Origin of the sequence: Streptomyces sp. NPDC058086, assembly GCF_042885015.1 — a bacterium.
Classification (GTDB): Bacteria; Actinomycetota; Actinomycetes; order Streptomycetales; family Streptomycetaceae; genus Streptomyces.
Window position 1 is genome coordinate 1 of the sequence record NZ_JBHVST010000030.1, and the last position, 111,490, is coordinate 111,490.

General features: G+C 71.4%; 87 protein-coding genes, 5 pseudogenes and 1 riboswitch. Of the genes and pseudogenes, 52 read left to right on the top strand and 40 right to left on the bottom strand.

What is annotated here, in order from left to right:
• Positions 1-244: 244 nt before the first annotated feature.
• The 3 genes from ACFVWD_RS23655 to ACFVWD_RS23665 form a co-directional block, all read right to left on the bottom strand.
• The gene (locus ACFVWD_RS23655; RefSeq protein WP_389598727.1) at positions 245-1,624 is read right to left on the bottom strand and encodes a hypothetical protein; all 1,380 of its coding nucleotides are present in this window, start codon (positions 1,622-1,624) and stop codon (positions 245-247) included.
• 81 nt (positions 1,625-1,705) lie between these two features.
• Positions 1,706-3,112: a GAF domain-containing protein gene (locus ACFVWD_RS23660; protein WP_389598728.1), complete on the bottom strand. Its 1,407-nt coding sequence runs from the start codon at positions 3,110-3,112 to the stop codon at positions 1,706-1,708.
• A gap of 307 nt (positions 3,113-3,419) precedes the next feature.
• Complete coding sequence (locus ACFVWD_RS23665; protein WP_385369460.1) at positions 3,420-5,054, bottom strand: acyl-CoA dehydrogenase family protein; 1,635 nt, start codon at positions 5,052-5,054, stop codon at positions 3,420-3,422.
• A gap of 17 nt (positions 5,055-5,071) precedes the next feature.
• On the opposite strand from ACFVWD_RS23665, the gene ACFVWD_RS23670 reads away from it, so the two are divergent.
• Positions 5,072-6,235 carry a YihY/virulence factor BrkB family protein gene (locus ACFVWD_RS23670; protein WP_389598730.1) on the top strand — a complete coding sequence of 388 codons (1,164 nt, stop codon included), beginning with the start codon at positions 5,072-5,074 and terminating at the stop codon, positions 6,233-6,235.
• Between the two features lie 128 nt (positions 6,236-6,363).
• Here ACFVWD_RS23670 and ACFVWD_RS23675 read toward each other — a convergent pair whose 3' ends face one another.
• A complete protein-coding gene (locus ACFVWD_RS23675; RefSeq protein ID WP_389598732.1) occupies positions 6,364-7,215 on the bottom strand; it encodes an NAD(P)H-binding protein in 852 nt (283 codons plus the stop codon).
• Positions 7,216-7,318: 103 nt separating this feature from the next.
• Here ACFVWD_RS23675 and ACFVWD_RS23680 point away from each other — a divergent pair, with 103 nt between their 5' ends.
• Together ACFVWD_RS23680 and ACFVWD_RS23685 are read left to right on the top strand one after the other, a co-directional pair.
• On the top strand, positions 7,319-8,254 hold the full coding sequence (locus tag ACFVWD_RS23680; protein ID WP_389598733.1) for an AraC family transcriptional regulator: 936 nt from the start codon (positions 7,319-7,321) through the stop codon (positions 8,252-8,254).
• Between the two features lie 10 nt (positions 8,255-8,264).
• Complete coding sequence (locus tag ACFVWD_RS23685) at positions 8,265-8,951, top strand: helix-turn-helix domain-containing protein (protein WP_389598735.1); 687 nt, start codon at positions 8,265-8,267, stop codon at positions 8,949-8,951.
• Here the strand turns inward: ACFVWD_RS23685 and ACFVWD_RS23690 are convergent.
• Positions 8,934-9,338, bottom strand: a complete 405-nt coding sequence (locus tag ACFVWD_RS23690; RefSeq protein ID WP_389598737.1) for a VOC family protein — start codon at positions 9,336-9,338, stop codon at positions 8,934-8,936. The genes ACFVWD_RS23685 and ACFVWD_RS23690 overlap by 18 nt on opposite strands.
• 185 nt (positions 9,339-9,523) lie before the next feature.
• Between ACFVWD_RS23690 and ACFVWD_RS23695 the strand changes: the two genes are divergently transcribed.
• Together ACFVWD_RS23695 and ACFVWD_RS23700 are read left to right on the top strand one after the other, a co-directional pair.
• Positions 9,524-10,180 carry a hypothetical protein gene (locus ACFVWD_RS23695; protein ID WP_389598738.1) on the top strand — a complete coding sequence of 219 codons (657 nt, stop codon included), beginning with the start codon at positions 9,524-9,526 and terminating at the stop codon, positions 10,178-10,180.
• Between the two features lie 96 nt (positions 10,181-10,276).
• On the top strand, positions 10,277-10,930 hold the full coding sequence (locus ACFVWD_RS23700) for a ThuA domain-containing protein (protein WP_389598739.1): 654 nt from the start codon (positions 10,277-10,279) through the stop codon (positions 10,928-10,930).
• Here ACFVWD_RS23700 and ACFVWD_RS23705 read toward each other — a convergent pair.
• The gene (locus tag ACFVWD_RS23705; RefSeq protein ID WP_389598741.1) at positions 10,908-11,984 is read right to left on the bottom strand and encodes a LacI family DNA-binding transcriptional regulator; all 1,077 of its coding nucleotides are present in this window, start codon (positions 11,982-11,984) and stop codon (positions 10,908-10,910) included. The two genes, ACFVWD_RS23700 and ACFVWD_RS23705, sit on opposite strands and share 23 nt — an antisense overlap.
• A gap of 311 nt (positions 11,985-12,295) precedes the next feature.
• On the opposite strand from ACFVWD_RS23705, the gene ACFVWD_RS23710 reads away from it, so the two are divergent.
• The gene (locus ACFVWD_RS23710; protein WP_389598742.1) at positions 12,296-13,009 is read left to right on the top strand and encodes a hypothetical protein; all 714 of its coding nucleotides are present in this window, start codon (positions 12,296-12,298) and stop codon (positions 13,007-13,009) included.
• Here ACFVWD_RS23710 and ACFVWD_RS23715 read toward each other — a convergent pair.
• The 3 genes from ACFVWD_RS23715 to ACFVWD_RS23725 form a co-directional block, all read right to left on the bottom strand.
• Positions 12,999-14,951 carry a glycosyltransferase family 4 protein gene (locus ACFVWD_RS23715; protein WP_389598743.1) on the bottom strand — a complete coding sequence of 651 codons (1,953 nt, stop codon included), beginning with the start codon at positions 14,949-14,951 and terminating at the stop codon, positions 12,999-13,001. The two genes, ACFVWD_RS23710 and ACFVWD_RS23715, sit on opposite strands and share 11 nt — an antisense overlap.
• Entirely contained in the window at positions 14,944-16,476 is a 1,533-nt protein-coding gene (locus ACFVWD_RS23720) for a hypothetical protein (RefSeq protein WP_389598745.1), read from the bottom strand. The genes ACFVWD_RS23715 and ACFVWD_RS23720 overlap by 8 nt, the downstream gene beginning before the upstream one ends.
• Positions 16,477-16,577: 101 nt before the next feature.
• On the bottom strand, positions 16,578-17,897 hold the full coding sequence (locus tag ACFVWD_RS23725) for an acyltransferase (RefSeq protein WP_389598747.1): 1,320 nt from the start codon (positions 17,895-17,897) through the stop codon (positions 16,578-16,580).
• Between the two features lie 447 nt (positions 17,898-18,344).
• Here ACFVWD_RS23725 and ACFVWD_RS23730 point away from each other — a divergent pair, with 447 nt between their 5' ends.
• The 3 genes from ACFVWD_RS23730 to ACFVWD_RS23740 all read left to right on the top strand — a co-directional run bounded on the left by ACFVWD_RS23730 (position 18,345) and on the right by ACFVWD_RS23740 (position 21,427).
• Complete coding sequence (locus ACFVWD_RS23730) at positions 18,345-19,370, top strand: YHYH protein (protein ID WP_389598749.1); 1,026 nt, start codon at positions 18,345-18,347, stop codon at positions 19,368-19,370.
• A 205-nt stretch (positions 19,371-19,575) separates the two neighbouring features.
• Complete coding sequence (locus ACFVWD_RS23735; RefSeq protein ID WP_389598750.1) at positions 19,576-19,728, top strand: hypothetical protein; 153 nt, start codon at positions 19,576-19,578, stop codon at positions 19,726-19,728.
• A 61-nt stretch (positions 19,729-19,789) separates the two neighbouring features.
• A complete protein-coding gene (locus ACFVWD_RS23740) occupies positions 19,790-21,427 on the top strand; it encodes a carboxylesterase/lipase family protein (protein ID WP_389598752.1) in 1,638 nt (545 codons plus the stop codon).
• Positions 21,428-21,560: 133 nt separating this feature from the next.
• Here ACFVWD_RS23740 and mmuM read toward each other — a convergent pair whose 3' ends face one another.
• The gene (mmuM, locus tag ACFVWD_RS23745; RefSeq protein WP_389598754.1) at positions 21,561-22,505 is read right to left on the bottom strand and encodes a homocysteine S-methyltransferase; all 945 of its coding nucleotides are present in this window, start codon (positions 22,503-22,505) and stop codon (positions 21,561-21,563) included.
• Positions 22,506-22,583: 78 nt separating this feature from the next.
• Here mmuM and ACFVWD_RS23750 point away from each other — a divergent pair, with 78 nt between their 5' ends.
• Complete coding sequence (locus ACFVWD_RS23750) at positions 22,584-23,189, top strand: hypothetical protein (RefSeq protein WP_389598756.1); 606 nt, start codon at positions 22,584-22,586, stop codon at positions 23,187-23,189.
• 1 nt (position 23,190) lies between these two features.
• Here the strand turns inward: ACFVWD_RS23750 and ACFVWD_RS23755 are convergent, their stop codons facing one another.
• Entirely contained in the window at positions 23,191-25,314 is a 2,124-nt protein-coding gene (locus tag ACFVWD_RS23755; protein WP_389598758.1) for an autotransporter, read from the bottom strand.
• A 159-nt stretch (positions 25,315-25,473) separates the two neighbouring features.
• On the opposite strand from ACFVWD_RS23755, the gene ACFVWD_RS23760 reads away from it, so the two are divergent.
• On the top strand, positions 25,474-26,883 hold the full coding sequence (locus ACFVWD_RS23760; RefSeq protein WP_389598760.1) for an RICIN domain-containing protein: 1,410 nt from the start codon (positions 25,474-25,476) through the stop codon (positions 26,881-26,883).
• 2 nt (positions 26,884-26,885) lie between these two features.
• Here ACFVWD_RS23760 and ACFVWD_RS23765 read toward each other — a convergent pair whose 3' ends face one another.
• The gene (locus ACFVWD_RS23765; RefSeq protein WP_389598761.1) at positions 26,886-28,556 is read right to left on the bottom strand and encodes a rhamnogalacturonan lyase B N-terminal domain-containing protein; all 1,671 of its coding nucleotides are present in this window, start codon (positions 28,554-28,556) and stop codon (positions 26,886-26,888) included.
• 189 nt (positions 28,557-28,745) lie between these two features.
• Between ACFVWD_RS23765 and ACFVWD_RS23770 the strand changes: the two genes are divergently transcribed.
• Complete coding sequence (locus ACFVWD_RS23770) at positions 28,746-29,792, top strand: rhamnogalacturonan acetylesterase (protein WP_389598763.1); 1,047 nt, start codon at positions 28,746-28,748, stop codon at positions 29,790-29,792.
• A 78-nt stretch (positions 29,793-29,870) separates the two neighbouring features.
• Complete coding sequence (locus ACFVWD_RS23775; protein WP_389598765.1) at positions 29,871-31,589, top strand: DUF2264 domain-containing protein; 1,719 nt, start codon at positions 29,871-29,873, stop codon at positions 31,587-31,589.
• Here the strand turns inward: ACFVWD_RS23775 and ACFVWD_RS23780 are convergent.
• Positions 31,534-32,934 carry a hypothetical protein gene (locus ACFVWD_RS23780; RefSeq protein WP_389598767.1) on the bottom strand — a complete coding sequence of 467 codons (1,401 nt, stop codon included), beginning with the start codon at positions 32,932-32,934 and terminating at the stop codon, positions 31,534-31,536. The two genes, ACFVWD_RS23775 and ACFVWD_RS23780, sit on opposite strands and share 56 nt — an antisense overlap.
• Positions 32,935-33,041: 107 nt before the next feature.
• On the opposite strand from ACFVWD_RS23780, the gene ACFVWD_RS23785 reads away from it, so the two are divergent.
• Complete coding sequence (locus tag ACFVWD_RS23785; RefSeq protein WP_389598769.1) at positions 33,042-33,500, top strand: hypothetical protein; 459 nt, start codon at positions 33,042-33,044, stop codon at positions 33,498-33,500.
• Between the two features lie 31 nt (positions 33,501-33,531).
• Positions 33,532-34,323: an isocitrate lyase/phosphoenolpyruvate mutase family protein gene (locus tag ACFVWD_RS23790; RefSeq protein ID WP_389598771.1), complete on the top strand. Its 792-nt coding sequence runs from the start codon at positions 33,532-33,534 to the stop codon at positions 34,321-34,323.
• Here ACFVWD_RS23790 and ACFVWD_RS23795 read toward each other — a convergent pair.
• Positions 34,320-34,490 (bottom strand): hypothetical protein, encoded by a 171-nt coding sequence (locus ACFVWD_RS23795; protein WP_389598773.1) that lies wholly within the window; start codon positions 34,488-34,490, stop codon positions 34,320-34,322. The two genes, ACFVWD_RS23790 and ACFVWD_RS23795, sit on opposite strands and share 4 nt — an antisense overlap.
• A 640-nt stretch (positions 34,491-35,130) precedes the next feature.
• Between ACFVWD_RS23795 and ACFVWD_RS23800 the strand changes: the two genes are divergently transcribed.
• Positions 35,131-35,640 (top strand): CAP domain-containing protein, encoded by a 510-nt coding sequence (locus ACFVWD_RS23800; protein ID WP_389598775.1) that lies wholly within the window; start codon positions 35,131-35,133, stop codon positions 35,638-35,640.
• A gap of 21 nt (positions 35,641-35,661) precedes the next feature.
• Here ACFVWD_RS23800 and ACFVWD_RS23805 read toward each other — a convergent pair whose 3' ends face one another.
• Positions 35,662-36,522, bottom strand: a complete 861-nt coding sequence (locus ACFVWD_RS23805) for an alpha/beta fold hydrolase (RefSeq protein ID WP_389598776.1) — start codon at positions 36,520-36,522, stop codon at positions 35,662-35,664.
• Positions 36,515-37,108: a TetR/AcrR family transcriptional regulator gene (locus tag ACFVWD_RS23810; RefSeq protein WP_389598778.1), complete on the bottom strand. Its 594-nt coding sequence runs from the start codon at positions 37,106-37,108 to the stop codon at positions 36,515-36,517. The genes ACFVWD_RS23805 and ACFVWD_RS23810 overlap by 8 nt, the downstream gene beginning before the upstream one ends.
• Positions 37,109-37,254: 146 nt before the next feature.
• On the opposite strand from ACFVWD_RS23810, the gene ACFVWD_RS23815 reads away from it, so the two are divergent.
• Together ACFVWD_RS23815 and ACFVWD_RS23820 are read left to right on the top strand one after the other, a co-directional pair.
• Positions 37,255-38,349 carry an alanine racemase gene (locus ACFVWD_RS23815; RefSeq protein WP_389598780.1) on the top strand — a complete coding sequence of 365 codons (1,095 nt, stop codon included), beginning with the start codon at positions 37,255-37,257 and terminating at the stop codon, positions 38,347-38,349.
• 103 nt (positions 38,350-38,452) lie between these two features.
• A complete protein-coding gene (locus ACFVWD_RS23820; RefSeq protein ID WP_389598781.1) occupies positions 38,453-39,214 on the top strand; it encodes a DeoR/GlpR family DNA-binding transcription regulator in 762 nt (253 codons plus the stop codon).
• Here the strand turns inward: ACFVWD_RS23820 and ACFVWD_RS23825 are convergent.
• On the bottom strand, positions 39,211-39,453 hold the full coding sequence (locus ACFVWD_RS23825) for a DUF397 domain-containing protein (RefSeq protein WP_389598783.1): 243 nt from the start codon (positions 39,451-39,453) through the stop codon (positions 39,211-39,213). The two genes, ACFVWD_RS23820 and ACFVWD_RS23825, sit on opposite strands and share 4 nt — an antisense overlap.
• Complete coding sequence (locus ACFVWD_RS23830; RefSeq protein ID WP_389598785.1) at positions 39,450-40,286, bottom strand: Scr1 family TA system antitoxin-like transcriptional regulator; 837 nt, start codon at positions 40,284-40,286, stop codon at positions 39,450-39,452. Before ACFVWD_RS23830 ends, ACFVWD_RS23825 begins: the two co-directional genes overlap by 4 nt.
• 114 nt (positions 40,287-40,400) lie before the next feature.
• On the opposite strand from ACFVWD_RS23830, the gene ACFVWD_RS23835 reads away from it, so the two are divergent.
• From ACFVWD_RS23835 to ACFVWD_RS23850, 4 genes are all read left to right on the top strand, one after another.
• Positions 40,401-40,838, top strand: a complete 438-nt coding sequence (locus ACFVWD_RS23835) for an ATP-binding protein (protein WP_389598786.1) — start codon at positions 40,401-40,403, stop codon at positions 40,836-40,838.
• A 134-nt stretch (positions 40,839-40,972) separates the two neighbouring features.
• Positions 40,973-42,691 carry a PHP domain-containing protein gene (locus ACFVWD_RS23840; RefSeq protein WP_389598788.1) on the top strand — a complete coding sequence of 573 codons (1,719 nt, stop codon included), beginning with the start codon at positions 40,973-40,975 and terminating at the stop codon, positions 42,689-42,691.
• Positions 42,688-43,266 carry a hypothetical protein gene (locus ACFVWD_RS23845; protein WP_389598790.1) on the top strand — a complete coding sequence of 193 codons (579 nt, stop codon included), beginning with the start codon at positions 42,688-42,690 and terminating at the stop codon, positions 43,264-43,266. The genes ACFVWD_RS23840 and ACFVWD_RS23845 overlap by 4 nt, the downstream gene beginning before the upstream one ends.
• A gap of 196 nt (positions 43,267-43,462) precedes the next feature.
• The gene (locus tag ACFVWD_RS23850; protein ID WP_389598792.1) at positions 43,463-44,398 is read left to right on the top strand and encodes a helix-turn-helix domain-containing protein; all 936 of its coding nucleotides are present in this window, start codon (positions 43,463-43,465) and stop codon (positions 44,396-44,398) included.
• Here the strand turns inward: ACFVWD_RS23850 and ACFVWD_RS23855 are convergent.
• Entirely contained in the window at positions 44,382-44,519 is a 138-nt protein-coding gene (locus ACFVWD_RS23855; protein WP_389598793.1) for an endo-1,4-beta-xylanase, read from the bottom strand. The genes ACFVWD_RS23850 and ACFVWD_RS23855 overlap by 17 nt on opposite strands.
• A gap of 59 nt (positions 44,520-44,578) precedes the next feature.
• Positions 44,579-44,848 (bottom strand): annotated as a pseudogene (locus tag ACFVWD_RS23860) (hypothetical protein); the annotation flags it as partial.
• A gap of 254 nt (positions 44,849-45,102) precedes the next feature.
• Here ACFVWD_RS23860 and ACFVWD_RS23865 point away from each other — a divergent pair.
• Together ACFVWD_RS23865 and ACFVWD_RS23870 are read left to right on the top strand one after the other, a co-directional pair.
• Positions 45,103-47,091, top strand: a complete 1,989-nt coding sequence (locus ACFVWD_RS23865; RefSeq protein ID WP_389598795.1) for a nitrate- and nitrite sensing domain-containing protein — start codon at positions 45,103-45,105, stop codon at positions 47,089-47,091.
• A complete protein-coding gene (locus ACFVWD_RS23870; RefSeq protein WP_389598796.1) occupies positions 47,088-47,507 on the top strand; it encodes a roadblock/LC7 domain-containing protein in 420 nt (139 codons plus the stop codon). The genes ACFVWD_RS23865 and ACFVWD_RS23870 overlap by 4 nt, the downstream gene beginning before the upstream one ends.
• 67 nt (positions 47,508-47,574) lie before the next feature.
• On the opposite strand, the gene ACFVWD_RS23875 is transcribed toward ACFVWD_RS23870, so the two are convergent.
• Positions 47,575-50,604, bottom strand: a complete 3,030-nt coding sequence (locus ACFVWD_RS23875; protein WP_389598798.1) for a SpoIIE family protein phosphatase — start codon at positions 50,602-50,604, stop codon at positions 47,575-47,577.
• A gap of 301 nt (positions 50,605-50,905) precedes the next feature.
• Here ACFVWD_RS23875 and ACFVWD_RS23880 point away from each other — a divergent pair.
• The 4 genes and pseudogenes from ACFVWD_RS23880 to ACFVWD_RS23895 all read left to right on the top strand — a co-directional run.
• Positions 50,906-51,010: pseudogene (locus ACFVWD_RS23880) on the top strand (ferritin-like domain-containing protein); the annotation flags it as partial.
• A gap of 111 nt (positions 51,011-51,121) precedes the next feature.
• The gene (locus ACFVWD_RS23885) at positions 51,122-52,402 is read left to right on the top strand and encodes an MFS transporter (protein WP_389598800.1); all 1,281 of its coding nucleotides are present in this window, start codon (positions 51,122-51,124) and stop codon (positions 52,400-52,402) included.
• A gap of 102 nt (positions 52,403-52,504) precedes the next feature.
• A pseudogene (locus tag ACFVWD_RS23890) lies at positions 52,505-52,765 on the top strand (calcium-binding protein); the annotation flags it as partial.
• Between the two features lie 181 nt (positions 52,766-52,946).
• On the top strand, positions 52,947-53,552 hold the full coding sequence (locus ACFVWD_RS23895; protein ID WP_389598802.1) for a hypothetical protein: 606 nt from the start codon (positions 52,947-52,949) through the stop codon (positions 53,550-53,552).
• Here ACFVWD_RS23895 and ACFVWD_RS23900 read toward each other — a convergent pair.
• From ACFVWD_RS23900 to ACFVWD_RS23945, 10 genes are all read right to left on the bottom strand, one after another.
• On the bottom strand, positions 53,542-54,402 hold the full coding sequence (locus tag ACFVWD_RS23900; RefSeq protein WP_389598803.1) for an ABC transporter permease: 861 nt from the start codon (positions 54,400-54,402) through the stop codon (positions 53,542-53,544). The genes ACFVWD_RS23895 and ACFVWD_RS23900 overlap by 11 nt on opposite strands.
• Positions 54,403-54,404: 2 nt before the next feature.
• Positions 54,405-55,139: an ABC-2 family transporter protein gene (locus tag ACFVWD_RS23905; RefSeq protein WP_389598858.1), complete on the bottom strand. Its 735-nt coding sequence runs from the start codon at positions 55,137-55,139 to the stop codon at positions 54,405-54,407.
• 71 nt (positions 55,140-55,210) lie between these two features.
• Positions 55,211-56,206: an ATP-binding cassette domain-containing protein gene (locus tag ACFVWD_RS23910; protein WP_067375715.1), complete on the bottom strand. Its 996-nt coding sequence runs from the start codon at positions 56,204-56,206 to the stop codon at positions 55,211-55,213.
• On the bottom strand, positions 56,203-57,372 hold the full coding sequence (locus ACFVWD_RS23915; RefSeq protein WP_389598805.1) for an MFS transporter: 1,170 nt from the start codon (positions 57,370-57,372) through the stop codon (positions 56,203-56,205). The genes ACFVWD_RS23910 and ACFVWD_RS23915 overlap by 4 nt, the downstream gene beginning before the upstream one ends.
• On the bottom strand, positions 57,365-60,232 hold the full coding sequence (locus tag ACFVWD_RS23920) for a glycoside hydrolase family 2 TIM barrel-domain containing protein (RefSeq protein WP_389598807.1): 2,868 nt from the start codon (positions 60,230-60,232) through the stop codon (positions 57,365-57,367). The genes ACFVWD_RS23915 and ACFVWD_RS23920 overlap by 8 nt, the downstream gene beginning before the upstream one ends.
• Before the next feature lie 42 nt (positions 60,233-60,274).
• The gene (locus tag ACFVWD_RS23925) at positions 60,275-61,156 is read right to left on the bottom strand and encodes a carbohydrate ABC transporter permease (RefSeq protein WP_385369561.1); all 882 of its coding nucleotides are present in this window, start codon (positions 61,154-61,156) and stop codon (positions 60,275-60,277) included.
• Positions 61,153-62,115: a carbohydrate ABC transporter permease gene (locus tag ACFVWD_RS23930; RefSeq protein WP_389598809.1), complete on the bottom strand. Its 963-nt coding sequence runs from the start codon at positions 62,113-62,115 to the stop codon at positions 61,153-61,155. Before ACFVWD_RS23930 ends, ACFVWD_RS23925 begins: the two co-directional genes overlap by 4 nt.
• A gap of 32 nt (positions 62,116-62,147) precedes the next feature.
• Positions 62,148-63,410 carry an extracellular solute-binding protein gene (locus ACFVWD_RS23935; RefSeq protein ID WP_101401625.1) on the bottom strand — a complete coding sequence of 421 codons (1,263 nt, stop codon included), beginning with the start codon at positions 63,408-63,410 and terminating at the stop codon, positions 62,148-62,150.
• A 190-nt stretch (positions 63,411-63,600) separates the two neighbouring features.
• On the bottom strand, positions 63,601-64,848 hold the full coding sequence (locus ACFVWD_RS23940) for an ROK family transcriptional regulator (protein WP_389598810.1): 1,248 nt from the start codon (positions 64,846-64,848) through the stop codon (positions 63,601-63,603).
• An 81-nt stretch (positions 64,849-64,929) separates the two neighbouring features.
• A complete protein-coding gene (locus ACFVWD_RS23945; protein WP_389598812.1) occupies positions 64,930-66,180 on the bottom strand; it encodes an FAD-binding protein in 1,251 nt (416 codons plus the stop codon).
• Between the two features lie 217 nt (positions 66,181-66,397).
• Here ACFVWD_RS23945 and ACFVWD_RS23950 point away from each other — a divergent pair, with 217 nt between their 5' ends.
• From ACFVWD_RS23950 to ACFVWD_RS24025, 16 genes are all read left to right on the top strand, one after another.
• Positions 66,398-67,405 (top strand): hydroxyacid dehydrogenase, encoded by a 1,008-nt coding sequence (locus tag ACFVWD_RS23950; RefSeq protein ID WP_389598813.1) that lies wholly within the window; start codon positions 66,398-66,400, stop codon positions 67,403-67,405.
• Between the two features lie 1,069 nt (positions 67,406-68,474).
• Positions 68,475-69,821, top strand: a complete 1,347-nt coding sequence (locus tag ACFVWD_RS23955; protein WP_389598814.1) for a radical SAM protein — start codon at positions 68,475-68,477, stop codon at positions 69,819-69,821.
• 280 nt (positions 69,822-70,101) lie between these two features.
• Entirely contained in the window at positions 70,102-71,613 is a 1,512-nt protein-coding gene (locus ACFVWD_RS23960) for a cellulose binding domain-containing protein (RefSeq protein ID WP_389598816.1), read from the top strand.
• A 413-nt stretch (positions 71,614-72,026) separates the two neighbouring features.
• Positions 72,027-72,737, top strand: coding sequence for a Crp/Fnr family transcriptional regulator (locus ACFVWD_RS23965; RefSeq protein ID WP_101403846.1), 711 nt, complete (start codon positions 72,027-72,029; stop codon positions 72,735-72,737).
• Positions 72,738-72,850: 113 nt separating this feature from the next.
• Positions 72,851-73,705 carry a hypothetical protein gene (locus ACFVWD_RS23970; protein ID WP_389598817.1) on the top strand — a complete coding sequence of 285 codons (855 nt, stop codon included), beginning with the start codon at positions 72,851-72,853 and terminating at the stop codon, positions 73,703-73,705.
• A 5-nt stretch (positions 73,706-73,710) separates the two neighbouring features.
• Positions 73,711-76,233: a hypothetical protein gene (locus tag ACFVWD_RS23975; RefSeq protein WP_389598819.1), complete on the top strand. Its 2,523-nt coding sequence runs from the start codon at positions 73,711-73,713 to the stop codon at positions 76,231-76,233.
• Entirely contained in the window at positions 76,226-77,323 is a 1,098-nt protein-coding gene (locus ACFVWD_RS23980) for a hypothetical protein (RefSeq protein WP_389598821.1), read from the top strand. The genes ACFVWD_RS23975 and ACFVWD_RS23980 overlap by 8 nt, the downstream gene beginning before the upstream one ends.
• Entirely contained in the window at positions 77,320-77,868 is a 549-nt protein-coding gene (locus tag ACFVWD_RS23985) for a Pycsar system effector family protein (protein WP_168496923.1), read from the top strand. Before ACFVWD_RS23980 ends, ACFVWD_RS23985 begins: the two co-directional genes overlap by 4 nt.
• Positions 77,869-77,967: 99 nt before the next feature.
• Complete coding sequence (locus tag ACFVWD_RS23990; RefSeq protein WP_389598822.1) at positions 77,968-80,241, top strand: VWA domain-containing protein; 2,274 nt, start codon at positions 77,968-77,970, stop codon at positions 80,239-80,241.
• A 130-nt stretch (positions 80,242-80,371) separates the two neighbouring features.
• On the top strand, positions 80,372-83,899 hold the full coding sequence (locus ACFVWD_RS23995) for a tubulin-like doman-containing protein (protein ID WP_389598824.1): 3,528 nt from the start codon (positions 80,372-80,374) through the stop codon (positions 83,897-83,899).
• Positions 83,896-86,490: a hypothetical protein gene (locus ACFVWD_RS24000; protein WP_389598826.1), complete on the top strand. Its 2,595-nt coding sequence runs from the start codon at positions 83,896-83,898 to the stop codon at positions 86,488-86,490. Before ACFVWD_RS23995 ends, ACFVWD_RS24000 begins: the two co-directional genes overlap by 4 nt.
• 58 nt (positions 86,491-86,548) lie before the next feature.
• Positions 86,549-88,672 carry a hypothetical protein gene (locus ACFVWD_RS24005; RefSeq protein WP_389598828.1) on the top strand — a complete coding sequence of 708 codons (2,124 nt, stop codon included), beginning with the start codon at positions 86,549-86,551 and terminating at the stop codon, positions 88,670-88,672.
• Positions 88,669-90,696, top strand: a complete 2,028-nt coding sequence (locus tag ACFVWD_RS24010; protein WP_389598830.1) for a hypothetical protein — start codon at positions 88,669-88,671, stop codon at positions 90,694-90,696. Before ACFVWD_RS24005 ends, ACFVWD_RS24010 begins: the two co-directional genes overlap by 4 nt.
• 142 nt (positions 90,697-90,838) lie before the next feature.
• Entirely contained in the window at positions 90,839-93,535 is a 2,697-nt protein-coding gene (locus ACFVWD_RS24015; RefSeq protein ID WP_389598832.1) for a SpoIIE family protein phosphatase, read from the top strand.
• A 452-nt stretch (positions 93,536-93,987) separates the two neighbouring features.
• Positions 93,988-94,164: riboswitch (M-box (ykoK) riboswitch) on the top strand.
• A gap of 312 nt (positions 94,165-94,476) precedes the next feature.
• Positions 94,477-95,853 carry a magnesium transporter MgtE N-terminal domain-containing protein gene (locus tag ACFVWD_RS24020; RefSeq protein WP_389598833.1) on the top strand — a complete coding sequence of 459 codons (1,377 nt, stop codon included), beginning with the start codon at positions 94,477-94,479 and terminating at the stop codon, positions 95,851-95,853.
• Positions 95,850-97,148 carry an NRAMP family divalent metal transporter gene (locus ACFVWD_RS24025; protein WP_389598835.1) on the top strand — a complete coding sequence of 433 codons (1,299 nt, stop codon included), beginning with the start codon at positions 95,850-95,852 and terminating at the stop codon, positions 97,146-97,148. The genes ACFVWD_RS24020 and ACFVWD_RS24025 overlap by 4 nt, the downstream gene beginning before the upstream one ends.
• A gap of 275 nt (positions 97,149-97,423) precedes the next feature.
• Here ACFVWD_RS24025 and ACFVWD_RS24030 read toward each other — a convergent pair whose 3' ends face one another.
• The 3 genes and pseudogenes from ACFVWD_RS24030 to ACFVWD_RS24040 all read right to left on the bottom strand — a co-directional run bounded on the left by ACFVWD_RS24030 (position 97,424) and on the right by ACFVWD_RS24040 (position 99,598).
• Complete coding sequence (locus tag ACFVWD_RS24030) at positions 97,424-98,518, bottom strand: magnesium and cobalt transport protein CorA (RefSeq protein ID WP_389598836.1); 1,095 nt, start codon at positions 98,516-98,518, stop codon at positions 97,424-97,426.
• Between the two features lie 447 nt (positions 98,519-98,965).
• Positions 98,966-99,172, bottom strand: a pseudogene (locus ACFVWD_RS24035) (thioredoxin family protein); the annotation flags it as partial.
• A gap of 12 nt (positions 99,173-99,184) precedes the next feature.
• Positions 99,185-99,598, bottom strand: coding sequence for an arsenate reductase ArsC (locus ACFVWD_RS24040; RefSeq protein WP_389598838.1), 414 nt, complete (start codon positions 99,596-99,598; stop codon positions 99,185-99,187).
• A 92-nt stretch (positions 99,599-99,690) separates the two neighbouring features.
• Here ACFVWD_RS24040 and ACFVWD_RS24045 point away from each other — a divergent pair, with 92 nt between their 5' ends.
• The 3 genes and pseudogenes from ACFVWD_RS24045 to ACFVWD_RS24055 all read left to right on the top strand — a co-directional run.
• On the top strand, positions 99,691-99,999 hold the full coding sequence (locus tag ACFVWD_RS24045; RefSeq protein ID WP_217568015.1) for a helix-turn-helix transcriptional regulator: 309 nt from the start codon (positions 99,691-99,693) through the stop codon (positions 99,997-99,999).
• The gene (locus ACFVWD_RS24050) at positions 99,996-100,775 is read left to right on the top strand and encodes an aquaporin (protein ID WP_389598840.1); all 780 of its coding nucleotides are present in this window, start codon (positions 99,996-99,998) and stop codon (positions 100,773-100,775) included. The genes ACFVWD_RS24045 and ACFVWD_RS24050 overlap by 4 nt, the downstream gene beginning before the upstream one ends.
• Positions 100,772-101,041 (top strand): annotated as a pseudogene (locus ACFVWD_RS24055) (pyridine nucleotide-disulfide oxidoreductase); the annotation flags it as partial. The gene ACFVWD_RS24050 and the pseudogene ACFVWD_RS24055, both read left to right, overlap by 4 nt.
• A gap of 52 nt (positions 101,042-101,093) precedes the next feature.
• Here the strand turns inward: ACFVWD_RS24055 and ACFVWD_RS24060 are convergent.
• Both ACFVWD_RS24060 and ACFVWD_RS24065 read right to left on the bottom strand, forming a co-directional pair.
• Positions 101,094-101,606: a DinB family protein gene (locus ACFVWD_RS24060; RefSeq protein WP_389598842.1), complete on the bottom strand. Its 513-nt coding sequence runs from the start codon at positions 101,604-101,606 to the stop codon at positions 101,094-101,096.
• 29 nt (positions 101,607-101,635) lie between these two features.
• On the bottom strand, positions 101,636-102,004 hold the full coding sequence (locus tag ACFVWD_RS24065) for an ArsR/SmtB family transcription factor (protein WP_389598844.1): 369 nt from the start codon (positions 102,002-102,004) through the stop codon (positions 101,636-101,638).
• A gap of 189 nt (positions 102,005-102,193) precedes the next feature.
• Between ACFVWD_RS24065 and ACFVWD_RS24070 the strand changes: the two genes are divergently transcribed.
• Positions 102,194-103,570, top strand: coding sequence for an NAD(P)-binding domain-containing protein (locus ACFVWD_RS24070; protein WP_389598846.1), 1,377 nt, complete (start codon positions 102,194-102,196; stop codon positions 103,568-103,570).
• A gap of 28 nt (positions 103,571-103,598) precedes the next feature.
• Entirely contained in the window at positions 103,599-104,066 is a 468-nt protein-coding gene (locus ACFVWD_RS24075) for an ArsI/CadI family heavy metal resistance metalloenzyme (protein WP_389598848.1), read from the top strand.
• A 120-nt stretch (positions 104,067-104,186) separates the two neighbouring features.
• Here ACFVWD_RS24075 and ACFVWD_RS24080 read toward each other — a convergent pair whose 3' ends face one another.
• Together ACFVWD_RS24080 and ACFVWD_RS24085 are read right to left on the bottom strand one after the other, a co-directional pair.
• Positions 104,187-104,960 carry a cation transporter gene (locus ACFVWD_RS24080; RefSeq protein ID WP_389598850.1) on the bottom strand — a complete coding sequence of 258 codons (774 nt, stop codon included), beginning with the start codon at positions 104,958-104,960 and terminating at the stop codon, positions 104,187-104,189.
• Entirely contained in the window at positions 104,960-105,310 is a 351-nt protein-coding gene (locus ACFVWD_RS24085; protein WP_389598852.1) for an ArsR/SmtB family transcription factor, read from the bottom strand. The genes ACFVWD_RS24080 and ACFVWD_RS24085 overlap by 1 nt, the downstream gene beginning before the upstream one ends.
• A gap of 516 nt (positions 105,311-105,826) precedes the next feature.
• Here ACFVWD_RS24085 and rsgA point away from each other — a divergent pair.
• Positions 105,827-106,981, top strand: a complete 1,155-nt coding sequence (gene rsgA, locus ACFVWD_RS24090) for a ribosome small subunit-dependent GTPase A (protein ID WP_389598854.1) — start codon at positions 105,827-105,829, stop codon at positions 106,979-106,981.
• A 419-nt stretch (positions 106,982-107,400) separates the two neighbouring features.
• Positions 107,401-108,768 (top strand): bifunctional transcriptional activator/DNA repair enzyme AdaA, encoded by a 1,368-nt coding sequence (locus tag ACFVWD_RS24095; RefSeq protein WP_389598860.1) that lies wholly within the window; start codon positions 107,401-107,403, stop codon positions 108,766-108,768.
• Between the two features lie 25 nt (positions 108,769-108,793).
• Here ACFVWD_RS24095 and ACFVWD_RS24100 read toward each other — a convergent pair whose 3' ends face one another.
• Together ACFVWD_RS24100 and ACFVWD_RS24105 are read right to left on the bottom strand one after the other, a co-directional pair.
• Positions 108,794-109,534 (bottom strand): Type 1 glutamine amidotransferase-like domain-containing protein, encoded by a 741-nt coding sequence (locus tag ACFVWD_RS24100; protein WP_389598855.1) that lies wholly within the window; start codon positions 109,532-109,534, stop codon positions 108,794-108,796.
• A gap of 36 nt (positions 109,535-109,570) precedes the next feature.
• Positions 109,571-109,939, bottom strand: a complete 369-nt coding sequence (locus ACFVWD_RS24105) for a PPOX class F420-dependent oxidoreductase (protein WP_101401642.1) — start codon at positions 109,937-109,939, stop codon at positions 109,571-109,573.
• A 196-nt stretch (positions 109,940-110,135) separates the two neighbouring features.
• Between ACFVWD_RS24105 and ACFVWD_RS24110 the strand changes: the two genes are divergently transcribed.
• Positions 110,136-111,389, top strand: a complete 1,254-nt coding sequence (locus tag ACFVWD_RS24110) for an SGNH/GDSL hydrolase family protein (protein WP_389598857.1) — start codon at positions 110,136-110,138, stop codon at positions 111,387-111,389.
• Positions 111,390-111,490 lie beyond the last annotated feature (101 nt).

The following is a 111,490-nucleotide window of genomic DNA, read 5'->3' on the forward strand; positions in this document are numbered from 1 at the left end:
CAAAGCGGGCCAGGTGTTTTCGCCCCCGCCGCCCCTACCCGTCCCATCCCTGGGGGCTCCGCCCCCAGACCCCCGGCATGTGTTCTTCGGCTGCGGGTGATGGGGGCTGGTCGCGCAGTTCCCCGCGCCCCTGAAGACCCCCTGCGGGGGTCCAGGGGACACAGCGCCCCTGGCGGGGTCTGGGGCGGAGCCCCAGAAGGATGGGACGGGTAGGGGCGGCGGGGGCGAAGAACCCCCGGGGTCCCTAGCCCAGGGACTTGTCCACCGCGGTCAAGGGGACCGCGTACAGCACGCGCTCCGGTGTCGTGTCCGGGTCCGCGCCGGTGAGGGTCCACAGTTCGCCGGTCTCCGGCCAGTAGGACAGGGAGGCGGTGTGCTGGCCCCAGCAGGCGTAGGACTGGTCCCCGGTGCACTGCACCGCCTCGGCGGTGTGCCCGCTCTGGCGCCACAGCGTGCCGTGCCGGCCACCGCTGGCAGGGGTGTGGCCGACATACCAGTCGGCCCTGCGCGCCCCGGCCGGCGTGTACGAGAGGACGCCCGAGAGCCCGGCGGCCTTGGTCGTGTAGGCCTCGCGCGCGTCGACCCGCCCCAGGGAGTCGCTGCCGAGCAACCCCGCCCGGCCGGCGACGGTGCTGTACGAGTACCGCCAGATCCGGGTCCGCTCCGAGCCGTCGGCCGGTGCCGCCTCGGTGGCGACCAGGCTGTCCGGCGTCGAGGTGCGGTCCAGCGAGAGGGAACCGAAACAGGGGTTCGCCCGGGCCTCGCCCGAGCCGCACGTGCCGCCCGCCGGGCTGTACGAGCCGACGGCAGGCAGCACGTACTGGTAGCCGTGCGCGGAGTAGCCGCCGCGTACCTTGCCGATCGCCCCGCTGTTCACGCCCGCCTTCAGGAGGTGGTGCAGGTCGAAGACGAGCAGGGAGTCGTCCTGCCCCGCGCCGTTCTGCGCGGTGACGATCAGCTTGCCCTGGTACCAGACCATGCCGCCCATCCGGGAGCGGACCGCGCCGAAGTCCCTGCCGCCGTCGCGCGGCGCGACCAGCAGCACCCAGCGGTACCTGAGCGCCGCCGGGTCGCTCGCGTCGATGAAGGCGACCCGGGCCAGGCCCCGGTCCGTGGCGGAGGCGCCCGCGGCCCGGTCGTCGTGGCTCCAGCCCGCAAGGATGACCCGCTGGTCGCCCCACCGGCCGTCGTTGTCCGCGTCACCTGAGGTGGTGACGGAGGCGGGCGCCCACTGCTGGGTCTCCGCGTCGTCCGAGGCCCAGCAGTACGCGCGGGTGGCGACCGGTTCGAGCGGCAGCGCGGCCCGCTCGGTCCCGGAGCAGTCGGCCTCGTCGCGCATCGTGTGGTCGGCGCTCGCCAGCACGCCGGAGACCCCGACGTTCCCGCCCATGTTCCGGCTGAGCGTGCTGAGGGTGTCCCCGGCGACCAGGTTCTCGTGCAGCCGGAGCCTGCTGGTCTCGGAGGCCGAGGTGAGCGGGGTCAGCGCGCCCGGACTGTTGCTGCCGGTGGCCTGGGAGGTGCTGATCAGCGTGGCGGCCGCGGTGAGCGCGAGGGCGGTTCCGGCCAGGGTGGCGCGCAGCGCCTGTCCCCTTCGCCTACGACGGTGCCTGCCGCGGTGCTTCATGCGTCCTCCCGAGGTAGGCCAACTGCCCCTCATGATCGATACGTTGACGGAGAGACGGGTGGGGTGGCCTGTGGAGGGATGCTACGTCAGAGAGCCACGTGCCTGGTCGAGGACCCCGGAAGACGGTCCCGAAATACGCTCCTTGCCTCCCGCAGGGGGCATATTCGGCCGGTCGGGTGACGCGTCGGGGCCCGGTGCGGTACAAGGGGGCCCGGGTTTCCGCGCCCTGCGCACCGCCGGGGCCGTCGAGTGGGGGAGCAGGTCCCGGGGGTCCTCCGGGAGCACCAGCTGGACCTCCGCGGCCTCGCAGAAACGATACGGCCGGTGTTCCAGAAAAGCCCCGAGATACCGCCGTACGCGCGACATCTCGGCCCGCACCGTCACCGTACGACCGGGGTCGTCGAACAGGTCGTCGGCGAGCCCGGAGGCGCTGCGCCCGGCGGGCCGGACGGCCAGCAGGTACAGCAACTCGGCGTGGCGGGGGCTCAGTTCGTGGCACCAGGAGCCCGCTTCGGACGAGACGGTCACCGAGGAGCGGCGCGGGTGCGCCAGGTCCAGGACGATCCGCGCGGCCCGCCGGGGTCCCTGCTCGTCGGCGGCCCGGAGCAGCCAGCCGCCGGGCAGCGGCTCCACCACGCACAGCCCGAGCGTCGGCAGCCAACTCCGCCCGGGAACCAGCGCCTTGGGCAGCGCGAGCCGTCCGGTGTACGGCATCCCGGTGACCGCGGCCGTCCAGCCGTCCCGGTCCACGGCGAGGGCGCGTCCGCCGAGCCGGGCGAGCACCGGCGCCGCCACCGCGCGCAGCCCCTCCAGCGAGGTCAGGTGTAGCTCGCGCAGGTGCGCCTCGGCGAGCTTGGCCACCGAGCCGACCAGGGCGAGCGTCGCCGGGTGCAGGGTGTCCAGCGGCCCGCTCACGTCCACGACGCCGATCAGACTGCCGTCGCGCGGGTCGGTGATCGGGGCGCCGGTGCAGGTCCACGAGTGGTGGGTGCGCACGAAGTGCTCGGCGGAGAAGACCTGGACGGGGCGCCGGGCGACCAGCGGGGTGCCCACACCGTTCGTACCGACCACGCCCTCGCGCCAGTCCGCCCCGAGTTCGAAGCCGAACCCGTCGGCCTTGCGCAGCACGGACGCGCTGCCCTCCCGCCACAGCACCCGGCCCTCCGCGTCCGCGACCACCATGATGTGGTGCGCGACGTCCGCGACCGAGAGCAGGCCCTCGCGCAGCACCGGCAGGACGTGCCGCAGCTGTGAGGTCTGGCGCCGCCGCTCGACCTCGTCGCGGACCAGCAGCCCGGCCCGGAAGTCGTGGTCGGGGTCGACCCCGCTGCGCAGCATGCGCTCCCAGGACTGCTCGATCACCGGGCGCGGCGCGAGGCGGGCGGGCTGCCCGGAGAGCGTGGCGTCGCGCACCTTGCGCAGCACACGGGCCGCCTGGGCGGCGTCCAGAGCGGCGAGCCGCGTCACGTCGATCGGCGAGTGCGCCACGGAATCCTCCCCGGACGGGCTCGGGACACCGGTGGCCCACCACTGCCCGGCCCTTTTCGGCCACGGTCACCCGAGCCCGTACTGACTGCTGTTCTCATAGTGCCGCCCGGCGCCGACGGAGGGACACAGTCCGGCCACAGAAGCCGGAAAAGTTGCAACCCCCTGCAACCCTGGCGAACAGCCGTACGGGGTCGGAAACTTGAGCAACGCCCGTGTGGCGTTCGCGCTCCTCACAACGGGGCCAGAGAGCGGGGGTGGTGCCGTGTCGGCGCAGCACCACCCCCGCGCCACCGGTGCGGAGACCGGATCAGGAAACCGGTCGGGCCCGTTCCACCACCGTGGCCAGATCGAGACTGTGCGGCAGGGTGCCGAAGGCCGAGCCCCAGTCGCCGCCCAGCCGTGAGGCGCAGAACGCGTCGGCGACCTCCGGGGGCGCGTACTGGACGAGCAGCGACCCCTGCAGCACCAGCGCGACTCGCTCCGCGAGCCTGCGCCCGCGCCCCTCGATACCGTCCAGGTCGGCGAGTTCGCCCAGCAGGTTCTTGATCGCGCCGTCGAGCCGGTGGTCGGCGCCTCGGGCCCGGCCCACCTCCTGCAGGAACGCGTTCAGCGCCTGCGGCTCCCGCTGGAGCGCGCGCAGCAGGTCGAGGGCCTGCACATTGCCCGCGCCCTCCCAGATGGAGTTGAGCGGCGACTCGCGCAGCAGCCTCGGCATGCCGGACTCCTCGACGTACCCGTTGCCGCCCAGGCACTCCAGCGCCTCCACCGCCACCGAGGTGCAGCGCTTGGTCACCCAGTACTTGGCGGCCGGCACCGCGAGCCGCAGGAACGCCCGCTCGTCCTCGCCGCCGTTGTCGTAAGCCGCCGCGAGACGCATCGCCAGTGTCGTCGCCGCCTCCGACTCCAGCGCCAGGTCCGCCAGCACGTTGCGCATCAGCGGCTTGTCGATCAACTTGCCGCCGAAGGCCTCCCGGTAGGTGCAGTGGTGCACGGCCTGCGCCACGGCCTGCCGCATGATCGCCGCGGCGCCGAGCACACAGTCCAGCCGGGTCACCGCGACCATCTCGATGATGGTGCGCACCCCGCGTCCCTCGTCCCCGACCCGGCGCGCCCAGGTCCCGTCGAACTCGACCTCGCTCGACGCGTTCGACTTGTTGCCGAGCTTGTCCTTGAGCCGCTGGATGCGGAACACGTTGCGGGTCCCGTCCTCCAGCACCCGAGGCACCAGAAAACAGGTGAGGCCGCCCGGGGCCTGCGCGAGCACCAGGAACCCGTCCGACATCGGCGCCGAACAGAACCATTTGTGCCCCGTCAGCTCATACGTCCCGTCCTCGGCGAGCGGCCGCGCCTCGGTCCTGTTCGCCCGTACGTCACTGCCGCCCTGCTTCTCCGTCATGCCCATCCCGAAGAGCACGCCGGCCTTCTGGGAGGCGGGCCGCAGCCCCTGGTCGTAGACGGTGGACGTGAGCAGCGGCTCCCAGAGGGCGGCGAGCGCCGGGTCGGTGCGCAGGGCGGGCACCGCCGCGTGGGTCATCGACAGCGGGCAGCCGTGGCCCGCCTCGGCCTGCGACCACACGACGAAGCCGGCCGCGCGCCTGAGGTGACCGCCGGGACGGCTCCAGGCCGCCGTCAGCCCCGCCGAGACCCCCTTGCCGAGCAGTCGGTGCCAGGCTGGATGGAAATCGACCTCGTCGACGCGGTTGCCGTAGCGGTCGTGGGTGCGCAGCTTCGGTGGGTTCTCGTTGGCCAGCACCCCCCACTCCTGCACCTGCGCGGAGCCCGTCGTGCGCCCGAGCAGCGACAGCTCCTCGCGTGCCTCGTCGAGAAGCCCTGGATCAAGATGCCGGTCGACCGCCTCCACGAGGGCCCGGTCGGCGGCAAAGACGTCATATCCGACCAGGGGCGGAGCCTGGTTGGTCACGGTGTGGGTGCTGGCTGCCATACGGATACGGTAAGGACGTGCACCAGGCAAAAGAAACACCTGAACGGCCTCCCGTGGGCCGCTTTCACCGCGCTCGCGCGCTGTACAGGAACGTGTCGAAGCGCAGGACCGCCTGGCTGCTGCTCAAGGACACTGTCAACTCCTGCATGGAGTACCGGATCCTGGGGCTGGCGGCCGAGGCCGCCTTCTTCACACTCCTGTCCGTGCCACCCCTGCTGCTGAGCCTCATCGGACTGCTCGGTTACGTCGACGACTGGACCGGCGCGCACTCGATCGCGAGCCTGGAGTCCAACATCCTGGAGGCCTCCCGCACGGTCCTCACCGACAAGGGCGTCCACCAGATCGCCGAACCGATCCTTCACGACGTGATGAAGGGCGGCCGGCCCGACATCATCTCCATCGGTTTCCTCTTCGCCCTGTGGTCGGGCTCACGCGCGGTGAACGTCTTCGTCGACACCATCACGGTGATGTACGGCCTCGACGGCACCCGGGGGATCGTGGCGACCCGCGTGATGTCGTTCCTGCTGTTCATCGTGGCGCTGCTGATCGGCTCGATCGCGCTGCCGCTGATGGTCGCGGGCCCGGACGCGGTGGTGCAGATCGTGCCGTGGTCGGCGACGCTCGTGCAGGTGTTGTACTGGCCTGTCGTCATCGTGCTCTCGGTCGTCTTCCTGACCACGCTGTACCACGTGTCAGTGCCCGTCCGCTCACCCTGGGTGGAGGACGTGCCCGGCGCCCTGGTCGCCCTCGCCATGTGGGTCTTGGGCAGCTTCCTGCTCCGCATCTATCTGACCAGCACGGTCGAGGGCCCGACGATCTACGGCTCACTCGCCGCCCCCGTGGCCGTCCTCCTGTGGATCGGTGTGTCCGCGTTCGCCGTCCTCGTCGGCGCCGCGGTCAACGCCGCCATCGACCGGGTCTGGCCGGCCGCCGCCACGGCCGCGGCCCGCGCCGCGAACGAGCGCCTGCGCGCGGAGCAGGCCGCCGAGTACGTCGCCCGCGCCGCCGCCCACCGCGCCGCCGACCCCGACCCCGACGACCCGGACATGCCCTCCGAGTTCCCGGAACGCTGGTCCCGCTTCCTCCCCCCGGAGGACGTGACCTCCCGCCTCCGCACCCACGTGAAGAGCCCCCACCACCCCCGCAAGCACAACGACGACGACCACTGCGCGGACGAGTAGCACGACCCGAGTGGGGGGCGCCCCGTAGGAGCGCGGGAAACTGCGCGCTCAGCCCCCACCCACCCGCACCCGAAGAACGCACCCCTGGGGTCTGGGGGCGGAGCCCCCAGGTTGGGGATGGGACCGACCTACCCCTTCCACGCACCCCCCACCGCCGCCTCCCGAGCGAACGCAGTGAAATCGCGCGGCTCCCGCCCCAGAACCTCCCGCACACCCCCCGAAAGGTAGGAGTTGCGCCCGTCGAGCAGGCTCTCGAAGAGCTCGACGAGGAACTCGACCTCCTCCGCCGGCACCCCGAACCCGGCGAGCCGATCGCCGTACTGGCGCGCCGTCACCGGGAGATATGTCAGCTCACCCCCCGTCGCCGCCGCGATCTCCCCCACCGCCTCCCGAAAACTCAGCAGCCGGGGCCCGGAGACGGCGAGCTCCTGCCCGGCATACCGGTCGCCCCCCGTGAGCACGGCCACCACGACGTCCGCGATGTCCCGCACATCGATGAACGGCTCCCGCACCTCACCGGCGGGAAACACCAGCTCCCCGCGGAGCAGCCCCTCCACCAACGGCCCCTCGCTGAAGTTCTGCGCGAACCACGAGGCCCGTACGACCGTCCAGTCGGCGCCCGACGCCCTCAGCGCCTCCTCGGCCGGCCGCGCCCGCTCCTCACCCCGCGAGGACAGCAGCACCAGCCGCCGCACCCCCAGCCCGACCGCCTCCCGTGCCAGACCCCCGACCACCTCGGCCGCGTCGGGTGAGCCGACGTCCGTGGGGTGGACGAGATACGCCGCGTCGGCACCCCGAAGGGCGTCCGCCCACGTCGACCGGTCCGTCCAGTCGAACCCCGCCGCGCGGGACGCGGCCCGCACACTCAGCCCCGCCGCCCGCGCGGCCTCGGCCACCCGCCGCCCGGTACGCCCCGTGGCGCCCGTGACCAGCACCGTCATGTCCCCTACGTGCTCTTCGCGTGCCCTGTTCTGCGTCATACCGCCAGTGAATCGCCGCCCGAGCGGGACTCCCATCGCCGAGGAGCTCATTCCCATAAGCGGACGTCTACGTCCCTTCCCCTCAGACGTCTACGCTGACGCCATGGACGCACTCGCCGGCCTGCTGGAGGGCCCCCGGGCACGTGGCGCCTTCATGATCCGTGCGTGCTTCGACCCGCCCTGGTGCGTACGCGTCGAGGACCGCGCCCCTCTCACGATCATGCTCGTGGTGCGCGGCGAGGCCTGGGTCGTGCCGGACGCGGGGGAGCGCGTGTTCCTGCGGGCCGGTGACCTCGCGATCGCCCGCGGCCCGGACCCGTACACCTGCGCGGACGACCCGGGGACCCCGCCCCAGGCGGTGATCCTGCCGGGAGGCGAGTGCACCTACCCCGACGGGCGGTCCCTGAAGGGCCAGTGGGACCTGGACGTCCGCACCTGGGGCGACCGGCTCGACGGCTCCACGGTGCTGCTGATCGGGACGTACATGATGCGGGGCGAGATCAACGGCAGACTGCTCGACGCCCTGCCGCCGCTGCTCTCCCTCACCCAGGACGTGTGGGACTGCCCGCTCACCGCGATCCTCACCGAGGAGATCGTCCGCGACGAGCCGGGCCAGGAGGTGGTCCTGGACCGGCTCCTCGACCTCCTCATGATCGCCGCGCTGCGCGCCTGGTTCTCCCGCCCGGAGGCCGCCGCCCCCGCCTGGTACCGGGCGCTCGCGGACCCCGTCGTCGGCCGGGTGCTGCGGCTCGTCCAGGACGACCCGGCACACCCCTGGACCGTGGCGACGCTCGCCGCGAAGGCCGGGGTGTCCAGGGCCGCGCTGGCCCGCCGCTTCAGCGAACTCGTGGGCGAGCCCCCGATGGCGTACCTCACCGGCTGGCGTCTCGCCCTCGCCGCCGACCGGCTGCGCGAAACGGACGACACCCTTGAGGCGATCGCCCGTCACGTCGGCTACGGCAGCGCGTTCGCCCTGTCCAGCGCCTTCAAACGGGTGTACGGGGTCAGCCCGCAGGAGCACCGGACGCGGGCGGCGTAGCCTGACGTACGTGTACGTGGAGCGGGCTTCCCGGTTGGCGGGCGCCGTCGTGTGGTCCCGTGGAACGTCCGGTTCCACGGTGGGGGCCGTGCTTCCCGACGGCTGCATGGACCTGCTCTGGCACGAGGGGCGACTGCTCGTCGCCGGGCCCGACACCCGGGCGTACGTTCCCGAGGACGCGGCCGGGCACTGGGCGGGCGTCCGTTTCTACCCCGGCACGGGGCCGACGTTCCTCGGCGTACCCGCCCACGAACTCCGCGACCTGCGCGTCGACCTGGCGGACCTGTGGCCCGCCGCGGAGGTCCGGCGCCGCACCGCGCGGGTCGCCGCGGCCGCCGACCCGGTGACCGCGCTGGAGCAGGTGGCGCTGGACCGGGCGGCTGCCACCGATCCTCCCGACCCGCTGCTGCGGGAGGTCGTGACGGCCCTGGACGCGGGCCGGTCGATCGCGGCGACGGCCGACCGACTCGGCCTGAGCGCACGTCAGTTGCACCGCCGCTCGCTGACCGCCTTCGGCTACGGCCCCAAGACCCTCGCCCGCGTCCTGCGCCTGCGGCGGGCGCTCGCCCTCGCGCGCACCGGGGTCCCCTTCGCGGAGACGGCGGCCCGCTCCGGCTTCGCTGACCAGGCCCATCTGGCCCGGGATGTAAGGGAGTTGGCGGGCATGCCGCTGGGGGAACTACTCGCGCGCGGGTAGCGGCGCGAACAGATCGACGCCATTGCCGTCCGGGTCGTGCACGACCGCGTACCGCATCCCCCAGAAGGCGTCCCACGGTTTGAGCTCGCCGTGGTACCCGGCGCCGACCAGGTCCTCGTAGACGGAGTCGACCTCCGCCGGGCCCTCGCAGCCGAAGGCGAGCGACATCCGGCCGCCCCGGTCGGCCGGCGGCCGCCACCCCGCGTGGAACGAACGGATCGTCTCCTCGGTGTCGATCGCCAGCCGGGACCCGCCGGGCAGTTCGGCCTCGACGTGTGGCTGGTCCTCGGCGCCCCCGGGGAAGACGAGGCCGAGGCGGCGGTAGAAGGCGAGCGTGGCGGCCATGTCGGAGGCGACCAGGCCGATCACGGCGAATCGTGGAGTCATGGGGACACCGTAGGCAGGGGGCGGGAAGCGGGTCTTGAACGAATCGGACAGAGTCCCTCCGCGGCGCAACGACCGGAACCGCCCTCACCGGGCCGACCGTGCCCGTGATCCGTCCATCGCCGTGAACTGACGTGTATCCGCACTGACATGCACCTCTGGAACACCTGTGCGGCAGGATGGATGGCATGATCCGACCTGTGCGCGTGCTGTTGTTCCCGGTGGCGCTGCTGATTCCCGTGCTGCTCACGGGGTGCGGTACGGAGAAGGCCGGGGCCGGGACCGGGGTGGACTCGTCGGCGTCGGCTGCCGTGCCGAGCCGGGCCGAACTCGACGCGCGTGCAAGTGCGTTGGGGATCACACCGGAACTCGTGTACGTCACGAAGGCTCCTGGCTTCACCCTCGCCCAGCAGTCGGTCGGCGTGTACGGCGACGACGGCTTCTCCGGCGTGTACTGGTCGAAGGAGACCAACGCCCAGATCCAACTGTCCGTGGAACGGGGCACGATGACGGCGCGGTCCTGCCCGAAGCAGCCGGTCGGCGGCATGGCGGGCGAGCGGACGGTGTGTGAGCGGGACGGCGACGCGTGGTACCGCGCCGGTGGGGGCCGGCACGAGTACGCGCTCGTCGAGAAGGGCCATGTGCTGAAAGTGAGCGGTGACTCGACGAAGGTGACGCGGGCCGTCCTGCGCTCCGCCCTCCACTCCGCCCACCGCCCGAGCGACGCCGAACTCGCCGCCGTCCTGCCATCGGCTCCTACGACGGCCACGACGCCCGTGGAGCGGGGTGACCTGCCGTCGACGGGGGACGGGGCACCCAACAACGAGGTGGGGACGGCGGGTTGAGCATGAATCGCCTCACCCCGCCGCTTCCCCGGGGCTCCGCCCCCAGCCCCCACCACCCCGCAGCCGAACGCGATCACCAGGCATAGGCTCGCGCCCATGACCACCCGTGTTCTCGTCTACACCCGGACCACCGCCTACCGGCACGACTCCATCCCGGCCGCCGTCGCCGCCGTACGCGCCCTGGGCGCTACCCACGGCTTCGGCGTCGACGCCACCGAGGACCCGGCCGCGTTCGAGACGCCCCTCGACCCGTACGCGGCGGTCGTCTTCCTCTCCACCAGCGGGGACGTCCTGACCCCGGAAGGACGGACCCGGCTCGCGGCGTATGTCGAGGGTGGCGGCGGGTTCGTCGGAGTGCACGCCGCCGCCTGCACCGAGTACGACTGGCCGTACTACGGCGAACTCCTCGGCGCGCGCTTCGACCGGCACCCTGAGTACCAGCCGGGCAAGGCCGTCGTCGAGGACCGCGGACATCCGGCGACCGGACATCTGCCACCCGTCTGGGAGTTCACCGACGAGTGGTACGACTTCCGGACCAGCCCGCGCGGTGCGGTCCGCGTCCTCGCCTCCGCCGACGAATCCTCCTACGAGGGCGGCGGCATGGGCCGGGACCATCCCCTCGTGTGGTGCCGGGAACAGGGCGCGGGCCGGGTCTTCTACACCGCGCTCGGGCACGCCTGGGAGGCGTACGAGGACCCGGACTTCCGTGCGCATCTGCTCGGCGGCATCACCTGGGCGACCGCCCTCTGAGCGATTCGGCCGCTCTGCGGCTGCCCGGTACCGGCCCCGTACTCGCCCGTTCCACCAGACGCGTCGACAACTCCGTACGCGTGCCCTCGGGTTGCTCGCCCGCCATCATCCGCACGAGCAGGCGCAGTGCCGTCGCGGCCATCTCGGAGAGCGGCTGGCGCACGGTGGTGAGGGCCGGGGTGGCCCAGCGGGACTCGGGCAGGTCGTCGAAGCCGACCACACTGATGTCGTCCGGGACGCTCAACTCCCGTTCGGACAGGGCCTGGTAGGCGCCGAGTGCCATCCTGTCGGAGCAGACGAAGACGGCGGTGGGCGGCTCGGGGAGGTCGAGGAGTTCCCGCATGTGGCGGTGGGCGCCGGTCTCGCTGAAGCCGCCGTAACGGACGTACTCGGGGCGGTGTCCGATCCCGGCCGAGGCGAGGGCCGAGCGGTAGCCGGCGACCCGGGCGCTGCCGCACATCTTGCGGCGGAAGCCGCCGATGACGGCGATGCGTTCGTGGCCGAGGGAGAGGAGGTGTTCCGTCGCCAGCACCCCGCCCTGCCAGTTGGCCGCGCCCACCGACACCACACCGGTCGGCGGTTCGAGCACCGGGTCGATCATCACGAACGGGATGCGGTGCTGTTCCAGCCAGGCGTACTGGGACGGGGTGAGCTCGGCCAGGTTGAACAGCACGCCCGCCGAGCCCCGCGTGGTGAGCTTGTCCAGCCAGTCGCGCTCCGGGCGCCCGCCCCTGGTCCGGGTCGGACCGGCCGAGACGACCACCTCCAGGCCCGCGTCGTGCGCTGCGCCCTCCACCCCGTGCAGCACCGCGCCCGACCAGGAGCTCTCCAGCGAGTGCACCACGAGGTCGACCAGCCCCGGCGGCTTTGCCGCCTCGAAGCGGGGTCTGCGGACGTAGCCGAGCCGGTCGAGCGCCTCGGTGACCCGGCGGCGGGTCTCCGGCGCCACGTCCTCCCGGCCGTTGACCACCTTCGACGCCGTCGGCACCGAGACCCCCGCCTCGCGGGCGACGACCGCCAGCGTCGGCCCGGTCACGCTTCCCGTACGCACCATGAGAGCCAGCCTCCCCGGCCCGCCCGAGGGCCCGTCGAAAGTTTCGAACAGCACTGCTGGCGCGACCGGCACCGCGACCGCGTAGCAACCGCTTTCTATATTAAGCCCGCCTCAACACGGCGTGAAGGGGAAGGGATTGACGGAAGCCCCGCGCGTCGAAAATTTCGAAATGCCGAACAGGATTCCTCGCGCGGGAAAGGCCGACGCACTCTGGTTCACCGGGTGCCGGTCTGCAAGCATGAGAGGCGGGCGTCGGACGGCCCGCTGTGGGATCGCCGCCGCAGCGAGCCCGCGTTGGAGGGGGACCGACGGTGGCGGGAGTCGCCCTGAACATCGTGGTGGGGCTGGTCACCAGCGTGTTGAGCGGTGGACTGGTCTGGATCTGGCAGCGCGTCGGCACGACGCGTGACCAGCGGCGTCGGTGCGCCTTCTTCGGCTTGGAACCGGGTGGCACCTGCATCGTCGTCATGAACAACCAGTGGAACAAGCCCGGAAGCACCGAGCACCACGATGTGCAGGCCATGATCGAGGCCGTGGTCCTGGCCCGTCGCACAGGCTGCGAGGTCACCACGCGGTCGAGCGACGAATTCCGCGACGGCAACGGCGATGCCGTCGAATTCTGCATCGGTGGTCCGGAGAACGGCTCGAATGTCCGAACGGGCGGCCATCTCGCGCACAACCTGCCGGGTGTGGTCATCCAGCCGTTCAGCGACCGGCCGAACTCGATGGCCATCGACGTCGGCGGCGACAGCTTTCCGCGTGATCGGGGCAATGAGGAGCACGTGCTCGTCGCGAAGTTCACACCCACGGGCGCCGGCCGCCCGGTCATCCTCGTCTGCGGACAGAGCGCGATCACCAACCACGCCGCCATGTACTTCCTCAACCGGTCATACCGGCGACTGGCCGCGACGGTTGCCACGACCGACCGGTTCTGTCTCGTGCTGAGGGTCGGTTCGATCCGTACGTACGGATTCCGGGCCGTGGAGCTGGCCAGGGACGTTTCAGCCGCCGCCTTCACACGGTAGGGCGACGGCCGGTCGGCGGTCCCTCGCCGCCCGGCGCGAGACCGTTGATCAGCTCGGCGGCGGCCATGGCCCAGGTGCGCTTCCCGGCCATGATGGTGCGTACGGTCTCCGCATCGGCGAACGCCGCCTTGCGTCGGTGCAGTACGGCCGCGACGGCGGAACCCCAGCGCGGCACGTCCAGCCGGGGATCGTCCCGCACCGGGATGACGATGCGAGCGGCGTCCTCGGCAGGCAGGTACTCCCGGAGCAACTGGCCGAGCCCGCTCCTTCGGCTGATGAGTACGGGCACACCCCGGACGATCGCCTCCAGACCCACGAGTCCGAAGCCGTCCGCACGTGAGGGCATGAGGACCAGGCTCGCCAGTCGCAGTTCGTGCTCCAGCCGTTCCCTGTCGGTCGAGAAGTTGCGGACCACGACGTTCAACGACGGTTGTCCGGCCCACTTTCTGATGGCCCGGTCGAGTCGCTCGGCCTGGCCGGGGGTGGCGCCCCGGAGCATGAGCCACACCTCGGCCTCGTCCGGGTCGCGGAGTCCGACGGCGTGCCCCACCGCTCGGGCCGCGAGGTCGAGTCCCTTCACACCGTCGTCCTCCAGCCGGCCCGTGAGGAGAACGCGCAGCGGGCCCTCGACCGGCTCGCGTGGCCCCGACAGCGGACTGTCGAAGCCCGGATCGAGCCGCAACGGCCGGGGAACGCCCGGCAGCACCGACATCTCCTGGCGGTAGTAGTCGTACAGCCGGGGGCCGACGGCCACGAGCCTGGTCGCGCCGCGTCCGAGCTTCAGCTCCGTCCAATTCCGGTCGTCCGCCCGGGCGTACAGGTCAAGACCCCGGGTCTTCCTCTTGTGCCGGTCCGTGTCGTCCGCCCACATGTGGACGAAGTGCAGGCGTGGAGTACCGGAGAAGTTCTCTTCGGCCTGGAAGAGCGCGGCGGGTCCTGTCACCCGGCTGTGACCGATGATCAGGTCTGGAGGCAGGCCGCCCGGCAGCACGGGTTTGCGCATCAGACGATCCCGCTCCGTGGCGCCGGGGAACGGCGGCGCGAGAATGAGGTGTACACGGGAACGGTCCGCGTTCGCGATCTCCTCCGGAGAGGCGGAAGGCACCAGGCAGAACACCTCGTGACCTGCCTCGGCCAGAGCCCGGCACAACGACTGGTTCAGGGCGCTGATCCCGCCCTCGGCGGGGAACCACTCGTCGGCGAGCACCAGCACCCGCCAACCACGTTCCGCGGTGGTCAAGGACGCCCGCGGCGCGGACGCGGAACGTGCCGCCGCATCGGTTCCCGATACGAACGCGGGGCTCGCCGGTCCGGTTGCCGTGGTGTCGGCGCGCTCACCGGTCCCCGACCGCAGCGAGCCGCGGAACAGGCCGGGCGCTGTCGGTACGCCGGGTGCGGTCGGCAGGTCGCCGTTCCCCGGCCCCATGCCGCCCGTCTTCTCCATCGACGTGACCAGCTCGACGAGTTCGTCGAAGTCGAGCTCATGCCGCAGGTGGGCGGGCAGGCCTTCCCACAGGAGACGGATCTCCTGCCGGGCTTCGAGCCGTGCCTGGAGAGCGGCGAGCACCACGTGTTCCTTGGTGTCCACCCGTACTTGTTCGACATCGAAGAGGAAGGGTGCCAGCGCCACGAGAACCAGATCGGCGACGCCGTGCACACCGGCCCGCTCCAACGCGGTGACCAACAGGGCGGAGGCGAGAACGCTCCTGAACCGCTGCCCTGGGATCCGCACCTGCCGACGGCCGACCCGCAGCGACAGGGGCTCGTCAAGGAGGTCGTCGAGAGCGAGACGGAAGACCCGGTCCAGGTGCGCGCGCTCGGCGCCCTCGGCCAGGCCCAGGTCTTCGAGCAGGCGCGCGATGCGGGCTTCGTCGACGGTCACCTGCCCGTCGGGGCTGGTCATGAACGCGGTGAGCGAGAGAAGGTCGACGGCGTCAGACATGGGCGCGCCCACCCTGCTGGTCGATGATCCACCAGGCACTGACGACGTGCTGGACGGCGGCGTCGATGCCCGGCAGCAGCGATGTGAACTCCTCCGGCCGGCTCTGCGCCTGTTCCGGTCCCAACGAGGTCAGCCAACGCTGGAGATAGTGCCGGCCCGCTTCACCCGTCAGTTGCAGCCAGACGATGCCGGGCAGAACGCTGACGGTGAAGGCGAACACATGCAGCTTCCGGTCGCCGTCGACATCAGCCCGCATCCAGTTCACCTGGGCCTTCTGTTTGAAGGTGTGCACCAGCTGGGACACGATGGGGAGATCCGCGATGGCGTAGATCGTGTCGATGTGGTCGGAGCGGGCGCTGCCCGGGGCGTCCGTGAGACTGGCGGCGGTGGTCAGACAGACCACCGGCAGAGTGAAGGCGCGCGCCACGTCGGCGGGGCTCTCCGTGTCGAACAGGCCCAGCCGCGCCACAGCCCGGCCTTCGCAGTCGTATCCGGCGGCCTGGAGCGCGACCACGAATCCCGCCCGCTCCTCCAGGGCGTTGGGGCGGGCGAACTGACGGGCCAGCAGGTCCGCCCGTGCCCACACCAACAGCACGTGCGCACCCAGCTGTTCATGGTCGCGCGCGAAGTCGGCGGCGCGGGCGGCGATCTCCGACTCAGGGACGATCTCCAGTGGCAGGGGCCCCGTGTCGTGCAGACGTATCCGCTCCCGCTGGTGCTCCTCGATGTCGTCCGGGATCGGTGCGCGGACGCTGTCCAGTTCGATGCGGGCCCGCAGTTCGGGGCTGAGTGTCGCGATGTCCTCGAACAGGTCGTCGATCAGTTCCCGTACCGGGGCGGTGCGCAGGGTGGGTACTCCGTTGCGGGTCAGGAAGTCCGCCACCTCGTCGAAGAAGACCCCAAGTTCGTCCGGGGTCGAGTCGGGGCCGAGACCGTGGGGCCTGAACCGCGGCAGGTCGAGCGAGAGAATCGTCGTCAGACGGGCGTCGGGACGTGTGTCCGGGCCGTTGAGGTCGCGGGTGCGGAGCCTGGTGAATCCGCCCGCGTAAGCCGGTTCGAGAGCGGTCGGCGACATGGCCGCGCGCAGCAGGGCGTCGACCTGGAACCGGCCGGCTTCCCACTCCGTCCCAGCGCTCAGGCGGGTGCCCTGATCGAAGTACACCTTGTAGTCCGGACTCTGCTCCAGGAGCTTCAGCGCGAAGGGGTCGTTGCCGACCGAGAGGGTTGTCGCGTAGGTCTCGTGCACGAGCCGCGCCGACTCCCGGCAGAAGCGGAAGAGAAGTCTCAACTGTTCGCTCAGCACGCCGAGTCGGGCGAGATCCGCCGAGAAACGAGCCACCAGACCCCAGGGCGTGGAATGCTGCAGCTCGTGGTGCAGGCGTTCGTGGACGGAGACGATGGCCTGCTCGTCGCGGTCGGTGAGTGCCGTGGCGTGCAGAGTCCAGGACTCAAGTCCGTCGTAGGCGCCCAGCACGTCGGACGCATCGCTACGAGTGCACCAATAAGACGATTCGTCGGTAGACACGGTGGCAGCGTACCGAGAACTCGCGTCCCCTCGCGTCCCATGGATGCCGGGGCGCACCGGGCTCCGGACGTCGTTCCGCCCAGAGCCTGTCCGGCGGAGTGTCAGACGAACTCCCTCGGGGCGGGCCTTGGCTTCCCGCGGTTGCGCGTCGCAGTCGTCCGCCGACCCGCCATCAGCAGTGCCGTGCCCAACAGCAGCCCCAGCGTGGGCAGGACGGGGAACCGGCCGTCGGGTGCGAAGCCCCGGGTGGCGAAGCGGGCCAGGGCGGTGACGCTCGCCGCAAGGCCGAGCCAGGGCAGCCACAGACGGGGCGAGCCGGGATCCGGGCGAGTCCGTTCGTGGAGGAGGGCCAGCCCGCGCTCCAGTGGACGCAGCGCCCGCACGACACCGGTCAGGACGGCGCCGAGCACGAGCAGCCACGGCAATCGGAGTCCCCACCAGGCCGCGGACCCGAGGGTGGGTTCGGGCGCGAGGCCGGTCAGATAGAACGCGGCGGCGACGATCAGCACCGGCAGCATGTGCCACAAATACAGCGTCATGCTGGCACCGCCCACGGGGCGCACCGCCCGCCACACCCGCTCGCGGTCCAGCAGTCGTCGTACCGCGGGCGCGGCCAGCAGGCACAGACCGACCTGGGCCACAGCCCACGCCAGCATCGCCGCCGACGGCGGATCGGTGTTGCTGGGGGTCTGCCCGGTCACCAGGATCAGACTGACCGGGAACGGCCCGAGGGTGATCAGCGCGGCGAAGGCCGCTGCGCCGCCCGCCGCCAGCGCGGCCGGGAGCGGCCGACGCTCCGTCAGCAGGCCGTCCCGCCAGCAGAAACCCAGTTGGTAGGCCACGCCCCAGACGATCACGTAGTCGAGCAGTCCGACGTACGGCGTGTGCACCGACACCACCAGGGTGTCGGCCAGGAGGGCGACCGCGCCCATCGCCACCGGGACGAGGAGCCCCCAGCGCCGGTGCGCCGCGTGCAGCGGCGGGGTCAGTGCGCTGAGCAGCAGATACACCGGAAGGAACCAGAACTGCATCGCCATCGCCCAGCCCACCAGCTCAAGGGTGTTCGGGTCCACGCCGACCGTCGAGCAGATCCCTACGGCGGTCAGCACAAGACAGCTGTACACGGCGGCCGGAAGCAGCAGCCGCAGCGCCCGCGCTCCGACCCATCCGGCGGCCGTACCGCCCGCCGCCCGGGCCCGTGTCCAACTGCCGCCCGCCGCATGGCCCCCGGCGAGGAAGAACAGCGGCATGATCTGAAACCCCAGCGTCAGCCACTGGGTCCAGGGCACGGTCGCCAGCAGTTCCGGCGCGCGGATCTCTCCGTCCGGTTCCCGGACCAGGGCGGTGATCAGCCAGTGGCCGAGCACCACCAGGCCGATCGCCCACGCACGCAGGAAGTCGACATAGCGGTCTCTGCTCATGGGCTGTCATGCTGCCGCAGTGCCGCCGCCGGCCGCCGTGGGAAGTCCGGGCCGCAACCAATTCGTGCCCGGTACGACATCCCCCGCAGGCAGGAGTCCGGCAGGGATGCGGTCAAGGGCCGGTCAGTGGTCCGGGCCATGGTCGGCCCCTGCCCGCGTTGTCCTCGCCCTGCTCGCCGTCCTTCCGCGGCCCAGGGACAGCCCCTCCCCGCCCCGTCCGACTGACGCGGCACCCCGCCGTCCCCGCCGTCGGCTCAGCGTCCGAAGTCGCTTTGTGAGACTTGCGGGCGGCGGCGCGACCCGCTCGGGACGCGGGCTCACCCGAACGCGCGTACGTGTCGGCGGGGCATCGGTGGCCGGGCGTGGTGAGGTGATGCGGGCGGCGGGAACCGGGCCGGGCTCGCCGGCTCGCCGCCGGTCTGTTCCTTGTCGAGATGGGGAGCGTTCATGTACGGCGTACTCGGATCCGTTGCCGTGGCGGCCGGTGCCGCCTGTGTGCTGCTGGGTCCGGCGATGGCCCCGGCCGACTCCGGGGCCGTGTCGGTGGTCGCGCCTCATCCCGCGCGGGTGGCCGAGGACGTACGAGGCGGGGGAGACGGCACCCTCATCACCCGCCTGCACACACCTCCTACCGGCACGTCGATCGCCTCACCCGCGCGCGACACCCTCTTCGCCTGCAAAGGGGGGATCCTCACTCGGCCCGACCGCCCGTGGATCGACGCGCACGGTGTGATCGACGTACTCAAGCGCCCGTTCGTGTCGGGGACCACGAGCTGGCAGAAGTACCTGAAAGTGACGACGACCGCGACCGGGAGGCGCTTCAAGGGCAACGGGCTCCCGGACCATCCCACCGGGCGCTTCCCCGTCCGGAAGGGCACCCCCGCCTACAAGTACTACGCGGAGATTCCCGCGCACGGGTACCCCAACGCCGCCGCGATCCCCATCAAGCCGTGGAACCTCGACGTGACCGTTCCGCGCGATCCGTCTGTCCAGGCACGGCCCACATGCATCGAACAGCTGACGACCGGGATGGCTCTGGCGGGCGGCACCTTCCACCTGGAGGTGGCCACCGACGCGGAGGACCGACCGGTCGACCCCAACGCGGCCCTGCCGCTGGACCGCTGCTGGGGCCATCCGTACGACACGCAGTACCACTACCACGGCCCCTCGCAGACCTGCTTCGGCAGCAAGCCTACGAGGGAGTCCGCGAACGCCCGTTCCTATTCCAGGCACTCACCGCTCGTGGGATACGCCATCGACGGATTCGGGATTTTCGGGCCGCGGGGCGAGGACGGAAAGATCGTCAGGAACAGGGATCTGGACGTCTGCCACGGTCACACGCACGCGATCATGTGGGACGGCAAGAAGGTCGTCATGTACCACTACCACCTCAACGGAGAGTATCCGTACTCCATCGGATGCTTCCGGGGGAAGCCGGTGACGGTGCCCGGGTCCGGGCACGGCGGGCACTAGAGCCTGTCCGGCGGAGCAGGTCGCAGGAAACGGGCGGTGCCTCATCGACGCGGAGCGTCGGCGACCGACGACAACGCGGCAGATGGGCGTGCCAAGCCCGGCGTCTGCGGCATGATCCGCCGGACAGGCCCTAGCCGCCGAGGCGGCCGAGCTGCGGGGACTGCTGACCCACCACGAGGGGACCTCGGGCAGCGCGTTGACAACCGTGCCGGTCACCACAACGAAGGACCGGGCCGTCGCCCAGGTGCGGGCGGATCCGGCCGCGAGGCCGGCCTCGGTGACCGATCCGGTGGTCCGGCCGGCCCAGTTCGGGCCGCCCGCCGTCGTACGCCCCGACACCCACCCGGGAATGGGCTGATGCGGTGTGATGCTCTGCTGTGGAAGGACACGACGCGCCGGGGTGAGGAGCTGGTGGGCGAATGGCGGTGGACGCGGTGGACTCGGTTTCACGGACGCACGACCCGGTGGTCACCACTCCGTACGGAGCGGTGCGCGGCCGGTACGAGGACGGGATCGCCGTCTTCCGCGGCATCCCCTACGCGGCCCCGCCGTTCGGCGCCCGCCGCTTCCGGCCACCCGTCCCGCCCGGGCCCTGGGACGGTGTGCGCGACGCGGGGGAGTTCGGGCCGACGCCGCCCAAGCCGCCCTACTCCGAGGCGTTCGCACGACTCCTCGCCGACCCCGTGGTCCTCGGCGACGACTGCCTCAACCTGAACGTCTGGACACCGGAACCCGGCCCAGGCGCCCGGCTGCCCGTCATGGTGTGGATCCACGGCGGCGCCCTGACCCGCGGCTCGTCGGCCGTGCCCGTCTACGACGGCCACGCCTTCGCCCGGGACGGTGTCGTCCTCGTCTCGATCAACTACCGGCTGGGTGTGGAGGGTTACGGCCTCTTCCCGGACGCGCCGCCCAACGCCGGGCTGCGCGACCAGCTCGCCGCGCTGGAGTGGGTGCGGGAGTCGATCGCTCGGTTCGGCGGCGATCCGGACCGGGTGACCGTGTTCGGTGAGTCGGCCGGGGCCATCAGCATCGGGGCGCTGCTGGCGAGCCCGCGCGCCCAGGGGCTGTTCCGGCGGGCCGTCCTGCAGAGCGGACCGCCAGAGGCGAGTGAGCGCGACAAGGTACGGCGCATGGTGCGCAGGATGGCCACCCGGCTGAAGGTCCCGGCGACGGCACGGGCGTTCGCCGCCGTGGACCGCGCCCTGCTGTTGCGCACCCAGGCCGACGTGGCCAGGCTCAGCAGCCCGGTCCTCGGCGGCCCCGCCTTCGGGATCGTCGTCGACGGCGACCTCGTCCCGCGCGACCCGATGGAGGCACTCGTCGCAGGCGGCGCGGGCGGCGCGCCCGACGTCGAACTGCTGCTGGGCTGGACCAGCGAGGAGTACCGGCTGTGGATGGCCCCGGGAGGTCTGCTGGAGCGTGTCGACCGGCTCGGTCCCGTCGCCCTGGCCGGCGCCATGGCCCGCTGCCGCTGCGGCCACGAGGTGCCCCGCGGCTATCGCGCGATCCATCCGGGGGCGGGCACCGCGGACCTCGTCGGGCAGATGGTCACCGACCATCTGCTGCGGGTGCCGCTGCACCGGCTCGCCGACGCCCGTCCGCCGCGGACACCCGCGTACGTCTACGAGTTCGCCTGGCCCTCCAACGTGCCGGGCCTCGGCGCCTGCCACGCCCTGGAGCTCGGCTTCGTCTTCGACACCGTGAAGGTGCCCCAGGCGGCGCAGCTCGCGGGCCCGGGCGCCCCGCAGGAACTGGCCGACGCGATGCACGCGGCGTGGGTGCGGTTCGCGGTCGAGGGCGACCCGGGCTGGCAGGCCTGGGACGCCTCGCATCCGGTCCGGATCTTCGGCGCGGGCGCACCGCACACCGTACTCGGACCGCGCGACCGTGAACTGGCGCTGTGGGAAGCCGAGTCGGGGCGGCCCGGCGCCCCGCTCAGCTCCCCGGAGTCCACCCCCTCGCCCCGCCCGCGCCGACCTCGCCGGGTCATGGCCGTCAGGCCGAGCTCGTGGCCACCTCTTCCGCCGAGAGCCGGGGGCGGGCGATCGCGGCCCTGAGGCGCGCGGCGGCCGGGACCGGCTCGGCGGGCCGCCGCGTGTGCCAGTCGGTGAGCGCCTGATACGCGGCGGCGAGCAGCTGATCACCGCCCAGGCGTCAGCACCCGCTCACCGCACGGGTGCCGGCACCCGCTCACCGCACCGGCGTCAGCGCCCGGGTGATCCCCGTGATCGCTCGCGGTCCCACCCGGCAGCACCCCCCGATCAGCCGCGCCCCGCCCCGCCGCCAGCCGGTCACCTGCTCGGCCGTGAAGGTCGAGAGCCCGTTCCAGGCCCGCGTCTCGGCGTCCCAGACCTCGCCGCTGTTCGGGTACACCACCACCGGCTTCCCGGTCACCCGCGCCGCCGTCTCCACCGCGCCGTCCACATCCTCGGGGGCGCAGCAGTTCACGCCGACCGCGATGATCTCGTCCGCTTCGGCGGCCAGGGCGAAGGCCTCCTCCAGGGGCTGCCCGGCCCGCGTACGGTCCCCGGCGACGGTGTACGACAGCCACGCCGGTACGGCCAGCCCGCGTACCGCCCGCAGCAGCGCCTCGGCCTCGTCGGCGTCGGGCACGGTCTCCAGGGCCAGTACGTCGGGCGCGGCGGCGGCCAGCACCTCCAGGCGCGGGCGGTGGAACCGCTCCAGCTCGGCGACGCTCAGCCCGTACCGGCCCCGGTACTCCGAACCGTCCGCGAGCATCGCCCCGTACGGGCCGACCGAAGCGGCCACCCACAGCGGCCGGGTCGCACCCTTCGCGTGCGTGCGACGGGCCGCCTCCCGCGCCAGCTCCACGCTGAGGCCGAGGAGTTCGGCCGCCCGCCCGTGCGGGATGCCGCGCTTCGCGAAGCCCTCGAAGGTGGCCTGGTAGCTGGAGGTGATCGCCACGTCCGCGCCCGCCTCGAAGTACGCGAGGTGCGCCTCGGTGATCGCCTCGGGCCGCTCGGCGAGCAGCCGCGCCGACCACAGCTCGTCGCTGAGGTCGTGCCCGGCCGACTCCAGCTGGTTGGACATGCCGCCGTCCAGGACGACCGTTCCGGAGGCGAGGGCGTCGGCGAGGGAGGGGGAGGAAGCGCTGCGGGGGGTGTCGCTGGTCATGTCACGACGCTAGTCGATGGGGACGGCCGCGACCCGTTATGTCCATCTGATGAGTGGAACAGGCCCTGGCCTGGGGGAATGCGTGAAGTCGATCAACTCGACGCCGAAGGTGGTGAGATCCTCCGCGCCGAAGTGCGGGAGATCCTCGGGGCCCCGGCGGACCGGGCCGTTTTCGAACCCCTCGTCCACAACCTCAAGAACGGCGTCACCGGCGGCGTGTGGCGTGTCACGGTCGGTGATCGTTCCGGCGAGGCGGTCTTCTCCCGCAACCGCGTCCTGGACTCGCTGCGTGCCCTGGCGGACTGCCCCGACCTGCGGAGTCTGAGTCTGATCAGCTGCCCCCTGGCGCAGGACGTACCCGCCGCGGGAATCGAGACGCTCCGCCTGTCCGGCCTGGACTGGAAGGACCTGTCCCGCCTGGCCGGCCACAAGAGCCTCCGCGAACTCGACATCCGGGGCCTGTCCGAGCTGCGGGACCTCGGCGCGTTGACGGGACTGTCCGAACTCACGGAGATCAACCTGGGCCACTGCCGCGACCTGGAGGACTGCCGCCCCCTGCTCGACATGCCGTCCCTGAAGCACGTCACCATGCCCTACCGCATGTGGTACAGCGAGTACCACGGAGATCCCGACCCCGTCATGACGGAACTCGCGCAACGCGGGGTGACCGTCGTCCACCCATGACTCACCGGGAGGCCGCGTGCCGCCGTCCGCCGCGCCGCCGTGACCGCCCCCGCCGGACGATCGGCGCGGCGAGCGCGGCCAGAAGCGGTGCGAGCAGCAGCGGCCACCACGAGTTCGCGTTCTCGCTGTCGCCGACGGCGCTGGAGTTCTTCACGGACGCAAGCCCGGACGTGGAAGGGGACGGGGCCGCCACGGTCCGATGGTTCGACACGGCTTTCAGAGTGACGTCGTTGCCGTCGCCCCCGCGATAGCTGATCCGGTACGTCGTGTCGGCGAGCGCGAGCGTGGCGCCCTCGCGCAGGCCGGAGAAGGCGCCGGTCGTCCTCGCCCGGCCGGTGTGATCGAGCACCCTGATCTCGCGGGCGGGGCCGGTCCCGGCGGCCGACGGATCGAGGTCCCCGGCCAGCCGGACCGCGCCCGTCACCTTCAGGGGCTTGTCGCGCAGGACCAGCGTGCCCTTCGCGCCCTGCGTGTAGTCGCCGGTCACCGTGAGGGCGCCCGCGACCTCGCCGTCGTTGACGACCGCGCCCCGTACCGTGCCCTTGCCGCTGAGGGACGTGGACACCCGAAGTCCCGTCGTACGCACGTCCAGCCGCGCGCCCGCCGAGGTGAGCCGGATCGCCTTGCTGTGCGCGAGCGTGGCGCCGGAGGCGAGGGCGAGCGTGCCCTTGGTGATGGTCGTCGGGCCCGTGTACGACACCTCGCCGCCCGTCAGGGTCGTCGTCGCGGCGCCCGACTGGGTGAGCCCGCCGACGCCGCCAACACGGGACAGCGACACGGGAGTTGCGGCGTTGCGGACGATCAGCGTGCCGTCGTCGACGATCCGTCTGCGCTCGGTGCCGGTCATCAGCGAGCCGTCACCGCCCCGCGCGCCCGAGCCCAGCCGCAGCACGGCGCCCTTCTGGATGGTCGTCGACCCGTCGTAGTACTGCTGTGCCGCGAAGGTCACGTCGTTGCCGGGCGTCCCCTTGATCACGACGTCCCCGGCGCCGGGCGCGGCGAGGGTGTCGTGGTACCGGCCGCCGCCGATGGGCGCACCCAGGGTGACGGGACCGTCGTAGGCGAAGGTCAGCCGGGACCGGACGCCGCTCGCCATGTGCAGGTTGATATAGACGGTGTCCTTCGTCCCCGGCATGAAGATCTTGTGGGTGGTCCCGTCGCCCCACTGGACGTCCGCACCCTCGATGTTGGTGCCGCGCTTGTTCAACTGATGAAAAACAGGGCGCCAGTTGATGCCCGGGTCGCTCAACGACGGGTCGGTGTCGCCGCCCTGGTCGCTGTAGCCGTACTGGCCGGTGAGCACGACCTTGCTGCCGGGCCGCGAGTGGACGTTGACGTCGCTGCCGTACGCGCGCTGGTAGAAGTTCTGGCGCAGGGTGATCGTCTGGTACAGCGGGGTGTCGATGATCCAGGAGCCCTGGTTGAGGATGGCGCGGGCGTTCGGGAGCGCCACCGGGTACTCGGGGCGGCCCACCGCCATGCCGGTGCCGTTGTCGATCACTCCGGAGAAGGGGTGGGTGCCCGCCAGGTCGAGGGTGCCCCACATGTTGCGCGGCTGGGTGACCAGGCCCGAGCCGCTGATGGTGCCGATGTTGAAGGTGCGGGTGAGGGAGAGGCGCAGAGTGCCGTCGACGCGCACGTTGAGCTGGTTCAGCTGGTAGCCGGGCGTGTTGTAGGGGAAGTGGCCGATCAGACCGGTGCCGCCGCCGGTGCCGTACTGGAGGGTGGTGTCCCGCTCGACGGTGATCGCGGGCGGGTCGGGGTTGCTCACGGTGGTGTACGGGTGGTTGCCGCCCTGGGTGGTCACCTTCTGCCGCTGCCGGGCCGCCGGGAGCGTGAAGTCACTGTCCTTGGTGAGGATCAGGGTGCCGCCGCCGCGCACGGTGAGGGTGCCCTGGCCGCGGAACACCCCGTCGTACGTCGTCGTGCCGGACGGCACGGTGACCACCGTGTCGCCGGTGAGCGTGACATCCCGGTCCGCGAGGACGTCGGCGGTGGCGTCACGGCCGCCGGCGGCCGAGGCCGCCGCGCGAACGGAGCCAAAAGAGGGAGACGCGGTGGCCAGGAAGGCGACGGTCGCGAGGGCGCCAACGGCGGCTGCTGTCTTGTGGGTATGGCTGCGCACGTCATCGGAGACGTACGCGGGCCGCGGCGATAACAGAAATCTCGCGTCCATCTTTGTCACGCGCGACCCGTTGACCTTCCCGTAACACACCCTTACCTTTTCGGCGTTCGTAATGACAGATGCCGTACGAAATCTCGAACCCCCTCCGAGAGGCGTCAGATGAGACGTGTGTACGCAATCCTTGTCGCCCTGTGCTGTGCGGTCGCCGCAGCACTGGCGACCGCCGGACCGGCCCAGGCGGCGGCCCAGACCATCACCAACGGCACGCAGTTCAGCGACACTTCGGGCAACGCCGTGCACGCGCACGGCGGCGGGGTGATCAAGGTCGGCAGCTACTACTACTGGTTCGGCGAGGACCGCAACGCCGACAACACCTTCAAGTACGTGGACGCCTACCGCTCCACCGACCTGAAGAACTGGGAGTTGCGGGGCCACGTCCTGACCCAGTCCAGCGCCTCCGAGCTGGGCACCGCCTACATCGAGCGGCCGAAGGTCATCTACAACGCGTCCACCGGCAAGTTCGTGATGTGGATGCACAAGGAGAACGGCGTCGACTACAGCGAGGCGCGCGCCGCCGTCGCCGTCTCGGACACGGTCGACGGGAACTACACCTACCAGGGCAGCTTCCAGCCGCTCGGCCAGTACATGTCCCGTGACATCACGACCTTCGTCGACACTGACGGCACCGGCTACATGGTGTCGGCGGCCCGCGAGAACTACGACCTCCAGATCTACAAGCTCACCGCCGACTACACGGGCATCGACAGCCTGGTCGCCAACCCGTGGGTGGGCGGCCACCGCGAGGCACCGGCGCTGTTCAAGCGGGGCGGCGTCTACTTCATGCTGACCTCGGCAGCCACCGGCTGGAACGCCAACCAGCAGCAGTACGCCACCGCGACCAGCATCGCCGGCCCCTGGACCGCGATGGCCAACGTCGGCGACTCGACGACGTACAACTCGCAGACCGCGTACGTCCTTCCGGTGCAGGGGACTTCGGGTACCTCGTACCTCTACATGGGCGACCGCTGGGGCAACTCCTTCGGCGGCACCGTCAACGACTCGCGCTACGTCTGGCTGCCGTTGACCTTCCCGACCTCCACCTCGATGTCCATGTCCTGGTACCCGGAGGTCTCGGTCGACACCACCGCCGGCACGATCAACGGGACGAGCGCCACATACAACACCCTCGTCGGCCGGTCCAGCGCCAAGTGCGCGGACGTCCCCAGCCAGTCGCTGTGGCAGGGCGTCGCGATCAGCCAGTACACCTGCAACAGCGGCAACAACCAGAAATGGTGGTTCAAGGACCTGGGCACCGGCTACTACGAACTCATGGGCCGGGGCAGCTCCCTGTGCCTCCAGGAGAACTCCGCCACTGTCACCCAGGAGAACTGCACCGGCGCCACCGCCCAGCAGTGGAGCCTGACCACGTCCGGCAGCTATGTGCTCGTCAAGGCCCGGGCGAGCGGCGAGTGCCTGGACGTGTCCGGCGCGTCCACCGCCAACTCCGCCGCGATCATCACGTACACCTGCAACGGAGGTACCAACCAGCAGTGGACGCGTGGAACATGACGTCAGGTCAGTAGGTCAACGGCGTCGACGGAAGTGCCGGCGCTGAGGAAGGACGTCGACCCCGAACCGCTCGCCACGTAGATCTTCAGCGTGTTGTACGCACTCGTGTCCGTCAGCCAGGCGGACGCGGGAACGCTGTAGCTGAACGTGTAGTTGTTGCCCCGGTACGAGCCCACGGTCAGCGACCGGGTGCTCGGCTGGGTGGGCGGCGAGGGGACGGCCGAGGTCCAGGTGTCGTTGACCACGATCTGCGGGCGGCCGTTCGCGTAGGCCGTGGTCACGCCGATGCGCAGGGTGTGCGCGGCGGCGGCCTGGGCGGCGGTCAGCTTGAAGTACACGATGATGCCGCTGTTCACGTCCTTCCACAGATAGCAGGGGAACGCCGAGGTCTCGCTGCCGCTGCCGACGACGACGTTGCCGGTCCAGGACGCGGCCCGTACGTCCGACGGATGCGCGTACGTCATCAGGTCCGCGTTCTTGAGCCCGCCCGGCGTGCCGTCCCAGGTGCCGATCCGCCAGATCGCGCTCGCGTTGGACGGGTCGTTGGAGGAGGGGATCGCGATGCTGTTCAGCGTCGTGGTCCCGCCCGCCGTGACCGTCACCGACGTGGTGTACACGGCGAGTTCGCCCTTGAAGACCGTGAGGGTGTACGACCCCGGCAGCACGCCTGTGATCGAGAAGTAGCCGTCCGAGGCCCGCGCCGAACCCCAGTACTGTGCGGCCGAGTTGGCGAGCCCGACCGTGTACGCGTACGCCGTGTCGCGCCCCGAGATGCCCACGCCCGCGACCCGGCCCCGGCCGCTCGCGGCCGTGTACCCGGAGATGCCGAGCGAGTCTGCCCAGGAGGTGGTGAGATTCCCCGCGTACAGCGAGGAGGAGGGCGCGCCGCCGTCCGTGAAGGCGATGACGTACGGACCCTGGAGGCCGAAGCGCTCCGACTCGGTCTGGTTCTCGCCGTAGTACAGGATCTCGTACAGCCCGCCGCCGTCCGCGCTCTGGTGCCGCAGCAGGGAGCGGTAGAACGGACCGCCGGAGGCCTTTTCGTGGTTGCTGCGCACGATCCACAGGCCGACGCTTCCGGTGGTCCAGCCGATGTGGTTGTAGTCGATGACGCGGAGCTTCGAGTAGTGCTTCGAGCGGGTCTGGCCGTCGGACTTCGCGAAGACGTCCGCGGACTCGATGGTGGTGGGCGCGTACGTGTAGGAGTCCGGCTCGTCGTTGAGGAACAGGCCCGCCTTGACGCGCACGATGTAACGGGTCGCGCTGACCGAGGTGTCGGCCTTGTTGGTCCACAGATAGACGTTGTTCTCGCCGCTGCGGGCCGCGTAGTAGTGCTTGAGCGTGCCGTACGCGACGGAGACGAGGATCGTCGAACCGGACTGCGCGATGGTCACGGTGGAGGTGCCGAGGCCGGACTCGACATGCGAGTTCTTGCCGCCGTAGCCCTGGTACTCGGTGCCGCGGTAGACGAGCGAGGTCAGGTCGCCGTTGGTCTTGCTGACCTTGAAGACGAGGTTCGCGCCGGTGTCGACGACGTAGTTCGAGCCGTCGTCCGTGTAGCCGAAGCTCGCGGCGGCGGCCGTCCGGGTGAGGGCCGTCGCGCTCACGGCCGCCGCGGTCGTGCCGAGGACGAAGGTGCGGCGTCCGAGGGATCTGTCGGTGGATCCGGACATGGGGGTGCCTCCTTCGGAGGTGGGGGTGTGCGGGTGTCCGGAAGACTGACAGTTGAATCGATTTCGCGAAAGGGCTTTCACTGCTTGGGAGTTGGCAATCATGTGAAAACGCGTCGAGTACTAGAAAGCGCTTGCGGAGAGCGGTACGGTCCTGCCGCCAGGTCTTGTCGTCCTGTTGGAGGAGCCGCAATGAGACGTTTCAGTACTGCCCTGCTGGCGGCCCTGACCGCAGCCACCGCGCTGTCGGTCACGCCCGCTCAGGCGCACGCAGGGCCCCGCGCCCTTGGCCTGGAGAACTGCACCGCGACCGCCTGCCACTTCGACGTCGCGCCCGGCACGTACGACGTGCGCGTACGGCTCGGCGGGGAGGCCGCGGCGAGCACGAGCGTCAGCGGTGAGACGCGCCGCGCGCTGCTGCCCGAGACCGCCACGGCGGCCGGGAAGCCCGTGACGCGCAGCTTCACGGTGAACGTCCGCACCCCCGAGGGCGAGCCGACCGGCCCCGACGGCACCCCCGGCCTGGACCTGGTGCTCGGTGGCTCCGCGCCCGCGCTCGCCGACATCAAGGTGACCCCGGCCGTCCCTCACACCCGTCAGATCTTCCTGGTCGGCGACTCCACGGTCTGCGACCAGCCCGGCGACCCCTACTCCGGCTGGGGCCAGCAGCTGCCCCAGTACCTCCGCAAGGGCGTCTCGGTCGCCAACTACGCGGACTCCGGGGAGAGTACGGTCACCTACCTCGAGAACCCCGCGCTCTTCCCGACCGTCCAGCCGCTCATCCGGCGCCACGACCTGGTCCTCATCCAGCTCGCCCACAACGACAAGACGACGGACGAGCCTACGTACCGCGCGAACCTGGAGACCCTCGTCGCCGGGGTCCGCGCGCGGGGCGGCGACCCGGTCCTGGTCACCCCCATCGTCCGCCGCTGGTTCAACGCGGACGGCACCCTGAACAACGACACCGCGCTGCTGGTCAACGGCCTCGGTGTGAACCACCCGGCCGTCATCCGCTCGGTCGCCGCCGCCGAGCACGTGCCCCTCATCGACCTGACGGCCAGGACCAAGGCCCTCGTCGAGTCGCTGGGCGTCGAGGGCTCCAAGGCCATCTACCTCTACAACGAGAAGCGGGACAACACGCACACCTCCGTGCACGGCGCCACGGTCTACGCGGGCCTCGTCCGCGACGAACTCCTCGCCCAGCATCTGGTGCCGGAGCGTCAGGTGAGGGTGGGATGAACTCCTGGGGCGTCCCGTCCGGAACCGGGGCGCCCCAGGTACCACCCGACCGAGCCGCCGAACCACGGAGCGCCACTGATGCCCGACGAGGACCGCACCCTCAGCCCGTACACCGGCTACACCCGCGCCCACTGGGAGGCGGCGGCCGACTCCCTGCTCGCCGCGGTCGCCCCGTACGCGACCGAGAACGGCGCCCTCTACCACCTCCCCGGCGAGCACACGAGCTGGTCGGGCCGGCTCTCCGACGGTCTGGAGGGCTACGCCCGCACCCTGCTCCTGGCCGCCTTCCGCCGCGACGAGAAGGCCCTGGAGCGGTACGCCGACGGACTCGCCGCCGGTACGGCCGGTGTCTGGCCGCGCGTGGCGGACCGCAGCCAGCCCCTCGTCGAGGCCGCGTCGATCGCCCTCGCGCTGCGGCTCACCCGGCCGCTGCTGTGGGACCGCCTGGACGACGGTGTGCGGCAGCGGGCCGCGGCCTGGCTCGGCGACGCGCTCACGGCCGAACCCTGGGCCTGCAACTGGGAGTTGTTCCCGGTGACGGTCGGCGGCTTCCTGGCGGAGATCGGCCACGAGCCCGAGGCGTCGCGGGCCGCGATCGACCGGGGCCTGGAGCGGATCGAGGAGTGGTACGTCGGCGACGGCTGGTACACCGACGGCCCCGGCCGCGCCTTCGACTACTACAACGGGTGGGCGATGCACCTGTACCCGGTGCTGCACGCGTGGATCGCGGACGACACCCGCCTCCTCGACCTGTACGGCGGCCGGCTCTCCCGCCATCTCGCCGACTACGCCCGGCTGTTCGGCGGCGACGGCGCCCCGATGCGCCAGGGCCGCTCCCTCACCTACCGCTTCGCGACGACCGCCCCGCTCTGGCTCGGCGCCCTCACCGGGCGTACGCCGCTGTCGCCGGGCGAGACCCGACGCCTGGCGTCCGGCGCGCTGCGCCACTTCCTCGACCGGGGCGCGGTCGACGACCGCGGTCTGCTCACCCTCGGCTGGCACGGCCCCGACGAGACGGTCCTCCAGGGCTATTCGGGCCCGGCTTCCCCGTACTGGGCGAGCAAGGCCTTCGTCGGCCTGCTCCTCCCACCGGACCACGAGGTGTGGACGGCGCTGGAGGAGCCGGGCCCGACCGACCGCGCCGACGCCGTCACCTCGGTCGGACCGCCCAACTGGCTGCTCCAGAGCACGACTTCGGACGGCCTGGTCCGACTCCACAACCACGGCAGCGAGGACGTCCGCTACGACCCCTACTACACGCGGCTCGCGTACTCGACCGCGACCGCGCCCTCGGCGTCGTACGACAACAGCGTGATCGTCGGCGACGATGCGAGCCGGACGGACATCGAACCACTGGGCGCGGGGGACGGCTGGGTGGCGTCCCGGCACACGGCGGGTGGGGGAGCGCGGGTGGTGAACCTGCTCGTCGCGCGAGGAGCGGTGGAGGTGCGGGCCCACCTGGTGGCGGGAGCGGCCCCGGGAACGCCGGTACGCGTCACGGGATGGCCCGAGGACGACGGCGCGCACGCCGAACTCCTCCCCGTGCACAACCTGCTGGACTCCGCCGGTGTCACGGGACCCGGCGCCACCCTCTTCGTCGCCCTCGCCCGGCTCACCGGCGAGCCGGACCCCCTGCCCCTCACGGAATCGGTGTCCGTGGCCGTGGAGGGGGCGGGGGAGGAGCAGGGGGAGTACGACGTCCGCGTGAGCTGGCCCTCGGGCCCCTCGACGTGCTTCCGGTTCAGGGCTTCAGACGGGCGATCTTCAGCGTCGTCGTGGTCGGTGAAGCCCCGGTGAGGGCGCTCGCGTAGGACGGGGTGACGGGGGCGTACGCCCACGTCAAGGTGCCGTCCTTCAGCGTCGCTATGTCACCGGAGATCCGGGCCTGGACGACCTTGTCCGCCGTCTTGAAGGCGCCGTTCCAGTCGATCAGGCGCAGATGGGTGCCGGTGAAGGTGCCCGTGCAGGTGCCGGCCGAACACTTGGCGTTCTTCAGGGACTCCCAGGAGACGAGGAGCCGGTCCTTGCCGTACGGGGCGATGTGGACGTTGACGTTCTCGGTGCCGGCGGCGCTGGTGAGGTGGACCGGCTTGCCCGCAGGCGTGTTGCGGTTCTTGAGGAAGGCGACGGTCACCTGGTGGGTCGACGTCTTCGGCTTCACCGTCCAGCCGCGCCCGCTCGCGTCGGCCGGGTTCTTGGCCGCGGAGGCGGCGCCCCGGGAGGCGAAGGCGGTGGCGTACCGGCCCGTCGAGGACTTCACCAGGTCGCCGGTGCGGCCCGCGAACGTGCCGCCGCAGTAGCCCGCCCAGCACTGTTCGCGCTGCACGGCGGGCGCGTTGTCGGGAGCGCCGATGCCCGTAGAGACGAAGAGGCCCGAGCGCCAGTCGTCGAAGCACAGGGAGGTGAACGCGCCGGTCGTCTCGGCGTGCAGCGCGATGCCCTCGTTGTGGCTGCACCCCCAGCTCCAGCCGCCCGTCAGCTTCGCGCCCTTGGCGCTGACATAGCTCAGCTTGTCGCCGAAGTGGCCGTCCGCGAAGCCGCCCGCGCCGTGCACGACGAAGTACGTGCCGTACTTGGTGCCGTTCCAGGTGAGCTGGCCGTCCAGCAGCGGTGCCGTGTCGTGCGAGGCGGTCCCCGTGAGCTTCGTACGGAAGGCCTGGGTGCCGTTCTTGTAGCGGATGAGGGCCGCCGCCGTCTCCTTCCACTTGTTGGTGTCAAAGACGCGGGTCAGCAGCGCGAAGCCGTCGTTGTGCGCGACCAGGCCGCCGACCTCCTTGGCGCCCTTGACGACCGTGTCGGCGCCGGAGCGCTTCCCGGCGGCCGTCAGCGGGGTGACGTGGACGCCGTCGGACGCGGGCCAGGCCACGCGGAGGGTGCCGTTCGGGGCGACGGCGGTCGTGGTGCGCGTCCACTCGCGGGTGTTGTTGTACCCCGCGGACAGGTACGGGAACTTGGCGGCCAGGTTCACCGTGGTGTTCGTGACGGCCGCGAGCTGCGGGGCGGCGGCCGTCGTGGTCGTCGTCGGCGTGGCGGTCGCGTACCAGGCACCGGCCAGGACGCCGACGGCCCCGAGTCCGGCCGCCAGCGGCTTACGGGCCACGTGGCGGCGGCGGTGCGATGTGGTGGGTCTTGCGTTGGTCATACCGGGTGGTCGCCGCCGCGCGGCGAAAGGTTGCCGCGTTTCCCGGCGCGCGGTCGGCGGATACGGTTCGGCGGGCGCCGAAGGATCGCGCGTCTAGCGTTCGCGGTATGGACAACTCCTCACCCCGGAACCCGGCCGAAGGCGTCGTCGCCATGGTGGACCACGTCCTCGGTCTGGCGGCGACCTGGACCGCCTGGGACGGCAGGCCCACCCATGTCGACGATCGTGTCTACACCCCGCACAAGGCGATCCGCCGTGTCGCCGACCATCTCCTGGACCACTTGGCCGAGCTGGAGGCCCGGCTCGTGGGGGAGGAGCCACTGCCCGACCACTGGCACGCGTCGGCGAGCACGACGGAGGCGGACCTCGCGTCCTTCACCCGCGAGGACCTGGACGAGGCGCGCAGTCGCCTGACCCGCCTCGCCCGTATCTGGGCGAACCGGCTCGACACGCTGACCGAGGACCAGCTCGACGACTCCCCGGGAGAGGGGTGGAGCTTCCGTCAACTGGCCGAACACCTCGGGGGATCGACGTACTACGCCGATGCTGTCGGCAAGCTGACGTGATCGCCCGCCGCTCCCGCACCGGAAGGCCGACATGACTCCCTTCGCCGCGCTCCACCACTCCGACGCGCCCCTCCTCCTGCCCAACGCCTGGGACCACGCCTCGGCCGCGCTCCTTGCCGCTCAGGGCTTCGCGGCGATCGGCACGACGAGCCTCGGTGCCGCCGCGGCGGCCGGACTGCCGGACGGGGCCGCGGCGACCCGGGACCTGACCGTGCGGCTCGCCCGGCAGCTCGGGGGCGCCCCCTACCTGCTGTCCGTCGATGCCGAGGACGGATACAGCCAAGACCCGTCCGAGGTCGCCGAGTTGGCGCGCGAACTGGCCGCCGCCGGAGCCGTCGGCATCAATCTGGAAGACGGCCTCGGCCCGGCCGGCCTGCACGCGGCGAAGATCGTGGCGGTCAAGGCAGCCGTACCGGACCTCTTCGTCAACGCCCGTACCGACACCCACTGGCTCGGCGACGGCGCGGACGAGCGGGAGACCGTCCGCCGTCTCGACGCCTACCAACAGGCGGGCGCCGACGGCGTGTTCGTCCCCGGACTGACCGACCCGTCCCGCGTCACCGCCCTGCTCAAGACCCTCGACGTACCGCTGAACATCCTCTACTCACCCGCGGGCCCGCCCGTCTCCCACCTCGCCGACCTCGGCGTACGCAGGATCAGCCTGGGTTCGTACCTGTACCGGCGGGCCCTGGGCGCGGCGCTGGACGCGATGGCGGACATCCGGTCCGGCCGCCTGCCGCGGGGCACCGCGCCGACGTACGACGAGGTGCAGGCACTCAGCACGCAGGGTTCCACGGGGAAGGACCACCGCGGCACCTCCTAGGCCTGCTTCACCTTCTTGACCTGCGCGGAGACCAGCGCCTCCGGCACGTCGGCCGAGGAACCGGTGCCGCTCGCGGTGTGGAACAGGACGACCGTGGCGCCGCTGCGCACGACCACGACGGCGGTCTTGGCGGTGGTGCGGGCGGGCCGCCCTCGTAGGCGGTGCACTTCTTGAGGGCGGTGCGGAGGCCGTCGAGGATGCCTTCGGCGCCGGACCGGTCATGGGCCCTGAGCCCGATGATGGTGGCGGAGTCGGCGGCTGGCCCGGAGCCGGCGTAGGCGAGGAGGCCCGTGAACGCCTTGGGGGTCGGGGCGGGGGCGGCGGTGCGCATGTTCTCCAGCGGCCGGCAGACGGCGGGCCGGGCGGTGGCGCCCCCGTCGGGCTTCGCGGGGAACGCGGTGATCCGGCAGCCGTCCACCTCGGTGCCCGACAGTGCGGCGGACTTCAGCCGGGCCGCTCCGAGCGGGTCGGCGGGAGCCTCGGAGGTCGGTGCGGACGCGGACTCCGGGGCGGACGGAGACGTCGATGCGGGCACGGACACCGATGATGACGCGATTTCTCAACAGACCAGCTCCGATGGCGTGTTCGTCCCGGGACGCCGCCCGCGGGCCGCCCGAGTCGTGAGCGCGCGTGGTCGGGCTTACGGTGGATTTGTACGAGGAGGCGTTGTCATGCCCCTCACCCGAGCGGCGAAAGAGGCCGCGGGCTGGTGACGGCCAAGGGCGGGGAGGGTGCCGTCACGTTCCTCGCGTCGCGTCGCACGCGATGTCGGGGAGCTGCCGACCGCCCCTGACGAAAGGGAATCCCGTGCGAACCAAGAGCAATCGAATACGCCGTGTCTGCGTTGCCGCGTGCGCGGCCCCTCTGCTGGTGCTCACCGGAGCGGCCGCCGCAGGCGCCGCGGCGACGGCCACCGTGCCCGCATCCGTGCCGCGCGCCCTGCAGACCTCGCCCGGCGAGGTCCTGCAACTCGTCAACGCCGAACGCGCCAAGGTCAACTGCCCCGCGCTCCACGAGAACGCGCAGCTGACCCACGCCGCCAAGGTCTTCGCGGACGACGCCTCGAAGAACAACATCACCACGCACACAGGCTCCGACGGCTCCACGCCCCAAACGCGCATCAAGGAAGCCGGCTACAACGCGGGGCCGTCAGCGGAGAACATGTCCTGGGGAGACACCAGCGCCAAGCAGGTCGTCGACGGCTGGATGAGCAGCACAAGGGGCCACAAGGGCAACATCCTCAACTGCTCGTTCACGGACACCGGCGTTGCCGTCAGCGGAACGTACACAGTGCAGCTCTTCGCGGCGCCTGGTTGATCCCTCCCTCTGCCGGGCGACTCAGAGCGTCTCGGCCAGCCGGTCCGCGAAGGCGACCGGGTGCTGGAGGACGCCGAGGTGACCCCCGGGGAACTCGACGAAGTCGCTGCCGCTGAGTTCGGCGAGCAACGAGGCCGTGCGGAAGGGGAGTTGGCCCCGGGAGTCGCTTCCGGCACCGAGCGTGAGCCGGGAGGACAGACCCTTCAGAGCGTCCAGATCCAGGGCGTGGGAGGTGAAGGGGCGCAGGACGTGGCCGAGGAAGATGTCCATGGGCGCGTTCTGCGCCTCTCGGGAGTCCGGCATGTTCTGCTCGCTCCGCGCGTTCTCGCCGCCGTCGGCGGCAGTAGACGCGGGGCGTGGACCGGGCTCCCAACTCCGGCCCTCCAGACCGGCGCTGAGCCGAGCCATCGCCGCCGCCACCCCCTCCGTACGGTGGATCTCGTGCACCTCCGTGATCATCGCGTGCTGCCGGGCAGCGTCCGGCAGCACTCCGATGCTCGGCGGCTCGTGCGCGACCACGCGCCGCAGCCGCTCCGGGTACCGGGCCAGCAGGTCGAGGGCGACGATCCCACCGGAGCTGCTCCCGAAGACGCAGGCGGACTCGCCGTCCGGGAGGAGGGAGTCGAGCAGCCGGTGGGCGCGGTCGCTCCACGCCTCCACCCGCTGGTCCCCGACCGGCCCGTCGAGCGGGCCGCGGGACAGCCCGAGCGGGTCGTACGTCACCACGGTGAACCGCTCGGAAAGGCGTGCGACGGCGCCCTCAAGGCCCATGGGGTGACCGGCCCCGCCGGGAATGACCAGCAGCAGGGGCCCGCTGCCCCGCACGTCGTAGTGCCCGTCGTGGTGCCTGTCGTAGTGCCCGTCGTAGTGCCTGTCAAGCATGATCCTCTTCCTTCCGCTCGCTCCGTGGCCAGTGCTCCAGGGCCGTGTGCAGGCCGTCGAGGGCCCGCTCCCACGAGGTCTGTACGTCCCTGGCGGCGTGAAAGCCGCCGATCGCCTCCAAGGCGCAGAAGCCGTGGAAGGTGCTGCGGAGCAGCCGTACGGCGTCGGTGAGGTCGGGCTCGGACAGGCCGTACGCGTGGAGCATGCCGTAGGTGATCTCGGCGGTACGCCGGAACGCGTCGGACGCGGCGCCGACGACGGGGTCGATCGATGTGTGCGTGGCGGCGTAGCGGCCGGGGTGTGCGAGCGCGTACGTCCGGTACGCGCCCGCGAAGGCGACGAGCGCGTCCTTGCCGGCCCGCCCGGCGACCGCGATCGCGATCCCGTCGATCATCTCGCCCGAGGCCAGCAGGGCGACCCGCGTCCGCAGATCGTGCAGGTTCTTGACGTGCGAGTACAGGCTCGCGTCCTTCACCCCGAACCGGCGCGCCAACGCGGACAGGGTGACGTTCTCGAACCCGACCTCGTCGGCGAGATCGGCCGCGGCCTCGACGACACGGTCGGCCGTGAGCCCGGCACGGGCCATGGGGACCACCTCTGGAGTACTGGCTTGTCTGGCTGCCTTGTCCGACTGCCTTGTCTGATTCCCTGCCTAGGACTCCTAGGCAGGAACCTAGTGTACACAGGCACGTGGGGAGTGAGAGGCTGTGGCGAAGTGGGGAGGATGTTGTGATGCTTGAGCAACTGCCCGAAGGGCTCGTCACGCCCGCGCTGGTCGTGGATGCCGACGTACTGGACCGGAACATCGCCCGCATGGCCGAGGCCGCCAGGACCGGCGGCTTCGCTCTCCGGCCGCACGCCAAGAGCCGCAAGTGCGCGGAGATCGCGGGGCGACAGCTCAGGGCGGGTGCGCGCGGGCTGTCGGTGGCGACCCTGAGCGAGGCGGAGGCGTTCGCGGCGGCGGGCGTGGACGACCTGTTCATCGCCTATCCGCTCTGGCCGGACGAGAGCAGGGCGCGGCGCCTGCGCCGACTGGCCGACGTGGTCGCCCTGCGGGTCGGCGTCGACTCGATGGAGGCGGCGCGGCGGCTCGGGGACGCGGTGCGCGGGAGCGACCGCCCGGTGGAGGTGCTGGTCGAGGTGGACTGCGGGACGGCGCGGACCGGGGTGCCGGCCGCGGACGCGGGTCGGGTGGCCCGCGCCGCGTCGGACGCCGGGCTGGGCGTGCTCGGCGCGTTCACCTTCCCCGGACACGGATACGGCCATGACCCCGAGGCCCGGGAGCGGGCGGCCCGCGACGAGGAACGGGCCCTGTCCGAGGCGGCGGAGGTTCTGCGCGAACTGGGCCTGGAACCCCGGGTGTTGAGCGGCGGCTCGACCCCGACGGCGGGCCGCTGGCGCCCCGGCCCGGTCGACGAACTCCGTCCCGGCGTCTACGTCTTCAACGACGCCCAGCAACTGGCCATGGGCTGCTGCGGTGTCGACGACCTGGCCCTCTCGGCCGCCTCGACGGTCATCAGCGTCCCCGCCCCGGACCGCTTCGTGCTGGACGCGGGCAGCAAGGTCCTCGGCGCGGACCGCTCCGCGTGGGTGACCGGCCACGGCTACCTACCGCAGTACCCCGAGGCCACGATCACCGCCCTCTGGGAGCACCACGCGGTGGTCCACCTCCCGGAAGGCGTACCCGCCCCCCGACTCGGCGCGGTACTCGCCGTCGTCCCCAACCACGTCTGCCAGCCCGTGAACCTCGCGGACGAGCTGGTGATCGCCCGCCAGGGCGTGGAACTGGACCGCTGGCGGGTGGCGGCACGCGGAGCCAACACCTGAGGCTCCCGCGCGGTTTACGGCCGTCACTTCTGCGCGACTACGGCCCAATGTGCGCTGAAAGTAGGCGAGTTGTGTCTGGCAGTGACGTGTAGTGTTCAGTGGCGTGCTGGCTGAACAGCGACACCAACTCATTCTGCGGGCCCTGCGTTCCGGCGGCACCGCCACCGTGGCCGACCTCTCCGATCAGCTGAGCGTCAGCGCGGCGACCGTCCGCCGGGATCTTCTCCGGTTGGAGGAGTACGGGCTGCTCACCCGTGTTCATGGGGGCGCGGTTGTCGGGGAGGCCCCATCGCCCTTCGCCGAGGCCCGGGTGCTGGAGAAGGACGCGATAGCAGCCCAGGCCGCCACGATGATCGAGGACGGCCAGTCGATCATCCTCGACTCCGATACCACCGTCCACCGGCTGGCGCGCCGACTGCACGGGCGTCGACTCACCGTGATCACCAACAATCTCGTGGTGTACGAGGAGCTCGCTGAGGACGAGAGCGTTCAACTGATGCTGCTCGGCGGCATGGTCATACGGGAGTCGCGCTCGCTGGACGGCTTCATGGCCGAGGACAACCTACGCCAAGTGCACGCCGACTGGCTCTTCATGGGCGCCTGCGGTGTCCGCCCCGGCGGCCAGGTCATGGACACCACGGTGGCCGAGGTGCCGGCCAGGCGCGCCATGATCGCCGCCGGTGACAAGGTGGTACTCCTCGCCGACGAATCCAAGTTTCCCGGGACCGGAATGGTAAAGATCTGCGGCCCCGAGGATCTGGACATGGTCGTGACCAACGCATCGGCGGACTCTGCGACCTGCACTGCGCTGGAGGAATCGGGCGTGCGGGTGACGCGGGTGGCTCCCGACTTGGCCAACGGCTAGCGCGCGGCGAACTCCACGAACTCGGTCCAAGTGGTGGGGGAGAGGGCGAGTTGAGGGCCGGGGGTGTGCTTGGAGTCGCGGATGTGGATGGTGGTGGGGCAGGTGGCGACTTCGACGCAGTCGCCCTGGCTGCCGCTGCTGTAGGTCGACTTGCGCCAGGAGAGGGCCACTTCGACGCAGTCGTCACCCTCGCTGCCGCTGTACGTGCTCTTGAACCAGGCCAGTTCGATGGTGCTCATAGCGCTCCTCGCATCTCCCGGAGCAGGCTCGCTGTATCTTCGGGGGTGAGAGCCTGTGAGCGCATCTTGGCATACCGCTGCTGGATCAAGCTGATGTCTTTCCGGTCGGAGATGAGAACCCCGGTCTGCTGGCCTTCCGAGTAAGCGAACCACTCGTTCTCCGGCGTCTCCAGCAGCTGTACAGGGCCGTCGAGGCCCGCGTGCGTAGTCTGCTGGCGGGGCATCAGCTGCAACTCGACGTTCCAGTGACGGTTGTTCACCTCCAGCAGGTGGTCAATCAGCTCCCGCGTGACGTCGTCCCCGCCAGTGCGGCGATCCAGCACAGCCTGCTCGATGATGAAGCTGAACGCAGTCGGGGACTCGCTTTGCGCGCTGAGTAACTCCTGACGGGCCAGCCGCGCGGCCACACGTTGCTCGACCTGTTCCTCGGTGGGCAGCGGCGGCACGCTCCAGATCACCGCCCGGGCGTACGCATCGGTCTGCAACAGGCCCGGGACGACGCGGCATTCGTACGTGTGCAGAGTGACCGCTTGCTCCTCCAGGTCCGCCCACTTACGGAACCAGGACGCCAAACCCGGCTGCCGCGTCGCATACTTCGCCGCCGCCCTCAGTACACCGAACGCATCCAACATCTCCTCCGCCCGCTCCACATACGCCCGCGGCGGCAGTCGTCTCCCCTGTTCGATCGACGCCACCGTGGACGGCTGGTACCCCACCAGGGGAGCGAACTCCTCCTGCGTCAGCCCCGCCCGCTTGCGGCAGGCCTTGTGGACCAGGCCGAACGTCTTCAGACTGTCCGACGGTTCGGGCTCGTTCGTGGTGCTGTTGGTCATGCCGGGTATGGTCACGGAAAGTGACTCGTACTGTCCATAGCGTGAACCCCTACAGAACCCGGCGTACGAGTGGCGTCGCTGGTCGACGCCCGTGACACCCGGGACTGTTGGGCCATGCAAGGAGACACCCGGGCCCAAGAACCGGTCACCGTACGTACGTTCACGCAACTCTTCAGCGGCACGCCGCGAGGCGCCCGGCTCGCGCGGCGGCTGGTCGCGAACCGGATGGACGTGTGGGGGTTCGCGTACGACAGTGAGGCCAGCGAAGACGTGAGCCTGGTCGTGGCCGAACTGGCCGCGAACGCCGTACGGCACGGGAACGTGCGCGGGCGCAGCTTCCGCGTACGGCTGGTGCTGCGCGACGGCGTCGTCCGCGTGGAGGTCGCCGACGGGCGGACCGAGCGGCTGCCGGTGCTGCGGGAGCCGGACGGCGAAGGCGGGTGCGGGCTGGTGCTCGTCGCGGCGCTGGCCGAACGGTGGGGTGTGGAGCCCCGGATCGGGATGGCCCACAAGGTGGTGTGGGCCGAGCTACGGGTGGGCCTGGACGGGTAGTTGAGGCGGGAGGGGTGAGTCGACTCACCCCCATCGCCCGCCGATCACGCCCCCGCCGTCCGCCGTTCACGTTCCGCACCGAATCTCCTCGTGGCGCGCTCTCGCACTCGCGGCGCACGACTCAGGAGGCAAGCATGGGGCACGGGCATCACCACCACGGTCACCAGCACAACCACAGCCACGGTCACGGTCACGACCACGAGAGTGAGTCGCTTCCCGCCGCGTTCGACCCCTCCGTGCCCGACGAGGCCCTGACCCCCGAGCAGCAGTCGCGCCGCTCGCTGCTGCGCCGCGCGGGGCTGCTCGGCGCGGGACTGGCCGCCAGTGGCGTCCTCGCGCAGGGGGCGGCGGCACCGGCGTACGCCTCCAGCGCCACGAGCGGTCGCAGACGGAACGGGTTCCTCTGGCTGTCCGGTGACCACCACATCCACACCCAGTACAGCAGCGACGGCAAGTACCGCGTCGGTGACCAGGTCCGGCAGGGCGCCCGGCACGGTCTGGACTGGATGGTCATCACCGACCACGGCAGCGAGACGCACGCCAAGATCGGTGTCGACAAGGTCAACCCGGACATCAAGGAGGCCCGGGAGAAGTACGAGGACACGCTCGTCTTCCAGGGGCTGGAGTGGAACATACCCGGCGCCGAGCACGGCACCGTGTTCGTTCACCCCGGCCGGAACGAGGTCGCGGTCCTCAAGGAGTTCGAGACCTCGTACGACGGAAGCGTGAAGTCGGCCAGTGACTCGACCCCCGCCAACGAGGCGCTCGCCGTCGCGGGCCTCAATTTCCTTTCCGAGCAGGTCCAGCGGCGTCGCGTCAAGGACATCCTGATGCTGGCCAACCACCCCGCGCGCAAGGGCATCGACTCCCCGCACGAGATCCGCGCCTGGCGCGACGCGACCCCCGCGTCCCACCAGATCGCGGTCGGTATGGAGGGCGCCCCGGGCCACCAGGCGGGTGGCATCCAGAAGGCGTACGGCATGGGCAGCGGGCGCGGTCTGTACGACAACAGCCCGAGCGCGAACTCGTTCGCCGGCTACCCGCTGGAGAGCTACCGCACCTGGGGCGGCTTCGACTGGATGACCGCCACGGTCGGCGGCCTGTGGGACAGCCTCCTCGCCGAGGGCAAGCCCTGGTGGATCACCGCCAACTCCGACTCCCACCAGGTGTACACGGACACCGCCGTCCGCGGCGGCCCGGACAGCGACTTCACCGCCAACGGCAGGCACACCGACCCGGTCTACGGCGGCAAGATCGACCTCACCCAGGGTGACTACTGGCCCGGCCAGTACAGCCGTACCCATGTCGGCGCCGACGGCTTCTCGTACGCCGCCGTCATGGACGGCATCCGCGCCGGGCGCGTGTGGGTCGACCACGGGCAGCTCATCAGCGGCCTCGACGCGCGGGTGGCGGGCGGCGGCCGCTGGGCGACCCTCGGCGGCGCGCTGCACGTCAAGAAGGGGCAGAAGGTCACGCTGACGGTCGACATCGCGCTCGCCGACGGCCCCAACTGGGCGGGTTTCGTACCGAAGTTGGCCCGCGTGGACGTCATCCAGGGCGATGTCACGGGCGCCGTCGCGGACCAGGACACCTTCACCGCGCCGACCGCGAAGGTCGTCCAGTCGTACGAGGTGAACAAGTCCACGGGCGTGGTGCGTCTCTCGTACTCCCTCGGCGCGGTCGACCGCCCGGTGTACGTCCGGCTGCGCGGTACCGACGGCAACCGTTCCGCCACCGGTCTGATGGGCGCGGCGGTCGACCCGGCGGGCCCGGCCGTGGACGTCGTCGGCGACGCGGACCCGTGGAAGGACCTGTGGTTCTACTCCAACCCGGTGTGGGTCCTGCCGTCGTGACCGAACGGTACGTCGTCGGGGTGGACACCGGTCTGTCCGGAACCCTGCGGGCGGCCGACCGTCTCCTCCTCGACCTCGCCGCCGAACTCGGCCTGGACGACGGGGTGATGGGCTGCACGCACCATGTGCGGGAGGGGCGGCGGCACACCGCACTGTCCTTCTCCACGCCCTCGGAGCGGGTGGCCCGCGCGGCCTGGCGGGCGCTCGGGGAACGGGAGTTCGGTGCCGCTCTGGGCGCCGAGCGGCACGGTCCGGACGAGCTGGCCGCCGGTGCCGCGCACGCCGCCGCGGAGCACCTCGCGCGCATCGGGGGCCGTGCCGTCCGGTACGCCGGGGCCGATGCCCTGACCGGGACGGTGACCGTCGCCCGGCTGCTGGCTGTCTCCGCGGTCGAGCGGATCGTCGTCCTCGGCGCACCCGACGGTCCCGACCCGGACCAGCGGATCGTCACCCGCGATCACGTACGACCGGAGTGGCGCGCAGGGCGACTGGTCCTGGCCGCGATGCCGGCCGCGGGCGGCACACTGGTCCCGTTCGAGGTCCCGGACCCGACACCGTGCTGCGCGGACCACTGACCCGACGAGGACGATCGAGGGCAGTCGGCTGGAACTGTGGTGACGGTTCCAGCCGACGTTGCTCCCCCTGCCACCACGCTACGGAGTTCGCGGCGTCACGAGTCTCCACATCGCGACCGGACCGTCGCCTGTTCGCGCCAGGAACCGGCAAACTCATGTCGTACGTCACTCGATTCACCGACATGGGAGTTGCTCCATGAACGAGGGCGCCTTACACGTCCATCACGCATCCATCGACGAGTTACAGACCGCCGCCTCCACGATCCTCGCCCCGCTGGCAGTGACGGCGCCGGACGCGGACGCGTTCCGGGCCGACATCGACGCTGCGGTAGTGGGGCGCGCGGCCGTGGCGCGGATCCGGGGCTCCGGGCACCGGGTCGCGCGGACGTCCCGGGCGATCACTTCCACCGATCCCGAGCTGCTGAAGCTCACGCTGCACCGGTCACCGGGGCCCGCCGCAGCGGACCAGGGCGGGCGCCAGTCCTGGGCGCACGGTGGCGACTTCGTGGTCTTCGACATGACCCGGCCGTACCGGCTCGCCGTCGGCGACGGATGCGACGTCATGGCGGTCGGCATCGCGCGCGGCGAACTGGGGCCGCACGCCGACACCGTCGCCCGCCAGGCCGCCCGGCGCCTGCCGGCCGACACCGGAGCGCAGGCGGTGCTCTCCGCGTTCCTGCTCGGCCTCGGCCGCCATCTCGACGAACTCACCGGACCGGCGCAGGCGCATGTGGGCGACGCCCTGGTGTCCCTGCTGCTCGCCGCCTTCACCGAGGACGAGCCCGGCCGGATGGACACGGCCACCGAACTGGTCGACCGCATCCGCGTCTACGCCATCGCCAACATCACCGACCCCTCCCTGTGCGTCGAGTCGGTGGCGGCGGCCCACGCCATCTCACCCCGCCAGTTGCATCGCCTCTTCCGCCGCACCGGCGTCCCCTTCGCCACCTGGCTGCGCGGCGAACGCCTCGAACGCGTCCGCCGTGACCTCCTCGACCCCGCCCACGACAGCCGCACCACGGCGGCCGTGGCCGCACGCTGGGGGATCCACGATCCCCGGCATCTTGCACGCGCACTCAAGTCCCACTACGGGCAGACCGCGCGAGAACTGCGGCTCACGCGTTCGGATTGAGACGGTTCGACAGACCGGCGTACGCGGGCTTGGGCGCGTAGGTCCCGTCGTACGGGAGGGCCGCGCCGTAACCGCTGAAGGCGCCGGGGATCCATGAGTACTTGTCGCTGACGCCCCACACGGGTTCTTGAGCCAGGAAGGCAACTGCGCGTACCAGGCGAGCGTCTGCCCTCGTACGCCCTGGTTGTGAGCGCTCGAGTGGGCGACGAGCCGGTCGGCGGCGGCCCGGTTGAAGCCGCCTCGGGTCGGCTCGACCGCGCCGCCCCGGCAGCCCCTCGTGAGTCCGACTCCTTCAAGAGGCCGCACGCGCAGTCGGCGGGCCGTGTGCGGTGTAGTCGTCGCTCGCCCGTGATCGGTCCGGCCGCAGTGTCCCGCGGTGGCGCAGTCCGTGCCCGGGCATGCAAGTGCGTTGACGTCCGGTGCCGTTGACGTCACTCGTGCCGGGGTCACAGTCTCCCGGCCCCCGGTGTGAGGGTGCCGCAACTGAATTTCCCACGCGGCCTAACAGGTCGGAAACCGGCCGCTATGGCGGTCGGACTAGCTTCGTGACTATGAGGGTGTGGACGCCAGTACGGCTGGCGCTAGGCAGGTTCGGCGCAATCGGCAAGAGCGGTTTAGGCAAGGGCGGTTCGGGGCGCCGCCGCAGCGGCCGAACGCCTCCCGGCCGTCGGCCGATGCCTGGCTGGCGCAGCATCAGGGGCCGTGTGGCGGTGGTCATCACGGTCCCGATCTGCCTGCTGCTGGCGGTGGCCGGTCTAGCCGTGCACGGCCGTGCCGTGGACTTCGGCGACGCCCGGACGACCCGTTCCGAGGTTGGCCTCAGCCTGCGAATCCAGGCCCTGGTACACCAGCTGCAACGCGAACGCGGCCTGACAAACGGTCTGCTGGGAGGTGAGAAGGAGTTCCGCCCACCGCTCGCCGCTACTCGCAAGCGCGTTGACACGGCGCTGCGCGGAATGCGCCGCGAAAGCGCCGTCGAGGATGTCATCCAGCGGCACTTGCGGCGCCTTGCCGACATCCGGGCCGCTACCGACAGGGGCAGCGCCGACGCGGGCGCCGCAGACCGGGCCGCGACCCTGAACTTCTACACCACCGCCGTCGAAGCCCTCAACACCGTCGACCCGGTAGCGGAAACCGCGACTGGCGCCGACCGTGAACTGCGCAACGGGATGGCGGCGTTACGGGAACTGGCCGCGGCCAAGGAGTCAGTAGCTCTCGAACGCGGCCTCCTCAACGGCGTGTTCGCCGACGGCGGCTTTCACGGCCGCGAATACCTCACGTTCACCGAGGTACGTGCCACGCGCGTCGCCGCCCTCGCCCGATTCCGACAGATCGCCACCGCACCCCAGCGCGCGGCCTTGAAGAACGCCTTCGGCACCAAGGACGCCGAACGCGCCACCGCCTATGAGAACCGGGCGGAAGGCGCCGCCGACGGCTCCGCGCTGCACGCCGACGCCAGCGCCTGGTGGGATGCGATGACCGTACTCGTCGACGATCTGTACGCCGTCCAGCAGTCGGTCGGTGACGATGCGAGGGACCGGGCCGACCGGCTCAGCCACGACGCCGAGATCGGCCTCGCCGCCTGTCTCGTCGCGGGAGCACTCATGGCCGCCCTCGTCGCGGGCCTCGCCGCTTTTGCCTCCCGTTCCGTCACGCGCCCGCTGGGCGCGCTCGCCGAGGCCGCCCACGACGTGGCGCGGCACCGGCTGCCCGCGACCGTCGCCCGTATCCAGCAGTCCCCGCAGGACCATGCTGAGCTCCTGCCGCCGGCGGACGCGCCGGACAACCCCGATTCACGGCTGCTGGGCGGCGCGGCGGAGATCGCCGAGGTCGCAGCGTCCTTGCACCAGGTGGAACACACCGCCCTCCACCTGGCTGCCCAGCAGGCCGGCCTGCGCCGTAACACCACCGAATCGCTGGCCAATCTCGGCCGCCGCAACCAGAACCTCGTGCGTCGTCAGCTCAGCCTCATCACCCGCCTGGAACGGCAGGAACTCGACCCGGACGCCCTCGCCGAGCTCTTCGAGCTCGACCACCTCGCCACCCGTATGCGGCGCAACGCCGAAAGCCTTCTGGTCCTGGTCGGGCAGAATTCGCCGCAGCCCACGGCAGCACCCGCCGACGGCCTGGAAGTCGTCCAGTCCGCCGTCGCCGAGGTGGAGCACTACCGGCGGGTCCTGATCGCCACAGTGGAGCCGGTGCGGGTACGCGGGCACGCCGTCGCCGATGTGGCCCACCTCCTTGCCGAACTCATCGAGAACGGGCTGACTTTCTCGCCACCGACCGAACCGGTCGAGGTGCACGGCTGGCACGACACCGAGGACGACACGTACTGCTTCGCCGTCATCGACCACGGCATCGGCATGTCCGAAGCCGACAAGGAACGTGCGGGCGCCCGCCTCTCCGACGCCGGCGAGGAAGCTTTCCTCGCCGCGCCCACTCGGTTCCTCGGCCACCTCGTCGTCGGCCGCCTCGCCCACCGCCTCGGTGAGGGTGCCCAGGTCCACCTCTTCGACACCACCGGCGGCGGCCTGTCCGCACTCCTTGCCCTCCCCGGGCGCCTGCTCGCCCCCGTGGAGGCCCCCTCCGCCTCACCCCCGCCCGCCAGACCCGCTGTCTCCTCCCTGCTCAACGGCTTCCGAGCAGGTGTCGCCCGTGCCGAGGCCCGAAGCACACAAGGAGCGTCATCGTGACCACTGCCATCCAGAATTTCGGCTGGCTCATCTCGGAGTTCGTACGCACCGCCGACGGCGTCACCGATGCCGTCGCCGTCTCCTCCGACGGCCTGCTCATGGCCGCCTCGGACAGCCTCGGCCGAGATCGCGCCGACCACCTCGCCGCCGTCGTCTCGGGCATCACCAGCCTCGCCCAGAACGCGGCCACGGCACACGGCTTCCGCGGCATGAAGCTCGTCATGATCGAAATGCTCGGGGGCTTCCTCATGGTGGGTCGCATCCGCGATGGCAGCTGCCTCGGCGTCCTCGCCGCCGAGGGGTGCGACGTCGGCCTGGTCGGCTATGAGATGGCCATCCTCGCCGACCGCGCCGGAGAACTGCTCACCCCGCAGTTGGTACGCGAACTCCACTCCGCTCCACTGGCCGCGGGATAGGTGCGGCGCGCCCGTGACGGGAGTGTCGGAGCTTGCCCGGGGGAACGGTGACGTACGCGGCTAAAGATCAAACTGAGCCGGTGGGGAGGGGCTGTTCGGTCCAGATGGACTTGCCTGTGCGGGTGTGGCGGGTGCCCCAGCGCTGGCAGAGTGCGGAGATGAGCTGGAGGCCGCGGCCGCCCTCGTCGGTGGCGGAGGTGTGGCGGATGTGCGGTGTGGTCAGGCTGGCGTCGGAGACCTCGCAGATCAGTGCGCGGCTGCGGAGCATGCGCAGCCGGATGGGGCCGCAGGCGTGCCGGATGACGTTCCCGACCAGCTCGCTGACCAGGAGTTCGGTGGTCATGATCAGGTCCTCATCGGCCAGGTCCCAGTCGGTGAGCTGGGCGCGGACCAGCTCCCGGGCCTGGCCCGCCGCCACCGGGTCCTCCGGCAACGACCACTCGGCGACGTTCTCCGCGGCCAGCGGGTGGGTGCGGGCCAGCAGCAGGGCGGCGTCGTCTATCAGCGCGCTGTGGGCGGGAAGGAGTGCGGAGGTGATGGTGGCGCAGAGGGCGTCCAGGTCGGACGCGTCCGCCGGTGAGGTCGGCATGGCGTTCACGGACTGAGAGAGGAGCTCGGCGAGGCGGCTCATGCCGGTGGTGACATCCCTGACCTTGCTCTCGACCAGGCCGTCGCTGTAGAGGGCGAGCAGGCTGTCGGCGGGCAGGAGGGTCTCGAGGGTTTCGAAGGGCGGAGCGGCCACCCCCAGTGGCGGGTCCGGGGTCATGGACAGGAAGGTGACGGTGCCGTCGGGGTGGGCCACCGCCGGGGGCGGCTGACCGGCGCTGGCGTACGACAGACGCCGGGTCACCGGGTCGTAGATGCCGTACAGGCAGGTTACGAAGGCATCGGTGCCCAGCTCGCCGACGATGTCGTTGAGGTGGCCGAGGATTTCGTCGGGCGGCAGCTCCAGCTCGGAGAGGGTACGGACGGCCGTGCGGAGCCTGCCCATGGTGGCGGCCTCGGCCATGCCGTGGCCCATGACGTCTCCGATCACAAGCGCCACCCGGGCCGCGGAGAGCGGGATCACGTCGTACCAGTCGCCGCCGACGTCGGCTCCCTGCTTGGCCGACTGGTAGCGCGCCGCCGCCGTCACCTCGGGCAGCTTGGGCAATGCCTGCGGCAGCAGGCCGCGCTGGAGCGTACGGGCCCGGGTCGTCGCCTCGTCGTAGAGCCCGGCCCGCTCCAGGGCCTGTGCGATCAGTCCGCTGAGAGCGGTCAGCAGCGTTCGTTCGTCATCGTCCAGCTCCCGCGGTCGGCCGAAGGAGATCACCGCCGCGCCGATGTCGCGCCCTGATGCAGTCAGCGGCAGAACGGCCCACGCCTGCTTGCCGCTCTCCCGGACCAGGATCTCGGTCTCCGGGTACCGCTTCAGGAACTCCTCCGGGGAGGAGATGAAGAGGGTGGAGCGGGTGCGCAGGGCGTCCCCCACCGGGTTGGCGGCGTCCCTCACTGTCCAGTGCCCGTCCAGCAGTCGGGTGAAGCGCTCCGAATACCCACGGGAGCCGACCACGGTCAGCCGGTCGCCGAACACGTCGAGCATGACGAGTCCGGTGGCCCCGAGGGGTGTCATCACGCCTTCGGCCACCGCCGCCATCACGTCCTGGGCCGTGACAGCCTCGGCCAGCTCCCGCGTAATCCGCTGCACCAGGGCGGCCCGCTTCCCGGCCGCCCGCTCCGCGGCCGCCCGCTCGACCTCCCGCAGATGCCGCTCGGTGGTGTCGGTGATGTAGAGCGTGAGGCCTTCCGGCATCGGCACCAGCCGCAGGTGGTACCAGGACGTCCCGTCCGGCCCCGGTACGTCGAAACCGGCCGGCCGCCCCTCGGCCGCCGTGGCCCGGCACCGTTGCTCCAGCCCCGGCACGGCACGTACCGCGGGAATGTCCCAGAGCAGGGCTCCGGCCACATCTCCCGCGGCACCGAAGAGCCGCTCGGCGGCCTGATTGAGAAATCCGATGCGCCAGTCCGTGTCCAGGGAGACGAAGCCGTCGCTCATGTGTCGCAGCGCCCGCCCCACCGACTCGGCGGCGGCGTGCGTTTCGCTGCTGTCCCGGAGGGTGCCGATCACCTTAACCGGCGTCCCCTCTTCGTCCGTGATCGTCCGGGCACGGGCCTCGATCCAGAGGTATGTGCCGTCCTGGCGCCGGATCCGGTACTCGTTCTGGAAGCCGCCGCGCATCTGGATGCCGGTGTCGAAGCCGGCTACCGCCCCTGGCAGGTCGTCCGGGTGGATCAGCTCTGCCCACGCCTCGATGCCGCCGCTCATCACCTCCGGATCGATGCCGGCCAGCACCTCCTCGACAGACCGGTCGGAGGTCAGCTCGCCGGTGCGCAGGTCCCAGGTGTACGTGATGGAGGGCACCCCTTCCACGTCCCACGGGGGGACGGCCTCCCGCGGTCCTGGCCCGTTCTCCAGGGCGCGCAGCAGGGTGGGGGACGGATTGAGGATCCCGGACGACTTGAGCCTCCCGGACATCCAGGCCGCCACCTCGTTCAGAAACGCGCGCTCCGCCGCGTCAGGCTCGGCGCCCGGGGCGAAGAGGACGGAGAGCGCGCCGCGTCGCCGGCCACCGCCGGGAATGGGGACGGCCAGGTGACCGATGCCGGCGGGGAGTCGGGAAGGCCACAGGGCGGCGGGGTCCCGGCCTGGCACTGGGTCAGGCGGGGCCAGGTCGGGCTGCCAGGTGATGGTGTCGTTGCGGGCGGCGCTGCTGGGCGGCGCCGTGCCCCGTACCGGGATGATCAGCCAGGGCCGGGCCATCGACTCCGGCAGGCCACTGTTGGCGACCAGGTAGAGGATGCCGCTCATGCCGCCGCCCGGGAGATGCACCATGCCGCCCAGGCCCTGCACCTCGGCCACCGCCTGCTGGAGCGCGGTCAGCAGCACTTCGACATCGCGCCGGTCCTCGTCCACGGAGTCGAGCAGCCGCATCCGTATGCGGTGTCGCTCCAAGGGCCGTACGGTCTCGGTCAGCAGGCCCTGCGGCTGGTACAGCGGATGGGGGACGTGGGGTATGAACGGGCCGGTGTTGTCCGCTTCGCCGCCTCTGGTACTCACCACTGCCGACTGTCGCCTCCGCTCACCGCTCGGGTACCCGCTGGGCCGCATGTGATCGGATGTGGACCTACGGCGACCTACACGCATTCATTTCATACTAATCGGAATAACTTAGGCGATTTCATCGCCATGGGGAACCTCTCGCATCCGATCAACTGTATGTGGCGTTAGCTCACCCTTAGTCACCACTGAGGCCTTGTCCGCTGGCTTGGCGCGTCGGCGCTACCGGCAGTTCGTCAGACCCGGCAGCAGAGATCAAGGCCGTGTCCCGTAGTGGCCGCGTCGATCAGGGCCTGGAGCGGCACGCATCCAGCGCTTCCAGGTCGGCGACGCCGACTACGCGCGGGCGGTCCGGCTCTTCGTCGCCGAGGAACAAAACCACGCCCGTCTACCTGCTCGGCTGGTCCCGTCCGAGGTCCCGGACCCGACACCGTGCTGCGCGGACCACCGACCGACGACCGCCCGGTCATCCCCGTGAGGAGGGGTAACTCCCGTACGGCTGAAGCAAGATACCGACATGCGGATACGGGAGTCACGACACGACAGTGCGGCGGCCCGGAAGGCGCCGCTGCGACGGGACCGGGACTTCGGTGTCTTCTGGGTCGCGCAGACCCTTTCGGTCCTCGGGGACTCCTTCGCCCTGATCGCCCTGCCGCTGCTCGTGCTGCACGCGACGGGATCCGTCGCGCAGATGGGTCTGTTGACGGCCGTCGGCGGGGCGGCGTCGGTCGTGGCCGGGGTCTTCGCCGGGGTCGTCGTCGACCGGGTGGACCGCAGGAAGCTGCTCGTGGCCTGCGACCTGGTGCGTATGGCGCTGTACGCGGTCATCCCGCTGGTCTGGGTCTTCGGACCGCGGATCTGGCTGCTCTACGTGGTCCTGCCGCTGTGCGAGGCCGTCGGCATGCTGTTCTCCGTCGCCTACGTCACCGTCGTCCGCAACCTCGTCGGCGTCGAGCGGATCACGGAGGCCAACGGCAGGCTGAACGCGACCGCGGCGGCGGCCGGGGTGGCGGGTCCGGTGTGCGCGGGGCTGGTGGCGGCGTGGTTCGGCCCGGCCGCCGCGGTCGGCGTGGACGCGGCGAGCTTCGGCGTGTCGGCCGTCTGCGTCGGCTTCGTACGGTTCAAGGGCAGTACACGCCCCGCACCGGTAGCCGCGGCCGGAGCGGGAGCGGTCCGGCGGCTGCGGACGGATCTGCTCGCCGGGGTGTCCTTCCTGGTCCGGCACCCGGTGCTGCGCGTGCTGACCGTCCTGCTGTCCTTCTTCAGCTTCCTGACCCTCGGCCTGAACGACCTGCTGATCTACCACCTCAAGCACGATCTCGGCCGCGACGACGCCGCGGTCGGCACCGTGTTCGCGGCCGGTGCGCTCGGCACGATCGCCGGTGCGCTCCTGGTGGCCCGGGTGCGCAGACGCCTCGGCTTCGGCCCGACCTGGATCGGGTCGGTGGCGGTGTGCGGATGCGCGCTGGCGGGCGTGGGCTGGGCCCGCAGCGTGCCGGCCGTCGCCGCTCTGACCGCGGTCTTCCTGGGCTTCGGGAGCGTGGCGGGCACGTGCTCCATGTCGCTGCGGCAGGAGGTGACTCCGGAGCATCTGCTCGGGCGGGTCACCTCGGCGTTCTGGACCCTGCACTACTCGGCGGCCCCGGCCGGCGCGGCCGTCCTCACCTGGGCCGCCGGGCGCCACGGCACGGCGGTGGTGGGCGTGGTCGCGGGCGCCTGCTGCGTGCTCGTCGCCGTACTGGCCCTGCTCACCCCGGTGCGCCGGCCCCGTCCGGAGCGCCCGGCGGGCGCTGCCTGACCAGCACGCCCGGCGGTCGCAGGCTATCGGGGTGAACGTGGAGGGACTGCTCGCCGGCCGTCCGGTACAGCCGACGTACGCCCGGAAGCTGGGCGCATGTCCATGCCTTCTTCCCGACCCCCGCACGCGCACCGGAGCCGCTCGCTCGTGGAGCGGGCCGGTCTCTCTCTCGTCGCGGCGCCGGTGCTCGTCGTCGCCCTGCCCGGCGGCGCGTTCGCCGCGCCCGGCGACCTCGACCCCTCCTTCGGCAGCGGCGGCAAGGTCGTCGTCGACCGTGGTTCCTCCAAGGGCGGCGGGGACCTCGTCCTCCAGCCCGACGGCAAGATCGTGACCGTCGGCTCCAACACGCAGGCCACGGCCACATCGTCCGACTTCTCCGTCATGCGGCACAACACCGACGGCAGCCGCCGAGGGGCCGTGCTTCAGCCCGGCGGGAAGATCGTCGTGGTCGGCACCAGCGAGGTCCCGGACGGCGGCTGCTGCTGGTTCACCGTCGCCCGCTACCACGCGAACGGTCGCCGCGGGTGTCAGGAGCGCCGACTTCGTGGTGGCCCGGTACAACATCAACGGCAGCCTGGACACCGGCTTCGGCACGGGCGGTCGTACGGTCACCGACTTCGGCGGCTACGACGAGGCGAGCTCCGTCGCCGTACAGCCCGACGGCAGGATCGTCGCGTTCGGCGGCGACAGCGAGGACCGCGAAATGGCCCGCTACCTCGGCGGAACCGGTACCCCGCCGCCGCCCCCGGGCGTGGACCTGTCGGTCACCAAGTCCGGTACGACCACGGTCGGCATCGGCGACCGCGCCACGTACACCGTGACCGTCACCAACGACAGCACCACGACCTCCGCCACCGGCGCCGCCTGCGGCCTGGGCACCCTCGCCCCCGGCGCCCGCACCACGGTGACCGTCGTCGCCGAACCCCGCGCCACCGGCACCCTCTCCGACAGGGCCACGGTCACCGCCACCCGGACCGACCCGGCCCCCGGCGACAACAACGCCACCGCGACCACCACCGTCAACAACTCCCGCGGCTGCACCATCATCGGCACCAGTGGCAACGACACCCTCAACGGCACCTTCGGCAACGATGTGATCTGTGCCCTCGTCACGGCAGGCCTCTCCGCCGCACCGGTCGTCAGCCGTTGACCCCGGAGTAGTGGCCGAGGCTCCAGCGCCACAGCAGCCGCGCGCCCAGATAGGCGAGCAGTCCCACCAGCGGTGAGGCCGCCGCCAGCCAGTACGGCACCCCCGAGTCGCCGCCGTGGCCGGTCAGCACGGCGGCCGGGAAGTAGGCGACGAAGGCCAGCGGCAGCCCGAAGGTGAGGAAACCGCCGACCGCGCGTGGCAGCACATTGAGCGGATAGCTGCCGAACGTGCCGAGCAGTTCCTCCAGCCAGCGCCCCCAGTAGTCGGCGGCCGGGAAGCGCAGCGAGGCGCAGGCCACCGCCGTGAACAGGGCCGCCTCCAGGAGCATCCCGCCCAGGACACAGACCACGAGGTACGAGATCCGGGCCGCGTTCCAGTCCAGCTGGCTGCGGGTCAGCGCGCCCACCATCAGACCGGTCGCCACCGTCAGGTCGCCGATCGCGTTCGTGGGGAAGACGGAGAGCTGGAGTTGCCGGTGCACCGGCATCGGGCGGACCAGGTACGTGTCGATCACGCCCTCCTGGATGTGCCGGGCCAGTCCGTGCACCCGGCCCAGGAAGAGCACGAACAGACCGTGCGCCAGCATCCGTGTCGCCGCGATCAGCAGCACGTCCTGGCTCGCCCAGCCGCCCATCCCGGTGAACCGGGTGAGCAGCACCGTCGCGAACACGATCACCGACACCTGCCAGATCGCGCCGATCGCGATCATCAGCAGGAACTCGGAGCGGTACTCCAGCTGCGCGCGGAAGTTGAGACGCGTGATCCGCCACACGATCCGCAGGGATTTCAGTGATGTGCTGAGCTTGTCCGTCGTGCTCAGCCTGTCCGTCGTGTTCAGTCCGTCCGTCATGCTCAGCCTCCCTGCGAGATCACGCGCCGGGCGGCCCGGCGCCACAGCAGCCGGGTGAACAGGGCGAGAGCCACCACCCACGCGGCCTGCAGGGCGAGTTGGGGACCCGCCTGCGACACCGGGATCCGGCCCACGTACAGCGACAGCGGCGCACTCAGCGTCGCCTGGAAGGGCAGGAAGCGGCTGAGCGTGATGAACCAGTCGGGGAAGAACCACAGCGGCGCGTACACCCCGGACAGCAGGTTCTGCGCGAAGACCAGGATCAGGATCGCGGCACCGTTGCGGAGCGTCCAGAAGCACAGCTGGTCGATGACCAGCATCACGTAGTACAGGACCCACTGGCCGAGCAGCACACTCAGTCCGAACACCGCCGCCACGGCCGCCGAGCCGGGCGGCCGCACGACCCCGGCGGCCAGACACACCGCGTATCCGGTCGATGCCCAGACGAATCCGTAGAGTTGCTCGCCGAGCGCCCGCAGCGCGTAGTAGCGCTGTGGGGGCAGCGGGCGCAGATACCAGTACACGATGGTGCCGAAGTGCATGTGCTGCTGGACGGTGTCCCGCCCCGAGTACTGGTCCAACGCCCGGATCCGGGTGGCCAGTACGGCGAGCACGGCGTAGGTGACGGCCTGGTCGCGGGTGAGGCCCGCGGTGGTGCCGGTCGTCGCGTACAGGCCGCGCCACAGCGAGGCCACCAGCACCACCTGCACGACGAGGCGCAGCAGCGCGGCGGTCATCCGGGGCGGGGTGTGCAGCTCGCCGAGCGGGGTGACCCGGGCGGCCCGCCAGCCGCCGGGGACGGTCGCGCTCACGCGGCCTCCGCCTGGACGTACGCCGCCCGCATCACGTCCTCCAGATCCGCCTCGTCGATCGCGAGGTCGGTCACCTCGTACCGCTCGACGACCTGCTTGAGCGCTTGGTGGACCGTCGGGGCGCCCGGCCCGTCCGGCCCGAACACCACCTGGGGGCCCTCGCGGCGCAGCAGTGCGATGCCCGGCGGCGGAGCGATCGCCGCCTGTGGATCGGCGAGGGTGGCCCGCACCTGCCAGGTCGAGCCGAACCTGCGCCTGATCTCGTCCAGGGTGCCGTCGAGGACGAGCCGCCCGTGGTTGATGAGGACGACCCGCTCGGCGAGCCGCTCGACCTCCGTCATGTCGTGCGTGGTGAGCAGCACGGTCCGGCCGCGCTCCTCCACCTGGTGCTTGAGGAAGCCGCGCACCTGTTCCTTGACGACCACGTCCATCCCGATGGTGGGCTCGTCGAGGAACACCACGGGCGGGTCGTGCAGCAGCGCGGCGGCGAGGTCGCAGCGCACCCGCTGGCCGAGGGAGAGATGGCGTACGCGGGTGTCCCAGAAGGAGGAGAGGGCGAGCAGTTCGTCGAACTCGCCGAGCCGGACGCGGTGTTCTCGCTCCGGCACCCCGTAGATGTCCCGCAGGATCGCGAAGGACTCGCGCACCGGCAGGTCCCACCACAGCTGGGTGCGCTGTCCGAAGACCGCCCCGATGTTGCGCGCGTTGCGCTCGCGCTCCCGGTACGGGACGACGCCCGCGACGCGCGCCTCGCCGGAGGTCGGGGTGAGGATGCCGGTGAGCATCTTGATGGTGGTGGACTTGCCGGCACCGTTCGGGCCGAGCAGCGCGAGCAGTTCGCCGGGCGCCACCTCGAAGGTGACGTCGCAGACGGCCTCCTTCGCGACCCGCTCGGGCTTGACGAGGGACTTGAGCGCGCCCGCGAAGCCCGGGCGGCGCACGGTGGTGTGAAAGGTCCGGGAGAGCCCCCGGACCTGGATGCTGCCGCTCATACGGACGCCTTCCGGGTCAGTGCGATCAGCCACACGGTGGCCACGAGCGAGGCCGCGGACAAGGTGGTCAGCAGCCAGGGGACGGCGTGGATGCCCGACGCCTCGATGCCCACGCCGAGCAGCGGGGGAGCCGCCACCCCACCGATCATCGAGGCCGCGATCACCCAGGCCCCGGCCCGCTTCGCCCCGGGGAGGGCCCGGTTGAGCCACGGCAGGCCGGTCGGGAAGACGGGCGCGATGAACAGACCCACACCGGCGTACGCCACCGGGGCCGCGCCCGGTATCAGCGCCAGCAGCAGGCAGGCGGTCATCCCGGCCGCGCAGACGGCGAGGATGCGCTCGGGTGCGTACCGCAGGGTGAGGGGGACGACGAGGAAGCGGCCCGCGGTCATCATCAGCCAGTAGAGGGAGGTGGCGGAGGCGGCGACCGTCGCGCTGTAGCCGACGGTCTCCAGGTGGGTGGGTTCCCAGCCGCCGACGCCCGCCTCGACGCCGACGTTCAGGATGTAGAGGAGCAGGAAGCCCACCAGGACGCGGGAGAGCAGGCCACCGGAAGCGGCGGGCCGCTCGGCCGGGGAGACGGGCGGTGCCTCGCTGCGTACCCCGCCCGTGCACAGGATCAGCGCCCCGGCGAGCACCGCGCACACCCCGAAGGCGTACGGGTAGTCGCCGGGGCCCAGCCACGCGACCAGCGCCGGGCCGAGGACCGCGCCGATGCCGAAGTGCGCGTTGAGGACGTTCAGCATGGCCGTCGACCGGTCGCCGAAGCCGACCGCGAACAGCTGGTTGAGTCCGTAGTCGATACCGCCGAAGCCGAGGCCGCCGAGGAACGCGGCGGCGAGCGCGAGCGGCCAGTTCGGAGCGAGCGCGAAGCCCGCGCCGCCCGCCGCCATCAGCGCGTAACTTGCCGACAGAAGCGCCCTGTTGGAGATCCGGGAGTGGATCGCGTTGAAGGCGAGGACGCCCGCGACACCACCGGTGAAGTGCAGGCTCAGACCGAGGCCCGCCGCAGAGGGGGAGAGGCCGTACTCCGCGCGCAGGCCCGGGACCGCCGGGCCGTAGAGCGCTTGCAGCATGCCGATGAGGACGAATCCGATACACGACGCGACCGCGGCCGGTCGGCTGAAGAGCCGACCGGCCGCGGTCCTCGTGAGGGTGTCAGCCATGGATCTCCGAGAAGAGGAACGTGAATTCGGCGGGCGCGGGACGCAGTTGGTACTGCTCAAGCGCGCCCGGACCGCACGACTGCGAGCCGATGCCCTGCTGCCCGTGGTCGAGATTGACCCAGACCGTTTCACCGGCCTTCAGGTCGGTCGGATGCTCGGCTGCGTCGAGCTGCTCCGACGTCCAGCGGCGCGCGGTGAACCAGAACTCCGGCTCGCCCTCGACCCGCAGCCCGCCGATCTCCACCCAGCGGACGTCGGCCCGGGCGCCGTTCTCCTGCGGACGGACGTACGGCGTCTGGAGTCCGTCGATGGTCGACTCCCAACGCCCCACCATGGAGGCTGACTTGGTGTCCGGATAGGCCTCGCCGGGGCCGCCGCCGAACCACCTCGCCCCGTCCACCGAGCCCGCGAGCCCCAGCCTGATCCCGAGCCGGGGCAGCGGCAGCGTCCAGTCGCCCTCGGGCGTCACGGACACGGTCAGCCGCAGCCGCGTCCCGTCGGACGTCCACCGGTAGACCGTACGCAGGGCCACCTCGCGGGCGGCGGGCGCCACCCGGGTCCGTACGGTCAAGGCGTCGTCGCCCAACTCCACCGACTCCAGCCGGTGCTGCATCCGGTGCAGGCCCAGCTCGCGCCAGAGCGGGCCGTAGCGCAGATCCGGCTGCCAGGCCGCCCCGTTGTCGTTGTCGGTCGGCGCACGCCACACGTCCAGACGCAGCCCCCTGACATCGAGCCCGCCGATCGACCGCAGCGCACCCGTACGGGCGTCGAAGGCCGCCGGGCCCAGGGTGATCTGGCCCTCGCCGAGGACCGGACCGTCGCTCTGCGCCACGGCGGTCAAGGGCCGTGCCGAGAGCGGGAACTGTGCCCAGGCCACCAGGTGGTCCTTCGGCCCCCACGCGGTGTCGGCGGCGAGCGTCGCCCGTACCGTCCACTGGGTCTCCCCGCCCCGTGGGTCGGCCGGCGGGTCCGGCAGTTTCACGTCGGCCGACGCGCCCGGGGCGAGCTCCGGCACCGACAGGACGCCGGCCTCGACGGTCTCCCCGTCGACCTGGTAGGACCACTGGAAGGCCAGCGCGGACAGATCCGCGAAGTCGTAGCCGTTGGTGACGCGCACGGTCCCGTCCTCGCCGTCGCCGACGATCCGGACCGGCTCGATCACCTTCTTGTACTCGACGAGGCCCGGGGACGGGGTCCGGTCAGGGAAGAGCAGGCCGTCGCAGACGAAGTTCCCGTCGTGCAGCTCCTCGCCGAAGTCGCCGCCGTACGCGAACCCGTACCGCTCGTCCTTGATGCCGTGGTCGATCCACTCCCAGATGAAGCCGCCCTGGATGCGGTCGTACGACTCGAACAGGTGCTGGTAGTCGGCGATCCCGCCGGGCCCGTTGCCCATGGCGTGCCCGTACTCGCAGAGGATGAAGGGGAGTCCGCGGCGCCTGTGGGTGCCGCCGTCAAGGCCGCGGCCTATCCTCTCGACCTCGGCGTGGTCGGCGTACATCCGCGAGTAGACGTCCGTGCCACGGCAGTCGATGTCACCCTCGTAGTGGATGAGCCGTGAGCCGTCCCGGCCGCGGATCCACTCGGCCATCGCGGTCAGTCCCCGCCCGGTGCCGGCCTCGTTGCCGAGGGACCAGATGACGACGGAGGGGTGGTTCTTGTCGCGCTCGACCATGCGGGCAGCGCGGTCGAGCAGGGCGGGGGTCCAGCGCTCGTCGTCGACGGGGTTGTCGCGCCAGGCCTGCTCGGTGAAGCCGTGCGTCTCGAGGTCGCACTCGTCGACGACCCACAGGCCGTACTCGTCGCACAGGTCGAGGAAGGCGGGGTGCGGCGGATAGTGCGAGGTGCGCACCGCGTTGATGTTGTGCCGCTTCATCAGCAGCACGTCCTCGCGCATGGTCTCCAGGTCGAGGGCGCGGCCCCGCTCAGGGTGCCATTCGTGCCGGTTGACCCCCTTGAAGAGGAGCGGCGTGCCGTTGACCTTGACCAGGCCGTCCTCCAGGGCGACCGTGCGGAAGCCGACGCGCAGCGGGACGCGCTCGCCCTCGGTCGCGAGCACACCGTCGTACAGCCGGGGTGTCTCGGCCGTCCACGGCCGTACCGGGACGGTGACCGACTCGCCGGTCGCGACATCGATGTCGAGGGCGGGCACGGTGACCCGGCCGTCGACGTCGGAGTCGACGCGCAGGGTCCCGAGGCCTTCGACGTGGTCGTAGGAGGCGTGCACGAAGAAGTCGAGGACGCCGGCCGCCGGGCGGTGCAGGAGCGTGACGTCCCGGAAGATGCCCGGCAGCCACCACTGGTCCTGGTCCTCCAGGTACGAGCCCGCCGACCACTGGTGGACACGGACCGCCAGCACATTGCCGCCCGGCTTGAGCAGATGGCCGACCGCGAACTCGTGCGGCAGCCGCGACCCCTTGAACTCCCCGATGTCCGTGCCGTTCAGCCAGACCCGGGCACAGGACTCGACCCCGTCGAAGCGCAGCACCGCCCCGCCGTCCGAGGGCCAGTCGGACGGCAGGTCGAAGGTGTGCAGATGATCGCCGGTCGGGTTCCCGGTCGGCACGCGCGGCGGGTCGACCGGGAACGGGTAGAGGTGGTTGGTGTAGATCGGTGAGCCGTGCCCCTGGAGGACCCAGTGGCCGGGGACGGACACCTCGGCCCAGCCCCCGGCGTCGAACCCCTCCGCCGCGAACGAGTCGTCCTCGGCGTCGGCGGTGGGGGACAGACGGAAGCGCCAACTGCCGTTCAGTGACAAGGACCGCGCGTCCGAGGACGCGTAACGGGCGCGTGGCGGGAGCGCCCCACTGCCCGGTGAGACGTCCTCGACGTAGTCAATGGCGGAAGTCGTGCGGAAAGACATCGGTCTCCTAGATCGTCCCTTGGTGCCCGTCTGGCTTGTCGATCAGCCCTTGATGCCGGTCTGCGCGACCCCCTGCACCAGCCAGCGCTGGAGGAAGAGGAACACGAACACCAGGGGCAGGATGGAAATGGCGGTGGCCATGAAGATCAGGTGGAAGTTGACGACCTGGTTGGTCATGTACGAGGAGAGCGCGATCTGCACGGTCCAGGCGCTCGGGTCCTGGCCGATGACCAGCGGCCACAGGAAGGCGTTCCAGCCGCTGATGAAGGTGATGGTCGCGATCGCGGCGAAGAAGTTCAGGGAGTTCGGTACGACGATGCGCCAGTACGCCCCCCAGTAGCCGAGCCCGTCCACGCGCGCCGCCTCCTCCAGCTCCTTGGGGAACCCCAGGAAGTACTGCCGGAAGAGGAAGCAGGCGAAACCACTGAAGAGCACCGGAATGACGAGCCCGCGGTAACTGTCCACCCAGCCCAGCGAGGAGACCAGCACGAAGCTCGGGACGAAGGTGACGGCGGGCGGCACCATCAGGGTCCCCAGGACCATGTAGAAGATCTTGTTGGCGTGCTTGTACGGGATACGGGCCAGGCCGTAGCCGGCGAGCGAGCAGACCAGCAGGGTGCCCACGGTGATCAGGACGGCGACGACCGCCGAGTTGAACAGGGAACGGCCGAAATCGACCGTCGTGTCGTGGAACAGCTCGGTGAAGTTGCTCCACTGGGGGTTCGTGGGGAAGAACTTCCAGTTCTCGCCGGTGATTTCGGGGTCCGTCGACAGCGCGTTGCGGGCGATCAGATAGAAGGGGACCAGGAAGAGCAGGGCGGCGACGCCGATGGAGACGTACAGGCCGGTGTTGCCGATGACGCTGCCGCGCTTGATACGGCGTGGCTTGTCGACCGGAGTGACTGGAGGCACGGTGGCGGTCACTTGTCGTCACCCCTTCCGAAGCCCAGGAACTTGCCCTGCGCCAGTGTCACGATGAGGATCAGCAGGGTGAGGATCACCGCGCCCGCGCTGCCCTCGCCGTAGTCCTGGCTCTCGCCCAGCGCGGTGTAGTACAGCTCGACGAGCGGCGGCCGGCCCCAGGTCGTCTTCGCCAGCAGGTTGAAGAACTCGTCGAAGGCCTGGTAGGCGGCGATGACCAGCAGCAGGATCACCGCGGTCGAGGTGGCCCGCAGCTGCGGCAGGGTGATGTGGCGGAAGGTCTGCCAGCCGGGCTTGGCGCCGTCGATGGCGGCGGCCTCGTACAGCTCGGGCGGGATGTTCTGCAGCGCCGCGAGGAACAGGATCATGTAGAAACCGGCCTGCAGCCACAGCCGCAGTGTCACGATGACCAGCCAGTACCAGGGCGGATCGGGGTTGGCGAGCCAGGCGATGTTCTCGACGCCGAACCAGCCGAGGATCGTGTTCATCAGGCCGAAGCGGACACCGCTGAACACCGACATCTTCCAGATCAGCGCGGCGGCGACATAACTGCACGCGGTCGGCAGGAAGAAGACGGAGCGGAAGAACGCCTTCATGAAGCGCAGCCGGTTCACCAGCAGGGCGAGACCCAGCGACAGCGCCCAGGTGGCGGGCACGATGAAGATGGCGAATACGGTGAAGGTGACGAGCGAACCGGTGAATTTGCTGTCCTGCAGCATCTGCCAGTAGTTGTCGAAGCCGACGAACTTGCTCGGCGTCACCGTGAAGCGCGCCTCGAAGAAGCTCAGCCAGAGGCTCCAGCCGATCGGCACATAGACGAAGACCGTCAGGCCGATGAGGAAAGGGCTCGTGAAGAGCCAGAAGTTGAAGGTGCTGCTGCCCCGCAGCCCCCGCCGCGGCCCGGCCGGTGAGGCCTTGGCCGAGGCGGGGCGCGCGACACCGCGCGTGGTGGTGGTCGACATGTCGCTACCCGTCCGTCTGTCTCCGTCCCGGCCTATCCGAAGAGCTTCTTGAGCTCGCGGTTGACGGTGGTGTCGGCCTTGGAGAGCTCGGCCTCCGGGTCACCGTTCTTGCGGACGCAGTTGGCGAAGACGTCCTCCAGCGCGGTGATCATGGCCTGGGTCCAGCCGATGTTGTCGAAGTGCCCGAAGTCGTTGAAGAGCTTGACGCCCTCAGCGGGCAGGCCCGTCTTGAGCTTGGTGGCGGACGCGGCGATCGAGGCGCGCGGCGGGATGTGGAAGCCGTACGACAGCGCGAAGTCCTCCTGGTACTTCTTCTGGTCGATCCACAGCCACTTCACGTACTCCTTGGCCAGGTCGACGTTCTTGCCCTTGGCGTTGACGAACATCGACCAGCCGCCGTTGACGACCGACTGCTTGCCGGAGTCGGTGACCTTCGGGAAGGGGAAGATCCCGAGGTCGTCGCCGAGCGCCTTCTGCATGACCGGCATGGCCCACATACCGCAGAACTGGATGGGGGTCAGACCCTGCACGATGGCGGAGGGGTCCCAGTAGTCGGTCGGGGCGTCGAGGAGAAGGTGGCCGCTGGTGAACAGCCGGCGCATCTTCTTGATGCCCTCCTTGACGCCCTCCGTGTGGTACGCGATCTGGTTCTTCGCGTCGAGGGTGTCGGCGCCGGACGACCAGATCAGCGGGTTGATGACGGCGTGCAGGTCGTTGCCGATGAACAGGCCCTTGACCTTGCCGGTGGTGAGCTTCGCCGCGGCCTCGATCAGCTCGTCCAGCGTGGTCGGCGGCTGGATCTTCGCCTTCTCCAGCACGGACTTGCGGTAGAAGAAGAACTGCGGGTCGTCGATCATCCGGACGCCGTATATCTTCCCGTCCACCGTGTGCGAGGCGATGTCGGCCGGGTTGAAGTCGGACTTGACCGGATCGATGATGTCGCTCAGGTCCGCCACCTGACCGCTCTTGATGAGCTGGATCTGCGGGTGGAACTCGAACACGTCGGGGGCGTTGTCGGTGAGCAGCGCGGAGAAGAGCTTGCTCTCGTAGTCCGCGCTGGTGATCCACTGCGTGTTCACCGCGGCCTTGTCGTAGCCCTTCGCGTACCGCTTGAGGGCGTCCTCGACGCCGGCCTCCCCGTACGCGTGGAAGTACTGCTTGATGGACTTGCCCGAACTCCCTCCCCCGGACCGCCCGTTGTTGCTTCCACACGCGGCCAGCGGCCCCAGCGCGGCCAGCCCCGCGGCGGCCCGCAGGACGGATCGACGGTCCCAGTTGCTGCTCATTGCCGACATGGTGACGTCCTTGTCTCTTGTACGGCTGCGGCTCGAAATCGCTGTGCGGTGCGGGACGCTAACCTTCTGTTAAGGCTTCGGCAAGGGGTTGGACGAAGTCTGTTCGAAGCGTTGTCTGCGGTTCGGTGGGTCGAACGGAGGTGTGGGCGGGGCGAGTTGGCGGACCGCGGGCCCGGCGGCCCACGGCCTCCTAGAGAGCGGTGCGGCGCGGGACGGTCCTGCCGCCGACGGGCTTGTGGCCCACCGAGTTCAGGGCGCCCTCCAGGGCGAAGGTCGCGGCGCCCAGGCAGACCGGGTCGGTGGGGATGGGGGAGAGGACGATCTCGGTGGCGGCCAGCGGCCGGCGCAGCGCGTGCCGGGCGACGGCCTCGCGCACCTCGCGCAGCAGCGGCTCGCCGAGCGTGGCGGCCACCCAACTGCTGAGCACGACGACTTCGGGGTTGAGGAGGTTGATCAGGTCCGCGATGCTCGCGCCGAGATAGCGGGCGGTGTCCCGGACGACTTGGAGCGCCGCCGGGTCGCCGGCGGCGACCCCGTGGGACAGGGCGTCGATGGTGGCGGTCTGGTCGTCGGGATGCAGCAGCGGGCTGTCCGGGCTCGACTCCCGCAGGTTCCGCATGATTCCGGGTGCCCCGACGTACGTCTCCACACAGCCGTGGTTGCCGCAGTGGCACGGCCGCCCGTCGAGGACCAGCGTCGTATGGCCCCATTCGCCCGCGCTGTTGCTCACCCCGCGGTGCAGCCCGCCGCCGAGCGCGAGCCCGGCGCCGACCCCTGTGCCCAGGTTGACGACGACGGCGTCCCCGCGACCGCGGGCCGCGCCGAACCACAGCTCGGCGACCGCGCAGGCGCGCAGCGGGTTGTCGAGGTGGAGGGGGTAGGCGATGTGCTCGGCCAGCAGGTCGAGCAGTGGTACGTCGTGCCAGTCCCAGTTCGGCGCGTACTCGGAGATGCCGGTGTCGCGGTCCACCTGGCCCGGCACGCTGACCCCGACGCCCAGGACGCGCGCGCCCTCGATCCCGGCCTGCGTGACCACCGAGCCGACGGCCGCGGCGACATGCCCGACGACCTGCTCCGGGCGGCTCTCGCCGGGGCGCATGTCCTCGGCGGCGCGGGCCAGCACGTTCAGCGCGAGGTCGAACAGCTCCACGCGGACGTACGTCTCCGCGATGTCGACGCCGATCAACGCGCCCCCCGACGCGTTGACGGCCACGAGTCCCCGGGGGCGGCCCCCCGCGGAGTCCTCGAACCCGACCTCGGTCAGCATCCCGAGGTCGAGCAGTTCACCGACGAGCGTGGCGACCGTGGCCAGGCTCAGCCCGGTGGCCGCCGCCAACTCCTGTCGTGAGGTGGGGGACGCGGCGATGATCTGTCGCAGCACCTCATAGCGGTTCGCGGTGCGGATGTCGCGCGACGTCCGCTTCGCCTGCTTGGCCACCTCGGTCCTCCGTACCGCACAGCGGGGCTAGGGCCCGGCGCGCCGCAAGGCTATGGCCTGGCGAGGAGGTTCGACAAGGGGTTAGGAAAGGGGCTGAACAAAGTCCCGCACGAAGGGGTTGGTGAACTTGCCGGCCGGGTCCATGGTTTCGGCCAGGGCCCTGAAGTCGTCCAGTCGCGGATAGCGCCCGCGCAGCACCTTTCCGGGCGTGGTGAACACCTTGCCCCAGTGCGGCCGGGGGTCGAAGGGCTCCAACGCCTCCTCGACCCGACGCACCACCGGCAGGACGGCCGCCGTGTCCTCGACCCAGGTGAAGTGCAGGGCCACGGTGTCCCGACCGTAGGCGGGGCTCAGCCACTGCCGGTCGGCGGCCACGGTGCGCACCTCGCAGATCTGGAGCAGCGGCGCGATGTGCTCGCGGATCGCGTCGAGGGCGCCCAGCGCCGCGAGCGCGTGCGGGCGCGGCAGCAGGTACTCCGACTGCAGCTCGGCCCCGCTGCTCGGGGTGAACTCGGCCCGGAAGTGCGGCAGCCGCTCGTGCCACGGTCCGGGCACTCCGAACTGCTGGGTGCAGTTCTCCGCGGGCATGCCCGGCACGGGGTGCATCGCCTCGGTGGCGGGCGCGGCCCAGGGGAAGTCGGGCAGCGGCCGGTCGGTGCGGCGCTTGAGCCACACCTGCCGGAAGCCCGGACGCCCCCAGTCGGTGAAGAGACTCACGCTGTACGCCGTCGCCGCCACCGTCTCGAAGTCGAGCCCCGCGAGGGGGAGTTCGGTGAAGACGTGCTGGCTCACCTCGAAGTCCGGTTCCAGGTCGAGGGTGAGGGCGGTGACGACACCGAGTGCGCCGAGGGAGGTTACGGCGCCGTCGAAGCGGGTGTCGTCGCGGCCGATCGTGACGGTCGAGCCGTCCGCCGTGACGATCTCGACCTCGCGCACGGCGGAGGCGAGGGAGCCGTTGGTGACGCCCGAGCCGTGGGTGCCGGTCGCCACCGAGCCCGCCACGGAGATGTGCGGGAGGGAGGCCATGTTGTGCAGGGCGAACCCGTGCTCGTGCACCTGGCGGGCGAGTTCGGCGTACCGGACGCCGCCCGCGACCCGTACCGTACGGGCGGTCGAGTCGACGTCCACGGTCGGGGGCAGCGCGGTGAGCGAGACCAGTACGCCGTCGTCGCCGGGCTCGGCGATCTCGTTGAACGAGTGCCCGCTGCCGAGGACGCGGACGCGTGCGCTCTGCGCGACGAGCGCCGCGAGGGCGTCGTACGTGTGCGGGCGGTGCAGTTCCTTGGCGGTGTACGTGATGTTGCCGGCCCAGTTGGTCAGGGTCTCTGTCATCCCTGTCGTCCCTCCCCGGGAAGTCGCCGTGCGCGGCCGTGCGGTGGCCACTGCTGGAAACTACCTCGGGAGTCCGTCGGTCCGGCGTTCCGGCCCTGGCCACGCTCATCGTGGCGGTCCCACCCACGGCCTCTGTCGCGCGGCGACATCCGACGGTTACGGTAGAGAGCGCTTGCTGTTATCGCGTCCGTAGTCACCGAGCCGGAGGGTTGACTCCTTGCCCGAGCGTCCCGTGGCGATGTTCGCCATGTCCGCCGAGAACGTGCCGCAGGTCTTTCCGCCCGAGGTCATGGCCCGACTGCGCGAGGTCGTGGACATCGATCCCGCGCTGGTGGCCGAGGACTTCTCGGGACCTCGTGTCCGCGAGGCGCTCGGCGGGACGGAGATCCTGATCACCGGCTGGGGCTGCCCGCGGCTGGATGCGGCCACGCTGGACGCGGCGCCGAAACTGCGTGCCGTGCTGCACTCCGCGGGCTCGGTGAAGGGTTTCACCACACCGGCGGTCTGGGACCGCGGCCTCCTGGTGTCCTCGGCCGCCGATGCCAACGCGCTGCCCGTGGCCGAGTACACCCTCGCCATGATCCTTCTCGCCGGCAAGGACCTCTTCGCCCACCGCGACCGCCTGCGCGCGCGGCGTTCCCTGCCCGGCTGGGCCCTCGTTCCCGGCATCGGCAACTACGGCCGCCGCGTGGGCGTCGTCGGAGCGTCCCGCATCGGCCGCCGCGTGATCGAACTGCTGCGCCCCTTCGATCTGAGGGTGAGTCTCACCGACCCGTACGTCGACGAGGCCGGGGCGGCCGAGCTGGGGGTTGCGCTCCTCCCGCTCGACGACCTGCTCGCCACCAGCGACATTGTCACCGTCCACGCCCCTCAGACGCCCGCGACCCGGCACCTGCTCGGCCGTCGCGAGCTCGGTCTGATGCCGGCCGGGTCGGTCCTCATCAACACCGCGCGGGGTTCGCTCGTCGACCATGACGCGCTGATCGAGGAGCTGCGGGCCGAGCGGCTGAGCGCGATCCTCGACGTCACCGACCCCGAGCCGCTGCCGCCCGATTCCCCTCTCTACGACCTCCCCAACGCCTTCATCACCCCCCACCTCGCCGGCTCCCAGGGCAACGAACTCACCCGCCTGGGCCTCACGGTCCTCTCGGAGGCGGAGCGGGTCGCTGCGGGGGAGGGGGTGGAGTTCGGGGTGGATGTGGGGGTGTTGGAACGGGGGGCGTGACGTGGATGGGGGGGTGTTGGCACGGGGGGCGTGACGTGGATGTGGGGGTGTTGGCACGGGGGGCGTGACGTGGACGCGGGGGCGTTGGAACGGGGTGTGACGCGGACGCCGGGTTTTCCTCGCCCCCGCCGCCCCTACCCGTCCCATCCCCCGGGGGCTGCGCCCCCGGCCCCCGGTTGGGGCTGTGCCCGTGGGACCCGGTTGGGGCTGCGCCCCGGGCCTCCGTTCGGGGCTGCGCCCCAACTCCCGTTCGGGGCTGCGCCCGTGGGACCTCGTCTGGGCCCCCGGGTCCCCGTTCGGGCTGTGTCCCAACCCCCGCTCGGGGCTGCGCCGCCGGGTCCTCGTTCGGGCTGTGTCCCAACCCCCGCTCGAGGCTGCGCCCCCGGCCCCCGGTTGGGGCTGTGCCCCCGGCCCCCGTTCGGGGCTGTGCCCGTGGGACCTCGTCTGGGCCCCCGGGTCCCCGTTCGGGCTGCGTCCCAACCCCCGCTCGGGGCTGCGCCGCCGGGTCCCCGTTCGGGCTGCACTCCACCCCCGCTCGGGGCTGCACCCCCGGCCTCCGTTCAGTGCTGCACCCCCAACCCTGCCCGGGGCTGTGCCCGTGGGACCCTGCCGGGGGCTGCGCTCCGGGCCTGTTCTCGGGGTTGCGCCCCCGACCTCATCCCGGGGCTCCGCCCCGAGCCCGCTCTCGGGCTCGTCCTCGGACGGGCTCTCGGGGCTCTGCCCCCGGACCAGCCCCCCGGACCAGCTCCCCCCGGACCAGCCCCCCTGGACCAGCTCCCCCCGGACCAGCCCCCTGGACCTGCGCTGAGGGGTGCGCCCTGGACTCGGCCTGGGGTGCGCCCTGGACTCGGTCCGGGGCTGTGCCCTGGACTCGGCCTGGGGTGCGCCCCGGACCCGACCCGGGGCTGTGCCCCGGACTTCGCGCTGCCGCCGGACGTGGCTTCTCCCGTGTGCATCGCGCGCCGTGAGGGGACCCGGCACGGCTGACGCGCAGGCAGGGGCATACCGTGAAGAGTCGAGCACGGAGACTTGAACGAGTCGGGAACGGGTCGGGAGCGAGGAGAACGGGATGGTCGGCAGCCGCACCGCGTTGGTCGAGGATCTGATGGAGCGGTTCCCGCACGTACCGCGGGAGGCCGTCTTCAAGGAGGACCTGCTCCGCGGAGGTGTGGCCTTCGACGAGTCGGCGCTCTCCGACAACGAGGACGGTGACGTCAAGCCGAAGTCGTACTTCATCTTCTCCTTCGACCACGGCACCCTGCCCGAGCTCGGCGAGGCCGCGCTGCGCCGCCCGCCCGAGGAGATCATCCTCACGGGTGGGCCGTACGACCTGCGGCGGACGGTCGTCTCCGTGCGGGTCAACCCCGCCTCGCCCTACCGCGTCGCCGCCGACGGGGAGGGGATGCTCGGGCTCTACCTCGACGGGAAGCGCATCGCCGACGTAGGCGTGCCGCCGATGCCCGAGTACTACCGGCACACGCTCTCCAACGGGAAGTCCGTGATGGAGGTCGCTCCCACTATCCAGTGGGGCTATCTGATCTACCTCACCGTCTTCCGGGTCTGCCAGTACTTCGGTGCCAAGGAGGAGTGCCAGTACTGCGACATCAACCACAACTGGCGCCAGCACAAGGCGGCGGGGCGCCCGTACACCGGGGTGAAGGACGTCGAGGAGGTCCTCGAAGCCCTGGAGATCATCGACCGGTACGACACGGCGAAGGTCTCCACCGCGTACACCCTCACCGGCGGCGCGATCACCTCGAAGTTGCAGGGGCGCGACGAGGCCGACTTCTACGGGCATTACGCCAAGGCCATCGAGGAGCGCTTCCCGGGGCGCTGGATCGGCAAGGTCGTCGCGCAGGCGCTGCCGCGCGACGACGTACAGCGGTTCAAGGACTACGGGGTGCAGATCTATCACCCCAACTACGAGGTGTGGGACCGGCGGCTCTTCGAGCTGTACTGCCCGGGCAAGGAGCGTTACGTCGGCCGCGACGAGTGGCACAAGCGCATCCTCGACTCCGCGGAGGTCTTCGGCGCGCGCAACGTGATCCCCAACTTCGTGGCGGGCGTGGAGATGGCGGAGCCGTTCGGCTTCACGACCGTCGACGAGGCCATCGCCTCCACCACCGAGGGGCTGCGCTTCTTCATGTCGCACGGCATCACGCCCCGCTTCACCACCTGGTGCCCGGAGCCCACGACCCCGCTCGGCAAGGCCAACCCCCAGGGCGCGCCGCTGGAGTACCACATCCGGCTGCTGGAGGCCTACCGTTCGACCATGGAGGACTTCGGGCTGTCCTCCCCGCCCGGATACGGCCCGCCCGGACCCGGCCACGCGGTCTTCTCGGTGAGCTCCTTCATGGACAGCCTCCCGGCGCGGGAACCCGCGGTGGCGGAAGCGGCCGGACCGAAGGTTCCGTAGAACCTCTTAAAAGTCGAGGGCGATCGAGACGTATCGGCCTCCCTTCCGTATCACCTTCCATACGGCGGGAGGGAGGCTGCGCGCGCTCGGACGAACGGCGCCGCAACCGCTTGCCACGCTAATTGAATACCTCGCTTGTCAGTTGTGTGGAAAGCGTGAAAGGCTCGGGCCCCGTCGTTGAGACGGCCTCAACTCCCTTGTACAGAGCGTGAGTTGACGATCACGTTGTTCAGACGTTTCTAGACGTTGCACCTGGAAGCAGTTGATGCAGGAGCCCCCCATGCCCGACCTGCCGACCCCCCAGAACGCCGCCGAGGCCGCGCTGCTCTCGGAGTGCTGGGACGCGGTCCTGTCCTACGCCGATCTGTGCACGTCCGGCTCGGCCGCGGCCACGCTGCTGGCGACCGAGGCGTTCACGCACGGCATCGACGAACTGCGCGCCGCCACCGCGGCATCGAAGAGTACCGGTACCGGACGCAGGGCGCTCAGGCTGCCCCGCATTCCGCTGCTGCTGGCCTCGGTCCGCACCGTGGCCGGCGCCTGGGAGACGAACGGGCTCGGCCATCGGCTCGACCCCGACCTGCGTCTGTGGCTCCACTCCGACAAGGCCGCCCGCTACATCGGACCGCCCCTGCACCGCCCGCTCGCGCTGCGCGGACTCAGGGACATGCAGGAGCCGGACGCCGTTCTGCTGTGGCTGGCCGAGGTCGAGTCGCTGCCGCTGTCCGCGGTGGCCCGGCGGCTCGGTCTCGATCCGGCGGCGGCGTCCTCCGAACTCGCCCAGGTGCGGGCGCTGTTCCGGGACCGCTGCCACCGCAACCACATCGACACGCCGATGGACGCCTACTGCCGCAGCTACGCGCGGCTCCTCGACGCGGTCACCCGCTCGCCCACCGCCGAGACACCCGAGGACCTCTCCCGGCACCTGGCGCGCTGCGTCGAGTGCGCGGAGGCCGCCGCCTGTCTGCGGTTGCACGGCGGCGGGCTGCCCGCGGCGCTCTCCAGCGGAGTGATCGGCTGGGGCGGCCTCGCGTATCTCGAACGACGGCGCCGGGCCGCCGAGGCCGGCATGACCGGCGGACGCACGGACGCGGCGGTGGACACGGGGCTGAACGAGGGCAAGCCGGTCCGGCCCCGGATCGGCCGGACCGGGATCCTGGTCACGGCCGTCCTCGTGTCCGCACTGGCCCTCACGGTCTCGTTGATGCCCTTCGGCGGCTCGAAGGGCGGCGGCGTGAGCGCCGCGCAGGGCGAGTCGACGGACGGGCAGTCCGTGGCGGACCCGGGCCCCTCCTTCCCCTCGGAATCGGGGTCGGGGTCAGGGGCGGGGTCGGGGTCGAGGTCGGCGGGTTCGCCCGCGGTGGCGGACTCGACCTCGCGTCCGGCGGGCAACTCCGATCAGGAGGCCCAGGGCGAGTCCTCGTCGCCCGCCGGGAAGCAGGGCGGGACGAAGGGCTCCACGAAGAGCGCCCCGCCCGACTGCCGGGTGAAGTACGAGATCGTCAGCGAGTGGCCGGACGGCTTCCAGGCCACCGTCACCGTCACCTCAACCAAGGCTCTCGCCACCTGGAGCCTCGGCTGGACCTTCAAGGACGGCCAGCGCGTGGGCCAGATGTGGGACGGCACCTTCACCCAGAACGACTCCCACGTCACGGCCACCGCCGCCGACTACAACAAGACCGTCGCCGCGAACGGAACCGTCACCTTCGGCTTCCTCGGTTCCTGGACCGGCTCCAACTCGCCCGCGCGCAACTTCACCCTCAACACGGCCAGTTGCCAGGCCGCCGGCTGAGCATCCGGCCGACCGGTGTGACGCGTGAAGAGCCGGTGTGACGCGCGAAGAAGCAGACACCGTCCCCTCACCCCGTCACCACCTCGCCAGCACCCCTCCGGCGGCGGAAACCTGATTTTTCGCCAAGTCCGCCTCCCCGGCCGGTCCCCTCATCGACGGGGCCGGCCGTTCGAGCGCCGGTCCTGACCTCAAGGTCGTCGGTGGGGCGGGAGTCGGGGCGGACGGTTCGGCCGCGGTCACCGGTGGTGGGGGGCGTCACGGGGGACGGTCCCCCCGGGCGACCCACCTGGCACTTCGGCACTTACCGACCAGTACTGCCGATCTGGCGTAATTCACTCGCCTCAATGCTTCGCTCTGCCACCATCAACGCCTCTGAAAAGTCAGGCGGCATGATTGCGGCGGGGGGCGTGGCCATGGGACTGCTCGGCAATGAGCTGGCTTTCGCGCGCGCTCTGACCGCTCAGGAGCGCGAGAGCGTGATGGCGCTCGGCAGCCGGAAGCATTACGCGGCTGATGCCCATCTTCTGACGGAAGGCGACCGGTCCAGTCACGTCCTGATCATCATTCAGGGCTGGGTGACCGTTTCCGTGGTGACGGACCGGGGTGCCACCCGGCTGATACTCGGACTGCGGGGTCCCGGTGAACTGCTCGGCGAGATGGCCGCCCTGGACCCGCATCCCCGCAGCGCCACCGTGCGCGCGCTGGGTCCGACCGAGACCCAGGTCATATCCGGGGACGCGTTCCGCCGTTTCCTCGCCCTGCACCCCCGCGTCAGCGGTCTGGTGATACGCCAGCTCACCTTCCGTCTGCGCAGCGCCGACCAGGAGCGGTCCGCGCTCGCCTCGCTCACCGTGCTGCAGCGGCTGGCCAGCCGGCTCACCGAACTGTCGAGAGCCGAGCCCTCCGGCCCCTACAACCCGGCCGTACCGGGCGTCACGCACACGGGCACCGTCGTCCAGCTGGCCCAGGACGAACTGGCCGCCACCATCGGAGCCACCCGGGAAGCCGTCGCCAAGGCACTGAAGCTGCTGCGCACCCAGCACGTCGTGCGCACCGGTAACCGGATGGTGGAGATCCTCGACCCCGAGCTGCTCGCCCTCCTCGCGGACGGTCATCAGGAGTAGACCCACGCCTTGTCGTAACCCACGCCTCGTCGTGTGTAAACGGCTACAGACGGCCTTCGTCCCGGGCCCGACGCTGAGGGGGACGGCAAGTGGAGAGAACAAGGGGGCACGGGGTGGACCACGACGCGATGGATCTCACCGAAGCACGCTACGAGTTGGTGATCAGCGTCGACGCCCGGCGTTCCGGGGAGTACGACGACGTCGACAAACAGCGCATGCGCGAGCGGATCTACCGGGTGCTGGAAGCGGCTTTCACCCACGCCAAGGTGGCGCGGGACGCCGTACACATGGAGGACCGCGGCGACGGTGTGCTGCTGTCGGTGGCCGGCCGGATCGCGGTGACCCGGCTGCTCGGCCTGTGGATGGTCGAGGTGCACGAGAATCTGCGGGACGAGAACCGCGGCCTGCGCGTCCCCCTCGGGCTTCGGGTGGGCATGCACGTCGGGCCTGTCCGGCACGACGGCCGGGGCATCAGCGGGCGCGCGGTCGACCTCGCGTGCCGGCTGGCCGACTCGCCCCTCGCCCGGCGGCTGCTGGACGCCGAGCGGGCCGACCTCGTGCTGGTGACCTCCCAGTCGCTCTACGAGGACGTGGTCAGCAGCGGCGGCAAGTTCATCGAGCCCGCGCACTACTCCTCCGCCCGCCTGGAGCTCAAGGAGGGCGAGGTCACCGCCTGGTTCCACCTTCCCGGCCGACCCGCTCCCGAGATCCCCGCCGCCGCACCGGCAGCACCTGACGCCGACCGTGCCGATGACGTCGATGACACCCGTGATGTCAATGACGCCGGTGGTGGCGATGACGCCCGTGACGCCGATGACCCCCATGGCGCCGACGGCGAGGACCGGGCCGACGGACCCGGTGCCCGGTACACCGTCCACGGCGACATGTCGCAGCACAGCGACAACGTCTACCAGCAGCCCGTGCACATCGGGCGGATCACCGGCGACGCCGGCCGACGGAAGGGCTGAGCGCGGTGACCGACGATCAGCAGGCGGGCGCCGCCGCCGAGCCCGCACCCCAGAAGGGGGCCGACGCCCGTTCGCCCGAGGCCGACGGGCAGGCCAGGAACGACCCGCCCCGTGCCGACGAGGGCAAGGCCGGCGGCGACGAGGGTGCCGCCGGGAACGACGCCCCGGAAGAGGGCGACGTCAAGAAGGAGCAGGAGAAGAAGCAGGAGGAGGAACGCGAGCGCGCCGCGGGGCGGTTCAAGGAGCACACCCGCGACCCCCTCGCCGAGGAGCAGGGCGAGGACGGGACCACCGACCTCGCCGCCGCCTCACGGGCCCGCCGGGCCACCCGGATGCTGTTCGACACCGGCCGGGACCTGAACAGCTTCGACCGCTCGTTCTTCCAGAGCGCCCACATCGGCGACATCCACCTGCGGATGGACGCCCGCCACTCCGGTGCGGGGATGCGCAGCGGACCCGTGCCCGACGAGGAACTGCGCAGGCTCCGCCGCGTCCATGTGGAACCGCGGGGATACGTACAGCTGCGCAAGGCCCTCGGCACCCGTCGGCTGCTGGTGCTCGTCGCCGCCCCCGGCACCGGACGCACCAGCACCGCACTCTCGCTCCTCGACGAGGTCACCGGCCCCGCGGCGGACGCCGCGGGCACGGAGCCCGGGGCCGGATCCCGGGTGCGCCGGGTCGACCCGGACGGTGGGGTCAGGGAGTTGGCGGGCTCCCTGGCCGGCGAGGGCGAGGAGGCGCGGCGCGGCACCGGGTACCTGCTGGAGCTCTCCCTCACCGGGCCCGTCGCGCTGCCGCCGGACGAGATGGACCTCGACGGGCTCGCCGCGGTCCTGGCCCGGTGCGATTCGTATGCGGTGGTCGTTGTCACGGTCGGATCGGCGGCCAACCCGCTGCTGGCCGGGCGGTACGGCAGGCTCTGCCCTCCCGCGCCCACCCAGGAGCTGCTCACCACCCGGTTACGGGAGCGGCTGGAGGAGCATGTCGCCGCCGCCCCGGACGCCGGTGTCCGGCTGGAGGACCTGCTCGCAGGGGCGGAGGAACTGGCGGTCCGCCAGGACGTCAAGGACGCGGTCGGGCTGGAGGATCTGCGCCCCGCCGAGGCCGAGTTGCTCGCCTCGCTGCTGGCCGCACACCAGCTGGGGGAGGTTTCCCGGGACGAGCTGCTGGCCGGTTGCCGCAGCCTCGCCGCCGACCAGGCCCAGGAGTGGTTCACCGGGGTGGACCGGGCGCTGACGACGCCGCCCGCCGAGCCGGAGGGCGGCGCGGGACGGCCGGGTACGGCGGCCCTGTTCCACCCGGTGGCGTTCCGTATCGCGCTCGCCGTACTGGGCGGCGCCTCGCACAGCGCCGTGGCCGCCGCCGCCCATCTGCTGACCTGGGAACTGTCCGTACAGTGCGATCCGGACCACACCCCGGCCCGCCCGCTGTTCTGCGACGACCCGGAAGCCGATCTCGCCCTCTCGCGCGCCGAACTGACGGACGGCCGGCTCGAGGTGGCCGGGACCGAGGTCCCGGCCCGGCTGATCTGGTACCGGGGCTCCGCGCTGCCTTCGGCGGTGCTGACCGAGATCTGGGACCGGCACTTCCCCGTCCGGGCACCGATCGTGCGCTGGCTGCGGCTGCTCGCGGACGATCCCCGCCCCCAGGTGTGGATGCGCGCCGCGGTGGCCGCCGGGGAGCTGTGCGCACGGGACTTCGACCACGGATACGCGGAATTGATCAGGCCGCTCGCCGAGGCGGCCACGCCCCGCCGCAGGATCTTCGCGGCCACCACGCTGGACCAGGCGGCCGGTCACGCGTCGCACCGCAAGGCGGTGCGCAAGCTGGTCGACGACTGGAGCAGGTACGGGACGAAGTCGCTGCGCTGGACCGCGGCGATGGCGCTGGGTTACGGGAACGCCGCGGACACGACGGAAGACGCCCTGGACGCCCTGGCCCGGATCGGGGTCCGCGACGACGGGGAGCAGCTGGCGGTCGCCTCGTTCAACGCCGTACGGCTGCTGGCGCTCCCTGACGGTGCCAAGGTGTTGCGGCGGATGGCCGACTGGACCCACCACAAGCGCGAGGCGTACCAGGACCTCGGTCTGGTCACCTCCGTGCGGCTCGCCCTGACCTCGGTGGACGAGGTGCTGTCCGACGAGCCCGACTCCCCGTTGGCGGACCGCGCCGACTGGCCGCTGCCGCTCGCCCTCGCCGCCGGCCGCCCCGAACTCGTGCTCCCCATGGCCGACTTGATGTGGACCGCGCTGAACACGGCGCGCTCGAAGGACGTGGCCCTGGACGCGCTGGAGTCCCTGCTGCGTTCGGCGGTGCGCAGGGACGGCGCCGAAGGGACCCGGCCGGGGCTGGCGGCGCTGCTGCCCGCGCTGGCGACCGAGCAGAACGACCGACGGCGGCTGGACTGGCTGCTGCGCCGAATGATGAACGATCCGGAGAATCCGCTCCCCGACGCGCAGGCGCGCTCCCTGTGGTGGCTCGCCGTCCCGCCGAAGGAGAGGACGGGCGAGGAGGACAGCCATGGCTGAGGACCAGGACGCGAGGGCGAAGGCGAGGGAGCGGCTGAGGGCGCGGAAGGCGGCCGCGGGGCCCGCGGGTCCCTTCCTGCGGGAGTACGCGCCGACGGGCGGGTTCCCGCAGGTGAGCGCCCAGAAGGCCTCGGTGCTGTTCTACCGCAACGGCGGCTACAGCGTGGTCACCGTCTCCGGTGTCCGCCACGTCGACAAGCGGGCGCTCGCCCGGCCGTACACCGTCTGCGAGATCGCGCTCGGCACCTACGTGACGACGCTTCAGATGGAGCTGCCGGCCGCCGGCGGCACCACCTTCTTCAAGGCCGAGGTGGACATCCACTGGACGGTGACCGATCCTCATCTGGCCGCCACCGAGGTCGTCACCGACGTCGCCCAGCGGCTCACCGCCCCGGTGCTGGAGCGGCTGCGCGAGGTGTCCTCGGCCTACCGGGTGACCCAGGCCGAACAGGCCGACCGCGCCATCACCCTGGAGTGTGCCGGCAGGCGCTGGGCCGAGCTGGGCACCGAACTCGGCCTGCGGGTGCGGCTGTACGTCCGCCTGCGGGTGGACGACCGGACGATCGAGCACATGGACGGCATCCGGGACGCGCACGCCTCGGCCGAGGTGACCCGGGTACATCAGGCCGCGTTCCGCAAGATGCTGCAGGGCGGCGAGCTGGAACAGCTCAGCTACATGCTGGCGGCCGAGCCCGAGGCGGCCAAGGACTTCCTGGAGAAGATCCGCCAGGAGGGGCGGCAGGACGAGAAGGAACGCGTCGACCGGCTCTTCGCCATGGTCGCCAGCGGTCAGATCCAGTCCAACGACATGGAGACACAGGCCCTGAACCTCCTCAACCAGGGCCGCCACCCCCTCCAGGGGCCCATCGGCTCGCTGCCCGCCCGCCGCGAGACCCCGCAGCTGGCTCCGGCCGCCGACGAACCGTTCACCCCGGACTGGGTGGCGGACGAACCGCCCTCCCGGGCGGACCGGGGGCCACGCGGGAGAGAGCCCTACCCAGACGACCCCCAGGACGCCGAACCCGAACCGCCGCGTCGCCGCGGACGCTCCCGGGACGACGGATGGTCCTGGGCGGAGGAGGACCGGTGACCGGCGACGGCCCGGCGCGCACCTCCTCCGACCCGGTCGGGCCCGTGCCGGACGGGGGTCCGCACGGGTCCGACCGGGGCGAGCGCATCGCCGAACGACTGCTGAGCACGGTCAGGGAGGACCTCGGCCGCGCCGACGCGAAGGCGGCCGTACTGCTCTCAGGAACGCTGGCGCTGCCCGCGTTCCTGATCGGGCGGCACGGCCCGCCCGACTGGCGCGGGCTCGCCGACGTGACGCTGATCCTCGCGAGCGTGCTCTGGGTGGTCGCGGTGACCGCGCTGGTCGGGGCGCTCATGCCGCGCACCCGAACGGTCCGCGGCCGGGACGGGGTGACGTACTTCGGCGACCTGCTGGCCCCCCGCGACCTCGCGGGGCTGTCCGCCGACGTCACCGACGCCGGACGCGATCCCGCCGGATGGCTGCTGGTCCAGGCCGTGGACGTCAGCTCGATCCTGTCCGCCAAGTACCGGGCCATCCGCTGGGGAGTGGGCTCGCTCGCCCCTTCGACGGCGCTGGCCCTGGCCTGGAGCCTGACCGCCCGCTGACACGCGGCACAGCACGTACACGACACAGAGACGAACCAAGGAACCAGGGGGACGGCCGTGGAAAGCATCACGGGAAGACGGCAGACAGGAAGGGGCCGGGTGCGCCGCGCCGCGGTCGGCGCGCTCGGCGGCATGGCGGTGCTCGTGTCCCTGCTGGCACCCGCCGGTCATGATCCGGTGCCGGCGGCGGATTCCGCACCCGCCTTCCCGGCGGTCAACTACTCCATCGCCGTGGACGAGTCCGCCAGCCTCGCGCCCGAGGACATGAAGGCCGAGAAGGCCGCCGCCGCACGCATCGCGCTCGGCGACGTCTCCTCGTCCTCCCAGGCCACCGTCTTCGGGTTCGCCGCCGCCGAGTCCGGCGCACAGCGCGCGGTGGACCCGGTCTGCCCGCGCACCACGCTGGACGCGGCGGGCCGCGAGACGATCGGCACCTGTGTCGGCAAGCTGCGCAGCCGCACGAAGAACGAGGGCACCGGCACCGACTTCCCGAGCGCGATACGCCAGGGAGTCCACGACCTCACCACCGGCACCGATGCTTCGGGGCCCCGCGTGCTGTTCCTGCTCACCGACGGAAAGCTGGACGTCCAGGACAGCCCCAAGTACGGCGACCCCGCGCACCGCAAGGACGAGGGCGAGCGGCAGCTGACGCAGGAGCTCGAGAACGCCGCCGCCGAGCACGTACAGATCTGGCCGCTCGGCTTCGGACCCGACCCGGACAAGGCGCAGCTCGACCGCATCGCCGCCGGCGGATACCAGAAGGGCTGCGTCGAACTGCCCTCCGCCCGCCCGAGCGCGGGCAAGGTCTCCGGGGCCAAGGACGTCGGCCCCATGCTGGAGAAGATCTTCGCCGCCGCCCACTGCCTGCGTCACGAACAGGGCCCCAGCAAGCGGCCGCCCGCCACCCTGGAGATCGGTATCTCCCCGCTGGCGACCGTGGGCAGCATCGTCGTCGACAAGGGCGACCCCCAGGTGAAGATCACCTACCTCGACCCCAACGGCCATCAGGTCCCCACCACGGGGACGTACCGCAAGTCGAGTTTCGAGCTGGCGGGCGGCAGCGGCACGGTCGAGGCGCTGAAGATCGTCGACCCGGTGCCCGGCACCTGGCGCGTGAAGGCCGAGGCCCCGGAAGGCCACCGCTCCGTGCCCGTCGCCGTCAGTGTGCTGTGGCAGGGCGAGTTGCGCGGCGCGATCACCATGGACCCGCCGTCGCCGCAGGCCGGCGACAAGGTCACGGTGACCATGCGCCTGCAGACCCGCGAGGGTTACGAGATCAAGGACGCGCGCGACTACGAGGGGCTGCGCGTCCGCAGTGAACTGACCGGCGACGGGTTCGACCCGCTGGCGCTGCGCCTCACCGACGACGGCCAGGGGTCCGACTCCAAGGCGAGCGACGGCTCCTTCACCGGTTCCGTCGAGATCCCCAAGAGTGCCGACGGGGCACTGAAGGTGAGCGGCACACTGACGGCCTCGGGGCTGAGCGCCGACACCCGCAGCGAGGGCGGCCAGATCGCGCCCGGCGCACTCCCCGTCACCACCGCGCTCGAACTGCCCACCGCGAACACCCACCCCGGCTCCACCGTCACCGGCACGCTGGCCGTTCACAACACCAGCGACACCGCACACACCCTGCGGCTGTCCGTCGCCGACCTCAAGTCCGGGCTGCTCACGGTCACCCCGGCCGAGATCCAGGTGAAGCCCGGCGAGTCCGGCACCCGGAAGGTCACGGTCGAGGTCGCCCCCCGCGACGTCTTCGGCGACCGCCTCGGCGACGGCGGACTGCGACTCGGCGGCACCGTGACCGTGGTTGACACCACCGACCACGACCGGACACTGGTGCGCACCCCGCTCTCGGTGCGGGTGACACCCGAGCCGGGCGTCTGGGCGAAGTACTGGTGGGCGTTCGTGTCCGCCGCCGCACTGATCGCGCTGGTCACCGCGGCGGTCCTCGCCTGGCTGCGCCAGCGCCGCACCCGCAGGGACCCGTTCGGCCTGGTGCTGCGACTGGTCTCCGCGGAGGGCGACGTCCTCGGCGAGCACCTCGCCGGACACGGACACAAGCAGTGGTACGAGTTCGCCGTCGCCGAACCCCACCGCAGCCCGCGCATCGAGCGGCGCGCCCACGGCCCGTACGCCGTCCAGCGCAGCCCCGAGGGCGGAGCGGTCCTGCGCAAGCGCGGCGGCGGCCGGACCCCGCTGCCCGCCCGCGGCCAGGTCCAGCTGACCGACACGCTGAGCCTGGCCCTGGGCGAGGACACCCGCGCCTCGAAGGTCCGCCGACCGCGGCCCTCCGCGCGGACGACCGCGGGCTCCACCACCTCCGCGACCGGTACCGGCGAGAGCGGGAGCTCGTACGGGTCGTATCTGTGACGCCAGGGGGCGGGCCCGAGGCGCCACCGGGCTGCCCCCACGCACCGCAGCGCGGCCGTGCCGCGCGCACTCCAGGGACGTACCGAGCACGAACCGGCCGTCGCGACGGCCGTAAGCGGGGAGGAAACCCATGAAGATCTTCCAGCCGATGCTCTTCGTCGGCCTGGGCGGCACCGGTGGCCTGGTCGGCGCCGAACTCGAACGCAAACTGCGCGCCGAGCTGTGCGGGCCGGACGGCGTCGCGCTCAGCCACCTCAGCGGACACGCCCCCTACCAACTGCCTGACTGCCTCCAGTTCGTCTACGCGGACTACAGCGAGTCCGACCTCCAGCGGCTGCCCCAGTTCAACGTGGACCCCTCGCTGCGGGCCGCGTACGCCCGTACCTCCCGGGCCACCCACAACCTGCTGCCGAACTTCGACGCGTCACCCGAACTGACCAAGATGCTCCGGGCGAGCCTGCGCGACGAGGTCGCCGACTGGCTGCCGCCGCGCATCGACGAACCGAAGGTCACCCCGCTGCACAACGGCGCGGGCCAACTGCCCACCGTCGGACGCGCGGCCCTCTTCGCCACGCTCCGGCACAGCCTCGCCCCGGTCCTCGAACCGCTGCTCCAGGCGATCGACGCGATCGCCAAGTCGGCCGGTGAACTGGCCGAGCTCGGCGGCGGCAAGGTCAACGGCTGCGACGTGTTCGTCGCCTTCTCGGTGGCCGGCGGCACCGGCGCCGGGATCTTCCTGGACTATCTGCACCTGATCAACCACGCCTTCCAGCTGCGCCGCTTCGACGGCGTGAAGATCTACCCGCTGGTCGTGATGCCGTCCTCGTTCTCCTCGGCGGGCGGCGGCGGACGGGAGGCGGAGCTCAATGCGGCCCGCGCGCTGGTCGACCTGTTCCGGCTGGTCGACGCGCAGAACGCGCCGAGCGAGGGGACGGAGATCGGCGACCTCGACCTGGACCTCGACTCGGGGCTCGGCATCCGCTACCCCGGCACGACACCGATCCGCCTGCGCACCGGCATCCTGCCCACGGCCTTCCTGTTCAGCCCGACCGCGGGCATCCGCCAGGACGACCTGCGCCGCTCCATCGTCTCCCTGGTGATGTCGCTGATCGGCACCGAACTGGGCGACAGCCGCCCCAGGGGCCGGGCGACGGCGACCGACGACGACTTCCAGACCTTCGCCGCGAGCTTCATCAACCGGGGCGTGCACCGCAGCGCCGTGTCCCCCACCGGCATCGGCCGGCAGGGCGTCTCCACCAGCCTGGTGGCCTCCATGACCGCCCCCATGGACCAACTGGCCGACCTGGTGGCGGGCCGGCTGCTGCGGGAGGCGGTCACCGACCTCGTGGAGCGGCCCCGTACCGCGCTGCGCGACAACGCGGTGCCGCTGATCCGGCAGCTGTTCGCCGACTCCCACCTCGAAGAGCTGTGGGAGCGCAAGCAGTTGGACCTCCCGGAGCCCGATCCGCTGCCACGCGGTGGCAAGGCCATCGAGCAGGCGCTTGGTGAACGCCTCACGGACATGCAGCGGCTGCTGTCCGACCTCCAGTCCTTCGCGGACCGGCAGGCCGCTTCGATGGCCGACCGTTTCGCCCCGCGCCCCGCCATCGACAAACTCCTCCAGAGCGTGGATCCCTTCCTCGCCGAACGCATCGTCAGAGGCGTCCCGGGCAGCGACGAACCGATCGCCCGGCTCGGCTTCCTCGGCATGCTCGACAGCCGCTCCCGCGCTCCCCAGCGCCCGCCGGGCGTGACCGACCAGCCGCCCAAGACCCCCAGGATCAAGGGCCGGCTGGCCGGTATGTCACCGGCCCGCTGGGGCGACGACGACGTGCAGGCGGCGCTCCAGGAGCAGGACCTCTGGTACCAGTGGCGCAGCCGGACCGTGTGGCACGAGACCTGGCGGGAACAGCAGCAGCAGTGGCAGCCCCCGGCGGCCACCGCCGGGGCCGACCTCGGACGCCTGGTCAACGCCTTCCGCAAACACTCCGACCAGGAACGCAAGGTCTCCGCGCAGAAGGGCCTCGAACTGTACGAGGACCGCACCGGGATCTCGTATCTGCTGCCGCCGCAGCGCACCCTCAACCACTTCTACGAGGACGTCGTCACCCGGCTGATCCGACGGGAGGGAATGCGCGAGAACGACGACGAGGCCGCGCTCCTGCTCAGGATGATCGACGGGGACACCTGGCGCGAGGTCCACACCCTCAGCCGCCGCAATCCGGACAACGCGGTCGCGGTCGTCAAGGCACAGCTGGAGGGCCGCATCACCCGGCTGTTCGCGGAGAGCGGCGAACACCTGGAGGAACGGCCGCTGCTGCCGGCCATGGGCACCCTGCTGGCCGCCGCGGCGGGTGACGCGGACGCCGCCGACCAGGTCAGCAAGGAGGCGCTCGATCTGTTCGGCCGCAAGCTGACCGGGCTGCTGCCGGTGGGCTTCACCCCGGAGGGCACCGGGCCGCTGCGGGTCCTCGTCACCCACCCGCGCGTGCAGGCCGTGGAGGAGGTGCAGGAGTACCTCGGCAAGGCGCTGCGGCTGCCGTCCGACGCCAAGAACTCGGTGGAGTACCGGGGAGTGGAGAGCGACTCCGTCACCGTGGTCCTCTTCCGCAGCGAGATGAGCCTCACCCAGGTGCCCGAAGCCCGCAAGGTGCTGCGCCAGTGGGCCAGGGCGAAGGACTCCGAGCAGGCCCAGGACGTACTGCGCTGGCGGCAGCGGCTCGGCTACCGGGACAGCTGGATGGTGAGCAGCGAGGAGGACCGCCGCGTCATCCTGCACCGGCTGCTGTGCTGCATGTGGAACGGCCAGGTCGACGTGGTGGACGGCGACCCGGCGTCGCCGGAGCGGCTGAGGCTGCGGCTGTTCCCCGAGAAGGGCGCCCATGTACCCGGCGTCCGGCTGCGGTTGGGGGACTTCCCCGGCGGGGTGTCGAGCTGGGCGGAGCTGCTGCGGTCGTACGAACGCTGGACCGTTCTCGACGACGAACGGACCGTGGAGGACTACTGCCGCGAACTGATGGGAACTCAGCCGCTGGGTCTCGCCAGGAGCGCGAGCGAACCGCATCCGCTCTTCGTCGAACTCGTCGAGAAGACCGCCCCGCGTCAGCTGGAGCTGCTGGCCGACCGCCGACAGCGCGGCGGCGAACGGGTCGAGGGATGGGTGCGCCCGCTGTGGGAGTTCTGGGCGAAGGCACTGCCGGCCGCGCTGGACACCGAGTTCGGGGACCAGCGCGCCGTCCAGCCGACCCTGCGCACCCTGCTGGAGCACGTACGCGGCGGAACTCCCGCGCCGCGCGTCCGTAAGGAGTTCCCCGAACCCCGGCATGCCGTGTCCGATGACGACGACTGGGGCACCGCACCGCGCGCCTCCTTCGACAAGTACCCGAGCGGCACCGAGGAACGTCCGCGCCGCGCGTCCGTGGACGACTACGACGACGGGTACGACGCCGAACGCGCCGAACGCGCCGAACGCGGTGATCGGGGTGACCGCGCCGACCGGGCCGATCGCGGTGACCGGGGCGACCGTGTCAACGGGCGCTCCGACGGCGCCGACCGGCCCTCGGTGCCCTGGGACGAGCCCGGTGACCCCGGCCCGTACGGCGACGAAGGCGAGCGCGAGCGCTCCCGCCGCAATCCCTGGGACGGTGACCCGGAGTGAAGACGTCCGAAGACCTCGGCACCGTCATCCAGCTGGACCTGCGCAGCGGCGCGGCGGAACTCGACACCGCCAAGGCCCTGCGGGCCAGTGTCGCCCGGCAGTTGGGCCGGGCCGGGCTGCCCGAACCCGACGACCCGCTGTTCCTGGTGGTCGACACCCCGGCCGGGCTGACCGACCACCAGCGGCAGTACGAACTGCTCACCGTCTACCGGGCCGTGGGCGAGGTCAGGATCCTGGTCCTGCTGGTGGGCAGCGCACCCGGTTCGTACGCGGGTGAGGACGAGGCCTTCCAGCCCGACCGGCGCCTGGTGCGGCCCGCGGTGCTGCGGGCCTCGGGCACCGCCCTGCTGTGGGCGGGCGATCTGCGCTCCGCGCGCACGGCGCTGGAACAGCCCGAGCCCGACGCCCCGGAGGCGCTCGCCGTCCTGGTGGACGTGCTGTCGGTCCCGGACGTCTATCTGAAGGTCCTCGACGGCCTCGGGTCGCTGCCCGACGCCGTCGCCGCGCCCGGTGTGCGGCTGCTGGAGCAGGACCTGCCGCTGGAGGTGCGCGACCGGGCCTGGCGCGACGCGCTCCTCAGGTTCGCGGGCGAGGACGGCGAACTCGCCCCCGACCTGCTGGTGACCGCCTCCTCCGGCGCCGATCTGCCGGAGCCGCTGCGCAGTCTGGTGGCGGGCCGGGGCGGCCGCGACCAACGGCACCGCGAGCCGGGCGGCGTGGCGGACAGCACGTACGCCGCCTGCGCGCAGGCCCTCGACTACGCCGAGGACGCGCTGGCCGGACTGCGGTCCCTGCCCGGGCTGTTGTGGGCCTCCCGCAGGCAGGCGTTCGAGGCGGACCTCGACCAGGCGCACCAGGCGATCGACGAGTACCGGGACCTCGTCGGCACGGCTCTGCGCGGCGGCGGCTCCGGTACGGCGCCGTCCGCCGCCGAGACGGCGGCCCGGCTCGGGGCCCTCGGTCTGCGGGTGCCCTCGGCCGAGGGCATGGGGGAGCGGATCGGCGAGGGACTGCGGGAGTTCGCCGGAAAGCTGCTGGGACAGGGGCTCGCCCTGCGGTCCGTGGCCCAGCGCTTCACCGGGCTGGCCGGGCGGGTGGAGCCCGTCCCGGGTTCGGCACTGGTGCGCAAACTCGCCGACCACTCCACCGAAGCGGTGTCCCGGCGGCCCGCCGTGGGGAACGGCCCCGTGGCCACGGGGCGCGGCGCACTGCCCGCGGCGGCCGTGGCGGGGCTCCTCGGCGCCCTGTGGCGGGGGCCCCTGGCGGCGCTGGCGATCGCCGTCCCGCTGGTGTTCGTCGCGGTGGCGCTGCTCGGCGCGTCCAGGCTGCGGGGCGCGGGACGCCCCGGCCGATGGGGCTGGGGACCCCGGGCCGCGGCACTCGGCGGCGCCGCGGCCGGTGTGGCGATCGCGTACGCGGTCGAGCCCCCGCTCTGGCTGAGCGCCGTCGGTCTCCTGGCGGGCCTTTGTGTCGCGGTGGAGACGGCACGCCGACTGTGGCGCGCCGCGATCGACTCCTGGGCGGCCCACCACGCCACCACCGTGCTGCGCAAGGCCCTGGACGGGCTCGACGCGCTGCTGGCCGAGGCGGTCCGTGAACACTGGGCCGTCGAGGAGCGCCTGCACTGCGCCGACGCCGCCCGGTCCGTCGCCGGCATGCTGCGGGCGACGGCGGCCGCCGCGGCCGCCGAGGCGGTGCCGGAGCCCGAACGCCCCACGGTCACCCGCGCCTCCGGCACCGAGCCGCTCGACACGGACGACTGGCTGACCAGTACCTCGGTCCTGGAGACGGACGCGTTCGCGGTGTCCGACGACGGGGACAGCGACTGGGCGAGCGCGTACGCCTGGCAGGACGGGGCTTCGTGGAGCGAGCCCGGCGAGCCCGGCGCGCGGGGTGAGTTCGCGGAGTCCGCCGGGCCCGCCGAGCCGTGGGCGGACCGCACCGCGGGGGTTCCGCGCTGGCTGGACCGCGAGAACGGGGAGGGCGGACCGGAGCTCGTCGCCGCCCTGTCCGGTGATCTGACGGACGCCGCCATGGTGGCGATGGAGCCCTACTGGGGTGCCGTCGAGCGCGGCCAGGCCGGCGCCCTCGCCGTCCGGCGCACCGAGGAACGGGTCCGCGACCTGCTCTCGACGGCCCGCCGCCACCTCCAGCACAACGGCGTACTGGCGCCGCCCCCGTTCGCCGCCGACCACCGCACCCGGGCCGGCTCGGCGAACCTGCTGGGCACCGACCCGCGCCGGGTGGCCGACCTGGTCGGCACGGAGGCGGACCGGCAGGCCGTGGTCCAACTCTCCTCACCCGAACAGGGAACGCTGCTCAGCAGGGACCCGGCGGCCGCGGTGTGGATCAGGTTCGCGCCGGGGGCCGTGCGCGACGAGGTCGAGAAGACCTGGCGGACCACCGGCTGCGTACCGCCGGAGCAGACGCTGTGGACCTCGTCGGGACGCTACGCCGGCCTGGTCCGGCTCACCCCGCTGCGGATGGGCGTGGTGGACACCGTCCGCTCCCGCCAGAACTCCCCGGCCGACGGGCTCGACCCCTACGACCACGAGGACGCGTACGACCACGAGGACGGCGACAGCTGGTGACCCGCACCCCGCATCCCGGCCCGGCGCACCCGTACGACCGAGAGGACGGCAACCGCTGGTGACCAGCACCTCGCACCCCCACCTGACGGAGTCGGACGGTCCGCGCTGGAAGACGCTCGCGTTCACCGTCCCCTCGGGCCGGCGCCGGGTCGCCCCCGTCCGCTTCGGCCCCGAGTCCCGCCGCGATCCGCTGCTGCCCCAGCTGATCCGCAACGGACTGCTCGACGACGAGGGGCAGCAGTGCGTCCAGGTCCGCCTGAACGCCACCGACGCGGCGAACCCGGCCGCGCGCGCCCTGCTCGACGCGGAGGCGGGCACCGCCCTGCAACTGCACCGGGCGCTCGACGACACGGAGTACACGGCGCTCTTCCCGAGGATCGTCGGCTACGAACCGGACGCGGCCGAGCCGTTCCTGCTGTACGCCGCGCCGCGCGGCACCGCCATCGCACGTACCCATGTGATGTCCGCGACCGACCAACGGGTCCTCACCCGCGACCTGATGCTCGCTCTGTGCCTGCTCGACAGCCAGGAGCTGGTGCTGCGGGGCATCTCGCCCGCCACCGTGCTCTGGGACGGCGCCTCGGTCCAGCTCTGGGGACTGGAGGGGGCGGCCCGTACCGGACGGCCGAGGAGCCGGTGGGGCCGGGCGCCCTACTGCTCGCCCGAACAGCGCCGGGCTGAGGGGCTCGTCGACTCCCGGGACGCGGTGTGGAGCGCCGCCCAGGTGCTCTACCAGCTGGTGACGGGCAGGCCCGGCCCCGGTGACCGGGCACCCACCGACCTCGGCGAACACCGGGTGCTCGCCGAGACGCTGCGGGGCGCCTTCGCCCCGCTGGCCGCCGACCGGCCGACCCCCGCCGAACTGCTCGACCTGCTGGCACCGGGGGCCGCCCGGCGCGTCACGCTCACCGTGCCCGCCGACGAGACCCGCGCGCACCGGGAGGCGTTCGAGCAGGCGCTGCGCCTCAAGCAGCAGGCACCCGTCACCCACCAGGAGTCCAGGACACCGGCCGGGCGCAGCAGCGACGGCCGGGTGCTGTGCCCGTACTGCCTGGAGCACATCCAGCTCGACCTCGCCTCACTCTTCGTCACCGACAGCAGGATGCAGTACAAGCCGCTGGACGTCTCGACGATCGGCAACGCCCTGCGCCGCCAGGACGTCATGCGAGGCGCCGTCCAGAAGTGCACCGCGGACCGGGACTTCCCCGAGCACTTCATCCCGGTGCCCTACCTCACCTACGGCCGCCCGCTGACCGTCGCGATGGTCGGTCAGTCGTCCACCGGCAAGAGCCATCTGCTGACCCAGATGATCGCGGAGATCACCGACGGCGGCCTGGAGCCGTTCGGTCTGAAGTGGCAGTCCGTAAACCCGGAGCAGCACGCCCGGTTCGTACGGGAACGGGTGCAGCCGCTGCGCAACGGCAAGGTCCTCGACCACACCGGCGCCCTCGGCCTGGACGGCTTCGCCCGCTTCGTGGAGTCCCTCCTCATCACCGACGCCCACGGGCAGGTACGGCCGGTCGCCTTCTTCGACCTCGGCGGCGAGGACCTCGTACGGACCGACGCCGCGCTGCGCTTCCTGCTCGGGATCGACGCCCTGATCTTCGTCGTCGATCCGGCGCTGGCCCTTCCGCTGCCGCATCTGGACCACGCCAGGGAACGCTGGGGTGTCGAGGTGAACCGGGACGGCGACCTCGCCTTCGGCACCGTCCTCGACCGGCTGCCGAAGAACGGACCGTATCTGGACGTGGCCGCCGCGATGGTGCTCGGCAAGGCGGACCTCCTGCGGTTCCAGCCGCCCGTCGACCGCTGGCTCGGCCAGGCGCCGGCCACCTCCCTGGACCCCGAACGGATGCGTGAGGAGAGCCGGGACGTGTACGGGCTGCTGCGACAGCACGCCGGGCCGGCCTGGCTGCGTCCCTTCGACGCGATCCGCCGGTGCACCCTGCATGTCGCGTCGGCCACCGGCGGCCAGGAGGACCAGGGCCGTTATCCGGCGGGGGCGGGGCCCCGGCGGGTGCTGGAGCCGCTGCTCGCGCTGCTGGCGCTGCACGGGATGGTCGAAGTGCCGGGCGGCGCCGAGGCGTTCGCCGTGGGAGAGGCGCCCGCGTTCGAGGCGGTGCCGTCGGGGAGGGCCGGACGAACCGGGGGAGCGGTGGGAACTGTGAGGGAGACGAAGTGAGTGACTTCGGGGATCGGAGGAGTCCGGCCACCCACGGGGAACAGGCCGGCGCGCACGGGCCGGGCGATGGCGGCACCGGAGGCTCGGTGCACCAGGTCGTCTTCCGGTGGGACGGCAACCAGGGCCGCCAGGGCACCGGCATGAAGGCCGTCGCCCATTCCTGCTCGGCCGGGCGCGCCGAGGAACTGGGGCGGGAACTGGGCCCGCTGCTGTGGGTGTCCGGTACGGCCGCCTCGCGGCAGAGCGTCGTACGCACCCTGTCCCGCGACGGCGACGTCATGCTCGTCCAGCGCTGGCCCACCACCGACCGCGGCGGCCGGCCCAGCACGATCAGCCATGTCCTGATCGGTGACCCCGGAACCCTGAAGACCCGCCAGTGCCTCGGCCTCTCCTACGGCGGCTGGGGCAGCCGGGAGTCCGCCGAGAAGGCCTCCGGACGCCAGCGTGTGATCGAGTGCGCGCAGCTCGACGCGCTGGCGCGCAAGCGGCTCCCGGCCATGCTGGAGCTGCTGCCGGCGGTCAAGCGCGCGCTGATCCTGGTCGCCGCGGAGTGGCTGCGCGATCCGGCGCAGCGGGTGTCGCTGCTCGCGGAGGACAAGGGGCAGCCCGGCTGGCCGGACCAGGACGCCGTGCCGGTGGCGTATCTGGGGCTGTTCCTGCTCTTCGGGCCCTGGCTGGGGCAGGAGTGGACGTTCGCCACCCACGACACGGTGGACACCCATCAGCTGCGTCTGACGTGCGTCCCGCGCTGGGAGCCGGACGCGGGCGGGGCCGGTCCGCTGGCCCGGGTCATGGGCCGTCGGGTCACCCCCCAGTTCGAGCACAAGGCGGCGGCTCGACTGGTGGACCACCTCCTCGACCACCTTCTCGCGCACCCCGAGGCCGCCCCCGGGGTGCCCCAGCTGGTCGAGGAGCTGGCCGGCGGCGCGGAGCTGGAGTGGACGCGGCGGCGCGTCCTGCTGAACGAGATCCTCAGCACCGACCGCCGAACCGGCACGCGTACCGACGCGCCCGCGCCCCGCTCTGCGGAACCGGGCCCGGCCGGGGAGGGGGACGAGGACCAGGAGCGGACCGGGACGACGCCCGCGCCGCGGCCCCCGAAGCCGTACGCGTACCCAGACCCGTACCTCGACCCGCACCCGGATTCGTACTCGGACCCGTATCCGGACACGTATGGGGACCCGCATTCGAACGCGTATGCGGACCCGGCGCCCGCGGATTCTCCCGCCGCGGATTCTTCTCCCACGGCCCCTGCGCGACCCCTGCGGACGCCGGTCCAGACGCCGGTCCAAACGCCCGCCCACGAGGCGTACGGACTCCACGAGGACCTCCGTGACCATCGGCGCGGGAACCACATGCAACGCGGTCTCCTGGCGGCGCGTCTGCGTACCCTGCCCGACGAGTTGCTCCTGCGCGAGCTGCGCTCCGCCGATCTGCCGGCGGAGTCCGTGGAGCTCCTGCTCGACGAGCTGGGGACCGACCATCGCGTCCAGGAGCGCCGACCGGAGATGCGGCACGACCTGTGCGCGGAGGTGCTCCACAACGGCCTGTACTGCACGCCGTACGGACAGGGACCGGAACCCGTTTCCCGGACGGCCATGGTCACCCGGGCCGCCGACCTCTTCACCTGGGCCGTCGCCCCGCTGGCCCGGGACGAACGCTATCTGCGCGATCTGCGCGAGCTGCTCCACCGCATGACCCGGGACAGCCACCCCACCGGGGGCAACTGGCTCCGCCAGAGCATCATCGCCCCGGCGAACGGCCAGGCCCCCGACCTGCCGCCCGTCCTGTGGCAGCAGATCCTGCGGGACGTGCTCAGCCGGGGCGAGCGAGTCCCCTCCGCCCCTCGGTCGCCCTACGCCGTCCCGGCGCCCACGACGGCCCCGGAACCCTCCTCCACCCCGCCGAGACCGCCCACCCTCACGTCCCGGCTCTCCGACCTGGCGAACAACCCGGGCTGTGTGATGGGAGCAGGCTTCGGCGTGATCGCCGTACTCCTGACGATCGTCCTCATCGCCCTGTGAACACGAGCCCGCCTCCCCGCCACCGGCTGTCCGGGCGATCAGGTGTCCTCGGTGTGTCCGGGGCGGGGCAGGGCAGGAGTGGGGAGGGCCATCGCTCGGGTGGGCCATGGCCGCTCGGGATCACCAGTGCTAGAAAGGTCACATGGCGAATCGTTTCGCCGGTTTTCGCCGCTTTTCACTCAGGCCACTGGTCAGCAGGAGCCCGCGAAGCGTAGCCGGGCAGGTGTTCGTACTTCAGGTGGCCTTGGTCGTGCTGCTCGTGGCCTGCGGTGTGTTCGCCCTTGCCCTGCAGTCGGAGCGGGACACCACCGCCGAGGCCAAGCGCCGCTCCATAGCCACGGCGGAGACCTTCGCGCACTCTCCCGGGGTCGTGGCGGCACTGCGGACCCCCGACCCGAGCAAGATTCTCCAACCGGCCACCGAGGCGGCCCGCAGGGCCGCCGGGGTCGACTTCATCGTGGTCATGGACACCAAGGGCATCCGCTACACCCACCCCATACCGAGCCTGATCGGAAAGCGGTTCGTGGGCACGATCGGGCCGTCGCTGGCGGGCAGGGTCTACACGGAGAGCGTCCACGGCCCGCTCGGCCACGAGGTGCAGGCCACCGTTCCCATCAAGGACGGCACGGACAAGGTGGTGGGCCTGGTGTCGGCCGGTCTGAAGGTCAAGAACGTGACCAGTGAGGTGGACCGGCAACTACCGATCATCCTGGGCGCCGGGGCCGGGGCGCTCGTGGTGTCCACCGGGGTGACGGCACTGGTGGGCCGACGGCTGCGACGGCAGACCCACAGCCTGGCCCCGGACGAGATGACCCGCATGTACGACCACCACGACACGGTGCTGCACTCGGTACGCGAAGGAGTGCTCATCGTCGCCGGCGACGGGCGGCTGCTGCTGGCGAACGACGAGGCCAGACGGCTGCTGGAGCTGCCCCCCGACGCCGAGGGGCGGCTCGTGTCGCAGCTGTCGAACCTCGAACCCGAGACGGTGGAGCTGCTCGTCTCCGGGCGTGAGGCCACCGACGAGGTGCACTTCGCCGGGGAGCGGTTGCTGGCGGTCAACCAGCGGCCCACGGGGCGCGACGGAGGCATCGAGGGAACGGTGGTGACGCTGCGCGACTCCACCGAGCTCCAGGCGGTCACCGGCAGGGCGGAGGTCGCACGGGAGCGGCTCAAGCTGCTGTACGACGCAGGACTCGGCGTCGGTACCACTCTGGACGTGCGGCGCACCGCCGACGAGCTGGCGCGGGTCGCCGTCCCCCGCTTCGCAGACTTCGTCACCGTCGATCTGGCCGACGCCGTGCTGCACGGCGAGGAGCCGGCCCCCACGGCGACGGACCTGCGACGCATCGCCGTGTGCGGCATCCGGAACGACCATCCGCTCTACGAAAGGGGCCGACTGATCGACTTCGTGCCCTCCACGCCCCAGGCGCGCGGCTACGGCAGCGGCCGCTCCGAACTGGTGACGGACCTGTCGACCGCCGTGGGCTGGCACGCGCAGGACCCGGAGCGCACCAAGGAGATCATCGACTACGGCATCCACTCCCTCATCGCCGCCCCGATCCAGGCCGGCGGTGTCGTGCTGGGCGTGGCCAACTTCTGGCGCGCCAAGCAGCACGAGCCCTTCGACGAGGAGGAGCTGTCGCTGGCGGAGGAACTGGTGGCCCGTGCCGCGGTCAGCATCGACAACGCCCGCCGCTACACCCGCGAGCACGCGCTGGCGGTCACCCTCCAGCGCAGCCTGCTGCCGCGGGCGCTGCCCGAGCAGAGCGCCCTCGACGTCGGCTACCGCTACCTGCCCGCCCAGTCGGGCGTGAGCGGGGACTGGTTCGATGTGATCCCCCTGCCGGGCAGCCGGGTGGCGCTGGCCGTCGGCGACGTGGTCGGCCACGGGCTGCACGCCGCCGCCACGATGGGGCGGCTGCGGACCGCGGTGCACAACTTCTCCACCCTCGATCTGCCCCCCGACGAGCTGCTGAGCCATCTGGACGACCTGGTCGGCCGGATCGACCAGGACGAGCGGGACACGGATGGTGCCGCGGGCGTCGTGGGCGCCACCTGCCTGTACGCGATCTACGACCCCGTGACGCGCCGCTGTGTCATGGGACGGGCGGGGCACCTGGCGCCCGCGCTGGTCCACCCCGACGGAACCGTCACCTTCGTGGACGTGCCGACCGGGCCTCCCCTCGGCCTGGGCGGCCTGCCGTTCCAGACCGCCGAACTGGACATCGCGGAGGGCGCCCAGCTCGTCCTGTACACCGACGGCCTCATCGAGGACCGCAGACGCGACCTGGACGTGGGCATGGAACTGCTGCGCGAAGCACTGGCGGGGCACCCCGACCGGTCGCCCGAGGAGAGCTGCCAGGCCGTGCTGGACGAGCTGCTGCCCGGGCGTCCCAAGGACGATGTCGCCCTGCTCATCGCCCGCACCCAGGGGCTGCCGCCCGACCGGATCGCCGACTGGGACGTGCCGCTCGACCCGGCCGCCGTGTCCGGGATGCGCGACACCGTGTCCCGGAAGCTCGACGAGTGGGGCCTGTCCGAGCTCGGCTTCAGCATGGAACTCATCCTGAGCGAGCTCATCACCAACGCCATCCGCTACGGCTCCGAGCCGATCCACGTACGGCTGATCCACGACCGTACGCTCATCTGCGAGGTGACCGACAGCAGCAGCACCTCGCCGCATCTGCGCTACGCGGCGACCATGGACGAGGGAGGCCGGGGCCTGTTCCTGGTGTCGCAGATGGCCGAGCGCTGGGGCACCCGGTACACCCCCCAGGGCAAGGTCATCTGGGCCGAACAGGCACTGCCGCGGGTCACCGGGCAGCCCCGCCCGTGAACGCTGTCGGCAAGGATCGAGCTGGGCGCCCGGGGCGCGCTCAGGCGTGCGGAACCAGGTTGAGGTTGTGCCCCTTGCTGCGCACCACGCTCGCCGTGCACCAGTGGGCTTTCATGCCCTTGACCGTGTTGAAAAGGGCTCGTACGCCCCGACGGCCACCTCGGCCATGTCGCCCGCGGCACCGGTCTGGAGGGGCTGCGGGCCTACCTCGCCCGCTGGTTGCCGACTGAGCGCGGCTGACGCGTCGTACGCCAGCAGCCGTCGTTCTGAGTATGAGTTCGGTATGAGCCCGGTGTGACGACGGCGATGGCGGTGAGTGCGCTGGCAGGGCGGGGTCGGCGTGTTCGCACGGGTCTCGCGTCGGCCGTGGCCCTGCCGGCCACTCTTACCGAGGGTGAACGGCGTGTTGGTGACGGTGACCGCGGCGGGCGTATGCTGTGCGCTGTTTGTTTGAGGCACCTCGTTCGGTGAGGCGTCTTCACGGACACAGGCCACTGACCCGACGACGTCGAGAGACGCCCAGGTTCAGGACACCTCTCCCCGACTTAAGGGGTGAGGCCAAGTGGCTTCCCGCCCGCGGGTGGGATCACGCCGTGGAGTGCCAAAGCTCTGACGAGTTGGGGTGAACCAGGAGCATTGCGTCCTGGTCCGCTCCTTGCCGAGTCGTCGCGACACCTCTGTGGTGTCCCCGGCCGGAAGGAGGCGAGAGATGGACAGTAGTCCGGGCCATAGTCGGGCCCATTCCGCGTTGTCCTCGTCGTTCTCGCCGTCCTGCCGCGGCACGAGGCAGCCGATCACTCCCTGACCACCGTCCGGCACCGTCGCCGGACGCCGGCGCACGCCTACCCGTCCCAGCGGTCGGCCTGCACAGATCTCCTGGTCAGGGCACTTGGTGCTGCCTGGTGCCGCCCGGTGCCCCGTCGTCTTGCCGGGGCAAGGGGGTGTTCACCTTGACCACCAACACTCTGCTCATGTCCACCACCGCCCGCCTGCGCGGCCGCCGCGTCCAGCTGGAACGGCGTGCCACCGCGTCCAAGGCGGTGCGCGCGTCCCTGGTCTCGCTCGCAGGTCTGATCGGCGGGCCGGTCACCAACCAGGCCGGGGAGGAAGTCGGCCGGGTCGTCGACGTCGTCGCCCGGCTCTACGGCGCCGACCCCTACCCGCCGGTGACCGGCCTGGTCATCCGAGTCGGCCGCCGCCACGCTTTCCTGGCCGCCGACACCATGGAGAAGCTCCACGCCGGGCGGGTCGCCCTGCGCAGCGCCCGTCTGGACCTGCGCGAGTACGAGCGCCGTCCCGGTGAGGTGCTGCTCGCCCGCGACGTCCTCGACCATCAGCTCGTCGACGTCGACGGGGTGCAGGTCACCCGTGCCGCCGACCTGTACCTGGCCCCGCTGGCCGACCGGGTGGTACTGGTCGGGGTGGACGTCAGCCTGCCGACCCTGTTGCGCCGCCTCGGGCCGCGCCGGTGGCAGGCCCGCCCGACCCCGGAGCGGGTGCTGGACTGGCAGGCCATGGCCCCGTTCGCCGAACACGCCACCGACGGCCCCGCCCAGGTCCAGCTGCGCGCCTCCCGGAGCGCGCTGCACCGGTTGCGCCCGGCCGACCTGGCAGACCTGCTCGAAGACCTCGGCCGGACCGAGCGGCAGCAGCTGCTGCACATGCTGGAGCCCGCCGCCGCGGCGGACGCGCTGGAGGAGATGGAACCGGCCGAGCTGGAGAACCTGCTGCGCGAGGCCGACCCCGCCCACGCCGCCCGGCTGGTGGAGGAGATGGAGCCGGACGAGGCCGTGGACGCGCTGCGCGACCTGCACGAGGACGAGCGCGAGCGGCTGCTGGAGCGTATGCCCGCCGCCGAGGCCGCGCACCTGCGCCGGCTGTTGGCCTACCCGGAGGACACGGCGGGCGGTGTGATGACCACGCTGCTGGTCACAGCCCGACGCGAGCAGAGTGTCGCCGAGGTCCGCGCCGTACTGGCGGCGCAGTCCGAGCACCGTACCGAGATCGACGCGATCGCCGTGGTGGACGACGACGGCCGCCTGGTCACCGACATCGCGCTGTTCGACCTGGCGGTGGCCGAGGACACCACAAAGGTCGCCGATCTGACCGGCTGGCTCGCCCAGTTCGGCCCACCCTCGACCGCGCACCCCGACACCCGCCTGGCCGAGGCCGCCGAACAGTTGGTCGCCGCCCGTGTCTCCTCCCTCCTGGTCGTCGACGACCAGGGGCGTCCGATGGGCCGGATTCTGGCCGACGACGTCCTCGACACCCTGCTGCCCGAGCGCGGGCGCCTGCACTTCCGGAGGTTCCTGCAGTGACCCGCGATCTCGACACCACCGCGGCCCCGCCGGTCTCCGCGACCGCCCCCGGCCCCCGGCGGCGGGGCCTGGGGCGCCTCGCTGTGGTTGCCGCCATCGCCGGGCCCGGCCTCGTCGCCGCGAACGCGGGCAACGACGCCGCCGGGATCGCCACCTACGCCTCGGCCGGCTCCCAATTCGCCTACGGCACGCTCTTCTTCATGGTGCTGGTCACCGTCGCCCTGGTCATGGTCCAGGAGATGGCCGTCCGCCTCGGCGCGCACACGGGCAAGGGCCTGGGCGCGCTGATCCGCGAACAGTTCAGCCTGCGGCTGACCGGGCTGGCGGTGTTCTGCCTGCTGCTGGCCAACACCGGGCTGGTCGTCAGCGAGTTCGCCGGGATCGGCGCCGCCTTCGAACTCCTCGGCGTGCCCAAGTGGGCGGTCATCCCGCCGGCCGCGATCCTGCTGTGGTCACTCGTGCTGTTCGGGTCCTATCGGTGGGCCGAACGCATCTTCCTGATCATGTCGCTGGCGTTCTTCGCCTACCCGATCGCGATGATCCTCGGCCACCCGCACTGGGGCGAGGTCGGCAAGCACCTGGTCGTCCCGCACATGGAGCCGAGCAAGAGCTTCATCCTGCTGGCAGTCGCCCTGATCGGCACCACGGTCAGTCCGTACATGCAGTTCTACGCGGCCGCAGGCGTCGTCGACCGCGGCGCCAAGCCCGAGGACTACAAGCTCATCCGCGCTGACGCCATCCTCGGCGCCGTCTTCGCGTGCGTCATCAGCCTGACCATCATCATCGCCACCGCCGCCGCCATCGGCGGCACCGGCCCGCTCAACTCGGCCGCCCAGGCCGCCGAAGCCCTCAAACCGGTCGCCGGGCAGAACGCCGAACTCCTCTTCGCGCTCGGCCTGATCGGCGCCTCCGCGCTGGCCGGAGCGGTGGTGCCGCTGTCGGCCAGCTACGCCATAGGAGAAGCCGCCGGGGTGGAACGCTCCGTCTCCCGCAGCTTCCGCGACGCGCCCCTGTTCCTGGGCCTGTTCACCGCGCAGATCGTCCTCGGCGCCACGGTCGCGATGACCCCGGTCGACGTCATCCAACTGCTCATCGGCACCCAGGTCCTCCAGGGACTGATCAGCCCCATCGTGCTGGTCTACCTGCTGGTCCTCACCAACCGCCGCTCCCTGCTGGGCAAGGCGGCCAACAGCCCGCGCTACCGCATCGCCGCCACCACGGTCGTGGTCGGCGTCGCGGGCATGTCCACCATCCTGCTCGTCCAGACGGTCCTGGGCTGGTTCGGCCTCGGCTGATCCCCACCCCGAGAGGAAGTCGTGTCATGAAGAAGTACGGCCCCTACGTCGTGGCCACCGCCGTGCTCGCCTGGCTCACCACCATCGTGCTGCTGATCGCCCTCGACCCCCAGCCCGCCCCCTGACCTCGCGCCCGGCCGCGCATGAGGTCTGCTTTCCAAGGGCCGGCGGCTGCGACGGGAGGGGCTGAAGGCGTACAGGTCCAGGCAGTCGGGCAGCCGACTCGGCGGGCGATGAACCCGCGGCCCGTCAAGCACGTGCGCAACCTCGGGCGGTCACAACCAGCCGTTGCGCTTGAAGCCCCGGTGGATGAGGAAGCAGGCGATGGCGATGACGGCGAGGGCGAGCGGGTAGCCGAAGCGCCAGTGGAGTTCGGGCATGTGGTCGAAGTTCATGCCGTAGACGCCGCACACCATGGTCGGTACGGCGATGATCGCGGCCCAGGCGGTGATCTTCCGCGCGTCTTCGTTCTGGGCGACGGTGACCTGGGCGAGGTGGGCCTGGAGGATCGAGTCGAGCAGGGCGTCGAAGGCTGTGATCTGTTCCGTGGCGCGCGCCAGGTGGTCGGCGACATCGCGGAAGTACGCCCTTATCTCGGGCTCGATGATGCGCGTCGGCTGCGTGGCCAGCACCTGCAGGGGGCGGCCGAGGGGCACCACGGCCCGTTTGAGTTCCAGGAGTTCGCGCTTGAGCTGGTAGATACGGCCCGCGTCGGCGGCCTTGGAGCCTTGGGGTGAGAAGACGTCCGTTTCCACCTGGTCGATGTCGTTCTGGACGGTATCGGTGACGGTGAGGTACTCGTCGACGACGTGGTCGGCAATGGCGTGCAGCACGGCGGCCGGGCCCTTGGCCAGCTGGTCCGGGTCGGCTTCGAGGTCCTCGCGCAGCGGGCCCAGGGAGCCGTGGCGTCCGTGGCGGACGGTCACCACGAAGTCGGGGCCTGCGAAGACCATGATCTCGCCGGTGTCGACGACCTCGCTGGTGGCGGTGAGCTCTTCGTGCTCGACGTAGGCGACCGACTTGAAGACGGCGAACAGGACATCGTCGTACTGCTCGACCTTGGGCCGCTGATGGGCATGGACGGCGTCCTCGACGGCGAGCGGGTGCAGGCCGAACAGTTCGGCGACCCGGGCGAACTCCGTCTCGGTCGGCTCGTGCAGTCCCAGCCAGACAAAGCCGTGGCCGCGTTTGCGCACGCGGGCGACGGATTCCTCGACCGTGGGGGCGGTCTCCTGGCGGATGCCGTCGCGGTAGATGACACAGTTGACGACGGTGGAGCCGAGCGGGGAGCGGGCCGGGTGGCTGAGGTCCACCGGGCGCCCTCGCCGCGCGAGACGGGCGACTTTGCGCAGGTTGCCGACCATCGACATGCAGTACTCCTTCGCCGAGATCCGGCCAGTGTGCCAGGAGCAGGTAAGGCGCCTGCCAGAGCCGGTGCCTGCGGCGGAAGGCTCGGCAGAAAGAGAAGCATCCCGTGACAGTGACGGCCAGTCGCCGGACGACACGAGCCAGCGAGGCGTCGGCCCGTAGCGCCGAACTCCTACCTTGGTGTGGCCCGCTGGCTGGGCCTGGGGTCGTCACAGGCTCAGCCGGTTCGGCAGCACGCAGACGACGACGTCAGTACTGGCCTCAGTGCGGCAGCCGGCCGGAGGCCGCACTGGTTCTGCAGGCTCTGGTACCGCCGGTGCAGCGGCTCGACCGGCGTTCGCCGCGCAACTCCGCAGCCACGGGACCGCCTACCGGATCGTGGACCGCTCGCTCGACCGGGCCCGCGTAATACGGGATGCCGCAGATGGAGAAGTTCGGGTAGGCGTCGGTCACCACCACGGCGACCTCGCTGTCGGGATCCAGCTCGCGGGCGCGCAGGGCCGCGCTGACGCCGGCATCACTCCGGCGAGTTCACGTTCGAGGGCGGCCTTCGGCTTGGCGCCCACGATGGTCCACACGACCTCGCCGCCCTTGTAGAGGTGCAGCGTCGGGATGGACATGACGCCGTACCGGGCGGCGATGGCCGGGTTTTCGTCGCGTCGCTGTGCTCATGCCTGGGGCTCCGGCGCGATCTCCTTGATCAGGCCCTCGATCAGCACCTTGATTTCGTCCCGGATCGGACGTACGGCCTCGACGCCCTGGCCCGCCGGGTCCTCCAACCGCCAGTCCAGGTACCGCTTGCCCGGGAAGACGGGGCAGGCGTCGCCGCAGCCCATGGTGATGCAGACGTCCGACTCCTTCACCGCGTCGACGGTGAGCATCTTCGGGACCTCGGCGGAGATGTCGATGCCGACCTCGCGCATGGCCTCGACGGCGGCCGGGTTGACGCCTGCGCCAGGGTTGGAGCCGGCGGAGCGGACCTCGACACGGTCCCCGGCCAGGTGGGTCAGCCACGCGGCGGCCATCTGGGAGCGGCCGGCGTTGTGGACACAGACGAACAGCACGGAGGGCTTGTCGGACATCAGAGGTCTCTCTTGTCTCACGAACGGCATCAGGTGCGACTGATATCAGCACCCGCTGGTGTCAGTCACCACTGATATGAAAGTATCAGTCCATGCTGACGTCGGTCGACACTGATCTGATCCGGGTTCTGGCCGACCCGCTCAGGCTCCAGATCGTGACCTTGCTCGCCAAAGAGACGCTGTGCACCACCCACCTGGTGGAGGAGACCGGTGCCCGGCAGACCAACCTCTCCAACCATCTGAAGGTGCTGCGCGAGGCCGGGTTCGTCGAGACGGAGCCGTGCGGCCGGTACATCTACTACCGGCTCAAGCCCGACGTCCTCGCCTCACTCGCCGGCCAGTTCGCCGACCTCGCCGAGTCCGCTCGCACCGCCGCCGAGAACAAGAGGGCCTGCCCATGACCGCCGCCGAAGCCGCCCCGACCGCGGAGTCCGCGACACCTGCCGCTGCCCCCTCCTCCGTCGCGCCCGCGCCGGGTGCCACCCCGCCGCGCACCCCCCTGGTCGCCCGCGCCGCCGCCGAACTCATAGGCACCGCGGCGCTGGTGGCGGTCGTGGTCGGCTCCGGCATCCAGGCCACCGAGCTGACCAAGGACGTGGGCCTGCAACTGCTGGCCAACTCCACGGCCACCGTCTTCGGCCTCGGCATCCTGATCCTCCTGCTCGGCCCGGTCTCCGGCGCCCACTTCAACCCGGTCGTCACGCTGGCCGAGTGGTGGACCGCCCGCCGCGGCGGCGCCGGGGTCACCCTGCGCGAGGCGGCTGTCTATCTGCCCGCGCAGATCGTGGGCGCGATCGCGGGTGCGATCCTCGCGGATGCGATGTTCGGCGAGCCCCTCGTGAAGTGGTCCACACACGACCGCTCGGCCGGACACCTGCTGCTCGGTGAGATCGTCGCGACCGCGGGCCTGATCCTGCTGATCTTCGGCCTGGCCCGCGCCAACCGGCTGCAGTACGCCCCCGTGGCCGTCGCCTCCTACATCGGCGCCGCCTACTGGTTCACCTCGTCGACGTCCTTCGCCAACCCGGCGGTGACCATCGGGCGCGCCTTCACCGACACCTTCGCGGGCATCGCCCCCGGCTCACTCCTGGGCTTCATCGGCATGCAACTCGTGGGCGCCGTGGTCGGACTGGCACTGGTGGCCCTGATCTTCATGCCCGGACGATCGGCCGAATGAGCCACAGGACGCAGGCGGTGGTGATCGGCGGTGGCCAGGCCGGGCTCGCCACCGGTTACCCACCTGCGTCGTCTGGGCCTCGACTCGTCATCCTCGACGCCCAGACCACGCCGGGCGGCGCCTGGCAGCACGCCTGGGGCTCCCTTCGCTTGTTCTCCCCGGCCGCGTACTCCTCGCTGCCCGGCCGCCTCATGCCGGCACAGAGCGGCGAGGCCTGTCCCGACGCGCGGCACGTGGTGGAGTACCTGGCCGACTATGAGAAGCGCATCGTGGCTTCCTCCCATGCCGCCGCAAGTCAGGCGTCCTGAAGACTGTCAGTCATGACCACGACCCCGGAGTCCGACCGTCCCACGGCGTCTGAACAGCAGCGATGGCTGACCCCTGGGGTGCGTGGAATCGGCTCCGGCGGCTTCCTGGCGGACGTCGGCCACGAGATCCCCACCGCTCGGCGTCGAGGCGACGGTGCAGGTCGGCGATGACACGGTCGAATGCCGTTCCCGTCCGGCGGCGCCCGAGGACCTTCGCGCCGCCCACGGGGCCCAGGTGGTTGACGACATCGAAGAGCTTGGCGGCAGCGTTCAGGAGCCGGGCGGAGATCCGGCCGGCGCCGGGCGGCAGCCGCCCGAAGATCCGTAGCAGGACCAGCAGGGGCCGGATCAGGATGTAGCCGAAGAGCATGTGGAACAGCAGCTGCTCGTTGGTCCACCGGGTGCCGTCGGTGAGCCGGCGCAGGTCGGTCTCGGTGGCGTGATCGAGGAGCTGGTGGAACGCCGTACGGGCTCGCTCCATCTCCTCGTGGACGGCCTTGCGGTCCACAGCGGACTCGCTCAACGAACCCACCTCCGCTCTGCAGAGCGTGCTCAGCCCATGGCGCCGAGCATCTGCCCCATCGCCGCGACCACCGACGGTTCCACCCGGTAGTAGACCCAGGTGCCGCGCCGCTCGGAGGTGAGCAGCCCGGCTTCCTTGAGCTTCTTCAAGTGGTGGGAGACGGTCGGCTGCGAGACGCCGACGTCGGAGATGTCGCACACGCACGCCTCGCCACCCTCGTGCGAAGCGACCAGCGAGAACAGCCTCAACCGCACCGGATCGCCGAGCGCCTTGAACATCCGGGCGGTCTTCTCCGCCTCCTCGGCGGTCAGCGGACGCTCGGTGAGGGGCGGGCAGCACGGTGCCACGGCCTCGGAGACCTCGGGCTCCAGCAGCGGCAGCACCTTCATATTCGACATGTATCTATGTTGACATACGTCGAACCAGAGTGGCGAGGGGCGGTTTGCCCCAGTCGAGAGGGTCGTGCCGCGACACGATTACTCACTCCTCCGGTCTAATTTGATAGATGTCTATGTTGACGCTTATCGATACAGGTGCCAAGCTGGCCGCACAAGCCATCGACAAACGTCGAAGCAAAGGGGAACTCAGTGGCTGCGTCCATCAACAGCGTGCTCACCACCGACCAGCTGCCCGTCGTGGTCATCGGAGCCGGCCCCATCGGCCTGGCCGCCGCCGCCCATCTCATCGAGCGCGGCATCGAACCGCTGGTCCTGGAAGCCGGCCCCGCCGCCGGCAGCGCGGTACGGGAGTGGTCGCACGTGAGGCTGTTCTCCACCTGGGGCGAGGTCGTCGACCCGGCCGCCGAGAAGCTGCTGGCGCCCACCGGCTGGGTCCGCCCCGACGGCACGACCTACCCGACCGGCGGCGACTGGGCCGAGCGCTACCTGCAGCCTCTCGCCGACCTCCTGGGCGACAAGGTCCGCTACGGCGCCACGGTGACCGGCGTCGCCCGCGCCGGCCGTGACCGGATCGTCGACGCCGGCCGCGACGAGCAGCCCTTCACCGTGCACATCCAGTCCGCCGACGGCGCCGAGGAGCGGATCACCGCCCGCGCAGTCATCGACGCCTCCGGCACCTGGTCCACTCCGGGCCCTGTCGGCGCGGAGGGCTTGCCCGCCCTCGGCGAGAAGTCGGCCGTCGGCCGCATCTCCTACCGCGTCCCGGACCTGAAGGACCCGGCCGTACGTGCCCGTTACGCGGGTAGGCGCACCGCCGTCGTCGGCTCCGGCGCCTCCGCCTTCACCGCCCTCGCCCTCCTCGCCGACCTGGCGAAGGATGAGGCCGGCACCCACGCGGTGTGGATCCTGCGCCGCGGTATGGGCGCGAACACCTATGGCGGCGGCGAGGCCGATCAGCTCCCCGCGCGCGGCGCGCTGGGCCTGCGTGCCAAGGCCGCGGTCGAGGCCGGCCACGCGAGCGCGGTCACGGGATTCCGTACACAGGCTGTGGAACGCGACGGGGACCAGCTCGTCCTCCTCGCGGAGGGCGGCCGCCGTCTCGCCCCGGTCGACGAGGTCATCGTCCTGACCGGCTTCCGCCCCGACCTGTCGTTCCTCTCCGAGCTCCGCCTCGGCCTCGACGCACGCCTCCAGGCGCCGACCGCGCTCGCCCCGCTGATCGACCCGAACGTCCACTCCTGCGGCACGGTCTACCCGCACGGCGTGAACGAGCTTTCCCACCCCGAGCAGGGCGTCTACCTGGTCGGCATGAAGTCCTACGGCCGCGCCCCGACCTTCCTCGCCATGACCGGCTACGAGCAGGTCCGCTCCATCACCGCCGCCCTCGCCGGAGACCAGGAGGCCGCCGAGCGCGTCGAACTCACCCTCCCGGAGACGGGGGTGTGCGGCGGCGCCGGCCTCTTCGACGAGCCGGAGAACGCCGAGCAGTCCGGAGGCTGCTGCGCGGCCCCCTCCACCCTCCAGATCGGCATCGGTGCTCCGGCCACCGTCTCCGGCGGCTGCTGAACTCCCCACCCACCCCAGGAGGTTCGCCATGACGTCCCGCGTACAGCTCGCCCTCCGTGTTCCCGACCTCGCCGCGTCCATCGCCTTCTACACGAAGCTCTTCGGCACCGAGCCCGCCAAACTCCGCGACGGCTACGCCAACTTCGCCATCGCCGAGCCCCCGCTCAAGCTCGTCCTCATCGAAGGCACCGCAGGCGAGACGACCCGCATGGACCACCTCGGCGTCGAGGTCGAGACGGCCGAGGCGGTCCACGCCGCTACCGCCCGCCTGGGCGAGGCCGGCCTGGCCACCGACGTGGAGAACGACACCACCTGTTGCTACGCCCTCCAGGACAAGGTCTGGGTCCACGGCCCCGGACAGGAACCCTGGGAGGTGTACGTCGTCAAGGCCGACGCCGACTCCCTGGCCAAGCAACAGGGCGGCACCTGCTGCACGGGCCCGGTCGACGCCGCCGTCGAGGCGAAGGAACCGTCCGTCGCGGGCGGCTGCTGCTGATCCGCCGATGGCCGACCTCCACACCGGCGAGGCCGTGACCGGGACGGGAGACCGGTCACGGCCTCGCGCCGCTTTGCCCGCCCTGTGCGCCACCCAGATCACCGGCTGGGGAATCGTCTACTACGCTTTCCCCGTCCTCAATCCACAGAACGCCGCCGCCTTCTCGGGCGCGCTCCTGGTGTCCGCTTCCCCCTGCTCGTGGGCATCGCGGTCGCATGCGTCCTCCGCCTCAGTGCCGATGGTCGGGACCGCCACCCCGGAGGGCACGCAGCAGCCCTTGCCCTGCCAGGCGTCGCGGCCTTCCTTTGTGGCAACGGCGGCGATGACGAGTGCGGCAATGGGATCGGCCCAGGACCAGCCAAGGGTGGCGTTGAGGATCAGGCCGATCAGAAGCACGGCCGAGAGGTACGTGCACAGCAGAGTCTGCTTGGAGTCGGCGACCGCACTGGCGGAGCCGAGTTCACGGCCCGCGCGGCGTTGAGCCGCTGACAGGAACGGCATGACCGCGAGAGAGAGGGCGGCGAGCACGATGCCGGGGATGGAGCGCCCCGCCTCCCCCGTACCAATCAGCGCGCGGACGGCGTCGACAGTGACGTAGGCGGCGAGCGCAAAGAACGACAGCGCGATGATCCGCAGCGTTGTCTTCTCTCGCGCCTCGCGCACGGCGCGCTCACGGGCGGAGAACTGCCAGGCCACCGCGGCGGCAGAGGAGACCTCGATGACCGAGTCCAGGCCGAAGCCGATCAGGGCGGTGGACGAGGCGAGAGTGCCGGCGGTGATGGCGACGATCGCCTCGATGACGTTGTAGGTGATGGTCGCCGCGACCAGCAGACGTATCCGACGGGCGAGCACGTCTCGGCGGGCCGGGGAGGGTCCGAGGGATGTCGCGGTCATCAGCAGCATCCCTTCTCGTCGGCGTCGGCACAGGTGCGGTCGGTCTCGACAGCCACCACAGCGGCACGCAGGTCGTCCAGCGCGTGACCGAGGCGCTCGTCCGCCAGTTCGTAACGGGTGCGTCGGCCGTCGGGCACGGTGACGACCAGGCCGCAGTCGCGCAGGCATGCGAGGTGGTTGGAGAGCCGGGTGCGCGAGATGCCGAGCGCGTCGGCGAGATCGGCGGGGTAGGCCGGGGCCTCGCGCAGCGCGAGCAGGATGCGGCAGCGGATCGGGTCGGCGAGCGCGCGGCCGAACCGGGCCAGTACTTCGATGTCGGAGGTAACAGGCAGCACAGTACGACAGTACATAAATTCCTGAATTCAGGAAAGCGTGGATCGTCGGCTTGGGGGGCCTGCCCCGTAATAGGGAAGAGACGAGTGCCAACATCGCAGGCGAGTGGACCAAACTGGCGCTCTCGGTGCCGGACACCACCCGAACCGTGCTGAGCGAAGCCCGCGACGCCTACGACGGAGCGTGCGAGGCCCTCGCGTGGAGCATCGCGTTCACGTGCCTCGGGACCTGGTCGACACCCGGCAAGCGCAGACCCGTGAGAAGGGAGCAGCCAGGACGTCTCGACGGTCTGCCGGATATTGGGTAGCGCCCAACTGCGCGCGCTTCTAGGCTGAGGACCGCTTCGCGCGGTGGCCGTTGGCTGCCGCTGTCGGCCGGGTGTGAAACGGGAGGTGTGACCGATGGCTGTCTCTGTGATGGGCGCTGCCCGCAACCAGAAGTTCATCCACTCCACCTCCGTGGTCTCCGGCTGACCTCTCTCTTCCCGCGCCAGTGAGCGCGGTGCCGGGGCCACCCATGTGAAGGGTCACCCCTTGTCTTTCTCTTCCTTTCAGCTTCCCGCTTCGCATCCTCTCGCCCTCTACGGCTGGGATGGGGAATGGGAGGCCGAGTTCGCTCCGTACGTGGAACAGGGTCTGTTGCCCGGTCGTGTCGTACGGGTCGACCGTGGTCTGTGCGATGTCGTCACTCCGGCAGGCGTCGTCCGTGCCGATACCGAGTTCGTTGTGCCCCGTGACCCGATGAAGGTCGTGTGTACGGGTGACTGGGTCGCCGTCGACCCCGAAGGTGACGATCCGCGGTATGTGCGGACGCTGTTGCCTCGGCGCACGGCCTTCGTGCGGTCGACCTCGTCGAAGCGTTCCGAGGGCCAGGTGCTGGCCACCAACATCGACTACGTCGTCATCTGTGTGTCGCTCGCGCTTGAACTGGACCTCGGGCGGATCGAGCGGTTCCTCGCGCTCGCGATGTCCTGCTCCAGTGGTGAGGCGCTGCTGCATAGGTCGGCACTCTCCTGGGAGTCCGGTGCGCAGCCCCTGGTCGTCCTCACCAAGGCCGACCTCGTGCCCGAAGCGGCGACGCTCGGACACCTCGTCCAGGATGTCGAGACGGCGGCGCCCGGGGTCCCGGTGCTGCCGGTCAGCTCCAGCGCCGGGGAGGGTCTGGACGTGCTCGCGGCGGTGCTGTCGGGCGGCACGTCCGTCCTCCTCGGACAGTCCGGCGCGGGTAAGTCGACCCTCGCCAACGCACTGATCGGCGAGGACGTGATGGACGTACGGGCCGCGCGTGACGTGGACGGCAAGGGCCGCCACACCACGACGACCCGCAACCTTCTCGCCCTCCCCGGCGGGGGTGTCCTCATCGACACGCCCGGACTGCGCGGGGTTGGCCTCTGGGACGCCGAGACCGGCGTCGGGCAGGTCTTCTCCGAGATCGAGGAGCTGGCCGCCGACTGTCGCTTCCACGACTGCGCGCACGACGCGGAGCCCGGCTGCGCGGTTCTCGCCGCCGTCGACTCCGGCGTCCTTCCCGAACGCCGCCTCGACAGCTATCGCAAGCTGTTGCGTGAGAACCAGCGGATCGTCGCCAAGACGGATGCGCGGGTGCGGGCGGAGATTCGACGGGACTGGAAGCGGAAGGGGGCGGAGGGGAGGGCGGCGATGGACGCCAAACGGGGTCGTTGGCACTGAGCCTGCGCGGAACGGGGGTCCGGGGCTGCGCCCCAGGCCCCCGGGTGTGTTCTTCGGCTGCGGACGGGCGGGGGTTGGTCGCGCAGTTCCCCGCGCCCCTAAGCGCGGGGCTTCGCCCCGCATCCCCCGCCTGCTCGAACTTCTTTGACTGACGGCCGGTGGGGGTTGGTCGCGCAGTTCCCCGCGCCCCTGAGGCGGGGGCTTCGCCCCGCATCCCCCGCTCGCCCGGATTCGTTCGGCCGTCGGCCGGTGGGGGCTGGGCGCGCAGGTCTCCGCGCCGCTTAAGAGCGCTGGCGCGCATCTTTCAGCCCGTCCGGCGGTTGAGGACCGGGGGCTGGGGGGATCAAGGTTTTGGGTTGAGCGTCGTGTCTGAAAGCCGCCAGTCGAAGGGCGGGTGGTGGCGCAGACTGGTAGGTGTGATTGACGCGGAGACCAGGTACGAGGCGGTGCGGAGCAGGGACGCCCGGTTTGACGGGGAGTTCTTCTTCGCGGTGGAGACGACCGGGATCTACTGTCGGCCCAGCTGCCCGGCGGTGACGCCGAAGCGGCAGAACGTGCGGTACTACACGACGGCCGCCGCGGCGCAGAGCTCGGGCTTCCGAGCCTGCCGCAGATGCCGCCCGGACGCCGTCCCCGGCTCCGCGGAGTGGAACGTACGGGCCGACGTCGTAGGGCGCGCCATGCGACTCATCGGGGATGGCGTGGTCGACCGGGAGGGCGTCGGAGGGCTCGCCATCCGGCTCGGATACAGCGCCCGCCAGGTGCAGCGGCAGCTCACCGCGGAGGTCGGCGCGGGCCCCGTCGCCCTCGCCCGCGCCCAGCGCGCCCACACCGCCCGCGTCCTGCTCCAGACCACCGGCCTGCCGATCACGGAGATCGCGTTCGCGGCCGGTTTCGCCAGCGTCCGGCAGTTCAACGACACGATCCGCGCGGTGTACGCCTCGACGCCGAGCGAACTGCGCGCGGCCGCCGCACCACGGGGCGGGACCGGAGCCCGGCGCACCGTCACCCCCACCGCCGGGATCCCGCTGCGCCTCGCCCACCGAGGCCCCTACCAGTCCGCCGCCGTCTTCGACCTGCTCGCCCACGAGGCGGTCCCGGGGGTGGAGGACATAGACGGCACCCCCGGCCGCCGTACCTACCAACGCACCCTGCGCCTCCCGTACGGCACCGGAATCGTCGCGGTGGACGAACGCTCGCGCGGCTGGCTCGACGCCCGGCTCCACCTCACCGACCTGCGCGACCTCACCACCGCCGTCCAACGCCTGCGCCGGCTGTTCGACCTCGACGCCGATCCGTACGCCGTCGACGAGCGGCTGGGCGCCGACCCCCGGCTGGCCCCGCTGGTCGCCGCGCGCCCCGGCCTGCGCTCGCCGGGTGCCGCCGATCCGGACGAGCTGGCCGTGCGCGCGCTGGTGGGGCGGGCGGAGGCCGAGCGGCTGGTGCGGCGGTACGGGAAGGCGCTGGACGCCCCGAGCGGCACGCTCACCCATGTGTTCCCGGAGCCGGCCGTCCTCGCGGAGGCCGAGCCCGACGGCCCCCTCGGCGCGCTCACCACCGCCCTCGCCGAAGGCACCCTGCGGCTGGACGCGGGCGCGGAGCGCGATGAGGCGCAGGAGGCGCTGCTGGCGTTGCCGGGGCTGGACGGCCGTACCGCCGCCGAAATCCGTACGCGCGCGCTCGGCGACCCCGACGTGGTGCCGCCGGGGGTGGATGTGCCGGACGCGTGGCGCCCGTGGCGCTCGTACGCCGTTCAACACCTCAGGGCTGCGGGGGAGTTGGAGTGAAGTCCCCGGGCGGCCGTCGGGAACGTCAGTGTCGCGGTGCCGGAAGCAGGCGCGGTTCCAGGCGCTCCTCGACCGCCCGGTCCCCCTCGCGCCGGACGACGTACGCCCCCTTGCCCGGCGTCTCGCTGACGGTCTCGACGAGTTGCGTACCGCGGTAGACCAGGCCCACGCCGTCGTCGGTGCAGTGGCTGAGCGGCAGCGTGCCCTCGGCGACGAGCCGGTGGACCAGGGGGCGGCGGCCGGGGTCGGTGTCGTAGTGGACGCCGTTTCCGTACGGGAGGAAGCCGAGACCGTTGGTGAGCGGGCGCAGTTCGGGGCCGAAGGAGTCGGTGGTGCCACCCTGGAACCAGCAGATGGATCCGGCGCTCACCCCGCTGAGGACGACCCCGGCCTGCCACGCGCGACGGAGGATCGAGTCCAGTCCGTGTACGCGCCACACGGCGAGCAGGTTCGCCACCGAACCGCCCATCACCCACACCACGTCCTGCTCCAGCACCGCCGCCTCGATGTCATCGAGGTTGGGCATGGGGAAGAGGTGCAGCGGCGTCAGGTCGAAGCCCGCCACGCGCGCCGCCTCGCTCATCCGGGTGGTGAAGTGCTCGGCGTCGCCGATCGCGGTACCGACGTACATGACCCGGGGTCGGCGCCCGTGCACGCCCGACAGTTCGACTGCGTGGTGGACGAGCGCGTCGAAGGTCAGCCGGGTGCGGTCGCCGACGCGGTGACCACCCGACGTGGCCAGGACGGTGGGTTCCGTGGCGGTCATGGTCGGCGACCCTACCAAGCGCCGTCGGGGCTCCGGTCAGTCCTCCAGACCCCAGCTGTGGATGCGCCGGGGATGGATGCGGATCAGTTCCTCGCTGAAGTGCGGCCCCAAGTCGTGGGGGCCGGTGAGGAGTTCGGCCTCGCCCCGGATGTCGATGCCGCGCACCTTCCACGGCTGCCGGCTGACGATGTCGTCGACGACGAGCGCCACCTTCGGGTTCTTCCGCAGGTTGCGCCACTTCTTCGTGGTGCCCATCGCGTAACCGCCGATCAGGATCGTCCCGTCGTCCTGCGGGAAGAAGCCGACGGGGTTCGCCTGCGGCTGCCCGTGGGCGTCTACGGTGGCCAGCCGACCCAGTCGCTGTGTGGTGAGGTAGGCGCGTTCCGCCTCGCTGAATTCGGTCATGGCAGCAGCCAAACACGCTCGTTCGCGGACCGCATCGGGTCCTGGTCCTAGGTCTCCCGACCCAAAGTGGTTCGGACGTCGCTCTGTTCGGGACGATCGAACGATAGGTCCTACGAATCGGTGGTGCGGGTGAGTGGGGACGGCCAACGGTGTGACGTTTCGTTGACGGGCTCGACGGTGAGGGAAGCGATCCCGTATGACCCGCGTGATCAAGGCTCGTCATCTCTTCACCGTCCTGGTGACCGTTCTGGCGCTCGTCCCGCCGGCCGCCAGCGCCGATGCGGGGCCCACCCCCCTCACCGGCCCTGACAGCGGCCTCGCCGGCGATCAGGCGCTCTGGACCGGCACCTGGGAGACCGCCCCCTCCGGAACCGCCCCCGCCCTGCCCGGCGCCTCGATCCGCAACGTCGTGCACACCAGCGTCGGCGGCAGCGCCGCCCGCGTCCGCGTCTCCAACCGGCTCGGTACCGCAGCGCTCCAACTCGACGCCGTCACAGTCGGGTTGCAGGAGTGGGGCAGGCCCATGAGCCCGAACGCCGCCCCGGGGTCGCTGCGCGTCGCCACGTTCGCCGGCCGCCGATCCGTGACGATCCCCGTGGGGCAGGACATGGTCAGCGACCCCGTCGACCTCCCGATCCCCGCCGACGCCAACCTCCTGATCTCGGTCCACACCCCCGCCGACTCCGGCCCGGCGACCTACCACCGCTCCGCGTTCCAGACCAACTTCCTCGCCCGCGAAGGGGACCGGACCGCCGACGAGCCCGGCACCGCGTACACCGTCACCCTCGGCAACTGGTACTACGTGACCGGTGTCGACGTACTGGGCGCTCCCGCCGCGGGCAGCGTGGTCGCGCTCGGGGACTCCCTCACCGACGGCACCGGCTCGACGTCCAGCGCCAACCGCCGCTGGCCCGACCTGCTCGCCGCCCGTCTGCGCACGCTCCCCGCGTACCGCCGGCTCGGTGTCCTCAACGCGGGGATCTCCGGAAACCGCCTCCTGCAGGAGAGCGGCGGCCCGAGCGCCCTGACCCGCCTCGACGCCGACGTCCTCTCCCGCGCCGGGGTGCGCACGATGATCGTGCTGGAGGGCATCAACGACATCAAGGGCACGCCCGAGCAGACGGACCCCCTCGCCATCGAGGACGCCTACCGCCGGATCGTGGAGCGCGCCCACGCCCGCGGGATCCGGGTCGTCGGCGCCACGATCACCCCGTACGGCGGATATGGCGCCTATACGGAGTCCCGCGAGGCGGTCCGGCTGACGGTCAACGCCTTCATCCGCAACGCCGCTCTCTTCGACGCGGTCGTGGACTTCGACGCCGCCGTCCGCGACCCGGCCGACCCGCACCGCATTCTCCCCGCCTACGACCCCGGCGACCACCTCCACTTCAACGACACGGGGATGCAGGCGCTGGCCGACGACGTCGACCTGGACGAGCTCCTCGGCTAGGACCTGGGCCCTGTCGTCACATTCCCGTCTGCCCCGCGACGCCATGCACGCGCCCCCAAGTTCTCGGCTTCGCTCGAACAGGGAGGGACCCCCTTCGCCGC

Bases quoted from the DNA above. Each gene is read 5' to 3' on its own strand.
- ACFVWD_RS23750 (WP_389598756.1), top strand. From the start codon at position 22,584: ATGCGTGAAGTCGATCAACTCGACGCCGAAGGTGGTGAGATCCTCCGC.
- ACFVWD_RS23705 (WP_389598741.1), bottom strand. From the start codon at position 11,984: ATGGTGCGTACGGGAAGCGTGACCGGGCCGACGCTGGCGGTCGTCGCC.
- ACFVWD_RS23760 (WP_389598760.1), top strand. From the start codon at position 25,474: ATGAGACGTGTGTACGCAATCCTTGTCGCCCTGTGCTGTGCGGTCGCC.
- ACFVWD_RS23915 (WP_389598805.1), bottom strand. From the start codon at position 57,372: ATGGCTGACACCCTCACGAGGACCGCGGCCGGTCGGCTCTTCAGCCGA.
- ACFVWD_RS23885 (WP_389598800.1), top strand. From the start codon at position 51,122: ATGCGGATACGGGAGTCACGACACGACAGTGCGGCGGCCCGGAAGGCG.
- ACFVWD_RS24080 (WP_389598850.1), bottom strand. From the start codon at position 104,960: ATGACCGCGACATCCCTCGGACCCTCCCCGGCCCGCCGAGACGTGCTC.
- ACFVWD_RS23695 (WP_389598738.1), top strand. From the start codon at position 9,524: ATGATCCGACCTGTGCGCGTGCTGTTGTTCCCGGTGGCGCTGCTGATT.
- ACFVWD_RS23965 (WP_101403846.1), top strand. From the start codon at position 72,027: ATGGGACTGCTCGGCAATGAGCTGGCTTTCGCGCGCGCTCTGACCGCT.
- ACFVWD_RS23835 (WP_389598786.1), top strand. From the start codon at position 40,401: ATGCAAGGAGACACCCGGGCCCAAGAACCGGTCACCGTACGTACGTTC.
- ACFVWD_RS24040 (WP_389598838.1), bottom strand. From the start codon at position 99,598: ATGTCCGACAAGCCCTCCGTGCTGTTCGTCTGTGTCCACAACGCCGGC.
- ACFVWD_RS24075 (WP_389598848.1), top strand. From the start codon at position 103,599: ATGACGTCCCGCGTACAGCTCGCCCTCCGTGTTCCCGACCTCGCCGCG.
- ACFVWD_RS23665 (WP_385369460.1), bottom strand. From the start codon at position 5,054: ATGGCAGCCAGCACCCACACCGTGACCAACCAGGCTCCGCCCCTGGTC.
- ACFVWD_RS23980 (WP_389598821.1), top strand. From the start codon at position 76,226: ATGGCTGAGGACCAGGACGCGAGGGCGAAGGCGAGGGAGCGGCTGAGG.
- ACFVWD_RS23945 (WP_389598812.1), bottom strand. From the start codon at position 66,180: ATGACAGAGACCCTGACCAACTGGGCCGGCAACATCACGTACACCGCC.
- ACFVWD_RS24050 (WP_389598840.1), top strand. From the start codon at position 99,996: ATGACCGCCGCCGAAGCCGCCCCGACCGCGGAGTCCGCGACACCTGCC.
- ACFVWD_RS23930 (WP_389598809.1), bottom strand. From the start codon at position 62,115: ATGTCGACCACCACCACGCGCGGTGTCGCGCGCCCCGCCTCGGCCAAG.
- ACFVWD_RS23675 (WP_389598732.1), bottom strand. From the start codon at position 7,215: ATGACGCAGAACAGGGCACGCGAAGAGCACGTAGGGGACATGACGGTG.
- ACFVWD_RS24015 (WP_389598832.1), top strand. From the start codon at position 90,839: ATGGCGAATCGTTTCGCCGGTTTTCGCCGCTTTTCACTCAGGCCACTG.
- ACFVWD_RS23960 (WP_389598816.1), top strand. From the start codon at position 70,102: ATGCCCGACCTGCCGACCCCCCAGAACGCCGCCGAGGCCGCGCTGCTC.
- ACFVWD_RS23995 (WP_389598824.1), top strand. From the start codon at position 80,372: ATGAAGATCTTCCAGCCGATGCTCTTCGTCGGCCTGGGCGGCACCGGT.
- ACFVWD_RS23790 (WP_389598771.1), top strand. From the start codon at position 33,532: ATGACTCCCTTCGCCGCGCTCCACCACTCCGACGCGCCCCTCCTCCTG.
- ACFVWD_RS23920 (WP_389598807.1), bottom strand. From the start codon at position 60,232: ATGTCTTTCCGCACGACTTCCGCCATTGACTACGTCGAGGACGTCTCA.
- ACFVWD_RS23655 (WP_389598727.1), bottom strand. From the start codon at position 1,624: ATGAAGCACCGCGGCAGGCACCGTCGTAGGCGAAGGGGACAGGCGCTG.
- ACFVWD_RS23775 (WP_389598765.1), top strand. From the start codon at position 29,871: ATGCCCGACGAGGACCGCACCCTCAGCCCGTACACCGGCTACACCCGC.
- ACFVWD_RS23815 (WP_389598780.1), top strand. From the start codon at position 37,255: ATGCTTGAGCAACTGCCCGAAGGGCTCGTCACGCCCGCGCTGGTCGTG.
- ACFVWD_RS24030 (WP_389598836.1), bottom strand. From the start codon at position 98,518: ATGTCGATGGTCGGCAACCTGCGCAAAGTCGCCCGTCTCGCGCGGCGA.
- ACFVWD_RS23690 (WP_389598737.1), bottom strand. From the start codon at position 9,338: ATGACTCCACGATTCGCCGTGATCGGCCTGGTCGCCTCCGACATGGCC.
- ACFVWD_RS24100 (WP_389598855.1), bottom strand. From the start codon at position 109,534: ATGACCGCCACGGAACCCACCGTCCTGGCCACGTCGGGTGGTCACCGC.
- ACFVWD_RS23715 (WP_389598743.1), bottom strand. From the start codon at position 14,951: ATGTCTGACGCCGTCGACCTTCTCTCGCTCACCGCGTTCATGACCAGC.
- ACFVWD_RS23900 (WP_389598803.1), bottom strand. From the start codon at position 54,402: ATGACGGACGGACTGAACACGACGGACAGGCTGAGCACGACGGACAAG.
- ACFVWD_RS23830 (WP_389598785.1), bottom strand. From the start codon at position 40,286: ATGACCAACAGCACCACGAACGAGCCCGAACCGTCGGACAGTCTGAAG.
- ACFVWD_RS24065 (WP_389598844.1), bottom strand. From the start codon at position 102,004: ATGTCGAATATGAAGGTGCTGCCGCTGCTGGAGCCCGAGGTCTCCGAG.
- ACFVWD_RS24085 (WP_389598852.1), bottom strand. From the start codon at position 105,310: ATGTACTGTCGTACTGTGCTGCCTGTTACCTCCGACATCGAAGTACTG.
- ACFVWD_RS23680 (WP_389598733.1), top strand. From the start codon at position 7,319: ATGGACGCACTCGCCGGCCTGCTGGAGGGCCCCCGGGCACGTGGCGCC.
- ACFVWD_RS23785 (WP_389598769.1), top strand. From the start codon at position 33,042: ATGGACAACTCCTCACCCCGGAACCCGGCCGAAGGCGTCGTCGCCATG.
- ACFVWD_RS23910 (WP_067375715.1), bottom strand. From the start codon at position 56,206: ATGAGCGGCAGCATCCAGGTCCGGGGGCTCTCCCGGACCTTTCACACC.
- ACFVWD_RS23955 (WP_389598814.1), top strand. From the start codon at position 68,475: ATGGTCGGCAGCCGCACCGCGTTGGTCGAGGATCTGATGGAGCGGTTC.
- ACFVWD_RS23840 (WP_389598788.1), top strand. From the start codon at position 40,973: ATGGGGCACGGGCATCACCACCACGGTCACCAGCACAACCACAGCCAC.
- ACFVWD_RS23825 (WP_389598783.1), bottom strand. From the start codon at position 39,453: ATGAGCACCATCGAACTGGCCTGGTTCAAGAGCACGTACAGCGGCAGC.
- ACFVWD_RS24105 (WP_101401642.1), bottom strand. From the start codon at position 109,939: ATGACCGAATTCAGCGAGGCGGAACGCGCCTACCTCACCACACAGCGA.
- ACFVWD_RS23770 (WP_389598763.1), top strand. From the start codon at position 28,746: ATGAGACGTTTCAGTACTGCCCTGCTGGCGGCCCTGACCGCAGCCACC.
- ACFVWD_RS23905 (WP_389598858.1), bottom strand. From the start codon at position 55,139: ATGACCGCCGCGCTGCTGCGCCTCGTCGTGCAGGTGGTGCTGGTGGCC.
- ACFVWD_RS23765 (WP_389598761.1), bottom strand. From the start codon at position 28,556: ATGTCCGGATCCACCGACAGATCCCTCGGACGCCGCACCTTCGTCCTC.
- ACFVWD_RS24045 (WP_217568015.1), top strand. From the start codon at position 99,691: ATGCTGACGTCGGTCGACACTGATCTGATCCGGGTTCTGGCCGACCCG.
- ACFVWD_RS23805 (WP_389598776.1), bottom strand. From the start codon at position 36,522: ATGCTTGACAGGCACTACGACGGGCACTACGACAGGCACCACGACGGG.
- ACFVWD_RS23730 (WP_389598749.1), top strand. From the start codon at position 18,345: ATGTACGGCGTACTCGGATCCGTTGCCGTGGCGGCCGGTGCCGCCTGT.
- ACFVWD_RS23700 (WP_389598739.1), top strand. From the start codon at position 10,277: ATGACCACCCGTGTTCTCGTCTACACCCGGACCACCGCCTACCGGCAC.
- ACFVWD_RS23810 (WP_389598778.1), bottom strand. From the start codon at position 37,108: ATGGCCCGTGCCGGGCTCACGGCCGACCGTGTCGTCGAGGCCGCGGCC.
- ACFVWD_RS23780 (WP_389598767.1), bottom strand. From the start codon at position 32,934: ATGACCAACGCAAGACCCACCACATCGCACCGCCGCCGCCACGTGGCC.
- ACFVWD_RS23935 (WP_101401625.1), bottom strand. From the start codon at position 63,410: ATGTCGGCAATGAGCAGCAACTGGGACCGTCGATCCGTCCTGCGGGCC.
- ACFVWD_RS23725 (WP_389598747.1), bottom strand. From the start codon at position 17,897: ATGAGCAGAGACCGCTATGTCGACTTCCTGCGTGCGTGGGCGATCGGC.
- ACFVWD_RS24110 (WP_389598857.1), top strand. From the start codon at position 110,136: ATGACCCGCGTGATCAAGGCTCGTCATCTCTTCACCGTCCTGGTGACC.
- mmuM (WP_389598754.1), bottom strand. From the start codon at position 22,505: ATGACCAGCGACACCCCCCGCAGCGCTTCCTCCCCCTCCCTCGCCGAC.
- ACFVWD_RS23850 (WP_389598792.1), top strand. From the start codon at position 43,463: ATGAACGAGGGCGCCTTACACGTCCATCACGCATCCATCGACGAGTTA.
- ACFVWD_RS23740 (WP_389598752.1), top strand. From the start codon at position 19,790: ATGGCGGTGGACGCGGTGGACTCGGTTTCACGGACGCACGACCCGGTG.